At 71.3% G+C, this 93,640-nt stretch carries 72 protein-coding genes (1 of these 72 running past the window's edge); 24 read left to right on the forward strand and 48 right to left on the reverse strand.

All coding sequences use genetic code 11. The features are described 5' to 3' along the window. From P1V51_17125 to bioD, 7 genes are all read right to left on the reverse strand, one after another. Nucleotides 1-204 carry the 5' portion of a caspase family protein gene (locus P1V51_17125; GenBank protein MDF1564767.1) on the reverse strand. It extends 1,980 nt beyond the left edge of the window, so 204 of the gene's 2,184 nt are visible here — the first part of the coding sequence; its start codon is at nucleotides 202-204; its stop codon lies beyond the left edge, outside the window. Next, on the reverse strand, nucleotides 201-1,001 hold the full coding sequence (locus P1V51_17130) for an ActD-like protein (GenBank protein ID MDF1564768.1): 801 nt from the start codon (nucleotides 999-1,001) through the stop codon (nucleotides 201-203). Before P1V51_17130 ends, P1V51_17125 begins: the two co-directional genes overlap by 4 nt. Next, on the reverse strand, nucleotides 998-1,492 hold the full coding sequence (locus tag P1V51_17135) for a sigma-70 family RNA polymerase sigma factor (protein ID MDF1564769.1): 495 nt from the start codon (nucleotides 1,490-1,492) through the stop codon (nucleotides 998-1,000). Before P1V51_17135 ends, P1V51_17130 begins: the two co-directional genes overlap by 4 nt. 57 nt (nucleotides 1,493-1,549) lie before the next feature. Further along, complete coding sequence (locus tag P1V51_17140; GenBank protein ID MDF1564770.1) at nucleotides 1,550-2,071, reverse strand: hypothetical protein; 522 nt, start codon at nucleotides 2,069-2,071, stop codon at nucleotides 1,550-1,552. A 200-nt stretch (nucleotides 2,072-2,271) separates the two neighbouring features. Further along, nucleotides 2,272-3,507, reverse strand: a complete 1,236-nt coding sequence (locus tag P1V51_17145) for a DNA topoisomerase IV subunit A (protein MDF1564771.1) — start codon at nucleotides 3,505-3,507, stop codon at nucleotides 2,272-2,274. A gap of 2 nt (nucleotides 3,508-3,509) precedes the next feature. After that, entirely contained in the window at nucleotides 3,510-5,420 is a 1,911-nt protein-coding gene (locus P1V51_17150) for a DNA topoisomerase VI subunit B (protein ID MDF1564772.1), read from the reverse strand. Between the two features lie 181 nt (nucleotides 5,421-5,601). Then, complete coding sequence (gene bioD, locus P1V51_17155) at nucleotides 5,602-6,315, reverse strand: dethiobiotin synthase (GenBank protein MDF1564773.1); 714 nt, start codon at nucleotides 6,313-6,315, stop codon at nucleotides 5,602-5,604. A gap of 58 nt (nucleotides 6,316-6,373) precedes the next feature. Here bioD and P1V51_17160 point away from each other — a divergent pair, with 58 nt between their 5' ends. Further along, nucleotides 6,374-7,735 carry a PEGA domain-containing protein gene (locus P1V51_17160; protein MDF1564774.1) on the forward strand — a complete coding sequence of 454 codons (1,362 nt, stop codon included), beginning with the start codon at nucleotides 6,374-6,376 and terminating at the stop codon, nucleotides 7,733-7,735. A 98-nt stretch (nucleotides 7,736-7,833) separates the two neighbouring features. Beyond that, nucleotides 7,834-9,090: a PEGA domain-containing protein gene (locus P1V51_17165; protein MDF1564775.1), complete on the forward strand. Its 1,257-nt coding sequence runs from the start codon at nucleotides 7,834-7,836 to the stop codon at nucleotides 9,088-9,090. A 9-nt stretch (nucleotides 9,091-9,099) separates the two neighbouring features. On the opposite strand, the gene P1V51_17170 is transcribed toward P1V51_17165, so the two are convergent. The 7 genes from P1V51_17170 to P1V51_17200 form a co-directional block, all read right to left on the reverse strand. Further along, entirely contained in the window at nucleotides 9,100-11,796 is a 2,697-nt protein-coding gene (locus tag P1V51_17170) for a serine/threonine protein kinase (GenBank protein ID MDF1564776.1), read from the reverse strand. A gap of 139 nt (nucleotides 11,797-11,935) precedes the next feature. After that, nucleotides 11,936-12,649, reverse strand: coding sequence for a hypothetical protein (locus P1V51_17175; protein MDF1564777.1), 714 nt, complete (start codon nucleotides 12,647-12,649; stop codon nucleotides 11,936-11,938). Beyond that, nucleotides 12,649-13,941, reverse strand: a complete 1,293-nt coding sequence (locus tag P1V51_17180; protein ID MDF1564778.1) for an ABC transporter permease — start codon at nucleotides 13,939-13,941, stop codon at nucleotides 12,649-12,651. Before P1V51_17180 ends, P1V51_17175 begins: the two co-directional genes overlap by 1 nt. Beyond that, nucleotides 13,938-14,630 (reverse strand): ABC transporter ATP-binding protein, encoded by a 693-nt coding sequence (locus P1V51_17185; protein ID MDF1564779.1) that lies wholly within the window; start codon nucleotides 14,628-14,630, stop codon nucleotides 13,938-13,940. Before P1V51_17185 ends, P1V51_17180 begins: the two co-directional genes overlap by 4 nt. Beyond that, a complete protein-coding gene (locus P1V51_17190; protein MDF1564780.1) occupies nucleotides 14,627-16,294 on the reverse strand; it encodes a hypothetical protein in 1,668 nt (555 codons plus the stop codon). The genes P1V51_17185 and P1V51_17190 overlap by 4 nt, the downstream gene beginning before the upstream one ends. A gap of 32 nt (nucleotides 16,295-16,326) precedes the next feature. After that, nucleotides 16,327-17,187: a hypothetical protein gene (locus P1V51_17195; protein MDF1564781.1), complete on the reverse strand. Its 861-nt coding sequence runs from the start codon at nucleotides 17,185-17,187 to the stop codon at nucleotides 16,327-16,329. 43 nt (nucleotides 17,188-17,230) lie between these two features. Then, nucleotides 17,231-18,055, reverse strand: coding sequence for a PspA/IM30 family protein (locus P1V51_17200; protein MDF1564782.1), 825 nt, complete (start codon nucleotides 18,053-18,055; stop codon nucleotides 17,231-17,233). A 216-nt stretch (nucleotides 18,056-18,271) separates the two neighbouring features. Between P1V51_17200 and trmB the strand changes: the two genes are divergently transcribed. After that, entirely contained in the window at nucleotides 18,272-18,892 is a 621-nt protein-coding gene (gene trmB, locus P1V51_17205) for a tRNA (guanosine(46)-N7)-methyltransferase TrmB (protein MDF1564783.1), read from the forward strand. A 723-nt stretch (nucleotides 18,893-19,615) separates the two neighbouring features. Beyond that, nucleotides 19,616-20,170, forward strand: a complete 555-nt coding sequence (locus P1V51_17210) for a cob(I)yrinic acid a,c-diamide adenosyltransferase (GenBank protein ID MDF1564784.1) — start codon at nucleotides 19,616-19,618, stop codon at nucleotides 20,168-20,170. Nucleotides 20,171-20,415: 245 nt separating this feature from the next. Here P1V51_17210 and P1V51_17215 read toward each other — a convergent pair whose 3' ends face one another. Beyond that, nucleotides 20,416-21,558, reverse strand: a complete 1,143-nt coding sequence (locus tag P1V51_17215) for a hypothetical protein (GenBank protein MDF1564785.1) — start codon at nucleotides 21,556-21,558, stop codon at nucleotides 20,416-20,418. A 90-nt stretch (nucleotides 21,559-21,648) separates the two neighbouring features. Between P1V51_17215 and P1V51_17220 the strand changes: the two genes are divergently transcribed. Continuing rightward, nucleotides 21,649-22,905, forward strand: a complete 1,257-nt coding sequence (locus P1V51_17220; GenBank protein MDF1564786.1) for a response regulator — start codon at nucleotides 21,649-21,651, stop codon at nucleotides 22,903-22,905. Between the two features lie 14 nt (nucleotides 22,906-22,919). Here P1V51_17220 and P1V51_17225 read toward each other — a convergent pair whose 3' ends face one another. Genes P1V51_17225 through P1V51_17235 form a run of 3 tightly spaced genes read right to left on the reverse strand, consistent with a single transcriptional unit; the run spans nucleotide 22,920 to nucleotide 27,510 of the window. Continuing rightward, nucleotides 22,920-24,317: a nitrogenase component 1 gene (locus P1V51_17225; GenBank protein MDF1564787.1), complete on the reverse strand. Its 1,398-nt coding sequence runs from the start codon at nucleotides 24,315-24,317 to the stop codon at nucleotides 22,920-22,922. Further along, nucleotides 24,314-26,152 (reverse strand): nitrogenase component 1, encoded by a 1,839-nt coding sequence (locus P1V51_17230; protein MDF1564788.1) that lies wholly within the window; start codon nucleotides 26,150-26,152, stop codon nucleotides 24,314-24,316. Before P1V51_17230 ends, P1V51_17225 begins: the two co-directional genes overlap by 4 nt. Beyond that, the gene (locus P1V51_17235; protein MDF1564789.1) at nucleotides 26,149-27,510 is read right to left on the reverse strand and encodes a radical SAM protein; all 1,362 of its coding nucleotides are present in this window, start codon (nucleotides 27,508-27,510) and stop codon (nucleotides 26,149-26,151) included. The genes P1V51_17230 and P1V51_17235 overlap by 4 nt, the downstream gene beginning before the upstream one ends. Nucleotides 27,511-27,886: 376 nt before the next feature. Between P1V51_17235 and P1V51_17240 the strand changes: the two genes are divergently transcribed. From P1V51_17240 to P1V51_17250, 3 genes are read left to right on the forward strand one after another with little or no spacing between them, the layout of a single operon-like run. Beyond that, on the forward strand, nucleotides 27,887-28,711 hold the full coding sequence (locus P1V51_17240; GenBank protein MDF1564790.1) for an AAA family ATPase: 825 nt from the start codon (nucleotides 27,887-27,889) through the stop codon (nucleotides 28,709-28,711). Then, on the forward strand, nucleotides 28,711-31,080 hold the full coding sequence (locus P1V51_17245) for a nitrogenase component 1 (protein MDF1564791.1): 2,370 nt from the start codon (nucleotides 28,711-28,713) through the stop codon (nucleotides 31,078-31,080). Before P1V51_17240 ends, P1V51_17245 begins: the two co-directional genes overlap by 1 nt. After that, entirely contained in the window at nucleotides 31,077-32,516 is a 1,440-nt protein-coding gene (locus P1V51_17250; GenBank protein ID MDF1564792.1) for a nitrogenase component 1, read from the forward strand. Before P1V51_17245 ends, P1V51_17250 begins: the two co-directional genes overlap by 4 nt. A gap of 1 nt (nucleotide 32,517) precedes the next feature. Here the strand turns inward: P1V51_17250 and P1V51_17255 are convergent, their stop codons facing one another. Together P1V51_17255 and P1V51_17260 are read right to left on the reverse strand one after the other, a co-directional pair. Beyond that, nucleotides 32,518-34,665 (reverse strand): radical SAM protein, encoded by a 2,148-nt coding sequence (locus P1V51_17255; protein ID MDF1564793.1) that lies wholly within the window; start codon nucleotides 34,663-34,665, stop codon nucleotides 32,518-32,520. Beyond that, the gene (locus tag P1V51_17260; GenBank protein MDF1564794.1) at nucleotides 34,662-37,520 is read right to left on the reverse strand and encodes a hypothetical protein; all 2,859 of its coding nucleotides are present in this window, start codon (nucleotides 37,518-37,520) and stop codon (nucleotides 34,662-34,664) included. Before P1V51_17260 ends, P1V51_17255 begins: the two co-directional genes overlap by 4 nt. 93 nt (nucleotides 37,521-37,613) lie before the next feature. On the opposite strand from P1V51_17260, the gene trpS reads away from it, so the two are divergent. Further along, nucleotides 37,614-38,651, forward strand: coding sequence for a tryptophan--tRNA ligase (gene trpS / locus P1V51_17265; protein ID MDF1564795.1), 1,038 nt, complete (start codon nucleotides 37,614-37,616; stop codon nucleotides 38,649-38,651). Here trpS and P1V51_17270 read toward each other — a convergent pair. Next, entirely contained in the window at nucleotides 38,637-39,581 is a 945-nt protein-coding gene (locus P1V51_17270; protein MDF1564796.1) for a hypothetical protein, read from the reverse strand. The genes trpS and P1V51_17270 overlap by 15 nt on opposite strands. Then, entirely contained in the window at nucleotides 39,578-40,078 is a 501-nt protein-coding gene (locus P1V51_17275; protein MDF1564797.1) for a cupin domain-containing protein, read from the reverse strand. The genes P1V51_17270 and P1V51_17275 overlap by 4 nt, the downstream gene beginning before the upstream one ends. Before the next feature lie 334 nt (nucleotides 40,079-40,412). On the opposite strand from P1V51_17275, the gene P1V51_17280 reads away from it, so the two are divergent. The 3 genes from P1V51_17280 to P1V51_17290 all read left to right on the forward strand — a co-directional run bounded on the left by P1V51_17280 (nucleotide 40,413) and on the right by P1V51_17290 (nucleotide 44,209). After that, nucleotides 40,413-42,311, forward strand: a complete 1,899-nt coding sequence (locus P1V51_17280; protein MDF1564798.1) for a phospholipase D-like domain-containing protein — start codon at nucleotides 40,413-40,415, stop codon at nucleotides 42,309-42,311. A 10-nt stretch (nucleotides 42,312-42,321) separates the two neighbouring features. Continuing rightward, complete coding sequence (locus P1V51_17285) at nucleotides 42,322-43,185, forward strand: alpha/beta hydrolase fold domain-containing protein (GenBank protein MDF1564799.1); 864 nt, start codon at nucleotides 42,322-42,324, stop codon at nucleotides 43,183-43,185. Nucleotides 43,186-43,258: 73 nt separating this feature from the next. Continuing rightward, nucleotides 43,259-44,209 carry a hypothetical protein gene (locus P1V51_17290; GenBank protein MDF1564800.1) on the forward strand — a complete coding sequence of 317 codons (951 nt, stop codon included), beginning with the start codon at nucleotides 43,259-43,261 and terminating at the stop codon, nucleotides 44,207-44,209. Here P1V51_17290 and P1V51_17295 read toward each other — a convergent pair. The 14 genes from P1V51_17295 to arsB form a co-directional block, all read right to left on the reverse strand. Then, nucleotides 44,206-45,006 carry a diguanylate cyclase gene (locus P1V51_17295; GenBank protein MDF1564801.1) on the reverse strand — a complete coding sequence of 267 codons (801 nt, stop codon included), beginning with the start codon at nucleotides 45,004-45,006 and terminating at the stop codon, nucleotides 44,206-44,208. The two genes, P1V51_17290 and P1V51_17295, sit on opposite strands and share 4 nt — an antisense overlap. Nucleotides 45,007-45,101: 95 nt before the next feature. Next, nucleotides 45,102-46,991 (reverse strand): potassium transporter Kup, encoded by a 1,890-nt coding sequence (locus tag P1V51_17300; protein ID MDF1564802.1) that lies wholly within the window; start codon nucleotides 46,989-46,991, stop codon nucleotides 45,102-45,104. Between the two features lie 46 nt (nucleotides 46,992-47,037). Next, nucleotides 47,038-47,505: a biopolymer transporter ExbD gene (locus P1V51_17305; protein ID MDF1564803.1), complete on the reverse strand. Its 468-nt coding sequence runs from the start codon at nucleotides 47,503-47,505 to the stop codon at nucleotides 47,038-47,040. 18 nt (nucleotides 47,506-47,523) lie between these two features. Further along, a complete protein-coding gene (locus P1V51_17310) occupies nucleotides 47,524-47,943 on the reverse strand; it encodes a biopolymer transporter ExbD (protein MDF1564804.1) in 420 nt (139 codons plus the stop codon). 9 nt (nucleotides 47,944-47,952) lie between these two features. Continuing rightward, on the reverse strand, nucleotides 47,953-48,648 hold the full coding sequence (locus P1V51_17315) for a MotA/TolQ/ExbB proton channel family protein (GenBank protein ID MDF1564805.1): 696 nt from the start codon (nucleotides 48,646-48,648) through the stop codon (nucleotides 47,953-47,955). 29 nt (nucleotides 48,649-48,677) lie between these two features. Beyond that, entirely contained in the window at nucleotides 48,678-49,460 is a 783-nt protein-coding gene (locus P1V51_17320; protein ID MDF1564806.1) for an energy transducer TonB, read from the reverse strand. Between the two features lie 30 nt (nucleotides 49,461-49,490). Beyond that, on the reverse strand, nucleotides 49,491-52,217 hold the full coding sequence (locus P1V51_17325; protein ID MDF1564807.1) for a carboxypeptidase regulatory-like domain-containing protein: 2,727 nt from the start codon (nucleotides 52,215-52,217) through the stop codon (nucleotides 49,491-49,493). Nucleotides 52,218-52,259: 42 nt separating this feature from the next. Beyond that, nucleotides 52,260-57,899: a thrombospondin type 3 repeat-containing protein gene (locus P1V51_17330; GenBank protein MDF1564808.1), complete on the reverse strand. Its 5,640-nt coding sequence runs from the start codon at nucleotides 57,897-57,899 to the stop codon at nucleotides 52,260-52,262. A gap of 193 nt (nucleotides 57,900-58,092) precedes the next feature. After that, entirely contained in the window at nucleotides 58,093-60,198 is a 2,106-nt protein-coding gene (locus P1V51_17335; GenBank protein ID MDF1564809.1) for a sodium:solute symporter family protein, read from the reverse strand. Nucleotides 60,199-60,327: 129 nt separating this feature from the next. Next, on the reverse strand, nucleotides 60,328-61,614 hold the full coding sequence (locus P1V51_17340) for a metalloregulator ArsR/SmtB family transcription factor (GenBank protein ID MDF1564810.1): 1,287 nt from the start codon (nucleotides 61,612-61,614) through the stop codon (nucleotides 60,328-60,330). A gap of 77 nt (nucleotides 61,615-61,691) precedes the next feature. Continuing rightward, a complete protein-coding gene (locus P1V51_17345; protein MDF1564811.1) occupies nucleotides 61,692-62,234 on the reverse strand; it encodes a DJ-1/PfpI family protein in 543 nt (180 codons plus the stop codon). A gap of 26 nt (nucleotides 62,235-62,260) precedes the next feature. Beyond that, nucleotides 62,261-63,154, reverse strand: coding sequence for a MaoC/PaaZ C-terminal domain-containing protein (locus P1V51_17350; protein ID MDF1564812.1), 894 nt, complete (start codon nucleotides 63,152-63,154; stop codon nucleotides 62,261-62,263). Between the two features lie 28 nt (nucleotides 63,155-63,182). Continuing rightward, nucleotides 63,183-63,602 (reverse strand): arsenate reductase ArsC, encoded by a 420-nt coding sequence (locus P1V51_17355; protein ID MDF1564813.1) that lies wholly within the window; start codon nucleotides 63,600-63,602, stop codon nucleotides 63,183-63,185. Further along, nucleotides 63,599-64,651: an ACR3 family arsenite efflux transporter gene (arsB, locus tag P1V51_17360; protein ID MDF1564814.1), complete on the reverse strand. Its 1,053-nt coding sequence runs from the start codon at nucleotides 64,649-64,651 to the stop codon at nucleotides 63,599-63,601. Before arsB ends, P1V51_17355 begins: the two co-directional genes overlap by 4 nt. Before the next feature lie 155 nt (nucleotides 64,652-64,806). Between arsB and P1V51_17365 the strand changes: the two genes are divergently transcribed. From P1V51_17365 to P1V51_17385, 5 genes are all read left to right on the forward strand, one after another. After that, a complete protein-coding gene (locus P1V51_17365; GenBank protein MDF1564815.1) occupies nucleotides 64,807-65,481 on the forward strand; it encodes a DUF1566 domain-containing protein in 675 nt (224 codons plus the stop codon). An 83-nt stretch (nucleotides 65,482-65,564) separates the two neighbouring features. Further along, on the forward strand, nucleotides 65,565-66,296 hold the full coding sequence (locus P1V51_17370) for a GntR family transcriptional regulator (GenBank protein MDF1564816.1): 732 nt from the start codon (nucleotides 65,565-65,567) through the stop codon (nucleotides 66,294-66,296). Further along, nucleotides 66,289-66,789, forward strand: a complete 501-nt coding sequence (locus tag P1V51_17375; GenBank protein ID MDF1564817.1) for a hypothetical protein — start codon at nucleotides 66,289-66,291, stop codon at nucleotides 66,787-66,789. The genes P1V51_17370 and P1V51_17375 overlap by 8 nt, the downstream gene beginning before the upstream one ends. A gap of 26 nt (nucleotides 66,790-66,815) precedes the next feature. After that, entirely contained in the window at nucleotides 66,816-68,132 is a 1,317-nt protein-coding gene (locus tag P1V51_17380) for an alpha/beta hydrolase-fold protein (GenBank protein MDF1564818.1), read from the forward strand. A gap of 5 nt (nucleotides 68,133-68,137) precedes the next feature. Then, a complete protein-coding gene (locus P1V51_17385; protein ID MDF1564819.1) occupies nucleotides 68,138-69,262 on the forward strand; it encodes an extensin family protein in 1,125 nt (374 codons plus the stop codon). Here the strand turns inward: P1V51_17385 and P1V51_17390 are convergent. Then, complete coding sequence (locus P1V51_17390) at nucleotides 69,226-70,386, reverse strand: hypothetical protein (protein ID MDF1564820.1); 1,161 nt, start codon at nucleotides 70,384-70,386, stop codon at nucleotides 69,226-69,228. The genes P1V51_17385 and P1V51_17390 overlap by 37 nt on opposite strands. Before the next feature lie 45 nt (nucleotides 70,387-70,431). Continuing rightward, nucleotides 70,432-70,998 carry a DUF4126 domain-containing protein gene (locus P1V51_17395; protein MDF1564821.1) on the reverse strand — a complete coding sequence of 189 codons (567 nt, stop codon included), beginning with the start codon at nucleotides 70,996-70,998 and terminating at the stop codon, nucleotides 70,432-70,434. A gap of 139 nt (nucleotides 70,999-71,137) precedes the next feature. On the opposite strand from P1V51_17395, the gene P1V51_17400 reads away from it, so the two are divergent. After that, on the forward strand, nucleotides 71,138-72,304 hold the full coding sequence (locus P1V51_17400) for a hypothetical protein (protein ID MDF1564822.1): 1,167 nt from the start codon (nucleotides 71,138-71,140) through the stop codon (nucleotides 72,302-72,304). 79 nt (nucleotides 72,305-72,383) lie between these two features. Here P1V51_17400 and P1V51_17405 read toward each other — a convergent pair whose 3' ends face one another. Together P1V51_17405 and P1V51_17410 are read right to left on the reverse strand one after the other, a co-directional pair. Further along, the gene (locus tag P1V51_17405) at nucleotides 72,384-73,529 is read right to left on the reverse strand and encodes a VWA domain-containing protein (protein MDF1564823.1); all 1,146 of its coding nucleotides are present in this window, start codon (nucleotides 73,527-73,529) and stop codon (nucleotides 72,384-72,386) included. A 113-nt stretch (nucleotides 73,530-73,642) separates the two neighbouring features. Beyond that, nucleotides 73,643-74,545 carry an RluA family pseudouridine synthase gene (locus P1V51_17410; protein ID MDF1564824.1) on the reverse strand — a complete coding sequence of 301 codons (903 nt, stop codon included), beginning with the start codon at nucleotides 74,543-74,545 and terminating at the stop codon, nucleotides 73,643-73,645. 70 nt (nucleotides 74,546-74,615) lie between these two features. Between P1V51_17410 and P1V51_17415 the strand changes: the two genes are divergently transcribed. Continuing rightward, entirely contained in the window at nucleotides 74,616-75,095 is a 480-nt protein-coding gene (locus P1V51_17415) for a hypothetical protein (GenBank protein MDF1564825.1), read from the forward strand. On the opposite strand, the gene P1V51_17420 is transcribed toward P1V51_17415, so the two are convergent. Next, the gene (locus tag P1V51_17420; GenBank protein ID MDF1564826.1) at nucleotides 75,096-76,043 is read right to left on the reverse strand and encodes a hypothetical protein; all 948 of its coding nucleotides are present in this window, start codon (nucleotides 76,041-76,043) and stop codon (nucleotides 75,096-75,098) included. Beyond that, entirely contained in the window at nucleotides 76,040-77,074 is a 1,035-nt protein-coding gene (locus tag P1V51_17425; protein MDF1564827.1) for an alpha/beta fold hydrolase, read from the reverse strand. The genes P1V51_17420 and P1V51_17425 overlap by 4 nt, the downstream gene beginning before the upstream one ends. 67 nt (nucleotides 77,075-77,141) lie before the next feature. Between P1V51_17425 and P1V51_17430 the strand changes: the two genes are divergently transcribed. Next, nucleotides 77,142-80,144, forward strand: coding sequence for an N-acetylmuramoyl-L-alanine amidase (locus P1V51_17430; protein ID MDF1564828.1), 3,003 nt, complete (start codon nucleotides 77,142-77,144; stop codon nucleotides 80,142-80,144). On the opposite strand, the gene P1V51_17435 is transcribed toward P1V51_17430, so the two are convergent. Then, nucleotides 80,141-80,536 (reverse strand): hypothetical protein, encoded by a 396-nt coding sequence (locus P1V51_17435; GenBank protein MDF1564829.1) that lies wholly within the window; start codon nucleotides 80,534-80,536, stop codon nucleotides 80,141-80,143. The two genes, P1V51_17430 and P1V51_17435, sit on opposite strands and share 4 nt — an antisense overlap. A 136-nt stretch (nucleotides 80,537-80,672) precedes the next feature. Here P1V51_17435 and P1V51_17440 point away from each other — a divergent pair, with 136 nt between their 5' ends. Genes P1V51_17440 through P1V51_17455 form a run of 4 tightly spaced genes read left to right on the forward strand, consistent with a single transcriptional unit; the run spans nucleotide 80,673 to nucleotide 85,866 of the window. Continuing rightward, nucleotides 80,673-82,181 (forward strand): hypothetical protein, encoded by a 1,509-nt coding sequence (locus P1V51_17440; protein MDF1564830.1) that lies wholly within the window; start codon nucleotides 80,673-80,675, stop codon nucleotides 82,179-82,181. Continuing rightward, nucleotides 82,181-82,798, forward strand: coding sequence for a TetR family transcriptional regulator (locus P1V51_17445; GenBank protein MDF1564831.1), 618 nt, complete (start codon nucleotides 82,181-82,183; stop codon nucleotides 82,796-82,798). The genes P1V51_17440 and P1V51_17445 overlap by 1 nt, the downstream gene beginning before the upstream one ends. Continuing rightward, nucleotides 82,795-85,053, forward strand: a complete 2,259-nt coding sequence (locus tag P1V51_17450; protein ID MDF1564832.1) for an MMPL family transporter — start codon at nucleotides 82,795-82,797, stop codon at nucleotides 85,051-85,053. The genes P1V51_17445 and P1V51_17450 overlap by 4 nt, the downstream gene beginning before the upstream one ends. 12 nt (nucleotides 85,054-85,065) lie before the next feature. Further along, nucleotides 85,066-85,866: an outer membrane lipoprotein-sorting protein gene (locus P1V51_17455; GenBank protein MDF1564833.1), complete on the forward strand. Its 801-nt coding sequence runs from the start codon at nucleotides 85,066-85,068 to the stop codon at nucleotides 85,864-85,866. 4 nt (nucleotides 85,867-85,870) lie between these two features. Here P1V51_17455 and P1V51_17460 read toward each other — a convergent pair whose 3' ends face one another. From P1V51_17460 to P1V51_17480, 5 genes are all read right to left on the reverse strand, one after another. Continuing rightward, nucleotides 85,871-86,455 (reverse strand): tRNA-(ms[2]io[6]A)-hydroxylase, encoded by a 585-nt coding sequence (locus tag P1V51_17460; protein ID MDF1564834.1) that lies wholly within the window; start codon nucleotides 86,453-86,455, stop codon nucleotides 85,871-85,873. Next, on the reverse strand, nucleotides 86,455-87,318 hold the full coding sequence (locus P1V51_17465) for a hypothetical protein (GenBank protein ID MDF1564835.1): 864 nt from the start codon (nucleotides 87,316-87,318) through the stop codon (nucleotides 86,455-86,457). Before P1V51_17465 ends, P1V51_17460 begins: the two co-directional genes overlap by 1 nt. 5 nt (nucleotides 87,319-87,323) lie before the next feature. After that, nucleotides 87,324-90,200 carry a cytochrome C gene (locus P1V51_17470; GenBank protein MDF1564836.1) on the reverse strand — a complete coding sequence of 959 codons (2,877 nt, stop codon included), beginning with the start codon at nucleotides 90,198-90,200 and terminating at the stop codon, nucleotides 87,324-87,326. Nucleotides 90,201-90,402: 202 nt separating this feature from the next. Then, the gene (locus P1V51_17475; GenBank protein ID MDF1564837.1) at nucleotides 90,403-92,841 is read right to left on the reverse strand and encodes a hypothetical protein; all 2,439 of its coding nucleotides are present in this window, start codon (nucleotides 92,839-92,841) and stop codon (nucleotides 90,403-90,405) included. Nucleotides 92,842-93,260: 419 nt separating this feature from the next. Continuing rightward, on the reverse strand, nucleotides 93,261-93,640 hold a 380-nt coding region (locus P1V51_17480), incomplete at its 5' end, for an MYXO-CTERM sorting domain-containing protein (GenBank protein ID MDF1564838.1).

Here is a 93,640-nt window from a genome sequence, read left to right on the forward strand (position 1 = left end):
GGCCACGCCCCCCAGCTCGGAGAGCAGGTCGCTGACGGCCTCGGCGTCCGAGCGGGCGAAGCGCAGGCGGGTGCGATCGGGCCCCCCGTCGTTCGCCGCGGTGATCAGGGCGAAGCGCCGGGTGGCGGCGGTGGCGGGCAGGACCAGCCCGGCGGCGGCGAGGAGGATCAGGATCCGAGTGAGTCGATGGGCGAGGCAGCTCATGGCGTCTCCTTCCGGAGGTCGAAGCGGAGGAAGTCGATCCCTTGGGGCAGGAGGGAGCGCAGGGCGTCCCCCTCCTGTCCCTGCTCCAGCGCGGCGCGCAGGGCGCTCGCCTCGAAGGGCTCATCGGAGACGAAGAAGTAGAAGCGCTCGAAGCGCGGGGCGTCGTCCAGCTCGTAGGCGCGGTCGAGGCTCACCTTCCCCGAGGGCTCGAGCGGAACGGAGTGCAGCCCGCCGCGCCCGGCCAGGTGGTCGGTGAGGGTGCCGCGGCCGTCGAGGGAGAGGATGAGGCCGTGGTGCTTGCCGGCGGCGGTGTAGGCGACCTGCAGCAGGTCCCCGGGGCGGGCCAGGGCGCCGGAGGTGAGCTCCTCGTCTCCGGCGGCCGTCTTGCGGTGCACGTGCAGCCGGGCGTCGAGGCCCTTGATGGTCGTGTGCTCGAGGCCTCCGTTGGGGTCCACGCCCACCGGCGGCGGCCCCCGGAGGAGGAAGACGGCCAGGGCGGCGGCGGCGGCCAGGGTGGGCAGGCCCCAGAGCAGGGGACGGGAGGAGCGCTGACGGCCGGCCTCCCGCTCGGTGACCTCCTGGAGGTGGCGGCGGCGCTCGATGGCCCGGGCCAGCTCCTCGGCCGGGTGGGCCGCGAGGATCGCGCGGTTGCTCTCCTCGAGGGCGGCGAGGCGCGCGGCCTCGGCCGGGTCCGCCTCGATCCGGGTGCGCAGCTCGGCGGCCTCGGCCTCCGGCAGCTCGCCGAGCGCGAGGCGCTCGAGCTTCCACTCGGGAATGGGTGAGTTCGGGGTGGTCATGCCTGGGCTCCTTCCCGCATCTCGACCTCCCGGGCGATGGCCTTGAGCCCCCGGAGGCGCTTGCGGACGCCGGAGACGCTCATCCCCACCTCTCCGGCGACCTCCTCGAGGGTCATCCCGTCGAGGAGGTGGAGGGTGGCGATGGTCGCGGTGGACTCGGGGACCTCCTGGAAGAGCCGCGAGAGGAGGGAGCGGGCCTCCTTGCGAGGATCGTCGTCGGTGGAGCGCGCGATCAGGTCGAGGAGCTCACCGTCCGCGACCTCGGGCCGACGCCCCTGGCTCCGGATGCGGTTCAGGCAGGTGTTGGTGGCGATCCGGAAGAGGAGGGAGGAGGCGCCGCGATCCTCCAGGCGGTCCTGGTGGCGGAGCACCTGGACGAAGACGTCCTGCATGGCATCGAGGGCGGCCTCCTCGTTTCCGAGCAGACGGCGGCAGCGGCGTAGCACCATGGGTCCATACCTGCTGTAGAAGGTTTCGAGATCGACGGGCACAGTCGGCTCTCCCCGTGGGTCTTTCACCCTCTTCAACACCGGGCGGTCCCGGAGGTGTCACTCCTGGATCGTTTTTTCTTCGACGGCCGCCGGGGCCTCGAAGGGCAGGGCCACGACCGAGCGGGGCCAGGGGGCCCCCTCGTCTCCGCTCCCCCGCAGGGCGAAGACCACGTAGCGCCCCCCCGGCGAGCAGCCCAGGCGCTCCGGGGAGACCCCGGAGATGGCCTGGAGGGCCTCCTGGAAGTGCTTTCCGACCTTCCCGGGGCCGGCCGCCTCGCCCAGGCGCAGCTCGCTGGCCCACACCCCGCCCTCCTCGACCAGGCGCAGGCCCTTCCCCGGGGGGCAGCGCTCCACCGGGGGCCGGTAGCCCCCGGCCTCCAGGAGCCGCAGGGCCCGCTCCCGATCCGCCGCCTCCACCAGGAGGAAGTCCGTGATCCGCCGGCCCTCGCCCGTCCCCACCACCGTGAAGAGCAGGCTCCTGCCTCCCGGCGCCCGGGAGAGGTAGGCCAGCCGCCGCTCGTCCTGGGAGAACCCGACCCGGAAGCCCCCGAGGTCCACCGGCTCGATCTCCGGTGCCACGGCGGCGCCCCCTACCCCGCCATCCCGCCGGGGCGCGCCTCCCTCGGCATCCGCCTCAGCCTCCGCGTCAGCGGTCTTTTCTGGGGGTTTCTCGCTGGCCTCGCGCACCCCGGGCCCGCTCGCCGGCTCCTCACCGGGACACCCCCAGCCCCCCAGCACCACGCTGCAGATCAGGAGACGCCCGAGCAGCCGGCGCAGGCTCACGGCAGGAACTTCTCCGGGTGGGCCAGCTTCTGCGGCAGGTACTCGTCGATGACGTAGTTCAGGCCCCACTTCGCCAGGGCCTGCTGCTCGGCGCGGACGCCCATCTTCAGCAGCTGCTCGATGGCCTTCTGCCACTTCTTGTGGTGCTGGAAGAAGGGATCGTTCTTGAGGGCGTCGTTGGCCCGCTTGATGTCCACGTCCTGCAGCTTGTGGGTGGCGTCCCGGAGGTTGAAGTCGATGATGTCCTGCGGCGCCACCCCCAGGAAGCGCGCCTGGGGCACGCAGAAGAACTGGTTGATGTGGGCGGCGTTGCCCGAGCCCACCTTCAGGGTCCGGTAGATGTTCGAGATCCCGTAGGGATCGCAGTCGACGAAGGCGTAGACCGGGATGTTCTTGGAGTCGGCCAGCCGCCGGATGAAGCGCCGGGTGGCCCGGGTGGGCACCCCGCCCATCGAGATCAGGATGCAGTTGGAGCTGCGCCAGAACTTGTGGGTGGCCAGGCGCTGGAACATACCGCCGGTCTCGATGGCCAGGATGAACTTGGCCTTGGTCTCGAAGCGCAGGTGCTCCACCGAGTGGGGGATGGTGTAGGCCCCCGAGCCGAAGCGGGTGCAGTCGATCCGCAGCTCCTCGCCGGTCTCGTAGTCCCGGTCGATGACCACCAGCTCACCGCTGACGGCGCCGCCGTGGTCCTCGGGGTAGAAGCGCAGCTGCTCGCGGCTGACGTCGTGCAGCGCGAACATGGCCTCGATGTCGTCCATCACCGAGTCGGACTCGGCCTGCTCGTTGAACTTGGCCGGGCCCCAGTTCTTGCTCTGGTAGTAGGCGTCTCGCTTGGTGGCGAAGTCGTCGGTCTCCACCATGTACTTCGAGAGCGCCATCAGCTTCAGGGTCTGCGCGAAGCCCTTGGCGGTGTTGTAGGTCAGCGCCCGGGTCTTCCGGGACTGCCCGATCTTGAAGTAGCCGTTGCGAGAATCGTAGCGAACGTTGGAGAGCGAGCGCACCGGGAAGCGCAGCTCGGGCTTCTGGTTCTTGCTCACGGCCTGGTGGATGCTGCTGGCGCTCCCCTCGATGGCCTCGACGGTGATCTTGTCCAGCTTCTCCTTCGCCGCCGTCTTGGCTGCGCTCTTGCGCCGGGTGCCGCCGCCGCCGGCGGCCTCCCGGGTGGAGAGGGTGCCGCTGCCCTCGGTCTGCCTCGCGCTCTTCTTCGTCGCCTTCTTCTTCTTCGCCATGATCAGCCGTTCTTCCGGGAGCGATGGAGGATGCCGGTCAGGTCCTCGACCGCCTGGTCCTTCTGCTTTTCGGAGAGGGAGAGGATCTCCTGCAGGGCCTCACCGATGATGGGAATGAAGGTCTCGATGTGGCTGCGCTTGCGCATCTCGTCGGCCTCCCGGCGGCGCTTGCGGATGAAGATCCCCAGGCGGCGGCCGCACTCCTGCAGGGCGAGGCGCAGCTCCTTGAGGATCTCGTCGTAGGAGGCGATGGCCTCCTTGGCCTCGGAGGTGAAGGGCACCCAGACGCTGGTGAACTCGGCGAAGATCACCAGGGGTCCGGTGGGCAGCGCGCCCCGCGACTGCTGCAGGCCGTAGTTGCGCCACCCCGCGCTCGCCACGGCCTTGCCGATGGCGCAGGCGTTCTGCTGGTACTGCAGGGGCACCCGGTTGGCGAAGCGGTAGACCCGGGCCAGCTCGTCGGCCGGGAGGTTGCCGCCCCAGGCGAGGGCGACCTCGACCTGGAAGGGGTTGCCCCGATAGATGGCCGGGCGCCGGGTCGTGCTGGTGGTGAAGGCCGGCTCGTAGCCCTGGGCCCGCAGGCCCGAGATCAGCCCGTCGAGCATCACGTCCTCGCCGATGGGGCTGATGCAGGAGGTGGGCGGGGCGAGGATCTTCACCTGCGGGATCGCCGAGGCCAGGGCCTCGGCGTCGCGGGTGGCGACGCTGGCCGGCCTCAGGCTCGCTCGCAGCTTCGCCTTGTCGATGATCTCCTTGGCCACCCGGGGTGTCACCCGCGAGAAGTCGTTGCAGAGCGCCGCCTGCAGGGTCTTGGCCCGGGTGGAGTGGAGCATCTTGATGAGCAGACCCAGCTCGACCCCGTAGGGGTGCGGCTTGATCTCCCGCGGCTCCTCCGGGAGCTGATCCGAGGCCCGGGGGAAGTGCACCCAGTCGCTCTTGGGCGCCTTGTAGCGGATCGAGGTGTGGGGGTTGGCCATGTGGGTGAGCTCCACGTAGCCGTCCACGCCGCGCATCCCGCGCCGGTAGGTGCCCTCGAGCTCGATCTCCACCCGCGTGCCGTGGTTCTTGTCGGGCCAGTCCTCCTCCTTGTCCACCAGGATCTTCGGCTTGTTCTTGGAGGTGTCCATGACCAGCTCGAAGTAGTGGGCGGCCTTCTTGGGGCCGGTGCGGGAGTGGATCACCACCGGCATCCCGGTGGTGAGCTGGCCGTACATCCCCGCCGCGCTGATGCCGATGCCCTGCTGCCCCCGGGACTGCTTGAGGCTGTGGAACTTCGAGCCGTAGAGCAGCTTGCCGAAGATCTTGGGGATCTGCGCCGCGACGATGCCCGGGCCGTTGTCCTCCACCGAGAGCCGGAAGCGGCTCTCGCCCTTCTCCTCGATCTCGATGACCAGGTCGGGCAGGACGCCGGCCTCCTCGCAGGCGTCGAGGGAGTTGTCGACGGCCTCCTTCACGGCGGTGAGCAGCGCCCGGGAGGGGCTGTCGAAGCCGAGGAGGTGACGGTTCTTGGAGAAGAACTCGGAGACCGAGATCTCGCGCTGGCGGGCGGCCATCTCGGTGGCGGTCCGCCGCCGCCGGGCCTTGCCCCGCTTCGCCGGCTTGCCCTCCACCTCGGGGGCCACCTCGAGGGTCTCTTCCAGGGTCTCCTCCAACGTCTCCTCGGTGGGCACGGCCTTCCGGGTGTTCTTCCGGGCCGACTTCTTCGCCGCCTTCTTGGCCGGCTTCCTCGCGGTCTGCCGGGCGGGGGCCTTGCCGGCCTTCTTGCCGGGGGGCTTCTTGCCCGCCCCGGCCTTCCCGGCGGTCTTCTTCGCCACCTTCTTCCCCGACTTCTTGGCGGTCTTCTTGGCGGTCTTCTTCTTGGAGGAGGAGCCGCTGCTCGCCTTGGCGGCGAAGAGGGATCCCTGTCCTGGCATAGCGGGCGGGTGCCGAGTCATCGATCTCCCTGCCTTGCGGTCTGAAGCGGGCCTTCTCCCCGCACCTCCCGACGGATCACTTCCGAGGGGACCACGGGGCGCGCGGTTTGTAGCAGCGCGTCTGGGACCGTGCAATGGCGTTCCCGGTCGCGTTTCCCGCCAAAACCGGGCGCTTCCCGTCTCAGGCGCCGGTCGGGGCGTCCAGGACCGCGAGCAGGGATCGGGCCAGGCGCGGCAGCTCGAGCTCGGGCTCGCTCCCCACCTCTCCCAGGATCCTCGCGCCGGTGAGCGCGGCCAGCCGGCCGGGGTTGTCGCGCACCGAGGGGTCCTCCTCCGGGGAGGGCAGGCCGGGGGGCCGGTTGAAGACCACGCCGAGGCAGGGGAGGCCTCGGCCCGCGAGCACCTCCAGGGTGAGGCTCGCGGCGTTGAGGCAGCCCAGGGTGTTGGGCACCACCACCAGCACCGAGAGCCCCCAGCGGGCCGCCAGATCCGCGGAGGTCAGGGAGCCGATCAGGGGTGAGAGGAGGCCCCCGGCGCCCTCCACCAGGAGCAGCGCGTGGCGGGCCCGGAGGGCCTCGAAGGCGGCGTCGAGGACCGAGAGCTCGGGGGTGAGGCCGGCCCACTCGGCGGCCACCGCGGGGCTGACCGGCGGGCCGAAGCGGTAGGGGCAGACCCGCTCCAGGGGATCGAGGCGCCCGGTGGCCTCCCACAGGGCGGTCGCGTCGGCCGGGACGAGGCCACCCTCGGGCCCCGGGCGGCAGCCGCTCTCGAGGGGCTTCATCGCCCCCACCGTGAGGGGTGCCGGCAGCAGCCCCTCGAGGGCGCGGATCAGCCCCACGCCCAGGTGGGTCTTGCCCACCTCGGTGCCGATGCCGGTGACGAGGATCGCGTGCATGGGAGACAGTCTATTCGAGCGCTTGACTCGCACCCATGGTCCTGGCGAGCATCAGAGGATGCGCGGCGCCCTACCCCTGCTCGCCCTCTCGGCCACCCTCCTGCTGCCCGGCACCTCCCTGGCCCAGGACGAGTTCGGAGATCCGCCGGCCCCCGCCTCGCGCCCGGCGAAGGACGAGAAGAAGCCGCCCCCGGCGGTGAAGGAGCGCCCCGAGGAGAAGGGACCCCTGGCGACCCCGCGGGAGGGCGCCCCCAAGACGGTGGTGGTGGTCTTCTCCGCCGACCCCTACTCCAGCCGGATCGCCAACCACCTTCAGCACATCGCCGACGAGCGGGTCGCCCGCACCGCGGCCCTCGATCCGATCCCGGTGCAGCCCACCCTCCTCGAGAGCTCCCGGCCCGCCGGCTTCGATCGGATCGAGGAGGCGCGGGAGAAGGTGAAGGAGGGGCAGACCGCCTACGAGAACCTCGACTTCGAGGGCGCGGTGCGCTCCCTCGAGGACGCCCTCACCGCCTACGGCGAGGGCCTGCCCGCCCTCGGCCACGACCTCGACGAGTTCGCCGGCGCCTACGCGCGCCTGGGCGCCACCCAGTACTTCGCCGGCGATCCCGAGGCCGCCAAGGAGGCCTTCAAGAAGGCCAGCCTCCTCTCGCCGGAGCACAAGCCCGATCCCACGGTCTTCTCGCCGGACCTGATGGAGTTCTTCGACAAGCAGCGGGAGGAGGCCCTTTCGGCCGCCACCGGCGTGCTGACGGTGAACTCGCGGCCCGGCGACGTGGAGGTCTGGGTCGACGGCCGCTACCGCGGCATCACGCCCACCACCCTCGAGGATCTGCAGGTGGGCGATCACCACGTGGTGGTCCGCCGGCGGGGCTACTACCCCAGCGCCGAGGTCACCACCCTGGCGCCGGCCGATCTCACCACCCTCGAGACCGGCCTGCGGGCCGGCCCCCAGGTCTCGGCCTACGAGTCCGCCGTGCGGGCGGCCCTGAAGGACGTCGGCCCCCGGGAGCTCCCGGACAGCGTGCGCGCGGTGGCGGCCATGTTCGGCGCCGAGCGGGTGGCCCTGGTGGGCGTGTTCACCGAGGAGGACGGAGTCAAGCTGGCCCTCACCTCCTACGACATCCCCTCGGCGGCCCGGAACCTCGAGGAAGAGACCCGGATCAAGCCCTGGACCCTCCCCGGGCGCCAGGCGGCGGTCGCCTTCTTCGACGCCCACCTGCCCGGGGTGGCCGCGGTGGCCGCGCCGCCCCCGGCCGTGACCTTCTGGCAGCAGCTGCCCCCCTACACCAAGACCTGGTGGTTCTGGACCGCGGCCGGCGCGACCCTCGCGGCAGTGGGCGGTGGCATCGCCCTGGCGGCGACGGCCCAGCAGGAGCCGGCCCGGGACAACAGCCTGGTCATTCTGGGCCTTCCCTGACGCGAATCCCGCTTTTCTCCAGGCGTTCCGGGGGCTTGGCGTGGGTCGGTCGATCGCCCTAGGGACTCCAGTTGACGATTGGAGCTAGACTTTCCCCCATGAGCAACCTCTCTCGGTACCTGCTCGCCGCCGCCTTGCCGGTGCTCGCCCTCGGCGTGCTGCCCACGCAGGCGGCCAAGGGTCCCCGCAAGGCCCAGGCGTTCCTGATTCCCTTCAACTCCGACTCCGCGGCCATGACGACCCGGATCGGGGGGCTCGTCGAGAAGTCCCTGAAGCTGGAGAAGGACCTCGAGGTCGTGGACCTGAACGAGGTTCTCGGCGCCCCGCCGCCGACGAGCCTGGAGGCCGCGCGCAAGAAGGCCCAGGAGCTCCTCGGCGCCGGCAAGCAGGCCTACGCCGACGTGAACTTCGAGAAGGCCGAGGAGAAGCTGAAGGCCGCCATCGAGATCTGCCGGGAGAACGCCGCGTGGATGCCTCGGATCCCCGAGTACACCGAGGCCCTGGCCTACCTCGCCGGCTCCTACGTGCTCGAGGGCGAGACCCAGGAGGGCCAGAAGATCCTCAAGGAGCTGCTGCTCTTCAAGCCCGACTTCCGCGTCGATCCCGAGAAGCTCGATCCCTCTCTCCAGAACATCGTCGAGCAGGTCCGCGAGCGCATCCAGAGCGGCTCGGTCGGCTCGATCTCGGTCTACAGCAACCCCCCGGGCGCCCGGATCTTCATCGACGAGAAGGAGATGGGCTTCACCCCGGCGAGCCTCGACCGCATCCCGACGGGCATGCACGTCCTCCGGCTGGAGGCCCTCGGCACCTTCCCCTACGGCGAGGTGGTCGAGATCATCCCCACCGAGGACAAGGTGGTCCGGGCCAACCTCGAGCCCACCGAGGAGTACAAGAAGCTCGCCATCGTCGTGCGCGAGGTCGGCAAGGAGATCACGGCCGGCAAGGTCGGCGCGGGCATGCACAAGCTCGGCTCCTTCGTCGGGCTCGACTGGGCCTTCTACGGCATCGTCACCCAGACCTACGGCGAGGTCACCCTCGAGCTCTGGATCGTCTCCATCAGCGGGCAGACCCGCATCGCCTCGCGCCGCACCAACTTCCCCGACTCCGAGTTCGCGCTCGACAAGAACGTCGAGTCCTTCGTGAAGGACCTGCTCAAGGACGCCCGGAAGCGAGCAGTGCACGTGGCCGAGTCGGACGATCCCCTCGAGCGCCGCAGCGGCGAGGACGAGTGGGGCGAGGGCGCGAAGAAGGGGAAGAAGAAGCGCACCCTGGACGTGAGCGAGGCGGACGTCACCTCGGGCCGGGGCGGCAGCGACGACCCCCTCGAGGGCATGGACGGGATGGACGACTGGTAGGGGGCGCCCCTACTGCAGGTTGACGATCTCGGTCGTCACCTGGTCCGCCACGATGTTGACGGTCACCGTCTTGCGGCGGCCGTCCGCGGCCTCGAGCACGATGGTGTGCTTGCCGGCCGGCAGCTCGTAGTTGATCAGCGGCGTGCGGCGGCCGGTGCTGCGGCCGTCGATGGTCACGTTGGCCCAGGTGGGCTTGGCGTTGAGCCGCAGCAGGCCCTTGCCGGCGGGTTGGGTGTCGGTGGTGCGAGCGCCGCTGCCACTGCTGCCGCTGCGGCCGCTGCGCCGGCCCCGATCCCGGGGGGTCTTGCGGGGCGCCGTCTTGCCGCAGTTCTCCTTCTCCAGGAGGGTCGCGGTGACCGTCTTCTCGCTGTCGGTGGGGCCGAAGGTGACCGTCTGGCTCCAGGGCTCGTAGCAGCCCTCCTTCTCCACCTCGACCTGCAGGCTGCGGGAGGTGTCGATCTCCTCGAGGGTGACCGGGGTCGTGCCCCGATCCTCGCCGTCGACCGTGACCTCGGCGTCACCCGGCTCGGAGAGGATGACCAGGGTGCCCGAGGCCGGCATCAGCTGCGCGGTGATGGTCTTCTCGGCGCCGGCGACCGGGGTCCACTCGTAGGTCTGCTCCCGGTAGCCCAGCTTGCGCACGACGACGGTGTGCGCCTTGTCGGCCTCGATCTCGGTCGAGCGCCAGGGCGCGTTGCCGCCGTCCTTGACGAGGTTTCCGTCGAGGATGACCTGCGCGTCGAGGGGTACGGGCACGACCAGCACCGTGGAGACCCCACCACCGGCCTTCTGCAGGGTGACGTCGACCGTGGCGGTCTGCCCGGCGCCCACCGTCGTGGTGGTCGCGAAGGGCTCGTAGCCGTCGTGCTCGACCCGGATGTTGTACACCCCGACCGCCCGGCGCGAGTCGATGAAGGGGATGGTCCCGGTCGGCTGATCGTTGAGGAAGACCGCGGCGCGCCGGGGGGTCCCCCGGATGATCAGGGAGCCGGTCTGGGCGGAGGCGGCGTTCTGGGTCATCCACCAGGCGACGCCGCCGCCGGCCCCGAGGACCACGACGAAGGCCATCGCCAGGAGGATGGCGCGGCCGGCGCCGCTCTTGCGGGTCTGCCGCTCCATCTTGGGCGGCTTGCCGCCGCGCTTCTCCTCGATGGGGCGGCGCCCCTCGGCCACAGTGCGCAGCTCCTCGGGAACGGCGATCGGCCGGAGGGCCGGCGAGACGCCCGAGGGGGGGCCGGGATCCGGCAGCCGGGGCACGCCACCGATGGAGTCGGCGCCCAGGGGCTGGGAGCCCGGCACGGGGGCCGGCGGCATCGCCGGCATGGGCATCGGTGCCCGGGGCTGGGTCGAGCCGTGGTAGGGATCGGCGGGATGCGGCGCCGGCGAGACGCCGGGCTGGGTGCCATCGCCGGAGGGGTGCGGGTAGCCCGGCTGGGTGCCCGGCGCGCCGGGAGGGTAGCCGGGGGTCGCGGCGGGGGCCCCATAGCCGGGGTAGGCGCCCGGCGGTCCGGCGGCCGCCGGCGGGTAGGCGCCCGGATGCGTCCCGGGGGCGACGCCGGGCTGGGTGACCGGGCTCGTGCCCGGCGCCACGCCAGGAGGGCCGTAGCCCGGATCGGTCCCGCCGGCCGCCCCGGGGCCGGCGCCGGGGTTGAAGACCTCGGTGCGATCCGCCGCCGCGGCCGGCGCGGCGGGCTCGTCCTCCTCGAGGTCGATGTCGACATCGACATCCTGCCCGAGGGAGGCCGAGAGGGCCGCCTGGTTGCGGACCTTCTCGCGCTCGAGATCCTCGGCGAAGGCCGACTTCATGAAGGACGAGAGGTCCTGCCGCGAGAAGATCGAGTCGGAGGTGATGAGGAAGCGCTGGAGGGCGTCCTGCAGATCGTTACACCACTGGTAGCGATCGTCGACGTCCTTCGCGAGGGCCTTCATCACGATGCCCTCGAGCTTGTCGTCGATCCGCCGGTTGTAGGTGCTCGGCGGGACGACGTCGACGTTGCGGACCTTCTCCAGGGTGGAGAAGTCGCTCTCCCCCACGAAGAGGCGCTCGCCGGTGAGCATCTCGTAGAGGCAGACGCCGACGGCGAAGACGTCGGAGCGGCGGTCGAGGGGGAGGCCCCGCACCTGCTCCGGTGACATGTAGCCGAACTTGCCCTTGAGGATGCCCGCCTGGGTGCGGCTGGCCTTGTTCGCCGCCTTGGCGATACCGAAGTCGATGACCTTCACCTCGCCCTCGAAGGAGACGAGGACGTTCTGCGGCGAGATGTCCCGGTGGACGATGTTCAGGTCGCGACCGGCGGCGTCCTTCTTGCGGTGGGCGTAGTCGAGGCCCTCGCAGAGGCGGCCGACGATGTAGCAGGTCATCGGGATCGGGAGGATCTCCCCCCGGCGACGCATGCGGTCGAAGATCGCCTTGACGTCCTTGCCCGAGATGTACTCCATCGCGATGAAGTACGAGTCGGCGATCTTACCGAGGTCGTAGATCTGGGCGATGTTCGCGTGCTGCAGCTGCACGCTGATCTTCGCCTCGTCGATGAACATCGTGATGAACTCGTCATCCTCGGCGATGTTCGGCAGGATCCGTTTGATGGCCAGGAGTCGCTCGAAACCCTCCACGCCCGTGGCCTTCGCTTTGTACACCTCCGCCATACCGCCGACGTTGACGCGGTCGATCAGGAGGTACTTTCCGAAGGGGACTGGTTTCTTCACGCTCGAACCGGGTGGAGGCCTCCGGTCAGACGGAACTCAGGCGGGCTGCTTCCCCGTTCCGACCTTCTGGACCTCCCGAAACAATCGATGAATTTCGGGAACTTGGACGTTCGACGGTATCCCGGGGCGTCACCTGGCGTCAATTCGCCTCTTCCGGCGGGATGAGAGCCTTGAGGGGCACCACCACCGGCCCCTCGTCGGCGATCGCGATGGCCGCGGGCCCCGTCAGGACCCCGCCCGACCCCACCACCGTCAAGCTGCCGCTCATCCGGTCAGCGGCCAGGCAGTAGAAGACGGTGCCGACCGGGTGGCCGCCCACCTCCAGCACCGGCGCCTCGCAGGGGTGGACCCGCAGCACCTTCCAGTCCTCGACCGGCTCTCCCGCGACGAGGTAGTGGGGCCCGTAGCCGAGCCGGGTCATCGCCGAGAGCCCCTCCTGGAGGGGCGCCGGGCTCTCCGGCAGCGGGCCGGGCTCGCCCCCCCCGAGGAGGAGCTGGATCCGGGCCTGCTCCAGGGCGATCTGGGCGATCTTGTCGGCGGTCACCAGGGCCCCGGGACGGGCGTCGGGGATCACCAGGGCCTCGAGCACCACCGTCAGGAAGAACACCAGGTAGACCAGCCGGACCCGGCGGGCGTCCCCCGCCTTCCAGGCCGCGTGGATCGCCACCAGCCCCAGCGCCAGGACCGCGACGAGGACCGGCCCCCAGAAGAGCACCACCGGCTTGCGGTCGACCGCGGCGACCGGCGCGTCGGCCACGGTCAGGAAGAGGTTCACCTCGCGCCAGGACCAGGCGGCGAGGATGGCGGTGAGGATCGCGACGGGCGCGACCTCCCAGCGGCGGGCGGTCTGCATCAACCACCTCCCAGGGCGCGGGTGGGATCCAGGCGCGCCGCGCGCAGCGCCGCGGGCGCGGCTCCGCCCAGGGCGAAGAGCAGCGCCGCCAGCAGCGCGCCGGGCAGGAGCCAGAGCGGCCAGGTGAAGAAGGACTCGGGCTTGAAGGGGAAGTCGGGCATCCAGGAGAGCGCGGCCACGTCGGTGCCGAGCGCGGCGCCGAGACCGAGGGCCACCCCCATGATCCCCCCGAGGAGGCCCGCAGCGGCGGCCTCACCGAGCACGACGCTCGCGACGTCCCGGCGGCGCGCCCCCACCGCGCGCATCACGCCGATCTCCCGGGTGCGGGCCACGACGCCGGCGAAGGCGGCCCGGGCGATGGCCACCGCGGCGAGCCCGAGGATCAGGAAGGAGAGGAAGGAGAGCGCGCCGGTGGTCAGCCAGATCGCGCCGCCGACCTGCTCGGCCAGGCGGTGCTGGTCGTCCTTGATGGCGAGCCCCATCCGCTCCACCTTCGCCTTGATCTGGGCGGCCCGCTCCACCTGATCCAGCTCCAGCACGACGGCCTGGTACTCCCCGGCGGCCTCCTCCCCGCCCCAGCGGCGGTTGAGCTCGCGCACGGTCTCCAGGGGCAGGGTGACGCCGCCGAGGAGGGCGCGATCCGAGACGCCGACCAGCTCGAGGGTCAGGTCGGTGGAGGGACCCCGCCGCGCGCCGCTGGCGACGTAGGAGCGCCCCAGGGTGAGGGGGAAGCGCAGGCCGGTGACCATGGCGGGGTCGAGCTTGGGCAGCCCCCGGGAGGTGGCGAAGCCGTGGTTGTAGACCTCGAGGAGGCGCCGCGAGATCACCACCGGCACCACGCCCTCGGCGTCGGGCTGGAAGGCCTGCCCGGCCGGCAGGTCCCCGGCCAGGTAGTCGCGCTCCACGCCCTGCCCGATGATCTCCAGCCCCATCCGCAGGCGGTGGCCGAAGAAGTCCCCGTCGTAGCGGCTGACGGCCGGGGGGAGCAGCTCCATCTTCCGGTAGAGGCGCGCCACGCCGGGCAGGACCTCGAGGCGCCCGAGGGCTGCCTCGTCGAGCTTGCCGCCGCCGAGGAGGGAGCCGAGGGCCACCTTCGAGGGCACCACCTCGAGGTGGGTGGCCTCCACCGGGAAGATCTCCTGACGGACGATGCGGGAGATCCCGGCGCCCAGCCCCACGAAGTAGACGAAGGCGGCGACCCCCACCGCCACCCCGGCGCTCGAGAGGAGGAAGGCGCGGCGGTCGCGGCGCAGGTTCATCGCGACCAGGTGAGACCAGCGGCGCGGCTTCATCGGGCGCCCTCTCCCACCTCGGCCGGCTCGAGGCGTCCCTCGACCAGGCGCAGCACCCGCGAGGCCCGCTCGCTGACCCGCGCCTCGTGGGTCGCCACGACCAGGGTCATCCCCTTCGCGTGCAGCTCCCCGAAGAGATCGAGGATCTTCTGCCCGGTGGCCTCGTCGAGGTTCCCGGTGGGCTCGTCGCAGAGGAGGATCCGCGGCCGGGCCGCGAGCGCCCGGGCGATGGCCACCCGCTGCCGCTCGCCTCCGGAGAGCGCGTCGGGCCGGCGATCGGCGAAGGCCTCGAGGCCGACGGCCGCGAGCATCTCGCGGGCACGCTCGCGCAGGGCGGCGTCGGGGTCGTCCGGGCGGGCGAACCAGAGGCCCAGCACCACGTTCTGCAGGGCGGTCATCGCCGGGACCAGGTTGAAGGACTGGAAGACGAAGCCGATCTCACCGGCCCGCAGCCGGCTGCGGCCGTCGTCGTCGAGCGCCTTCAGATCGGAGCCGGCGACCGAGGCGCTGCCCTGGAAGTCGGAGTCCAGGGCGCCGATGAGGTTCAGGAGGGTGCTCTTGCCCGAGCCGCTGCGGCCCAGGATGGCCAGGTAGTCCCCGCTGCCGACCTCCAGGTCCACCGCGTCGAGCACGGCGCGCTCCTGCGCGCCATCGCGATAGGACTTGCTGACCTGGGAGAGACGGATCACGGCTGCGGGGCACCCCCGCTCTCGGACGCCGGCAAGGGCTCGAGATTCACCTGGAGGCGGGTCACCACCTCGCTCTTGCCCGGCAGGACCCCGAGGGAGAGGTGATCGAACTTCTCGAGGGTCGCGCGCATCTTCCGGAAGGCCAGGGCCGCCGTCATCCCGGTGGGGCCACCCCCGAGGCGCTCCGAGTCTACCTCGCCCAGGGCGGTCAGCAGGCGATCGACCTGCAGCACGGCGCCGAAGCTCCCCTCTCGCGTGAGCCGGGCGGCGTAGGGCGCCTGCTTCAGGTTGGCCCCGTAGCCCTCCGTCTTCCCCGCGTGGCGACGCAGGGCGGCCGCGAAGGCGCCCTCGCCCCCGGTCGCCACCAGGTCGTCCCCGATGACGCCGAAGGTCATCCCCTCGCCGAGGTGGTACTTGATGGTGAAGGCCTCGCTCCCCTCGATCTCGCCGCGGACCACGTCCGCCCGCAGCGCCGGCGCGAGGGCCTCGGCCGCCAGGGGCAGGAGCTCCCGCACCTTCTTCGGATCCTTCAGCCCGGCCCGCACCTCCGCCCGCACGTAGGCGAAGGGGTTGGTGCGCCGCAGATCGAGCGAGGGCATCCGGTCCAGCTCGGCCTCGGCCAGGGGCGTGAGCCCGCCGACGATCTGACCGTCGAAGAGGGGGAGGACCTCCGAGACCTCGACACCCCGCGCGCGGAGCTGGGCCTCCAGGCCCTCGAGGGCGTTGAGCGAACGCAGCTGCGCGGCCCGCTTCCAGACCTCGGGGAAGGAGAGGGAGAAGCGGGCGGCGAGGACGGCCTCGGGGAGGAGGCGGGAGAAGAGGCCCTCGATCCGGCCGGAGTCCGCCGGCGCGAAGATGGGCAGCGCCGTCGCGGCCACCGCACCGAGGTCACCCAGGAGCGCCACCTCGGCCGAGTCGCGCGTCAGGGTGAGGGCGAGCGCCCCGGCGTCGAGGCCCTCCTCCATGCCCTTCAGGCGCCGGTCGGCGCGCGCGACCCCCTCGGGCAGACCCCAGAGGAAGAGGTGGCTGCCGGGGGCCAGGGCCTCGAAGGCCGCGCTGAAGGTCGGCTGCTGGGTGAGGCGAGGAGCCCCACCGGGAGCGAGCACCTGGAAGAGCCGGTCGGGGGCGCCCTTCCCGGGGCTCAGGATCTGGTAGCCGCCCTCGCGGGCCCAGGCGGCGCCGACCTCGCCGTTGGCGAGGAGGGCCTTCTGGTAGCGGACGCCCTCCTCCTCGACGGCCTCGACGCTGCCTCCGGTGCGCTCGCCCCAGAGCTCGGCCAGGGTGGCCTCGAGCTTGGCGCCGTCCTTCACCGGCAGCAGCACCACGAGGTCCTCGGAGTCGGCTGGCAGGTAGCCGGCCGCCGGCCGCGAGGGGTCGAGCCCCCGCTCGCGCAGCGCCTCGGGGTCGGCGGGATCGAAGCCCAGCTGGCGGGTCACGCCCTTGTGGGCGCCGCCGCTGAAGATCCCCAGCCCGATCCGCTCGATCAGCCCCTCGAGGTGCTCCACGGCCCTCACGTGATCGTCGAGCTGCAGGTAGGCCCGGGCGTCACCGGGGACGAGCTCTGCCGGCCCCTCGTTGCCACCACGTCCACGGGAGAGCACCACCACCAGCGCGGCGCCCAGGAGGAGCGCCACCACGGCGCCGGTCCAGGTCGAACGGTTCACTCGCGTCCCCTCGGTCTCGTTGTTCTCGCTGCCTACCCGCCACCGAGCCGGTCGATGGCCTCGATCTCGTCCTGGATGTGGAGGAAGTCCTCCATCTCCCGCACCGTGTTCTCCGTCTCCTCCACCTCGGCCACCAGGGAGTCGAGGTGGTGGGAGACGTCGGCGGGGTCCCGCAGGGTGAGGGACTGCTCGTGCACCAGGCGCAGGAGATCCTCGATCGCCGCCAGCTGATGGGAGATCACCTCGCGGTTCTCCTCACCCCGGGCGTAGCGCTCCAGCCGCTGCCCCATGATGCGGACCCGGCGCTCCTTGATCTCCCGGAGGCGCGGGTTCTCCTCGGTCTCGAGGTCCCGCTTGAGCTCCTCGAGCTCGCGCTCCAGGGAGACCTGCCCGGTGGCGCCGAGGTGGCGCCGGTAGGCGTTGAGCTGGTCGAGGAGGCGCAGGAAGCTCGAGAGCAGGACGTCGATCTGCACCATCGACTGGGAAGCCATCGCGGGCATCCCGCGCCCGAAGCGCTTGTAGTTCTTCTGGATGCCCTCCCGCAGGGCCTTGAGCGCGTCGTAGGTCTGCTGCTGGTTGGCGGAGAGGCCCTCGTAGACCTCCTGCTCCGCCTGCTCGCGATCCTCGCGGCGCTTCTGCTGCCGCTGCCCGTCCACCGCGGCGCGGAACACGCCGAGGCGGGGCACGATGGCGAGGTAGGCCAGCTCCAGGGCGATCCCGGCGGCGAGCAGGAGGGGGGAGCCCAGCACCGTCACCGCGCCCACGACGGCCGCGACGGCGCCGATGTTGGCGGGATGCACCAGGGCCCGGGAGACGTAGCGCGCCGGCGGGCCGGAGGCCCGGGCGCGGGTGAGCCCTCCCTTGGGCTCGAAGGGGACGAGGGCGTCGCTCATCGTCTCGGGAGGTCGAGCCGCGGCCCGGCGGGGCCGCGCCGCCTCACCCCTCGCCGGCCTCGGTCTGGCCCACGGTCTTCTGGGGCGCGGCGGCCTCCTCGGCGGACTCGGTGACCGACTCGGTGGACTCGGTGGTGGCCTCGGTCTCGGTCCGGGCCGGCCCCAGGGCGCCGGCGGTGCCGCCCTCGAGGGTGCGGTCGTCCTCGGCCAGGCCCATCTCCAGCTTCATCTGCTTGACCAGCTCCTCGGCCCGGATGCGCTCGGCGCTCTCCTCGATCTGGAGGTGCGCGTGCTCGCTGGACTCGAGGGCGACCTCCATCCGGGCCTCGTTCAGGGCCGTCTTCTCCTCGATGCGCCGGATCATCTCGTCGTGGGTCGAGTCCACGCCCCGCAGGTCGAAGCCCTCGAGGGCGTCGGCGACCTTCGACTGCCACTGGGCCCGCTTGTGGGCCCGGATGGCCTCGAGGGCCTCGCGGGTGCGGCGGTCCTTCTCCCGCATGAAGGTCTTCTTCACCGCCAGCGCCTTCTCGTAGGCGGCGCGGGCGGCCTCGAGCTGCCCGTCGTTCCGGGCCAGGGCCTTCTTCACCTGCTCCAGCTGGATGGCGTAGGTCGCGGCGATGTCGTCCCGCCCGGCCTGGATCGCCGCCATCATCTTGCTCTTCAGCTCGGCGTGCTCGGCCCGGTACTTGGCGTTCTCCTTCTCGAGGAGGGTGACGTTCGCCCGCACCATGGCGATGGACTCGTTGAGCTTGGGCACCTGCTCCTCGAGATCCCGGATGTTCTGCTCGAGGATCAGCTCGGGATCCTCGGCGACCGAGATGAAGAAACCCGCGAAGGAGCGGAACACCCGCCTGATGCGTGGCCACATCGCCATGAGTTCGAACCTTTACCTTAGTGTTCTGGTGATGGACGGCGCCTTCGTCGGAAGACGGGCCCCTCTTTGCGCTTCGCGCTGCGAGTGGAGCAGGCGACCTGATTGCTGTCAACGCGCCGCGCCCTTTCGCCGTCGTCCGGGAAACCCCTTGTCTGACGCCGCATTCCCCCGTTGCCAGACCCCCGCGGCCTGGGGCAAGCTCTCGCCCCCGTGAGCGCCCCCCACAACCCCCGCCGGGAGTCGGCCCTGGTCCTCGAGGACCGGATCGCCTGGCCCGAGCTCTTCGGCCGGGAGGCCCCCCTCGAGCTCGAGATCGGCTGTGGCTACGGCTACTTCCTGATGGAGCGGGCCCGGGCCCTGCCCGGGACCGACTTCGTCGGGCTGGAGATCAAGAACAAGCTGGGCCTGGCGCTCCAGCGCAAGGCGGATCGGGCCGGGCTGACGAACCTGCGGGCCTACGTGGGGGACGCCCGGATCATCGTCCCCACCCTCTTCGCCCCGGGCAGCCTGCGGGCGGTCCACATCCAGTTCCCCGACCCCTGGTGGAAGAAGCGGCACCACAAGCGGCGGCTGGTGGACGCGATGATGGTGGACCTCCTCCACCTCGCCCTCGAGGAGAGCGGCCGGGTCTACCTGCGCACGGACATCCTCGACTACGGACGGGCCATGGTGGAGAGCTTCGAGGACGGCAGCGGCCGCTTCGAGAACCTCCACGGGGAGGGCCGCTTCGCCCTCGACGACGGGCTGGGCATCCCCTCGAACCGGGAGCGGCGCTACCTGGCCTCGGGGACCCCCGTCTACCGCCTGGTCTACCAGCGGAAGCCGGCCTGACCTCGCACGGGCAGACGGTCTTTGCAGAACTGAAAAGTCTTTTCGTTTCTGCAAAATCCGGACAGGCCTCCCGCACTGGAATTCTCCAGTATTCAGGAACCGGCCTCATGACGCCCCGCGGCAAATGCATTCAATCTATTGTTTTTATTGATTTTTTTCAGTTCTGAACTCACTTGACCCGATCCGGCACCCGAACGCTGGGGGAGCTTCCCGTAGACGCTCCTTTACGGTGGACGCAAAACACTGAAATCATTCCAGATCGAGGACCCGGGCGAACGTTGAGGGGAGGTCTGCCAGATCTGGCACGTGATCTGTAATGACCTGGTCCCGACAACCGAATATCGAGGAGTTCGCCGGACCGCTTCCCCGCCTTCGACCCCCAGCCTGGACCTTCACCGGGCGGGGAGGTGGCCCCCGGCTGCAGGCCGCGGCAGTCCGCTATACCGAGTGTCCGGTCTGCTCCTCTTGGGGTTCCCGGGTCGGTCGTTGTCCCCCGGCCGCCGACCCGGGACGCCCCACCTTCTCCTCTCTTCGACACCCGCCACACGACCCTCCCTCCCCAATTCGACCCCGTGGCGGGGCGAGGCAAGCAGCACCGCCTCATCGAAGAATTCGTGAAGCAGCCTGGTTCTACCCCGGCCCGGGCAGCTTCCAGGCCCCGCGAATCGCCTCCGCGTGATCCGCGGGGCTTTTTTTTGGTTCGGCGGGGAGTACCCTGCGCCCATGGTTCGCATCGACAAGGTCTACACGCGGGGCGGAGACGGGGGAGAGACCAGCCTGGTCGGCGGGCGCCGGGTCCGGAAGGACGACGCCCGGGTGGAGGCCTACGGCGCGGTGGACGAGCTCTCCTCCACCCTGGGCCTCTGCCGGGCCGCCCTGGCCGGCGACGAGGGGCTCTCGGGGCTGGAGCAGGAGCTCGCGGCCATCCAGCAGCGCCTCTTCGACCTCGGCGCGGAGCTCGCCAGCGACCGGGCCGGCGGCAGCATCGACGCCGACGCGGTCACCCTCCTCGAGAGCGCCATGGATCGGATGAGCGAGGAGCTCGCGCCCCTGGAGTCCTTCATCCTCCCGGCGGGAGGCGAGGTCGCCGCCCGCCTCCACCTCGCCCGCACCATCTGCCGGCGGGCCGAGCGCCGGAGCATCGGGCTGCTCGAGGAGGGCCTGCGCCCCGAGCTGATCCAGTACCTCAACCGCCTCTCCGACTACCTCTTCGTGGCGGCGCGGCACGCCAGCCGCATCCTCGGCCAACCCGAGACCCTCTGGACGCCGGGCGGCTAGGCCCGCGCTCCAGATTGCTTCCGTCGCGGCCTTCGCGGACCGCAGGGAGGGGGCCTCCCGGGGGCGTCGGCGGTGCCGCCCGGGTGCTCGCACACCTCCGATCCGGGCGGTGCCGCTGCCGAGCGAGCCGGAGCCGGGCCTAGCGGCGGTGTGGCGAGCCGGCACGGGCCCGGCGGGAGGTGAGCGTCCCCCGGGAGGCCCCCTCCCTGCGGCCCGGCAGCGCCGCGAGGGAAGCGCCGGGCGCGTCAGCGGCGGCGGCGGGCGAAGCGGAGGCCGAGGGCGAGGGCGACGAAGAGCCACTCGCCAGAGATGCTGGCGCCGTGGGCCTCGGGATCGGGGCGCAGATCGAGCTGGTTCGAGAGGGGGTGGCCGTCGGGGTCGAGGACCAGCTCGACGTCGTGCTCGAGGTCCGCGGCGTTCACCCGCGCCCGCAGGCGGGTGAGCCAGCCCACCGAGCCGAGAAGCTCGTCCACCAGGGGATCCCAGGAGAGATCGATCAGCTCCTCCCCCTCGAGGTCGAGCACCCCCTCGACCACGAAGAGCTCGCCGCGGTGGTCGGAGGTCAGGCGATCGTAGACCCCCGGCAGCCCCGGCAGATCCCGGAAGAGTTCCCGGTCGATCTCGTCGAGGTAGATGACGTCCCAGCCCTCCACGGTCGCCGGCTCCGGCGCGCCGGCCAGGAGGGTGATCTCCAGGGTCCGGTCGCCGCAGCTCGAGGCCAGGGAGAGGGGCAGGTCCAGCGGACCGGGGGCGCGGATCCGGATCGGCTGCAGGGCCGCCGGCCCGCGCTCGGGGGTGGCGGTGATCAGGACGACCTGCCGCCCTTCGGCCAGGGCGAGGAGCAGCGCCTCCTCGGTGGCGAGGGGCAGGACGAAGGCGTTGGCCTCGAGCCAGGCCTCCAGCCCCGCCACGCTCCGGGTCGCGTCGATGCGGTAGCCACCGGCGTCCCAGCCGGTGCGCCAGACCACGTCCTCGATCGGCGGCGGGGGGAGCACCGGATCGAGCACGTCGCAACCCTGGCAGCTGGTGTCGCGGGTCTGGTGGATCACCGGCTCGGTCACCTGCGCGATCCAGTCGAGGGTCGACGCGATCTCGGCGCCTTCCTGGCTCTCGACCTCGACCCCCACCCCCTCGTCCACCGGGAAGACGATCCCGATCGTCTGCCCCTCGGGGACCACGTCGTAGGCCAGGAGCATCCGCGCGTCCCAGCCGGGCACCTCCCGGCCCCCGACCAGGAAGGACTGCCGCCGCGCCGTCACCCGGATCCCCTCGAGGGTGGGCGCACGTCCGGGCGCGACCAGCAGGCAGGCGCTCGCCGCCTCGGGGGCGAGGAGGAGGAGGACGAGCGCGAGGCTCCAGCCGTTGAGCGAGTGGCGCAGACGAACCACGGCTGAAAACCTAGCAGCGAAGTTCACTTCCGGCGACCCGTCTTCCCCCCCTTCGCCCGACCTCGCGCCTGTGGGATGATGCGACCCAACGTGGCCCTCATCCTCGTGGTCGAAGATCAGGCGGAGCTCGCTCAGCTCCTCGCTGCGGCGCTCGAAGACGCCGGCTACCGCGTCATGCTCGCAGGCACGGCCGAGGAGGCCGATCGTTGCCTCGACCGCTTCCCGATGGCCGGGATGCTCCTCGATCTCCTCCTGCCCGACGGGCTCGGCTTCGATCTCGCGCGCAAGGCGAAGGCGCTGGCCCAGCCGCCGCTCGTGCTCGCCACCTCCGGCGTCTTCCGCAACGATCCCGCCGTGGACACGGCGCTGTCCGACGGCATCTTCGACGCCTTCTTCGAGAAGCCCTACCGGACCCGCGAACTCCTCGATCGGCTCTCCGATCTCCTCCCGGCGCCGCCGGTGCCGCCGCCCGCCGACGAGCGGATGCGATCGGATCCGCTGCTGCAGCTCGACGCGCAGGCGGTGGAGGGGACCCCGAGCGACTTCATCTTCGACGCCCCCGAGGGTGGCCTGGCCGCGGCCATCGCCGCCGAGGCCGAGCGCGCCCCCGCGGAGCCCGAGGCGCCCGGCCGCATGACGACCCTGGGGGATCTGGGCGAGCACAACGTGCCGCACCTGATCACCGCCTTCTACGTGGCCGGAGAGAGCGGCGAGCTCCACGTCACCCGGGGCAAGGTGCGCAAGGTGATCTACTTCCACGAGGGCGTGCCCGCCTTCGCGGCGAGCAACCTGCGCAAGGACCGCTTCGACGAGCTGCTCCTCGCCCGCGGCGCCCTCGACGCGGAGGCCGTGCGCAAGGCCGCCCGCGAGGCGCGCAAGCGAGAGGCCCGCGTCGATCGACTGCTCCTCGAGAAGGGCCTGCTCACCTCCTCCCGCTACCGCACCCTGGTCACCGAGCAGGTGAAGCAGATCCTCTTCTCCCTCTTCCCCTGGCAGGAGGGGCGCTGGGAGATGACCTTCGAGCACCACGCCGAGACCGAGCCGGTCCGCCTGGAGATCTTCCCGGCCGACCTGATCCTCGAGGGCTGCCTCACCCTGGGGCAGGACACCCTCGAGAGCCTGCTGGGGACGGACACCCGCCTCGCGCCGGCGCCGGCGCCGAACTTCGAGCTCTACGAGCTCTCCCTCTCCGGCGCCCAGGCGCTGGTCGTCTCGCGCCTCGACGGCACCCGCTCGGTGACCGACCTGGCGGAGGAGGGCTGGCTGGGCGTGCACGAGACCTACGCCCTGCTCTACGCGCTGCGTTGCCTGGGCGTGGTCGAGGACGCCAGCCTCCTGCTCCTCTAGTCCGGGGCCCGGGCTCAGAGCCCGCGCAGCCAGGCCAGCAGGCGGGCGTCCTCCACCTCGGCCATCCGCAGACGGTTCGCCACCCGCTCCAGGAAGGCCAGCGCGCCCTCGAAGCCCAGGAAGGGCGTGGGGTGGAGGGCGTGGGTGTAGACCGAGGGGAAGCCCAGCTCGACCAGCGCCGGCTCGGGGCTCTCGAGCACCCCGCCGAGGAGGTTGGTGACGACGAGGTGCAGGCGCGCCTCGGCGATCACCTCGGCCTCCAGCAGCCGCAGGGAGCGCATCGTGGGGTGGGTGAGCAGCCTCCCCTCGGGCACGCCGAGGTCGCAGCCCTCCCGCGGGCCCTGGCGGTTGCTGATGAGGGCGAAGGCGAGCTCGCCCCCGAGGAGGTGGATCATCTCCGCGAAGCCCTCGGCGAGGTGCGGATCGCCGATGTAGCCGGCCCGCAGGCCCTGGAAGACCAGCGGCACCAGCCACTCCAGGCGCGGGACCGTCGAGGCGTAGCCAGCCTCGCAGAGGGCGGCGGCCTCCTCCTCGACCCCGAAGTGCGCGCCGATCGCCTTCAGGAAGCGCTCGCTGGCGTCGAAGCCGAAGGGCAGCTCGAGCTCGAGCACCGGCCGGTCGAGGCGCCGCCGGAGGGCGCGCGCCGCCGCCCGCCCGTAGGGGAGCGAGAGGATCGTGCCGGCCTCGGCCACCGCGCCGAGGGCCTCGACGCTCACGCCGGAGGGCCAGGTCGAGCAGAGCTCGAGCCCCAGCGCCTCGAGGTAGCGGCCCAGCAGCGCGAGGTTGGCGTGGTGGTCCTGCTCGTTACGATCCCAGAGGTAGCCGACCAGGGCGACCTTCTGCGGATCGGCCTCGGCCCCGGGGAGGGGCAGCTTCTCGGCGAGGGCCAGCAGCGCGGCGTCGAAGCCGTCCAGCCAGTCCCCGGAGATCGGCGACCCGCGCAGGGCGAAGCAGGGGACGCCGCAGGCCTCCTCGGCCTCGACGCAGAGGCGGTCGTAGTCGGCGCCGGTGATCGCCGCCATGGGCATCGGCGCCAGCATGACGGCGCCGGTGTCCTCGGCCTGCCCGAGGCGCTCGATCAGCTCCCGCACCGGCTCCTCACGGGAGCCGATGAGCGACGAGGGATAGAGCGCCGTGTTCGCGACCCGGTGCAGGCCGGTCAGGGAGGTGAGGTTGGCCTCGAGGTCGTGGTTCCCCTCGAGGTACTGGGTCTTCAGGTGGGTGCAGTCCGGCCCCTCCACCACCATCCGCAGGTCCGGGACGGCGTTGGCCAGGACGTAGACGCCGACCATGTGGGAGAAGGTGGCGCGCTGGCTGAAGTCCGGCGCCCTCGCCTCCTCGCGCAGCGCCTCGAGCCGCTGCCGCGCGAGCTCGCGGATGCGCGCGCGCAGCTCCTCGACGGTGCGGCTCACGCTCCCCCCACCCGCCGGCCGCTGGCGTCGCGCTGCAGGTAGCGACCGAAGCGGCGGAAGTAGGGGGTGCGGGCGATCCGCAGCAGGCGCTGCAGGCTCCGCACGGCCCCGGCGGCCCCCACCTCCAGGTGCTGGAGGGAGAAGAGGTTCTTGCCGCTGCCGGTGATCCGCCAGTCGAGGCTGTGGTGGCTGAAGACCGCGCCGGCCTCCATCTCGCCGAGGCGCGCCATCATGCCCTCGTAGGAGTCGAAGCCCTTGATGCGGTGCCGCTCGGGCTCCCGGAAGCTGCGGTGCAGCTCCGGGGTGACCTGCATCTCCTCGCGGCTCTCGAAGTAGATGGCCACCTCCAGGCCGAAGCCCATCTCCTCGAGGAGAGGCAGGAGGGGCACCCCCCAGAAGTGCTCGGGCTCGAGGAGGAAGCGCACCTCCCGGGCGCGGCAGCAGAGGCCGAGGAACTCCCCGCGGGCGCGCTCGCGCAAGGCGGCGAAGGTCTCCGCGTGGGGCGCCAGCGCGGCCTCGGCGGCCTCCCGGGCCGCCTCCCCGAGCTCGAGGGCGTCGGCGATGGCGGCCAGCCAGGCCCGGGTGCCCTCGACGCCATAGGGCGCCGGCCGGATCAGCCGGGGGCGCGGGCTGCCGCGACCGAGCTGCTCGTAGAGCAGCCCCCAGGCCTCGTTCACCGCCACCACGTCGAGGTCCGCGGCCGGCAGCGCGTCGATGCGCTCCTCCGAGAGCTCGGGCACCAGCAGGACGTTCACCTCGACCCCCATCGCGGCGAGGAGCGCGATCAGCTCGTCCCGCCCCGGCGTGGGGTGGAGGCCCAGGAGGTTCAGGCGGGGGGCCTCCCCGCTCGCCCGGCGGCGCTCCCCGGCCCGCGCCTCCGCGATCTTCCGGCGATCGACGAGGAGGGGCTCGAAGACGGTGTCCATCGAGTTGGGCGAGATGGTCAGGTAGTGAGTCGAGCGCTGGCAGTCCTTCGCGCAGCGGCCCACCTCCGAGCCCACGTCCTCGCCGGTGACCATCGGCACGCAGGTGTTGGCGACGAAGAGGCTCTTCCCCTCGCGGTTGGCGACCGCGACGCCCTGATCGAGGACCTGCCGGAGCTTCTCCGGGTTGCCCATGATCACGTCCCGCTCGTCGAGGTCGGTCGAGAGCATGGTCCCCTCGAGCAGCGAGAGCTGCGGGGCCCGGTCCAGCCGGATCCGGTGCTCCCAGGGGTAGGCGACCTGCGAGACCACCGGGGCGCCCCCGTGCGGCGTGACGTGATCGCACTCGAGGTCGGCGTGCTGCACGAAGACGAAGAGGCTCAAGGGATCGATGGAGTCGAGCTGCCCGCGGGCGATCTCGTCCACCGCGAAGAAGTCCGCGAAGGCGTTCGAGTCGCCCCAGGTGTCGAGCAGCGAGTCGAGCCGCCCGGGGTGGCGCTCGGCCGGCGGCGCGGGCAGGCCCCGCTCGTCGACCTGGGGGTCCCGGGCGAAGAGCGCCCCGAGGGAGGTGAGGGTCTCGTCGGCCAGACGGGAGCGGCCCTGCCGGCCGACGCGCTCGGCGAAGGCCCGGGCGGGGGTCCCGGTGGCGTAGTGGAGGACGAGGTGCTCGGTCTCGAGGAGGCCGCGCTTACCCTCGCTCTTCGGCTCGAGCTGGAAGATCACCGGCCGCCGCGGGCCGCAGCGTATGGCGAGGGTCACGCCGGTGCGGGTCCAGGCCGCCGCCTCGATCCCGAAGGCCTCGACCCCTTCGATCCCGAGGAGACGCTCCAGCGCCGCCCGGGTGGCCGCGCCGGCGAGCATCCGGCGGCGGCGGCCGAGGGCCGCCATCCTGGCCTGGGGGGCCGGGCTCATCCCGCCACGCTCCGCCGGCCCCGCTCGTCCAGCGGACGCAGCTCGTCGAGGCCGAAGGTCCTGGCGTAGGCCCGGGGCACGCCCAGGCAGGCGGCGTTCGCCGCGCAGCCGCCACAGGTCTCGGCCTTCACCCAGTCCCTGCCCTCCTCGAGGGTGCCGCTCTCCTGCTGGACGGCCGCGCTCATGTGGCGGCCGTCGGCCGGGAGGAAGCTGCCCTCGGGCAGGGTGCAGGGCGGCACGGTCGCGTGGGTCGAGGAGAGGAGGCTGGTCACCTCGAAGCCTCGCTCGCGGGCGAGCGCGAGGGCCTCGTTCACCTTCGGCACGATCTCGCTGTAGCGCACCAGGTAGCGGGCGGCGTCGGGGTTGGTCTCCGGGCAGATGAGCGCCGAGACGTGGTAGGTCGGCCGGACCGCTGCCTCGAGGCCAGGCAGCCCCGCCACCAGCACCGGCAGGTGCTCGAGGTTCAGGGAGCTGACGACGGTGTTGAGGATGAGCTGGTGGCCCGCGTCGAGGAGCCGGCTGATGCCCTCGAGGGCCTCGAGGAGCAGACCCTCGGTGCCGGTGCAGGCGTCGTAGATCTCCTCCGAGAGGCCGTGCAGCGAGACGAAGAAGGAGAGCTTGGGGCTGGCCGGGATCTGCGCCGGATCGATGTCGCGGGCGAAGCGCACCGCGTTGGTCTGGACCTGCACCCGGCCGATGCCCGGGTGCTCCAGGGCGGTGAGCAGCTCCTCCCGGAAGGTGGGCTTGAGGGTGGGCTCGCCCCCGGTGAGGGAGAACATCGCCCCCGGGAGGAGCTCCGCGGTCTGCTCGATGCAGGCGACCACCGTCTCGGTGCTGGGCAGGTCGTGCTTGGGTCCGGAGCAGAAGGGGCAGCGCTGGTTGCAGCCCGAGAGGGTGCGCACCAGCACCTCGGCCTCCTCCTCCTCGCCGGCGGTGGAGCGCTCCACCGTCACGAAGGGGAAGAGGCGCATCAGGGTGTCCTCGGGCGTGCCCGGCGTGCGCAGGATGGCCGCGGCCCCCGGCAGGCCGCCGGGCAGGCGAGGCTCGAGCTTCTGCAGCACCCGCAGCACGGCCTCCAGGATCCGCTTGCCGTCCTCCCCCAGCTCCCGGCGCCCCTCGTAGGCCACGGCGAAGCGCCCTACCTCCTTGAAGCTGCGCTGATCCGGCCGCCGGGGTGAGATCCGCACCCGCAGCCGGTCGGGGGCCGGCGCCCCGAAGGCGAGCTGGAGGTGACCGTCCCCGAGGGAGGCGTCCCAGACCTCGGCGCCGAGCCGGATCAGGGCCGCGTAGAAGGCGGAGAGCCAGCGGTGCTCCTCGGGGAGGTGGGTGCGGAGCGGTGGTGCGGGGCGATCGTTCAAACCCTGGGGTTCCCTCGTGAATCTCCAGTGAGCCGGGCCAAGACCACGAGGCCCCCGGCGGCGCGGGACATGATAGGAGTGCCGCCACCGGCCCCGCAACCGGCGAATTTTCCTGGGCCGGGTCACCCGAAGGATTTCGGCATTTTCTGCGCCCGGCCCAGCGAGTAATATCGAGCCCACGATCGAAGAGCGGTCGTGCTTCGTTGGTGGGGACCAGGAAGTGACCGAAAAGAAGGGGAGCCCGCACGCCGGGTGATCCGAAGAGAAGAACGACTGCCCGACAACCCGTGGGGGAGCACCCTCGTGCACGTGGTCCGTAGAGACGACGGGCTCCTGGGATCCTGCTCGCCCGGCGGAGCAAGGACCACCAACGATCATGGAACGCATCGCGATCTACGGAAAGGGAGGCGTCGGAAAGTCCGTCGTCGCCACCAGCCTCTCGGCGCACTTCGGGATGAGCGGCAAGCGGGTCCTGCACGTGGGCTGCGACCCCAAGCACGACTCCGCGATCCGGCTGCTGGAGCCCGAGGCCGGTGACGTCCGCACCATCCTCGACGTCCTCGGGAACAACCCCCACGCCGAGGCCACCACCGAGATCCTGAACATCGGCCGCCACGGCATCCACGCCTGTGAGGCGGGCGGCCCCCCGGCCGGGCTGGGCTGCGGCGGGCGTGGCGTCGCCCGGACCATCGAGTACCTCGACGAGGTCGAGTTCCTCGAGGAGGGCAACTACGACGTCGTCATCTTCGACGTCCTCGGCGACGTCGTCTGCGGCGGCTTCGCGGCCCCCCTGCGCAGCGGCTTCGCCGAGAAGGTCGCCATCGTGGTCTCCGAGGAGCCGATGGCCATCTTCGCGGCCAACAACATCGCGCGGGCCGTGGTGAGCTACCACCGCAACGGCGTGGTCCTCGCGGGGCTGATCGTCAACCTCCGCGGCAAGGACGTCGACTACTCGCACATCGAGCACTTCGCCAAGGAGATCAACACCAAGATCTTGGGCGTCGTGCAGCGCGACGAGCGCATCATGCAGGCCGAGCGCGAGCAGAAGACCATCGTCGAGTTCGCGCCCGACTCGGCCTCGGCCGAGGGGCTGACCGCGCTGGCCGGCGTGCTGCAGACGATCGACGTCAGCGACACCCCCCTGCCCACGCCGATGGAAGACGGGGTCCTCTACGAGTTCATGCGGACCTGGGGGCAGTGATGGCGAGCGAGGCCTTCGACCGGCTCCGGGGGCAGCGCCAGACCGGCGGCAAGCTCTCCCGTCTCCGCTTCTCCCACGCCCTCGGGCTGGAGAAGGCGCCTCCGGCCTTCGCGATCCGGGTCGTGAGCTGGATCGACGATCACCTCGAGGTCCTCCTCGGGGTGGGCCCGGGCAAGCAGGTGATCCTGGAGATCGTCGAGCAGACCGGCGGCCTCGAGGGCCTCGCGGCCACCGAGCACCTGGTGCTGCGCTACCGCGGGGACGAGATGCCCCGCAAGCTCGCCAAGCGCCTCGCGGCGGCCTTCCAGGCTCGCCTCGGCCCGGCCGACCTCGCGCGCATCGCCGGCTCCCTGGCCGAGGACCCCGAGCTGCGCGAGGGCCTCCCCGCCGGCCTCGGGGGCGGCGACCGCACCGGTCCCCCACCCTCCTCCGGCGGCGCCCCGGCCGTCGACGACGAGGTGGGCGAGCACGAGAAGCAGCTCAAGGGCGCCCGCCGGGCGGGCGGCCAGACCTCGCGCATCCGCTTCGACAAGTTCCTCGGCCTCGACGACGCCCCGCCCCCCTTCGGCGTGTCCTCCCTCGGCTGGTTCGACGATCACATCGAGCTGGGCGTCGAGACCGACGAGGGCCGCGACATCCGCTTCGCCATCTTCCGTCGCGATCCCGAGATCAAGGGCTTCGTCACCACGCCGAAGCTGGTGATCACCTACCAGGCCAAGGACATCCCCGACTTCCTGGCCGAGACCATCGGGCGGGTCGCCCCGCAGCGCCTCCACGACCTGGGCATGAACGACCTGGCCGGCGTCCTCCTGGACGACCTGGATCTGGGCTCGCCCGGAGAGGCGATGCCCTCGGCGGACAACGATCGGCCGGACAACCTCCTGGACACCTGGGGGGGCGAGGACTCCTACGCCGACTTCTTCGCCGGCGGCGAGATCGCCCGCGGCCAGCTCGACTCGGTGGACATCTCCCGCTTCTCCCGGAACGTGCAGCACTGCGACCTCGAGTGCCTCTTCGTGAACCCGCACGCCAACGCTCAGGTCGTGACCATGGTCGACTTCCCCTGGGAGGACCGGGTCCGGAACATCGGGGTGCCGATGGCCGAGCGCGTGGAGAAGGTCGAGAAGCCCTGGGACCCCAACGACTCCATGGTCGCCACCGACCTCGGCGAGCAGGACGTCATCCTCGGCGCCCCCGAGAAGCTCCGCGCCGTGATGGAGCAGGTGGTCAAGCGGCCGAACCCCGAGAAGAAGCCCCTCTTCGTGGCGAACACCTGCGTCCCCACCGTCACCGGCGAGGACGTCGAGTCGATCGTCAAGGAGTTCCGGAAGAAGACCGACTTCCCGATCCTCTACCTGACGGTGACCCCCAAATCGATGAACGACGTCCTCGTCGATCTGCTGGTGAACACCCGGCTGAAGGCCGAGGCGAGCGCGGGGGATCCCGATCCCCACTCGGTGAACCTCATCGGCTTCACCGAGGGCCGGGCGCTCGGCGAGGTCGAGCTGCTCCTCGGCGCGGTGGGGATCCGGGTGAACACCCGCCTCCTCCCGGCCCTCGAGGTGGAGATCCTCGAGGCCCTGCCCCGGGGCGCCCTGAACATCGTCTACCCCAACAGCCTCTGGAACCACCTCTACGAGCAGGTGCAGCGCGACTCGCGGATCCCCTCGATCTCGCCGCCGGCGCCCTTCGGCTTCGAGGGGAGCCGCGCCTGGCTGAAGGCCGTCGTGGACGCGCTCGGTCTCCAGATCGACTTCGAGGCCCGCTGGGCGGAGCTCTGCGCGGCGCACGAGGAGGGCTGGGCTCAGGTGCAGGAGCGCTGCCCGGGCAACAACCTGGGCATGGTGCTCCGGGGCGAGGAGCTGCAGTACATCCTCGACCCCTCCCAGACCTGGGGCATCCCGGTCGCGGGCATGGCGCAGGAGATGGGCTTCGGCCTGGAGGTCTTCCTCGCCGCCCGGAACGAGAAGGCCGCCGAGCGGCTCGGCAAGCAGATCCTGCCCCTCCTCGACGAGGCGCAGGGCAGCAAGGTGGTGCCCTTCTCCAGCTTCGCCGAGATGCGCGAGGTGCTCGCCGCCAGCGAGTGCGGCGCGCTCCTGACCAACCACTTCTTCGACTGGCGGGTCGGCGAGGCGGGCAAGAACCGCTTCTCGCTCCAGCACTTCGAGATGGGCCTGGCCGGGGCCGTGCGCACCGGCCGGCGCCTCCTGCAGGTGCAGGGCACCCCCTTCTTCCGCAAGTACGGTCGCTACCTCCACCGCACCACCGAGGGCATCCGGGATCCCCTCCACGAGTGGCCCGAGCCGGCGCCCGCGCCCGAGGACCCGGAAGGCGCGGCGCAGAAGAGCGACGAGGAGGCCGCGGCATGAGCGAGTCCAAGGCACTTCCGGTGCTCCCCAACGAGCCCCCGCAGGGTACGGGCGAGTCCGAGCCCGACTTCTCCCAGCCCGTCGTCCAGAGCTACATGATCGGCATCTTCCTCGGGGTGAACGCCATCGAGGACACCTACCTGCTGGTCGAGGGCCCGGACTGCATCCACATGAAGACCCAGTACGTGCAGGGCAACCACGACTGGCTCTCCACGCTGACCAGCGTCTCGGGCTACCACCGCGTGGCCAACACCGCGCTGCACCCGGTGGAGATGACGGCCTCCCGCGAGCGGGAGCTCTCCGAGTTCCTCCAGCGGATGGCCGCCCGCGACCACGTCGACGGCCTGCTCTTCACCTCGATGCCGATGGCCTTCATCACCGGCGCCGACTACGACCGCCTCTGCAGCGAGGTCGGCGAGGCCACCGGCAAGACCATCGTCCCGATCGCCGGCAAGTCCCTCTCCGGCGACTTCCTCGACGGCTACGCCGAGGTGCTCCAGGGCCTGGCGAAGGCCCTCCCCCTCGAGGGGGGTGAGCCCGATCCGAAGAAGGTCGCCCTCATCGGCAACCTCTTCGACCGCAACGAGGGCGACAACCGCGGCAACGTCCGCCACCTGCGGGAGCTCATCGAGGGCCTCGGGGTCGAGGTGACCAGCATCTGGCTCGAGGGCCGCCGCTTCCACGAGCTCTCCGCGGTCAAGGACGCCGGGGTGGTCGTGAGCCTCCCCTACGGGCGGCGCGCGGCGAAGCGGGTCGCCCGGCGCACCGGAGCGAAGCTGGTGGAGAGCCCCCTGCCCTTCGGGCTCGAGGCCACCGAGCAGATGCTCCGCCTGATCGCCGAAACCACCGGCACCGAGGATCGTCTCCCCTCGGTCCTCGATCGAGGCCTGGCCGAGGTCATCCCCTCCCTGGAGTGGATCCAGCCCTTCATGCTGCAGGGCCGGAAGGTCGGCTTCGTCGGCGATCCCCACCTCGCCGAGGCCATGCACCAGGCCCTGAAGGTGGTGGGCGCCGAGCTGGTCGTGGCGGTGATCACCAACTACCCCCACCACGCCCGGAAGCTGGCGGAGAAGCTGGGCTCCGGGGTGGAGCTGATCGTGGGGCCGCGCCAGATGGCGATGAGCCGGCAGCTCTCCGAGGCGATGAACCGGCTGGGCGTGGACCTGCTGGTCGCCAACAGCGAGGGAGCCAACGTGGGCCCCGAGATCGCCTCGGTGGAGCTGGGCTTCCCCTCCATCTACACCCACGCCCTCTACGACCGCCCCTTCCTGGGCTTCCAGGGCTTCCTCGCCTTCGTCGACTCCTGGACCAACGCCACCCGGCGCAACGAACTCTACCGGCACCACGCGAAGTACATGAAGGGCGGCGCCGGGGACGGCGGGCAGGACGAGGGCCGCAAGAAGGAAGAGGTCCGGCGGCTCGCGCCGACCGCCTAGCTCAGCCCTGGTCCTCGCCGAGGGGGGCGAGCTCGCCGGAGGCGAGGCGGGCCTCGATCACCTTGAGGATGCCGGCGATGTCGGCGCGGTCCTGCGGGGCGTTGCCGCCGTGGAGGCGATCGACGGCCTCTCGCAGCAGGTCCCGGGCCTGCTCCATCCGGGCGGTGTCCAGCATGATGCTGGTCTCGTTGCGGTTGCCGGTGGGCAGGAGGAAGCGCACCCCGACCCCGTGCTCCCGGGCCAGGCGCGCGAAGGCCGCGAGCTCGTGGAGGTTCTGCTGGAGCACCACGAAGCTGTAGCGGATCGAGCCGGCGAAGCGCCCCTCGCGCGAGGCCCGCAGGAGCCCCTCGAGGGAGGCCAGGATCCGCTCCCAGGCCAGGCCCTTGTTGACCGCGGCGTAGGTCTCGGCGCTCGCGGCGTTGAGGCTGACGGTCAGGGCCGAGAAGGGCACCCGGAGGTAGCGCTCGAGGACCTCGGGCGCGAAGTAGGAGCCGTTGGTGGTGAGGTGCACCCGCAGCTGGGGCACCTCCTCGAAGGACTGCCCGGCCAGGAAGTCCCGGAAGTGGCTGGAGGCCAGGGGCTCTCCCCCGTTCGCGTCGAGGATCAGCAGCCGGTCGAGCCAGCCCGCGAGGCCCGCGTAGAAGGTGGGCCCGAGCTGGTCCTCGGGGCCCTGGCGGTTCACGCAGCACATGATGCAGTCGTAGTTGCAATGGCTGGTCACCGCGAGGCAGAGCTCGAAGGGCACCGTCTCGATCTCGCTCTTCCCCTCGAGCATCGCCTCGATGGTCGCGATCTGGTTCTCGACCGCCGCGCCGGGGCCTCCCCGCAGGATCACCGAGGAAGGGCGGGCCGTGCCGCCCGCCAGCACCGGGCAGTCTTTCGAGCAGGTCTCGGGGTGGCCGGGCGAGGCCACGGCCCGCCGGATCCGCTGGAGGTACTCGCCGCGCCAGAGGGTCTCGGGCTCCGCGCCGGTGGGCGCCTCGACGTACTGCGCGAGGTAGTCGGCGCAGCAGGGGCCGTAGATGCCGCTGCTGTTGTGCTCCAGGCGCACCCAGGGGAGCACGCAGGGCAGCGCGGGGAGCGCCTCGGCCGGGAGGATCTCGGTGAGCTGGAGGCGGGCCTCGGGGCGGCCGGTGAGCAGCAGCCGGGCCTGGTCCTGCCAGGTCGGCGCCACCACCGCCGGGAGGGCCCCGGCCGGCACCCGGGCGGCGGGGACGTTCGTCTGCAGCAGGCGGGGGCTCGCCTCGCCCAGGGCGAGGAGGGGCAGGAAGTCGTCGAGGCCCTGGCCGTCCGGGACCTCGGGCAGCCGCAGGTGGAGGGGCTCGCACTGCCGCGCCGCCACGGCGGCCGCCAGGGCCATCACCTGCTCGGGGTTGCGGGCGTCCACCGGCTCGGCGCAGAGCACCACCCGGGGCCGCTTCTCCTGCTCGAGGATCTTTCGCAGGAAGCCGCCGAGGCGCCGGAGGTCCAGGCCCTCGAGCCCGGAGCCGCCCTCCCGCCCGGCCTCGAGGACGACCTCGAGGTCCACGAGGCGCAGGAGGTCCTCGTCCAGCTTCAGGCGGCCGCGGGAGAGGAAGGTCCTCGCCCGCAGGGAGATCCGGATCAGGTCGGCGCCGCCCTCGCTCAAGATCCGCACCGCCGTCCAGAGCTCGGCGTCCAGGTCGTCCGCGCCGATCCGCACCTCCACCGCGCCGGCCTCGTGCCGCACCTGCAGCTCCGCGACCAGCCGCGCGAGGTGATCGCGCAGATCGCCGGGCGCGCGCCGCCGGCCGCCGCCGAGATCGAGGCGCAGGGCGCTGCGCTGCCCGAGGCGGCCGAGCCAGGCGCGCACGCCCGCCTCGCCGGCCCGCTCGACGATGCGCGCCACCAGGGCCTCGATCGCCAGGGCGTGGGCCACCGGCGGCAGCGCCGAGGGGAGGATCTCCAGCCACGCGTCGCCCACCGGCACGGCGGCCGCCGCGCCGGCCTCGGGCGCCTCGGCGCGCAGGATCATCCGCAGCCGCGAGTCGAGCCCGCGGCGCAGCTCCAGCCGCGGCCGGTCGGAGAGCTCCAGGGTGTCGATCCACCAGCCGCCCCCGAGCTGCTCTCCCAGGCGGAAGGGCACCCAGGGCACGACCCTCGTGCCCGCCAGCGCCGTGGGCAGGCTCACGAGCGCTGCCCCTCGGTGCGCCCCAGCTTCTTCAGCGCCGCCTCGAGGTAGCGGGCGAAGGCGCGGGCCGCGCGATCCCTCGCCGGCGTGTCGATGGGTGAGTCGTGGGGATGAGAGATCCCCAGCGGCCCCACCCGCAGGTAGGAGGGCTCGTCGGGGGCCTGCCGAGCGACGTCGAGGAGCAGCGCCTCGCCGGCCCGCTCGAGGGTGACCTGCGCCCAGCGCTCGCCCTGGTGCCGGGCCGCGCTCAGGGCGTAGCCCCCGAAGCGGCGGTCGTTGCGCGCCGCGACCTCGACGATCTGCGAGAGGAGCGCGGCGAGGTGGCGCCCCTCCTCCTCCTCGGGGCCACCCACGATCCGGTTCGTGCGGTAGGTCTCCTCGTCGGCGCTACCCACCTCCGAGCCCAGATCGATCATCGCCGCCGAGCGGGGCGCGAAGCGCAGCGCGAGGAGCATGCGGAGGAAGTCTCGCTGGCGCGGCGGAGCGGCGTGGGACCAGATGAAGGCCCGGCCGCCGAGGGCCACCTGCACCTTGCCCTCTCGCAGGACGTAGAGGTTCTGCTCGTCCTGCACCACCGTGTCGCCGCGCGCCGCCCGGCGCAGGAGGGGGTGGGAGCCCGCCACGACGCCGGCCCGGAAGGAGAAGCGATCGGCGGCGGGGTCCTCGTCCGTCACGAGCTGCAGCGCCTCTCCCTGGCCGTCGAGGAAGATCAGCCAGGGGCTCTCCAGCCGCCGCCGGAAGGCGTCGATGGCCGCCGGGCTCTCCTTCTCCACGGCCCGGGCGTGGACGGCCTCGGCGAACCGCCGGGTCTCCTCGCAGTTCAGGCTGCAGGGGATGTGCTGGAAGTAGGCGTTGCCGCCGGGGTTCATCAGCCAGCTCACCTCTCCCTCGGCCTCGAGGCGCCCCAGGAGGTGCAGCCAGGTATAGGAGGTCCGCAGGTAGGGGTTGTGGCTGGAGAAGCGCCGGCCGCAGCACTCGGGGTAGCCCAGCAGCACCCCCACCTGCGCCGAGAGCTCGCCCCAGAGCGTGTCGTCCTGCGCCGCGTCCATCTCCTCGGTCAGGCGCAGCGCCTCGGCGACCTTCTCGGGATCCCGGCCGACGAAGACCTCCTCCCGGACCAGGCCGGTGTTGTGGCCCACGCGCCGCAGGACGGTGAGGCCCTCGGCCTCGAGCCCCTCGAGGGTGTAGCCCTGCTCGGCCAGCCCCTCGGTCTCGTCCCGGAGCACCGGCTTGATGCCCTCGAGCATCGGGAAGAGCGGGCCGAAGCTCTCGCCGTGGATCTCGGTCCCCTCTCCTTGCGGCTCCGGCTCGCCGGGGACCTCCGTCTCCCGGGTCATGGCGTCGCCCGCGAGGTAGGGCCGCGCCAGCTGGATCAGCCGCTCCTCGTCGGCCCCGGGATCCTCGATGGCCGCGTCGACCAGGGCCTGGGCGATGTGCACCTCGCCCCGGGCGCGCTTGTCGCTCACCAGCTCGGTCAGCCGGCCCAGCCCCTCGGCGTTGTGGATCCCGTCGGCGAGGCGAAGGAAGAGCCGGCTGACCAGCTCGACCCCCGGGTTCGCGAAGGCCCAGGGGTGCTCCTCGGCGTAGAAGTTCCGCTGCGCGGTGTCGAGCGACGCGTCGTCGTAGGCGTCGCGGAGCAGTCCGTCCCGCTCGGCGAGGGGATAGAGGGGGAGGGACTGGCGCAGCCGCAGCCGGCTGGTGAGGATCTTGCCGCACATCTCGTGCAGCCCGCCCCGCTCGATGATGGCGAGGTTGAGGGCGAGGTTCTCCAGCCGGGTCCAGGGAGAGAAGAGGAGGAGGGAGAGGCCCCCGTGCTCGCGGAAGCCGAAGTGCCGCGGGTAGTCGCCCTCCAGCTCGAGCAGGAGCAGGGGCAGCCCCAGGTTCTCCCGCCAGCCCAGGCCCTTGTTGAAGCGGTCGAGCTCCTCGGTGACGAAGCTCTCGATGCCGACCAGGGAGAGCTCCAGGCGGTGCTCGCTGCCGGCCAGCTTCTTGAGCGCCGAGCGCAGCTGGTCCTGCACCCGGAGGATGGTGTCCGAGCGCCCGTCGAGGAGCAGCGCCACCGGCGGGGGATCCCGCTCGAGGAGCGCGTCGACCACCGCCTCGATGTTGCGCAGGATGGGCTCGCCCACGGCCCGCACCTGCAGGCGCTCCCGCCAGGGCCGGTGGGTCTCCACCAGCGCGTCGATCTGGGTGGAGAAGAGCCCCACCGGATCCACCTCCCAGCGCACGCGCTCGGTGGGCCGCTCGCAGAAGGTGCAGCCCCCGGCGAAGTCGCAGCCCGAGAGATCGAGATCGTCGAAGAAGGGGTTACGGCGGATCGTCTTGCGGTAGGAGCACTCCTCGCCGCAGATGAGGAAGGGGAGCGAGGGCGCGGCGTCGGCGGCGGCGTTGCCCGCCTCCCAGCCGAAGAAGGGGCGCACGCCCTCGAAGAGGGAGACGTTGGGATCCTCGACGGGGGCCTCGGGGGCGACGAAGCGCAGCAGCTCCACCGGGTTGGCCGGAAGCTCCCGCAGGGTCACCGCCCCCTCGCTGGTCCTCCCCTCCTGGAGGAAGGCCACCTGGGCTCCGGGCCAGCGCTCCTCCAGCCAGGCCACCAGGCTCGGCGCCGGCTCGAGGTTGGAGACGATGGCGGTGGGGGGCGTGTCCTCGAGGGCCGCGGCCAGGCCCGCGAGCTCGTCGGGCTCCAGCCCGTAGCCCTGCTCCTCCTGCCGGCTGCGCGCCGCCGCGTCGAGCCCGAAGCGGCGCCAGTGCACAGCGACGCCCGCGTCCCGCAGGTAGCCGGCGAGGAAGGGAAAGGAGAGTGAGCGATGAAAGCGGTCGACCGCGATCATCTCGATGAGCAGCATGCGCCCCACCGGCAAGATGATAGGGCCGCACGCCCCCCCCGTACAGCGGAACCGACGGCCACGATTGTCGCCCCACGCCCATCGATGGTAACAGCGGCGCCCATGCGTATCCTCTCGGGAATCCAGCCCTCCGGCGCGCTGCACCTCGGCAACTACTTCGGTGCGGTGCAGCAGTTCATCCGCTACCAGGACGAGGCCGACGAGGCCCTCTACTTCATCGCCGATCTCCACGCCCTGACCACGGTGCGGGACGGCGCCACCCTGCGCGAGCGCGCCCTGGGCCTGGCGCTCGACTACCTGGCGCTCGGCCTCGATCCGGAGCGGGCCATCCTCTTCCGCCAGTCGGACATCCCCGAGATCACCCAGCTCACCTGGATCCTCTCCGCCGTGACCCCCATGGGCCTGCTGGAGCGGGGGCACAGCTTCAAGGACAAGACCGCCCGGGGCATCCCCGCCGACGCGGGGCTCTTCACCTACCCGGTCCTGATGAGCGCCGACATCCTCCTCTACGGCTCCGACGCGGTGCCGGTGGGCAAGGACCAGAAGCAGCACCTCGAGTTCGCCCGGGACATCGCCACCAAGTTCAACGTCGCCTTCCAGCCCGGCTACGACCCCCAGGATCCGCGGGGCGAGGCGAGCGGCGTGCCCGGCATCCTCAAGCTCCCCGATCCGCTGATCCTCGAGGAGGCCGGCGTGGTCCCCGGGGTGGACGGCGAGAAGATGTCCTCCTCCTACGGCAACGACATCCAGCTCTTCCTCCCGGACAAGCCGCTCAAGAAGCGCATCATGGGGATCAAGACCGACTCCACCGCCGTGGAGGATCCCAAGCCCGAGCCCCACACCCTGCTGCCGCTGCTGAAGCTCTTCTGCGACGAGGCGGCCTACGGCGAGGTGCTCGCGTCCTGGCGGACCGGCGGCAAGGGCTACGGCCACTACAAGCTCGAGCTCCTCGAGCGCTTCCACGGCTTCTTCGACGAGGCTCGCGAGCGCCGCAGAGAGCTCGAGCAGAACCCCGAGCGGGTGGTCGAGATCCTGAGCGCCGGCGCGGAGCGCGCGCGGGCGATCGCCCGGCCGGTCTGGGAGGCCGTGGTCGAGGCCGCCGGCGTGGGCGGCGACACCTCCGCCCTACTCGTGAAGTAGGCGCCAGAGGTCGCGATCGCGCCGGGCCCAGGGCCCGGCCCGCTCGGCGCAGACCCGGGCGTGGTGGTGCTTGCCCAGCTCGAGGAAGGCGCGGCCCAGGACCGCCCAGGCCGCCTCCCCTCCCCCGACCATGCTCGGGGCGGGCTTCACGACCTCCACGGCCTCCTCGTGGTGGCCCAGCGAGAGCAGCAGCCTCCCCTGCCCCACCCGGGCGCTGCCGAGCTCGGGATCGAGCTCGATGGCCCGGCCGAAGAGGTGGTAGGCCCGGGCGCCGTCCCCCGCGGCGATCTGCTCGTCGGCCATCTGGCAGAGGAGGTGCGCCCCGAGGCTCTGGAGCGTGGCGTGGAGCGCCAGCGGCATCGCCCGGCCCAGCACGGGCTCGAGGAGGGCGAAGGCCTCGACGGCGGGCAGGCTCGGGCTGCGCTGGGCGGCGACCGCCACGGCGCCGGCGAGGAGCGGGCTGACCTCCTCGGGGGAGAGCCCCGCCACCGCGGCCCGGGCGAGGGTGGCGAAGCGCCCGTAGGCTCGCCGCTCCAGGAGCAGGTCGGCGGCCAGATCCATCAGCTGCTCCCGCTCCTGGACCTCCACCCCGGGCAGGCAGCGCTCGGCGATGCGGTAGAAGTCCTTCTCCCGCTCCTGCGACGCGAGGGTGGCGGCGTGGAGGGCGAGGGCCAGCGGGTTCTTGCCGTCGTGGCTGAGCGCCTCGGCCACCCGCTTGCCGGCCTCCTCGGCCCGGCCCGCCTCGAGGTGCAGGCGGGCGAGCTCCGCCAGCGCCTGGGCGGCGACCTTGCCCCGGTTGCCTCGGGCGATGCGCAGGTAGGCGGCCGCCGCGAGCCCCGTGTCACCCTCGGCCACCGCGCGGCGGGTGGGCCCGAGGAGGTCCTCGTGGGGCAGGAAGCGGCTGCCCCCGCCCTCGGGGCCCTCGCTCACTCGCCTTCCCAGTAGGCGACCTCGACTCCGTCGGGCACGTAGCGGGAGAGGGTGCGGCCCTCGTCGCTGCCCCCCGGCGCCGTGCCGGCGAAGAGACCCATCTTCCCCGAGTCGGGATAGACGGTGATGTCCGGCGCGTTCATCGTCGAGAAGACGAGGTAGCGCAGGTCCTTCTGCGAGGTGTTGTGGATCTGGTGGGCCCCCTGCACGCCGCGGGGGAAGGCGACGTAGTCGCCGGCGGTGATCGGCTGCTTGCGGCCGGCGAGGCGCAGATCGCCGCTGCCCTCGAGCACGTAGATCGCCTCCTCGTTGCCGTGGTGGAAGTGGTAGGGCCAGCTGCGCCAGCCGGGCGGGACCTCGACGATGCTGCAGCCGAGCTCCTTGCCACCGGCCGCCAGCGCCAGCTGCTTGCGGCGGAAGCGGAAGCGGTCCTCGCGATCGACCTCGGTCCACTCCAGGTCCCGCTCGTTGATCACCCTGTCCTTCTTCTCGCTCATCGACGACTCCTCGTTCCTGGGGGGAGCGAGACGCCGCCCGGCCTTCGTCCGGGGACGTCCCGTACCCTCTTCTAGCACCCCGGGCCCACCGCGACCCACCTCGCCGGAGCAGGCCGCGATCAGATCCTGGACGCATTCCGGGGGTCCTCGCCGCACCGGGACAAAGTCGCGTGATCCCGGGATCTTGGCGACCCCGATCAGATCATAGACGGGATCACTCTCGATCGATCATTTGCTGGACGCCCTCGGACGGAAAATAACCTGTGATCAGGTACTTGGGGCACCGAGGCCCTGCTCGATCGGGCAGGCACGGCCCTTGCGAAGGGCCCCCGCCATGACGCGGACCGCCACCCTCTCCTCTCGCCTCCTCTCCCTCATCATTGCCGCCCTCCTCCTGGGCCAGGCGGCCTGCGGGAGCGGCGCGGGGACGACCCAGCAGGGAGTGCAGCGGGGCGCCCTCGAGCGGGGCGGGAAGGCCGACGCCACCTTCGAGCTCTCCCTGCGGATCACCGAGGTCATGGCGACCCCCGCCGACGACCGCAGCGGCGAGTACGTCGAGGTCTACAACGACAGCCCCCTGCAGGTGAGCCTCGAGGGCCTCCTCCTCGACGACGAGGACAGCGTCGACACCCTGATCCACCGCAGCGGCCCGACCCACCTCGAGGCCTTCGGCTACGGCGTCATCGTCGATCCCGACTACCGCGATCCGCTGCCTCCGGAGGCGGCCGTCTACACGGTCTCCGACCGGGCGCTGGGCAACGGGCTGGCGGCCTCCGATCCCGTGATCCTGCGGGCGGCGTCCGGGCTCGTCCTCGAGCGCGTGGGCCCGAGGGCCACCCTCCGCGGCTACGCCCGCGAGCGCCGCGCGCCCCTCCTCGACGACGTCTCCACCAGCTGGCGGCTCACCCGCGAGGGGAGCCCCGGGCGGCGCAACCGCCACGCCCCCAGCGAGCGCCTGAAGCTCCACCTCACCCACGACTGGGACGAGGCCGAGACGGTCGCGGCCCTCGTCGACTTCATCGACGCCACCGAGCAGACCCTCGACTGCGCCATCTACCAGATGAACCACCCCGAGGTGATGCGGTCCCTGCTCGCGGCCCACGAGCGGGGCGTCGCGGTGCGGATCGTGACCGACACCACCTTCTTCGACGAGCGCGCCGACTACTACGCCGGCTACGAGGCCCTCCTCGCCGCGGGGATGGACATCGTCCCCGACCAGCGCTCCTCCGAGATGCACGACAAGTTCCTGGTCTCCGACCGGCGCTACGTCTGGCTGGGCTCCTACAACCCCACCATGAACCACTCCGCCGACTCGGCCCTCGAGCTCGACAGCGCCTCCCTGGCCCGGGAGCTCGAGCGGCAGGTCGACGACATGATGGCCGGCAAGTTCGGCGTCTGGAAGCGCAAGACCGAGCAGGAGCGGCACCTCGTCGACGGCACCGAGCTGCGCCTCCTGACCAGCCCCCAGGGCGGCGTCCTCGAGGTGATCCTCGCGGAGCTCGGGAAGGCTCGCCGCTCGATTCACTTCCTCGCCTTCGGGCTCACCGAGGACCGCGTGGGCGACGCCCTCCTCGAGCGCGCGGGCGCCGGGGTGCAGGTGCACGGCGCCATCGACTGGCTCCACGCCAGCCGCACCGGCTCCGAGTGGAGCCGCCTGGTGGAGGCCGGCCTCGACGTCCGCCGCAGCCCCCACGCGATGCTGATGCACCAGAAGCTCATCGTCATCGACGGCGGCACCCCGGACGCGGTGGTGATCCTGGGCTCCTACAACTTCACCAACCGGGCCGAGACCCGCAACGACGAGACCATGCTCGTCGTCCGCAGCGGCCGCCTCGCCGCCATGGCCGAGAGCGCCATCGCCGCGGTGATGCGCGACTCCGAGTCGGTGGGTCAGGACGCGATGCCGGCCCTGGCCATCACCGAGGTCGCCCAGGGCACCACCGCCTGGGTGGAGGTGGAGAACCAGGGCCCCGAGGCCATCGCCCTCGTCGGCTTCGAGCTCACCGATCTCGAATCCGTCTCTCGGCTCACCGGTGTCCTGGCCCCGGGGGAGCGCAGGGTCGTGGTCTTCGAGGGCCCGCTGGGCGGCTCCTCCCCGGTCTTTCTCCGGGACGCCGCCGGCCGGGTGATCGACGCCGTCGCCACCGACGACGTGATCCGCAGCCCTCAGCAGACCCTGCGCCGGCTCGGCCCGGTGAGCTGGGAGCTTTCCTCGCCCACGCCCGGCCGGTAGAAGTCGAAGGGTGGCGCCCCCCCCTTCCTCCCGCCTCCGGCGAACGATGGACTCGGCCTTCCGCATCGGGCTGGTGGTCACCCTCCTCGTGACCCTGGGCCCGGCCCTGCTGGTCGCCTGCGCCTGCCGCTCCTTCCTCTACCACCCGACCCGCGCGGACCCCGCGGCGCTCGCGGTGGGGGCCTGGCAGGCCGCCGAGCTGCCCGTCGCCGAGGGGATCGTCCTGCGCGGGCTGGTCCGTCCCCCCCGCGCGGCGGCGGACGAGGCACCCCGCTGGATCCTCTTCTTCGGCGGCAACGCCATGAGCCTGCTCTCGAACCGAACGGTGCTGCAGGAGCTGGCCCCGGAGCCCGGGATCGGCCTGGCCACCTTCGCCTACCGCGGCTACGACGGCTCCGGGGGCAGGCCGAAGGAGGAGCACCTCCTGGCCGACGCCGAGACCCTCGCGGCGCACCTCGAGGCCGAGCACGGGGTCCGGCCCGACCGCCTCGTGATCCTGGGTCAGAGCCTGGGCACCGGGGTGGCGATCCACCTCGCGGCCGCGCTCGCCCGCAAGGGGAGCCCCCCCGCCGGGCTGGGGCTGCTCTCCCCCTACACCTCCATGTCCCGGGTCTTCGACGATCACGTGCCGGTGATCCCCGTGGGCTGGGCCGTGACCGACAGCTACCGCAGCGAGCGGCTGGCCCCCGAGCTGACGCCCCCGATCGTCATCGTCCACGGGGACCGCGACGAGGTGATCCCCGTCTACCACGCTCGCCGGCTGGCCGAGGCCCTCGGGGAGCGGGTGCGCTACCACGAGCTTCCCGGCCGCCACCACAACGACCTGTGGGACGACCCGGGGACCCTCGAGGCCCTGCGCGGCCTGCTGCGCTGAGCATGGCGACCGCGGGCGTCAGACGGTAGGCTGCGGCTGCGTCCGGCGACTCGGACACCAGGGAGGATCGTAGATGAGCAATCCGATGGGCTCCGACATGGGCGGCGCGGTCTGCGCCCAGCACCCCGAGCGTAACGCGCAGCGCACTTGCGAGCGTTGCGGCGCCTACATGTGCTCCGAGTGCACCGAGGGCGGGTTCAAGGACACCTGCCCCGACTGCGTCGCGCGCACCGGCGGCGGCACCTTCCCCCTGAGCCGGGAGGACTGGAGCTTCGATCAGATCTTCTCGATCTCCTGGGAGCGCTGGAAGCCCGAGTGGCTGATGATCTCGGTGGGCATGCTGATCATCTTCGGCGTCACGATGGTCTTCAACGTCGTCTCCCAGGTGATCCAGGCCGGCGTCGCCTCCGCGGGCAGCGTGGAGGCCTCGATCGGCTTGAGCCTGATCTTCTCCTTCGCCCAGTCCCTGATCCAGGGCGTGATCCAGCTGGGCTTCTACCTGCTCTGCATCGACGTCCTGATGGGGAAGCCAGCCAACCTCGGCCTGCTCTTCACCCAGTTCGCCAAGGTCGGGAAGCTCTTGGTCCAGCTCCTGGTCATGGGCCTGATCATCGTGGTGCCCCTGGCCGTCTACGCTGGCATCATCGCGGGGATCATCTTCCTGGCCGGGCTGCAGGACTCGGAGGAGGTCGTGCTGGCCATCGCCGGCGGCGCCTTCCTGCTCGTCCTCTTCCCGCTGATCTGGGTCTCCCTGGGCTTCTACTTCATGCAGATGGAGCTCGCCTTCGACGACGAGGTGGGCCCGATCGACGCCATCAAGCGCTCCTTCGCCCTGGTCGACGGGCACCGCCTGGGCACCTTCGGGGTCGCCTTCGTGGCGGGGCTGGTGGCGATGCTGGGCATCTTCGCCTGCGGCATCGGCATCATCGTCTCGGCGGGCCTCTCGCAGCTCATCCTCTGCGGGCTCTACCTCGCCCTGCGCAACGGCTCCGATCTCCCGGCCGTGAACCGGGATCTGGCCTAGGCCATGCTGCTCGGGTCGAGGACGACCCGGTTGCGGCCGCCCGCCTTGGCCTGGGCCGCGGCGTCGGCGGCCAGCTTCAGGGCGCGGCCGAGCGGGGTCGCGGCCTCGACCGTGGCCGCACCGACGCTGACGGTGATGGACTCCAGACCGTTCTCGGTCTCGATGGCCATCGACTCCACCCCCCGCCGGATGCGCTCGGCGACCCCGAGCGCCTCCCGGGAGCGGGTGTTCGGGAGGAAGAGCACCAGCTCCTCCCCGGCGTGACGACCGGCGACGTCGGCCTGCCGGCTGCATCCCAGGATCAGCCGGCCGATCCGGCGCAACACCTCGTCCCCCACCGAGCGCCCGACGGTGTCGTTGAAGGCGCCGAGGTGGTCGACGTCCAGGTAGAGCAGGCTGAAGGGCCAGTCCTCACGCTGGAGCAGGGCCTGCTCCCGCAGCACCACCTCCCGCCAGATCTCCCGCCGGTAGAGGCCCACCAGGGGGTCGCGCACCACCCCCTGGTCCAGGGCGAGGTGCACCTCCAGCCCCCCGCCGTCCTCGAGGGGCAGGCAGGTCACCCGGAAGACCTCGGTCACGCCCTCCGCATCGGTGTAGGCGTGGATCACCGAGGCCGCCCTGCCCTTCTCCTGGGCCTCTCGCAGGGGGCAGAGCTCACCGCGGAGAAAGCAGGGGCGATCGTCGCCGTGGACGAGGCCGTGGCAGGTCCCCGCCGGAGGGCCATAGACCTCGCCGGCGGAGGTGTTCCCCCAGCGCACCTCGTACTCGGACGACACCCAGATCACAGGGTCGTCCATCTGCTCGAAGGCCGGGAGCGAGGCCTCGAGCTCGGCGCGTGTGAGCTTCCGAGCGATGGCTCCAGTCTACGCTCCCGGAGCGCGGCCCGGGAAGCTCAGACCTCGAGCATCGCCCCGAGGTGGACCACCTGGTTGGGGGACAGCTCGAAGTAGTCGGTGACCCCCCGGGCGTTCTTGGCCAGCCAGAGGTAGAGCGCCTGGCGCCAGCGAGCGAAGTGGGTGTCAGGCCGGAAGATCAGGTGCTGCTGCCCCACGAAGAAGGTGGTGGCGGTGCCGCTGATGTCGAGCCCCTGCCGCTTGCAGGCTTCGATGATCTTGGGGACCTCTGGCTTCTCCATGAAGCCATAATGGGCGGTCACCCGGTGCAGATCCGGATCGACCTCCACCACGTCCACCCGGTCCCGGTCGGAGAGGTGGGGCACGGCCACCGACTTGATGGTCAGCAGGACCACCCGCTGGTGGAGCACCTTGTTGTGCTTGAGGTTGTGCAACAGCGCGGGCGGCGCGCCCTCGTCCCGCCCCATCATGAAGACCGCGGTCCCCGGGACCCGGGTGGGCGGGTGGTCGCGGACGTCCATCCGGAAGACCGAGAGGGGCACCACCAGCTGGGCCAGGCGCTGGGCGACCAGGGTGCGGCCGCGGCGCCAGGTGGTCATCATGACCGTGATGACGGCGGCGATGGTCAGCGGCATCCAGCCTCCGTCGGCGACCTTCACGATGTTGGCGCCGAAGAAGGAGGCGTCGATCGAGCCGAAGAGGAGCAGGAGTGGCCCGCAGATCCAGAGCGAGAGCCTCCACTGCTCCCGGGCGACGACGAAGGTCAGCAGGCTGGTTATCAGCATGGTGGTGGTGACCGCGATGCCGTAGGCGGCCGCCAGCCCGCTGGAGGAGCCGAAGCCGACCACCAGGGTGATGACCGCGACGAAGAGCAGCCAGTTCACCGCTGGCACGTAGATCTGTCCGCTGTGCTCGGCGCTGGTGTAGACGATCTTCATCCGGGGGAAGTAGCCCAGCTGCATCCCCTGCATGGCCAGGGAGAAGGCCCCGGAGATCAACGCCTGGGAGGCGATCACCGTCGCGGCCGTCGCCAGCACGATGAGCGGGAAGCGCGCCCAGGTCGGGGCCAGGAGGTAGAAGGGGTTGGAGGCCGCCTCGGGGGAGTGGAGGAGCAGCGCCCCCTGCCCGAAGTAGGAGGCCAGCAGACAGGGCAAGACCACCACGTACCAGGCGGTGCGGATCGGGAAGCGGCCGAAGTGCCCCATGTCGGCGTAGAGGGCCTCACCGCCGGTGACCACCAGGAAGACGACGCCGAGGATCAGGAAGCCCTCCATCCGGTTGATGGCGAAGAAGTCCCAGGCGTACATGGGGTTGAGCGCCGCGATGACGCTCGGGTTGGCGATCACCTCCTTCAGGCCCAGGACGGCGATCACCACGAACCAGACCAGGGTGATCGGCCCGAAGACGGCGCCCACCTTGGCCGTCCCCTTCCGCTGGAAGAGGAAGAGCCCCGCCAGGATGCCGATGCCGCCGGGGATCACGTAGGGCGCGAGGGAGGGGGCCGCGATCTCCAGGCCCTCGACCGCCGAGAGCACCGAGATCGCCGGGGTGATCATGCCGTCCCCGTAGAGGAGCGCGGTCCCGAAGACGCCCATCAGGGCCAGGATCCAGCGCTTGTCCCGGGACTCGGGGGTCGGCAGGGCCAGGGCCATCAGCGCCAGGATGCCCCCCTCGCCCTGGTTGTCCGCCCGCAGGACGTAGAGCTGGTAGTTGATCGAGATGACGATGATCAGCGACCAGAAGATCAGCGAGAGCACCCCGAGGACGTTCTCGGGGGTCACCGGCACCGCCGCCGGGCCGTGGAAGCACTCGCGGACGGCGTAGAGGGGGGAGGTGCCGATGTCACCGAAGACCACCCCCAGCGCCGTCAGGCTGGTGATGAAGAGCTTCTTCGGCGACTTGTTGCCCTTGGCGGTCTCGTCTGACATCGCTTGAGCCTCGAATCGTCCCCGGCAGGCCCTCGATCCGCTCGGATCAGGGGTTCGGAGTGGGAGCCGGCTCCGTGGGGGCCACCGGAAGCTCGGCGCCCAGGGCCTCGGGGTCGACGATGCCGATGTGCTTGGCGCCCGCGGCGCGGCAGAGATCCATGACCTCGACGGCCAGCCCGAAGTTCGCGCCGTCCTCGGCATCGAAGAAGGCCACCTTGTCGTCCCGCCCGCGCAGGGCGAGCCGCAGGCGCTCCCGGAGCATGGCCTCGTCCACCCGCTCGCCGTTCAGGTCGATGGACCCGTCCTGGTGGAGCTTGACCAGAAGGGGGAGCATCTCGGGGGGGATGTCCTCCTCGAGCTCGGTATCGTCCGTCTCGGGGAGGGAGAGCTTGAAGCGCAGCTCGAGGGTGGGGGTCACGACCATGAAGATGATGAGGAGCACCAGCACCACGTCGATCAGCGGCGTGACGTTGATCTCGGACTGGACGCCCTTTCCTCCCAGCTGCATCGCCATCTAGGATCCTCGAGGACGCTAGGCGTCCTCCTCCTTGCGTTCCTTGGTGGCGATCACGACCCGGGCTGCCCCGGCCTTGCGGCAGTCGAGCATCACTGCCCGGACCTTGCCGTAGTCGAGGCTGCGATCGCCCTTCACCACGACCTCGATGCCGGGGTTGAAGGAGAGGCGATCCTTCACCGCCTCGACCAGGCCCTCCTTCATCACGGGATCCTGATCCAGCCAGAGCTCCCCGTCGGCGGTCACGATGACGAAGAGCTGCTCGCGCTCACCCTTCCCCTTCACCACGTGCTTGGCCTCGGGGAGCTGCACGGCCTTGGCCTTCTGCATCATGGGCGTGACCACCATGAAGATGATCAGCAGCACCATGACGATGTCGACCAGAGGGGTGACGTTGATCTGGGCCTGGAAGCCCCCGCCCGAAGCGCCGGCCTGCATCGTCCCGGCCTAGCTCTCGCTGCCCGCGGCGCCGGCGCGACCCTGATCCTTGATCAGGTAGTCGACGATCTCGTTCTTCGCCGCCACCAGGGCGCCGCCGATCCCGTCCACCTTGGCGGTGTAGGCGTTGTAGAACCACACGCCGATGACCGCCACGGCGATGCCGAAGGCGGTGGTCAGGAGCGCCTCGGCGATGCCGGGGCCGATGGTGGCGAGGTCACCGGCGCCGCCGCCCATCGCCTGGAAGGCGTTGATGATGCCGAAGGTCGTGCCGAAGAGACCGACGAAGGGCGCGGTCGAGCCGACGGTCGCGAGGATGCCGAGGCCACGGCGCAGCCGGGTCAGCTCGGCGTCGATCGAGCGCTCGGAGGCGCGCGTCGCCGCCTCGACGACATCGTAGGTCGCTCCGGCGGCCTGCTTCTTCAAGCCGTCATCGTACTCGCTCACGCCGGCGCCGACCACCTGGGCCAGCGGGCTGCGCTTGTACCGCTTCTGGGTCTCACCGACGGTCTCGAACTGCCGGTCGTCGAGCGGCCCGCGGATCTCGAGGGCGAAGCGCTTGGACTCGCCGGCGGCACGCATGAACGCGAGGGCGCGCTCGATGCCGACCCCGAGCGTCCCCACGCTCATCAGCAGGAGGGTGTAGACCACGCCCTTCGCGACCGGGCCCATCGCGGCCCACATGTGTGAGAATTCGAACTCCATGCTCTTCTCCTGCTCGTGCTCTCGCTGCCTTACTCGAGCTTGAAAACGAAGGGCACCGGCAACCAGACGTAGACCGGTTGGCCCTCGAACTTGGCCGGCTGATAGCGGCACTTCTTCGCCGCCTGAACCGCGGCGTGCGCCAGCGCCTCGTTGCCGGACCGGACCTTGACCTCTCCGACGGTGCCGTCCTGCTTGACGCCCACCAGGAGGACCACTCTTCCGGTGACCCGCGCCTCGCGGAGCATCCGCGGATACTCCGGCTCGGGGCAGGCCCCCGGTACGGGCTTGGGGGGGATCATCCCCTTCTTCAGGCGGACCGGCTCCTGGCTGCCCAGCTCACCGCCGAGCACCCCACCGAGCACACCCCCCACCTGGCCGCCGACCACGCCGCCGACGACGCCGCCCTCGACACCCCCCTCGACGCCGCCCTCGACGCCCTCGACGCCGTCGTCGTCACCGCCGTCCTCTTCCTCCTCGACGGGCTCGGGCTCGGGTTCGGGCTCGGGCTCCGGATCCGGCCGCCGCTCGATCGGCTTGATCTGCTCGATCTTCGGCTGAACCATCACCGTGGGCGTCTTCGGCTTCTTCTTCCGCCGGATCTTCGCCTTGGGCGGCGGGGGTGGCGGCGGCGGAGGCGGCGCCCGGTAGAAGACCACCGGGACGTCCACCTCCTCCACGGCCTCCGAGACCGAGGGCTCCATCAGGAGCCACCCGGCCAGGGCAGCGTGCACCCCCACGGCGATGGCCGCCGCCACCAGGCGGCGGCCAAGTCCCCCCTTGGCCTTCGGCTGAACGAAACCGTCGAACATCATGGCTGGGGGAAACTACCTCTACTGGCAATGCTAGTAACGGAACCTCAGCCCAAATTGCATACTAAGTGGGTCCAAGGTGTCAATCACGTCGCCGAACTGGGTCGCTCCGCCCGCGGGAAGGTTCCGGGTCTCATAGGCCACGGCCGCCCGGTTGTTCAGCAGGTTGAACACGTCGTAGTAGAGCTGGATCTTCTGGCCGGTGAGCTCCTCGAGATCCCAGCCGATCCGCGCGGCGAGGGTGAAGAGGGCCGGCATCCGCAGCGGAACGAGGTTCCCCTCGGCGTCGTAGTCGTAGCCACGCGGCGAGCGGCGATCCCAGTAGTCGCTGAAGAAGCTGTTGAAGTAGTAGCGGTTGTAGGGGCCGCCGGACTGGTAATAGACCTCACCGCCGATGGAGATGCCCTTGGGCAGCTTGTAGGAGGTGTAGACCTTCAGCACGTGGGCGTGGTGGCCCGGCAGCAGGCCCTGCTCGAACTCCCGCTGGCGGGGCCGGTCGAAGGCCACGTCGAGGAGGGAGTAGTCGGGCGAGGTGCCGTCGGACTTCGACAGCACGTAGGACGCCATCATCTGCCAGTTCTTCGACAGCCGCTTGTTCAGGGTCAGCTGCAGGGCGATGTAGCGGTTCCAGGCGCCCTCGAGGGCCCCGAGGGAGTAGAGGTGGTTGGGCTCACCGTTCACGTAGCCGACGACCGCGTCGCCCTGCTCGTTCCAGATGACGTTGACCTCGTCGTCCTCCCAGACGTTGACGCTGGTCTTGTAGATCAGGTCCGCGGAGAGGGAGAGATCGTCCACCAGCTCCCGGGAGAGGCCGAGGATGAACTCGTGGGCGCGGGGGCGCTGCTGGTTGAAGGGCTCCTTGAGGTAGTCCTTGCCGGTGGTCGTCGGATCCGAGCCGCCCTGGGAGTACAGGAAGATGTCGTACTCCTCGGTGATCGGGTTGTACTGCCAGGTCCGGGTCCGCATCTCGCGGGCGCCCGCGAAGTCGGAGAGGGCCAGGTAGCCGGTGTCGACGTACTGATAGTAGCCGGCCCGGATGGCGGTCTTCTTGTCGCCGAAGGGATCCCAGGCCAGACCGAGGCGGGGGCTGACCGTGTTGACGATGATCTGGGCCTCACCCTCGTAGTTGCGCATCCGCGAGGAGTCGAAGCGCAGACCCGGGCGAACGGTGAGGCCGCCGAAGGGCTTCCAGACGTCCTGGGCGAAGACCGAGACGATGTCGCCGAAGAGCTGGTTGTCCTGGGCCTCGACCAGCTCGGTCTTCCGATAGGGGAGGCCGGCGCCGGAGATGGCGTTGGGATCGTTGGGGTCCACGCCGCTGTCGGTGAAGTACTCACCACCGGGGATGGACTGGAAGACGCTGTTCCAGGACATGGAGGCGTCGATGCCGGCCTTGAACTGGTGCCGGCCCATCATGTCGTCCACGTCGTAGGAGAGCGCCGAGTAGAGCTGCAGGCGGTAGCGCTTGTCGTCGACCCACTGGGTGTCGTTGATGGTGTCGGTGCCGGTGTCGATGTTGGTGTGACCCGAGGTGTCGAGGTCCAGGCTGACCGGGGTGATGTAGAGCCGCTGGCTCTTGAAGGAGACGCTGGTGTTCCAGAGCATCTGCGGCTGGAGGAAGATCTTGGAGTTCCCCATCAGCGTGATGCCCGCCTGCCACTGCCGGCGCTCGGCGTCCGGGTGGGTGGTCGGCTGCTGCTTGGTGTTCCGGATGGAGGTGGGATCCGTCTGGAAGAGCAGCTGGTAGGTCTGGGTCGGGGTGGGCATGAAGGTCAGCTTGCCCAGGGCATAGAGGCCGAAGAAGGTCCGCGGCGGCGGCTTCAGGCCCTCCTGATCCGGGAAGATCCCGAGCTGCTCACTGGTCCGCGAGGGACGCACGGCCGCGTAGGGAAGCTCGGCGGAGATGAAGTACCAGAGCTTGTCCTTCATCACCGGGCCACCCAGGTTCACGTTGCTCTGGATGATGGTGTTGTCCTGCGGGATCTCGTTGTCGTCGTAGGGCGAGAGCTGGCCGGCCTCGTAATAGATGGAGCCGTCCACGTGGTGCTCGTTCGAGCCGCTCTTCGTCACGATGTTGAGGATGCCGCCAGTGGCCTGACCGTACTCGGCGTCACGGCCGCCGGTGAGGACCTCGACCGACTCCATCGCGTCGAAGTTGAAGTTCGCCGAGAAGGTGTTGGTCACCGGGTCGGTGATGTTCACACCATCGAGCAGGTACTGGTTGCTGTACTGCTTGCTGCCCGCGACGTTCGGGTTGCCGCCACCGCCGCTCACGCCAGGCGTGAGGTTGGCGATCGACTGGTAGGACCGGCCGGTCGGGACGGTGTTGGCGAACTCGGTGGTGACGACCTCACCGGTGGTGGTGTTCTCGACGTCCACCATCGGGATCTTGCCCTTGACCACCACGGCCTCGGCCTCATCCGCGACCGGCGGCTCGAGGATGAGGTCCAGGGTGGCCGTGCGGCCGATCTGGACCTCGATGCCCTCGGTGGTCATGTCCCGGAAGAGGTCGTGCTCGGAGCCCACGGAGTAGGTCCCCGGGGGAATCTCCTTGAAGCGGGCCTCGCCGTCCTCGTTCGAGGTGACGACCCGCTTACCGATGAGGTTCTTACCCGAGAGGGTCAGCTTCACGCCGGCGACCGGCATGCCGTCCTGACCGGACACGTAGACCTCTACCTGTCCGGTCTGGACCGAGGCGAACGCCGGGCTCGCGAGGAGCACGGCAAGGAGAATGGCGCCAGAAAACCTGATCGTCTTCATGATGGCAGTTCCTTTACGCATGACTAGTTCTCGCAATTCCGGCTAGTTGGCCGTCAGGGTCAGGTTGAAGTCGTAGGCAGAGGCGCCCACGCACTGGAAGACGCCGACGGTGTAGCGCGTCCCGGCCGAGACCGGCACGCCACCGAAGTACTCCGGCTGAGCACCCGTCGCGGCATCCCAGCTCAGGACCCCGGCGGCGCCGCCGCCCTCGATCCGCGGACCGCCCGCCTCGAAGATCACGAGGTCGAGATCCTCACCCGCGTCGCCGAAGCCGAGGAAGCCCTCGAGGGTTCCGTCGACGGTCGGGACGAAGGAGTAGAAGTCGGCGTCGTCGGAGAGCGGGGCTCCGGTCCAGACGTTCGGGAACCAGTCGCAGGCGTCCGCCGCGATGGCGATGTCGCCGGCGATGTTGATCGGCACCTCCGGAGGCAGCGGACCCATGTCCTGCGCCATGGCGTAGTCGTCGTTGGCGCCCATGTCGCCCTGGTCGAGGCCCAGGCCGAGGATGTAGTCGCCACCGGGACCGGCGTAGTTCATGACCGCGATGACGACCGTCTCACCCCGCTGAACGTTCAGAGAGGTGAAGTCGATCTCGGGGTTGCCGTCGAAGTCGAGGTCGTGCCAGCCGCCCGAGAGGCGCTCGGGCTTGTCGCCCGTGCCGCCCGCGAAGCCGTCGATGACGCCCGCGGCGCCACCACCCTCGACCCGAGGACCACCGGCGTCGAAGACGATCATGTCGAAGTCGCTGCCCGGGTCGATCCAGTCGACCGTGACGGTCAGCTTGCCAGCCTCGGCCGCGGTGATCCGGAAGAAGTCGACGTCCGCCGGGTAGCTGCCGAGGAAGATGCTGGGCCACCAGTCGGCGCCACCGGCGATGTTGCCGGAGACCAGCACCGGGACCTTCGGGAAGAGGAGGCCGAGACCCTGGGCCGAGGCCGTCAGGTCGTTGGGCTCGTTCTCGGGAAGGACGAAGGGACCGGAGGCGGAGCAGGCATCGCCCGTGCCGTCGCCGTCGCTGTCGAGCTGATCCGGGTTCGGGACGCTCGGGCAGTTGTCGATGCCGTAGCAGTTCTGCCCGAAGGCCACCGGGTTCGGGTTGCAGACGCCGTCGTCGTCCATGTCCGGGTCGCAGGCGTCACCGACGGTGTCGCCGTCGAGATCCGCCTGGCTGGTGTTGGCGTCGTCGACGCAGTTGTCCAGGGTGTCGACGATCAGGTCGCCGTCGGTGTCGAGCGCCGGGTCGTTGCAGGCGTCACCGTCGCCGTTGCCGTCGGTGTCGTGCTGATCCGGGTTCACCACGTCGACGCAGTTGTCGGTGGTGTTGTCGACCGTGTCGTTGTCGTCGTCGGTGCCGATGCAGAGGTCGCCCACCCCGTCACCGTCGGTGTCGAGCTGGTTGTCCTCGTTGGCGCCGTTGGCCACCAGGATGCAGTTGTCGCAGACGTCGCCCACGCCGTCCGAGTCGGTGTCGGTGAGGTCGGTGGACATCACGCCGGGGCAGTTGTCGCAGGCATCACCCACGCCGTCGGCGTCGGTGTCGTCCTGGGTCTCGTTGTCCACCAGCGGGCAGTTGTCGTTGACGTCGAGGATGGTGTCGGCGTCGCCGTTGCCGTCGCAGGCGTCGCCCACGCCGTCGGCGTCGTCGTCGTGCTGATCGGCGTTGGCCAGATCCGGGCAGTTGTCGTCGTCACCCAGGCAGAAGGGATCCGTCTGACCGGGGGAGCAGACGCCGTCGTTGTCCTGGTCGAGCTCGGTGCCCGCCACCTCGCAGACATCGCCGATGCCGTTGGTGTCCAGGTCCTCCTGGTTGGCGTTGGCGACGACGATGCAGTTGTCGCAGGCGTCACCCACGCCGTCGGCGTCGGTGTCGAGGTTGCTCGAGTCGGCGACGTCGACGCAGAGGTCGCAGGCGTCGCCCAGCCCGTCGAGGTCGGTGTCGACCTGGCCGCCGGACTTGATGGTGAGGGTGTAGTTGATGTCACCCGGCACCAAGCCCGGATCGCGGATCGCGGTGATCTCGACCGGGTTCGTGTCGGCGATGACGCCCTCGAAGAGCACGTCGGACTGACCCGTGTTGTCGATGATCGACATCCCGGCGATGGTCACGTTGAGGTCTGAGGGCCACCCGCCGCCGGGGAGCAGCCAGTAGCCGTCCGCCGCCGTGACGTGGACCCGCACGGCCTGGCCGACGAGATCCGCGGCCGGGGTGAAGTAGAAGAAGTCGGCGGTCTCGCCGGCGGCGTCGGTGTTCTGACCGGTCACGGTCAGGGCGTCACCGTAGGCCACGGTGCCGAGGTTCTCGGCGTTGGCGGTGTCCTCGTTCGTCCCGAGCGCCGCGGGATCCTCCATCTCGGCGTAGGGCGTGAGGGTGTTGTCCGGGTTGGCCAGCACCGGGCAGGTGTCGGTGCCGTTGTCGACGCCGTCGCCGTCCCAGTCGCTGTCGCAGGCGTCGCCCTCGCCGTCGGTGTCGAGGTCGGCCTGGTCGGTGTTGACCGTCCGCGGGCAGTTGTCGACGCTGTCGTCGATGGTGTCACCGTCGGTGTCGGTGTCGCAGGCATCACCCTCGAGGTCTCCGTCGAGGTCGGCCTGGCCGATGCACATGCCGCGCACGCACACGTTGCCCAAACCGGAGCAGTCACTGTCGTCGGAGCACACCACCGGCGCGTCGGCCGCGCCCGGGCAGAGGTCGCAGGCGTCGCCCCAGAAGTCGCCGTCGGAGTCGGTCTGGGTCGGGTTGGCGACCAGCGGGCAGTTGTCGCAGGCGTTGCCGAGGCCGTCGCCGTCGACGTCGCCCTGCAGCGGGTTGTAGAGGCCGACGCAGGAGTCGCAGGCGTCCTGGGTGCCGTCGCCGTCCAGGTCCTCCTGGTTGGTGTTGGCCGCCAGCGGGCAGCCATCGGCAGCGTCGGCGATGCCGTCGTTGTCGTCGTCGGTGTCGCAGGCGTTGCCCACGCCATCGGCGTCGGTGTCGAGCTGCGCCGGATCGGCGGTGCCCGGGCAGAGGTCGCACATGTCGCCCACGCCATCGGCGTCGGCGTCGCCCTGCGCGGCGCAGCGGCCGGCCACGCAGGCGCCGCCGTAGGAGCCGCAGTCGCCGTCGACGGTGCAGGCGGGGGGCGCGTCAGCGACGCTCACGCAGAGGTCGCAGGCGTCACCCACGCCGTCGCCATCCGCGTCGGCCTGGTTGTCCTCGTTGGCGCCGTTGGCCACCGTCGGGCAGTTGTCGGTGTCGTTCGGCACGCCGTCCTCGTCGGAGTCGGTGTCCGGATCGCAGTCGTCGCCGATGCCGTCGTTGTCGGTGTCTTCCTGGCCGGCGTTGGCCGTCTGCGGGCAGTTGTCGGAGCCGGTGCAGGCCGAGCTCACGACGCCCGGATCGCAGATGCCGTCGCCGTCGTTGTCAGGATCGCAGGCGTCGCCGCGGCCGTCGCCGTCGGCGTCCGAGGGCTCGCTGCAGGTGCCGACGGTGTCGTCGAAGGGGTCGGCGATGCAGACGCCACCGGCGCCGGCGCACTCGGCCGCCCCGCCGTCCTCGGCCGCGGGGTCGCAGCCGAGCAGGGGATCCACGACCCAGACGCAGAGGTCGCAGGCGTCGCCGATGCCGTCGTAGTCGGTGTCGAGCTGATCGACGTTGGCCGCGCCGGGGCAGTTGTCGCAGGCGTCGCCGAGGCCGTCGCCGTCGCTGTCGCGCTGGCTGCCGCAGAAGCCGACGAGGTTGCAGGTGCCGCCGGCGCCCACGCAGTCGGAGTCGTCCTCGCAGGAGGGGATGGCGTTCGGGATGCCCAGGCAGAGGTCGGAGGCGTCGTCGACGTTGTCGCCGTCCACGTCGTCGTCACAGGCGTCGCCCATGCCGTCGCCGTCGGAGTCGGCCTGGTCGGCGTTCTCGGCCGCGGGGCAGTTGTCGCAGGTGTCGCCCACGCCGTCGCCGTCGGCGTCCTCGGTGCCGTCCTGAGCGGCGTTGTAGGTCTCGTAGCAGAGGTCGCAGGCGTCGCCCGCGCCGTCGCCGTCGCTGTCGAGCTGGTCGGCGTTGGGGACCATCGGGCAGTTGTCGGTGCCCATGCAGTCGGGGTCGGTTTGGCCGACGTCGCAGTAGCCGTCGCCGTCGTCGTCCGCGGAGCAGGCGTCGCCGACGAAGTCGAAGTTCAGGTCCTCCTGACCCGGGTTCGCCACGGCATCGCAGTTGTCGCAGACGTCACCCACGCCATCGCTGTCGCCGTCCTCCTGGCCGTCGTTGGCCAGGCCCGGGCAGTTGTCGCTGTCGTCGGCCACGCCGTCGTTGTCGTCGTCGAGATCGCAGGCGTCGCCGCCGCCACCCTCGACCAGCTCACCCTCGGGATCGTAGGAGTCGCCGTCGGTGTCGGCCTGAGAAGGATTCGGGACGTCCGGGCAGTTGTCGTAGGGCTTGGTCTCCAGGTCCTCGATGGCGCAGTGGATGTCGTCATCGGGGCACTGGGTGTAGCCGTCGTCGATCTCGTCGCCATCGCTGTCGATCGGGCAGCTCGGGGGCTCGATGCCGAAGACCCACGGGCAGGCGGCCGAGGCGTCGTCGTTGCAGGCGTCGCCCTTGCCGGCGCCGTCGGTGTTGGCCTGGTCGAAGTTGGCCACGTCCGGGCAGTTGTCGCAGGCGTCGCCGGCGCCGTCGTTGTCGCCGTCTTCCTGGCCCGGGTTGTAGTCGTCGGGGCAGTTGTCGTCCGGCAGGCCGTCGCCGTCGGTGTCGGCGTTGGCGTGGCCGTCGAAGTCGGTGTCGGTCACCTGGGTGTCGATGAGCAGCTCGACGTCGGCGGTGTCGTCGGAGGCCGTCAGCTCGAGGGGGGCGCCCATCACGAAGTCGGCCGCGCTCGGCGGACCGTTGACCGTGAAGTTCAGCGCGGCGCTGCGGCCCGCGTTGTCGCCGTCGTTGTCGGCGTAGGCGTAGAGGTAGACCGTGGAGCCCGGGGCGACGAAGACGCCCTTGAAGGTGCCGACCACGTCGCCGTCGTCGTTGAACTCGAAGTGCTCGGCGCTGGTGCCGGCGATCGGGAGCCGGGTCTTGTCCGAGTCGGGGTCGGCGTTGGCCAGGGGCTCGTCGATGACGAAGGGCGCGTCGTTCGTGTAGGCGCCGACGAGCACGCTGCCGATGATGGTGCCGGCCTGGGCGCCCATCTGCATCGTGTAGCCGCAGGCGATGTCCGCCATGTAGCGGTGGTGCACCATGTAGGTGACACCCTTCTCGAGCACCGCCGAGACGATGATCGCGTCCTCGCCGTCGTTCGTGCCGATGATCTGCTGCAGGTCGATGACGTTGGAGTAGTCATCGGCGATGTCGGTGCCGCGAATGAACCAGAGGTTGTTCACGCCACCGGCGCAGGTGTGCTTGTAGTGGATCGTGATCGAGCCGGTCTCCGAGAGGGAGAAGGCGAAGCGATCGCGAAGATCGTCAGGGCCCATCTCGCCGGTCACGGTGATGGCCGGGGCGTCGGTCTCGATGACGCCGAGGTCCTGGTAGTCCGGGCCCGTGTAGCCCGGAGGCAGGGGGTAGCCGTTCGGCTCGACCTCGGGGATCGTGGGGCCGAGCTCGGCCTCCCCGGGGAGCAGGGGGTTCAGGGACGAGGCGATCCGGACCGTACCGGTGATCTCGGCGCCGAGCGGCGGAAGCTCGGGCTCGCAACCCGTCAGGGTGAGGAGCGGCAGGAGCGCAACGAGCGCCACCTTGCCAGCAAGAGAAATGATGAACGACGAATAGGAACGATCCGTGGAATGCAACACGGCCTCCCCTCCGATTTCGCGTGTGAATCGACGAATCGTCCCGGAATGGGGCGATCCTTTCAAAAATGTCCGGGGGAACCTGAACCCTTTCCCCCTGAGCGTCAAGGGGCGAACGCGCACTAATTTCGCGCTTTGGTCAGACCTCTCCCACGCCTTGCACCCGGGGTCGCGCCTGGAAGGGATCGACCAGCCTCCGGGCCCACTCGTAGTCCTCGAAGGCCACCGAGAGGCCGACGAAACAGAAGACCGAGCCGATTCCGTAGAGCACGAGGGCCTTGCCCCACTCGAGGGGGAAGAACCAGAACATGAAGAAGTAGATGATCATCGACAGGATGATCATCGCCCACCCCATGACCTTCGCCGCGGGCCGCTCGTGGGCGCCCACCTGGTCGGCCTCCCGCTGCCTCGCCACGTCGAGGCCCATCAGGTACATGCCCTTGAGCCGCTCGTCGAAGACCTCCTCCCAGCTCTCCAGGGGCCGGTAGGCGGGCATCACCCGGGTGCCGTGCTCCTCGGCCAGGGCCGCCAGGCGCCCGGGCTCTCCGTAGACCCTGGTCTCGTCGGCGTACGGCTTCACCTCGAGCCCCTCCTCGAGCTTCGTGCCCCGGGGGACCAGGACGTAGGGGCGGTCGAAGCCGTGCCGCTGCACGTAGGCGGTGGTCTGCTGAGTGGTGAAGAAGCGCTCGAGGTGCTCCGGGCGCTGGGGGGCGAAGCGCGAGTTCACGAGCCAGAAGATGATCAGGCCGATGGGATAGGTGAAGAACTGGGACTCGAACCAGTCCGGGAAGGCCGCCTTGAACGCCGGCCAGATCATCCACTCGTACTGCCCGCGGAAGCCCGTCGCGAGGATGACGTAGACGAGGGCCAGGAAGGCCGCGACCAGCGCCCCGGAGAGCGCCCCCTGCCAGGTGGCCCGCTTCACCAGGAAGGCGCCGAAGACCAGGATGAAGCTCATCGGCCCGACGAACTCCGAGACGGCGATCTGGAGGAACCAGATGCTGTCGGGCAGGACGAAGGAGGCCGAGATCGCGGTGACCACGAGGATGAGGAGGATCACCCGGCTGGCCCGCACCATCTGCCGGTCATCGGCCGCCGGGTTGATCCAGAGCTGGTAGAGGCCCCGGACCCAGTCCGTCATCTTCGCCATCAGGTAGGAGTCGAGGGTGCCCATCACCGCCGCCAGCAGGGCGATGAGGAGCAGGGAGGAGGCGAGCATCGGGAAGCCCGGATGCTCGGCCAGGCGCCGCAAGGTCCCGGTGAAGAGATCGTCGCCGGGGATGTCCGGGGCGAAGGCCTTGAAGGAGAGCCCGGTGATGTTCACGAAGAGGCCGTAGGGCACCGTCGTGAGGATGAGCGCCAGGATCGGCCCCTGCCGGGCGACCTTCTCGGTGGTCGCCGCCATGTAGCGTGAGCCGTAGAACTGGCTCGGGATCATGATCAGCAGGACGTTCAGGAGGAACTGCGAGGCCATGAAGGAGTAGGTGTACTCGGAGGAGGGGGCGGTCGGCCCCAGGACCTGCTCGTACTCCAGGAAGGCGTGCTGGTCGGTGCTGTCGAAGTAGCCCACGATCACGTCCCAGCCGGCGGACCAGGAGCCCTCCCCCAGGATGTAGAAGATGGCGATGGTGGGGACGATCATCGCCGCCCAGGTCAGGATGCCCTGCAGCATGTCGGTGACCACCGCCGCCTTGAAGCCACCGAAGGCGAGATAGGCGGCGATGGTGAGCAGGACCGCGATGGCGCCGATGGCCAGCGGGTCGATGCCCCACTGCTCGACCTCCTTGATCACCGGGAACATGTCGGTGAAGGTCAGACCCGCGCCCTTGAGCATGGAGGCGAAGGCGAAGGGCACGCCCACGAGCATGAAGAGGACGTAGGCCAGCAGGGTCTTCGGCCCGAAGCGGAACGCGATCGAGTCGAGGAAGGAGATGATGCCGCTGGTGCGCATCTTGCGCACGAAGAGCATCGTCATGATCGGGGTGCCGACGCACCAGAACCACTCGTACCAGAGGTCGATGACGCCGCCGGTGGCGATCATCCCCACGGTGCCGATGTAGGCGAGCGTCCCGACGCCGGTGGCGAAGACGCTCATGATGATCCATGGCAGCGTCACGCTCCGGCCGGCGAGGAGGAAGCCGCTGGCGGAGTCCGACTGACCCCCCCGCTCCGAGAGGATGCCCAGCCAGACCATGAAGGCCAGGTAGACGGCGAGGGTGATCAGGTTGAGAAGGCCCCAGCTCATGTTTCGTCTCCTTGTCCTCGCGCGCCCGCTCCAGGGTGCGAGGGCCGGGGACCATGCCGGGGCCCGGGTTGCCCGGTCAAGGTCGGTGACCCGACCGGGCTCCCCTGCATCCTTCTACTCGAAGGGTGCTCAGGCGGGGCGGCGGCCCACGAAGCGCAGGCTCTCCACCTTCGCCTCCTCGGCCGCCTTCTGCAGATCGGCCGGGTCGAGGCCAGCGGAGACGAAGTCGCCGGCCACCATCGCCACGATCTGCTCGGGCTCGTAGCGCATCCGGTCGGCGACCTCGACCTCGAGGCCGGCCTCCCGCAGACCCGCCAGGTACTCCTCCTCGCTCACGGCGCCGGAGACGCAGGAGGCGTAGGCCACGTCGGAGGCCCGCACCGTCTCCGGCAGCCCCTCGACGACGATGTCCGAGATCGAGAAGCGCCCACCGGGCTTCAGGATCCGGGCGATCTCCCGGTAGACCGCCGGCTTGTCCGGCGAGAGGTTGATCACGCAGTTCGAGATCACCCAGTCCACCGAGCCGGCCTCCACCGGGAGGTCCTCGATCATGCCCTTGCGGACCTCGACGATCCCCTCCCGGCCCTCGCGGGCGATGTTCTCCCGGGCCGCCGCGATCATCGCGTCGGTCATGTCGATGCCGATGACCCGGCCGCCCTCCCCCACCCGATCGGCGGCGATGAGGAGGTCGAGGCCAGCGCCGGAGCCGAGGTCCACCACCGTCTGGCCGGGCTCGACCCCGTCGAAGGCCAGCGGGTTGCCGCAGCCGAAGGAGGTCGCCGCCGCGTCGGCGTGGCGGTCGGCGTCCTCGCCGTAGCCCACGATCTGGGCGGCGGAGGCCCCGGGGGCGGCCGTCACCTCGGCCTTCGCGTCGCCCCCACAGCAGCCGGTCGAGGGGGCCTGGACCGTGAGGACCTTGCGCTCGGGCACCGGCTGGCAGCAGCCCGTCTTCCCCTCCTTGGCGCGCTGGAGGGCCTCGGTGTAGGCGCTCTTCACGAACTCGTGGACGTTCTCGCTCATCGTCGCTTCTCCTTCGTCGGATGCTTGGTTCGGGGTGGGCTCACAGCAGCCCGGGATTCGCAGACAGGCCTCGATGGCGTCGGCGGTCTCCCGCAGGACGCTCACGAGGCGGTGGTGATCGAGCTGGTACTGGACCTCTCTCCCCTGGCGCCGGGCGGCCACCACCCCGGCGGCCTTGAGCTGGGAGAGGTGGCGGGAGACGCCGGAGAGGTGGACCTCGCAGCAGTCGGAGGCCTCGGTGACGGTGAGGGGACGCCCGGCCACCGCCAGGCGGATCACCAGCTCCAGCCGGCGGGGATCGCAGAGGGCGCGGAAGAGCCCGGGAGAGAGGGTGCCCTCCAGCGCCTGCCGGCAGCTGGTCCGGTCCGGACTCGGGCTGGCTTCGGTCTCGCTCATGAATTGCAAGATAGCGCAAATATGCACATATGCAACCCGGGAGATCGAGATCGCCAGGATCGGGCTTCTCTGGCCCGCTACACCAACATCTGGCCTTCGAGCCGCCGGGCGGTCTCGGCCCCGGCCAGCTCCTCGACCAGGGCGAGGGCGAACTCCATCGCCGTCCCCGGGCCCCGGCTGGTGAGCACCGAGCCGTCCCGCACCACCCGCTCCGCGCTGGGGCTGGCCCCGAGGAGGCCCTCCTCGAAGCCCGGGTAGCAGGTCGCTTGCTTGCCTTCCAGCAGCCCGGCGGCCCCCAGGGCGATGGGAGCGGCGCAGATCGCCCCGATCCGGCCGCCGCGGGAGGCCTGGGCGCCGAGGAAGGCCCGCAGGGGCTCGCTGTCGCGGAGGGTGGCCGCGTTGGGCATCCCGCCCGGCAGGACGACGAGGTCCCAGGGGACCTCCGGGGCCTCGGCGAGCACCCCGTCGGCCTCGAGGGGGATCCGGTGCGCCCCCATCACCCGGCGCCCGGTGAGGCCCAGCACGGTCACCTCGATCCCGGCCCGGCGCAGCACGTCCACGATCGTGACCGCCTCGATCTCCTCGAAGCCGTCGGCCATCACCATGCAGACCTTCGCCATCGCGTGTCTCCTTTCCGGGTCTCTCTTCAGGCCGCCTCGAAGCGGCCGTCCAGGAAGGGCGCCTCCCCCACCTCGTCGGCGACCAGGAGGCGGTCCCCGTCCAGGAAGACCGCCACCTCCCGCGGGAGGGCGAGGGGCTTGGTGAAGCGCATCTCCAGGTGCTTGAGCCGCGCGGGGTTGCCGTCGAGCTCGGAGCGGACGAGGTCCGCCGCCGCCTTCGCGCAGGAGCCGAAGCCGTGGAGGATCACGGAGCGGAAGCCCGAGAGCTTCGCGTAGGGTCCGACCCAGTGCACCGGGTTGAAGTCGCCGGTGAGGCAGGCGAACTCGAGGCCCGCCCGGCGGGACAGGCGCCAGCGGGCGAGCTCCCGGGCGCCCTCGGGGACGAGCTCCTCGGCCTTGCGCTTCTTGAGGCCGCCGCCGCGCCGCAGCGGCACGATGGCCTGCAGCTCCGACTCCAGGAGCAGGTCGCCACTCGCGTCGCGGGTCTCGAGGCCCACCCGCGCCAGCACCCGCCGCTCGGTCTCGTCCACCCCGCGCAGCTGGGCCGAGAGGGAGAGGGGCTCGCCCCGGGGCACGGGGGCGTGGATCGTCAGGGCGCAGCCAGCGTTGAGCACCCGGGTCAGGGGGAAGGGCAGGCCCTCGAGGGCCCGCGCCATCAGCGGCATCCCCCACTGGGGGAAGAGGGTCGGCGGCACGGCGCTGCGCCAGATCGCCGGGTCCTCACCGGCCCAGGCGATGAAGTCGTCGACGAGGCGATCGGAGCGCGGCGGGACCGTGGCGCGGAGCACGGGCGGCTCGCCCGGCGCCCCCCCGCCGGCGCCGCGGCCGCGCAAGCGCTCGAGGGCGGTGAGGCCCAGCGTGCGTCCGAAGGAAGCGAGGACCGGCCCCTGGGCCGGGAGATGCCGCCAGTAGGTCGCCATGGCCCCCTGCCTAGCAGATGGAGAGGCCTCAGGCAGCCCCGGCGAGGAGGGCCTCCAGGCGCCGGCGGATCTCGTCCCGCGCCCCGCGGAAGGCCGCCCGGTGCGTCTCCTCCGGCAGGCTTTCGTCCTTCAGGTCGGGATCCTTCAGGGGCCAGTGGAGGCGCTCGGCCTCGCCGAGGAAGGCCGGGCAGACCTCCTCGGCGCAGAGGGTGATCACCAGATCGACGTCCCCGGGATCGATCTCGTCGACGAGCTTGGAGCGGTGGGCCGAGAGATCGATCCCCAGCTCGGCCATCACCTCGATCGCCCGCGGGTTCACCCGGGTGGGCGAGGAGCCCGCCGAGCGCACCTCCCAGTCCCCGGGCACCATCGAGCGGGCGAGCCCCTCGGCCATCTGGGAGCGCGCGGAGTTGGCGACGCAGAGGAAGAGCAGCTTGCGAGGCCTCACGCCGGGGTGCCCTCCAGCCCGTAGAGCCGGCGGCGAAGCCAGAACGCCACCGAGACCAGCCCGATCATCACCGGCACCTCGACCAGCGGGCCGATCACCGCGGCGAAGGCCGCGCCGTGCGCCAGGCCGAAGGTGGCCACCGCCACCGCGATCGCCAGCTCGAAGTTGTTCGACGCCGCGGTGAAGGAGAGCGTCGCCGCCTTCGGATAGTCCGCCCCCGCCGCCTTCGAGAGGAGGAAGGACACGAGGAACATCACCACGAAGTAGATCAGCAGCGGCAGCGCGATGCGCAGGACGTCGAGCGGCAGCGCCACGATGGTCTCACCCTTGAGCGAGAACATCACCACGATGGTGAAGAGGAGCGCGATGAGGGTCAGCGGCCCGATGCGCGGCGCGAAGCGGGTCTCGTACCACTCGCGCCCCTTCGCCCTCAGCAGCAGCACCCGGGTGAGCAAGCCCGCCCCGAAGGGGATGCCCAGGTAGATGGCGACGCTGGTGGCGATCTCGCCGAGGGTGATCTCCACCACTACCGAGTGCAGCCCCAGGGTCCGGGGCAGCCAGGTGACGAAGAACCAGGCGTAGACCGAGAAGAAGAGGATCTGGAAGATCGAGTTGAAGGCCACCAGCCCCGCGGCGTACTCGCGGTCCCCCGCGGCGAGGTCGTTCCAGACGATCACCATGGCGATGCAGCGGGCCAGGCCGATGATGATCAGCCCGACCATGTATTCGGGGTAGTCGCGCAGGAAGAGGATCGCCAGGGCGAACATCAGGACCGGCCCGATGATCCAGTTCTGGATCAGCGAGAGGAGGAGGACCCTCCAGCTGCGGAAGACGCGCCCCATCTCCTCGTAGCGGACCTTCGCCAGGGGCGGGTACATCATCACGATCAGACCCACCGCGATCGGGATCGAGGTGGTGCCCCAGGAGGCGCGCTCCAGCAGGGTGTTGAAGCCCGGCAGGGCCCAGCCCAGGAAGACGCCGAGCCCCATGGCCAGGAAGATCCAGAGGGTCAGCCCCCGGTCCAGGAAGGAAAGCCGCTTCGTCTTCATCAGGACCATAGGGCTAGGTCCACTGCCCCGTGAAGGCAATGGGCTGCGCTTGTTCGCCCCCTCCCCTTCTCAGCGGAAGCGGGAATGCCGATACTTCTCCTTGCCGGGCGGTGTCACCGTCCGGGAACCGTTTTCGCGAAAGCCCGGAGGGTACCTTGAGCCTGCGCACCACCGACTTCCTCGCCGCCGCGCTGCTGCTGACCGTCGCCTGCGTCGACAACCCCGGCGGCGGTGACGGTGGAGCGGGCGACGAATACGGGCTCTGCCCGGCGCCGGTGAGCGCCTCCACCGACGCAGGCCTGGGCGACGACGGCGGCTCTCCGGACGTGCTGCCCGCCGACGCCGGCTCGCCCGTCCCCGAGGGCGTCACCTGCGATCCCGCGACCGGCCTCTTCTGGCAGACCACCCCCTCCTCCCTGGCGGTGACCCAGGACGAGGCGCGGATCCACTGCGAGGACCTCACCCTCGCCGGGATCACGAGCTGGCGCCTGCCGACCATCACCGAGCTGCGCACCCTGGTGGCGAACTGCGAGGCCACCCGGACCGGCGGCGACTGCAAGGTCAGCGACCCCGACTGCCTCACCCCCTCGATCTGCTTCGACCTGACCTGCGCCGGCTGCGGCGCCGGCGAGGGCCCGGGCGCCGGCGGCTGCTACCTCGACCCGCGGCTGGTGCCCGCCCTCGAGGGCGAGTGCTCGGCCTACTGGACGACCTCCCTCCAGGACGGCCTCGGGTCGGCCTCGTTCTTCTGGCTCGACTTCTGGGACGCCAAGATCGACCGGGTGAGCGACGTCCAGGGCGCCCTGGCCCGCTGCGTCCACCAGCCCTAGGCCGCGCGGCGGCGGCGGCTTTCCGTCTCCGGGGCCGGTCCGTCCTCTGGACTATTGTGTAGTACAACTGTATATCGGTCCGGATGGAGCCTCACCCCGCCCCCCGCCGGACCCTGGTCGAGCACCTCGTCGACGATCTGGCCCGCCAGATCCTCCGGGGCGAGGTCGCCGTGGGCAGCCACCTGCCGACGATGCGGCAGCTCGCCCACGACTACGGGGTGACGGTAGCCACGGCCCAGCGGGCGGTCGCCCGCCTGGAGGAGATGGGCCTGATCTCGGCCCGGCAGGGCAGCGGCCTGAAGGTGCGCGACGCCCGGCGCGAGGCGGGGCCCGGGGTCCTGCCCCACTGGTTCGCCGCCCTCACCGACGCCCCCGCGCAGGCGGCCTCGCTGCTCGGCGACGTGCTCGAGCTGCGGCGGCAGATCGCGGTGCACCTGATGCTGAACCTCCCCCTCGCTCCGGAGGAGCTCCAGCCGGCCACCCTCGATCTCGTCGAGGGCTTCCGGCGGGCCCAGAACCCGGAGGAGGCGATGGAGATCGACCTGATGATGGCCCGCACCCTCCTCGCCCTCTCCCCGCAGGTGGCCTACGGGATGATGCTCAACCTCTTCGAGCAGCTCCTGCGCGGCTCGCCCCTGGCCATCGGCGCGATCTACGGAGAGCCGGAGGGCAACGCCGCGGCCTACCGAGCGGCCTTCACCACCCTGCGCGACGAGCCCTCCCCCGGGCGACGCCGCGCGAAGCTCGAGTCCCTCCTCGAGCACGTCGACCGCCGCGCCCTCGACCGCCTGATGGAGACCCTCGAAGATGCGTGAGTTCCTCACCCAGGAGGTGCCGGCCTACCGGGACTTCCAGCTGGTCTACGGCCTCCTCTTCCTCAACTTCGCGATCCCGGTGATGGGCTACGTCTTCTCCCCGGAGACGGCGATCCAGAGCTACCGCGACACGAACCTCCTCCTCGGCGGCGGTCCCCTGCCCTTCCCCGAGTCGCAGAGCGTCTTCTTCTGGGTCCTGGGCTGCGCCAACGTGCTGACCCTCGCCTTCTGCTGCGCCTTCCTGATGTGGAACCTGCGCCGCCACTACGCGGCCCTGCTGCCCCTGACCTTCCTCAAGTTCATGGCGGCCACCCTCTGGCTGGCGATCTTCCTCCTCGACGAGCGGGCGCCGATCCACCTCGGCGCGGCCCTGCTCGACTACGTCACCTGCGCGGCCTTCGTCTTCTTCGCCCGCCGGGCCCGCCGGGCGATCGGAGAGGTCCCCGACGAGGCGCTGGTGCCCCGCCCCCGGGCGGCCTTCGGCGGCGCCTGACCCCCGGGCTTCTCATCGGCGTTGGGATGGCCGATCGTGGGGCCATGGTCCTCTCCCGCTTCCGCTTCCTCCCCCTCGCCCTGCTCCTCGTCCTCCTGGGAGGCGCCTGCCCGGCCCCGGACGATCCGGGCCTGGACGGCGGCGGTGGCGATGGAGGGAGCGCCGACGGTGGAGGTTCGGACGGCGGGGATCCGGACGGGGGCGTCCAGCTCTCGGCGGACGAGCTCTACTGGCGGGAGATCCTCGCCGGTGGGGTCGACGCCGCGACCGGCCTCGCCGAGCTCGCCGAGCGCGGCGGCTTCCCCCTGGAGGTCGAGGGCGGCTTCCTCTTCGCCTACCTCGACGACCGCCAGGACACCTACGCCCTGGCCGGAGACTTCGAGGGCTGGACCGGCCTGCCGATGACCCTCGAGGCCGGGGTCTGGTGGATCGTGGTGCCCATCCCGAGCCCGGACGGCGCGAAGTACAAGTTCGTCCGCGAGTTCGAGGACCTCTACCTGGCCGACCCCCTGGCCCGGCGCTACGGCCACGACGAGTTCGGCGAGTTCTCCCTCGTACGCAGCAGCGGCGCTCACCTCGAGCGGATGAGCGCCGGGGGCAGCCGTGGGGGGCGGATCCGCCTGTGGGTGCCGGCGGGAGCCATCGCGCGGCACCTCTACGTGCAGGACGGCCAGAACCTCTTCGACCCCGCGTCGTTCAACGGCGGGTGGCGCCTCCAGGAGAGCGTGGGCGCGGGCACCCTGGTGGTGGGCATCGACAACCTCGGCACCGCGCGGATGGACGAGTACACCCACGTGGCCGACGACGGGATCGGTACCGGTGGACCCATCGGGGGCGGGGCCGACGCCTACACCGACTGGATCGTCACCTCCCTGATCCCCCAGGTCGAGGCCCGCTACGGTGCGGCGCCGAAGCGGGGGGCGATGGGCTCCTCCCTCGGCGGCCTGGTCTCCCTCCATCTCTGGATGCGCCACCCCACCCACTTCGCCTTCGTCGGCAGCCTCTCCGGCACCATGGGCTGGGGCTCCCTCGGCACCCACACCGGTGAGACGATCATCGAGCGCCTCGCGGGTCAGTCCGCCGGCGGCGTCGTGCTCTACCTCGACAGCGGCGGCGGCCCGGGCAGCGGCTGCGTCGACTCCGACGGCGACGGCATCCAGGACGACGCGCCCGACGCGGCCGACAACTACTGCGAGAACCGCCAGCTCGCCGATCAGCTCGCCGCCGACGGCTGGACCTGGGACCAGGAGCTCCACCACTGGTGGGAGCTGGGCGCGGCCCACGACGAGCAGGCCTGGGCGGCCCGCGTACACCGCCCCCTGGCGATCTTCGAGGCTCCCTGACGGGCATGGGCGAGGTGCGCAAGCCCAACTGGCTCCTCCTCTTCGGGGCCATCACCGCCGGCGCCGGCTTCGGCCTCTACCAGGCCGCCCGCGTCGCCCACCCGGGCTGGGGAGAGAACGACGCCGGGCCGCGGGTCGAGGACGCCGGCCCAGCGCCGGTGGACGCCGGCGCGCCTCCCGACGCCGGCCTCGAGGTGATCGACCAGGCCTTCAACCCCGGCTTCATCGGCGCCGCCTGCGACGAGGACGCGGACTGCCAGGACTACGAGGGGGCCTTCTGCCTCGGGGCCGAACACGGCTTCCCCCGGGGCACCTGCTCCCGGAGCTGCGACCGCCTCTGCCCCGATCAGCGCGGCGACCACTACGCCCCGACCTTCTGCGTGGAGAGCCCGGTGGAGGGCCACGCCGCGGTCTGCCTGGCCCAGTGCAACCTCCACCTCACGGACAGCGGCTGCCGCCCCGGCTACGTCTGCACCAGCCTGCGGCGCGCCGGAGAGCAGAAGGCCCGCCTGGTCTGCCTCCCCGACCACGGCCACCCGGCGGCGCCCACCGCCTGCACCGCGCGCCTCGACGACCTCGGCCTCACCTACGCCCGGCCGGACCTCGCGGACACCGACGCCCGGGGCGCCACGCCGGACGATCCGGTGCCCGACGAGTCCCTCTGCATCATCGACACACCGGTGCTCCTCTCGAGCCCCCTGCACGGCGTCGACTTCCGCGCCAAGGGGCAGCGCTTCGCCGACCACCTCCTGGTGGCCTGTGACCTGGCGCCGGCGCTGGAGGCGCTGGCCAAGCTGCTGGCCCGCCACGGGATCGTCGAGGTGGAGCACAACGGCACCTACGTCTGCCGCGGCGTGGCGGGCACCCGCTCCCTCTCCGGGCACGGCCGGGGCCTGGCCATCGACATCACCGCCTTCGAGCGCGCCGTCGGCACGCCCGTGTCGGTGGAGGCGGACTGGGAGGGGAAGGACCGGGAGAAGAAGCGGGCGCTGCGCGCGCTGGTGCGCGAGCTGAAGGCCGAGAAGCTCTTCGACAAGGTGCTCACCCCCGCGAGCAACGAGGCCCACCGCGACCACCTGCACCTCGAGCTGCGCTACCGGCCCGGGCCCGAGCTCGTCGAGGAGAGGTAGGCCTCGCAGGCCTGGGTGGGGGCGGTGAGCAGGACCGTCGCGCTCCCCCGCTCGGGCCAGGCGCCGGTCAGCTCGACGCGCACCTCGTCGGCCTGCTCCGGCCAGACGAAGCGCACCTCCGGGTGGCGACCGTGGCTGCCAGCCATCCCCATCCCGCCGCCGGCGCCCCCGGAGGGGCTCGTGCGGTGCCAGCTCAGGGAGTGTCCGGAGATGGCCGCCGGCCGCCCCTCGGCGGACCAGAGGCGGCAGCGCACCAGCGCCTCGTCGGGGATCACCAGCTCCAGCCGAGCGCCGACGTCGGCCAGGCCGATCCGGCGGCTCGCCAGGGGAGGCGCGGACTCCGGTCCGAGCTGCCCCCGCACCTCGACGATCCAGGAGGTGCCGCCGATCATCGGGATGGCGAAGCTCCCATCCCCCCACTGGTGGAGGTCCTCCGCTAGGAAGGGTCGCAGGAAGCGGTGCAGCTCGTCCCCCGCCACGGCCGGCCGCAGGCTCAGCTCGACGCCGTCGGCGGGCTCACCGCTGCCGGTGATCACCCTCCCCTCGAGCTTCCCCACCGGCCAGGCCTCCAGGCAGAGCTCCAGCTCCTCGGGTGCCTCGTCCACGGGCCGGGGCAGGACCCGGTGCTCCCGCCAGGCGAAGTGGGCCTCCCCCTCCGGATCCGGCTCGGGGGAGGTGGCGAAGAGGTAGACCGGGCCCTCGGGCAGGTCCTCGAGCTCCGCCCAGCCCCCCGCATCGGTGGAGGCCTGCGGATCCTCGGGAGGCAGGAAGCCGGGATCGTCGAGGCGGGCCGCCTCGACCCAGACCAGGTGGGCGCCCCGGACGACGGCGTTGTCGACGCCGAAGACCCGCACCCGCAGGCCGCGGCGGGTCTCGGCGGGCGGCGCGCTGGCCTCCTCCTCACCCTCCTCCCCGCCGGCGGCGAGCGCGGGAGGCGCGGCCCAGAGGGGATCCCGGGGCAGCTCCAGGCGGCCCGGAGAGCGCGGCGACGCGGGTGGAGGTGCCCCTGCGCCGCCCCCGCGCGGCGCGGGCAGGCTCGCGAGCGGCGCGGCGAGGAGACCCTGGAAGAGGAGGCCCAGCGACCCGAGGAGGAGGGTCAGGGCGGCGAAGAGAGGGATCCGCATCTACCCGGTGTGGACACCGGGTGAGTGACGGAGGTTCCCCTGGCTTCAGGCCGCGGCCGCGGCCTGGCGGCGGCGGCTCCAGCGCCAGAGGAGGAAGACCGCCACGACGGCGAGGACGAGGGCCAGCGCAGGCAGGAGCACCCCGAGCACCGAGAGGAAGATCGCGCCGACGTTCTCGAGGGTGGAGACCACCGGGTTGAGGGTGCCTCCCGTGAAGGCCGCCGTGGCGAGGCGCGCCTTCACGGTGACCAGCTGCACCACCCCCGCGGCGCCGCCGCCGGCGATGATGGCCACCGACCACTGCATCAGCGGGCTCATGTCGGTGACGCAGGAGGCGGTCGCCACCACTCCGGCGACCACGGCGGCCGGGCTCGCCACCGAGTCGAGGAGGTTGTCCACCAGGGGGAAGTAGTAGGCGCCGATCTCCAGGAAGGTTGCGACGCCGAAGGCGACGAGCGCCGGGAGCGTGCCCACCCAGGCGAAGGAGTCGTGGAGCTCCACGTGGCCGGAGAGGGCGGCGAGGGAGAGGGCGAAGAGGGGCACGAAGACCCGGAAGCCGCAGGCCGCGGCGAGGCCGACCCCCAGGGAGATGGCCAGGATGGTCTCGCTCATTCGCTCCTCCTTCTCTCCTGATTCCCGCAGCGCCGGACGATCGGGCGATCGCCCCTCTGACAGCCTGAACCTACTGCATTTCCGGGGGCCCATCGCCGGGACCGCTGGCACCGGGGGGCGTCCATGCTATCTGCATCTCATGTCGATGCGGCGCCCGCTCCTCCCCGCGCTCCTCCTGCTGGCGCTCGGTCTGCCGCCGGCGGCGGCGGTCGCCGAGGTGGTCGAGGCCGTGCCGGCGCCGGCGCCCGCCGCGGCGAGCGAGGCCGCGCCGGAGGGGAAGCCCAAGGCCTTCTTCAGCGGGCTGGCGGCGACCACCGGGGTCAGCCCGGAGGAGCTCACCGGCCTCTCCCGCCTCTGCGCCTCCGAGCTCGGCGCCCTCGGCGTCTACCAGGTCATCGGGGACCAGGACATCGCCGCCCTCCTCGGCCTCGAGGCGCGCCAGCAGATGCTCGGCTGCGAGGACAACGGCAGCTGCCTCGCCGAGATCGCCGGCTCCCTCGGCGCCGAGCGGGTGATCTACGGGGACGTCTCCCGCTACGGACAGACGGTGCTCCTCAACCTCACCCTCCTCGACAGCGGCAACGCGGCGGCCCTCGGCCGGGTCTCCCGCAAGATCGAGGGCGCCGACACCCTGGAGCCCGTGCTCTCGGTCCTCTCCGGCGCCCTGGAGGAGCTCGTCGCCGGCGACCCCCGGGCCAGCAAGGCGCCGGGCGCCGCGGCCCCCGCCCCGGCGGCGACGACGGCCCTGCGCCGCCCCGACCCGCCCCGGCGCCACTCGACGCGCAAGCCCTTCCCGGGCTTCCAGCTCCGGATCCACCTCCGGGCCGACCTGACCGGGACCTGGCACTTCGGCACCCGCCAGACCGACGCGGGGGAGACCGAGTACACGGCCGACTACACGCGGGCGACCGTGATCCCGGCGGCCGGCGTGGCCTTCCGCTACCAGCGCTTCGAGCTCGCGCTGACCGGCGGCTACGCGGGCGGGGCCTGGAAGGTCCCGGCGGCCGAGTACGATCTCTCGAACCAGCCGACCGCCTTCTGGGTGGACTTCTCCTTCGCGGCCACCACCGTCGACGCCGGCACCCGCATCAACGTGGGGATGGGGCTGGGCTCCCTGGCCGGCTTCGGGGTGCAGGCCTTCGTGGACTTCGAGCGGCCGCTCTTCAGCTCGAAGAAGAGCGCCTTCGATCTCAACGGCCGCTTCGCCCTCGCCTTCTACGATCTCGCCAAGGCCAGCGAGGTCTGGTCGCCGGCCGGCGGCGTCGCGGTCCTCGCCGTCGGCGGCGCCTATCGCCTGACGCCCTGAAAAAAGTGCCTCCCCGGGGGCGCCACCGATCCGTGGCGCACACCCGAGGAGGCGGCGGGTTCGGGGATGAATCGGAGGCCTACTCGAAGTCGAAGCCGGCGGCGCTCATCTGCTCGGTGACCGCGCCCTCGACCGCGACGTCGAAGGTGTCCTTCTTCGGGCCGGCCTTCTTGCGGGCCTCGGCGACGAAGCCGCGGCGCTTCTGCTCGAGCTCGCGGATCTCCTCCTGGAGCTGCTGCCGCTCCTTCGCCTTCTCCTTCACGAAGGCGGCGCGCTGCTTCTCGTTCTTGCCGGCGAGCTCCTCGGGCATGTCGTCGTCGCCCAGCGCCTCGAGGCTGACCGCGCCCGAGGCGAGGCCGTCGACCAGGTCCCAGTCGTCGGCGCGATACTGACCCGAGGCCTTGGCCACCGAGCGATCGGCGGCGGCGGCCGGCGCGGCCTCGGCGGCCTTCTCGTCGAGCTTGCGCTGGCGGGAGGCCTTGGACTTCCCGCGCGTGCCGTAGGCCACGTAGGTGTCGTTGAGCTTGGCGCCGAGGGTGGCGAGCTTCGCGTCGTAGGGCGTCACGATCGTCGCCACCGCGGCGTTCTGGTCAATGTTCATCGCCTTCCCGCCGGCGAGGGCAGCGGCGGCGTTCCACTGGCCGGCCTGGGCCGAGGCCTCGTCACCGCAGTGGATGGTGTTCACGGTGATGCCTTCCTGGCGCGCCTTCGAGATGGCCGACTTGAAGCTCACCGGCCCCTGGGTGAAGGGCTCGTTCCCGGCGATGAAGATCGCCCGGTAGTGATCGCCCTCGCTCCACTCGAGCTCGGTGACCGCCTTCTCGATCGCCTGGCCGCAGTACTCGTCGCCGCCGTCGGTCCGCAGGGAGAAGAGGGCCTCGGAGACCGCGTCCAGATCCCGGGTGAGGCCGACCACCTGGCGGATGTGCCCCTGCCGCGCGGGCACCGAGGACTTGCCGTACTCGTAGAGGGCGACCCGCAGGTCGGGGGCGCGGCCGGCGTGGCGGGCGCTGGCGACGGTGTTCACCAGACCCCAGAGCTTGGTCTTGGCCTGGTCGATGAGGCCGTCCATCGAGCCCGAGGTGTCCAGGAGGATGGCGATCTCGACCCGCTCCCGGGGCGCGGCGCGATCGTCGAGGACCGGGCGGCTGGCCCGGGCCAGCGCGGGGAGGAGGAGGGCCGGGAGGGCGGCGAGGAGGGCGGCGTGGGCGAAGCGGGTCTTCATGGGGGGCTCCTTGGGATCGGATTCCCCCCTACCTACGAACGGGGTGCGCAGAGGATCTGTCGGGCCGGGGAGAGGCCGTGCGCGAGCGCGTGCCCGGTCCGCAGAAGCGAGCCTCAGACCGGAACGAGGCCTTCGGGCGGGGGCGCCGTGAACGCGACCGGCTCCCCACTCGCGGGATGCCTGAACTCCAGGGTCCACGCATGGAGCAGGTACCCGAGATCCCCCGGCACGGTGGTCGATCCCGGCCGGCGACCCCCCCCGACCCCGTAGAGCGGATCCCCGAGGAGGGGATGACCGGCGGCGGCGAGGTGGATCCGGATCTGGTGGGGGCGGCCCGTGACGATGGTCACCTCGCAGAGGCTCGCCGCCTCCCGCCGCTCGAGCACCCGGACCCGGGAGAGCGAGGGCTTGCCCGCCTCGGTCGCCGCGTGGAGCTCCCCCAGGATCGGATCGGGGACCCGGCCGATGGGCGCCTCGATCTCGAAGGCGTCCTGCGCGGGCCGGCCCTCGACGAGGGTGAGGTAGCGCTTCACCAGACCGCTGCCGCCCGCCCGGTCCCGGAAGGCGGCCGAGAGGACGCGGGCGGCGTCGGCGGTGCGGGCGAAGACGACCAGCCCGGTGGTGCCCCGCCCGAGGCGGTGCATCGGATCGGCCGGACCGTGCCGGGCGCGCACCTGATGGAGCAGGGTGTGCTCCAGGAAGCCCGCCCCGGGGAGGGTGGGCAGGCCGGTGGGCTTGTCGACCACCAGGATCGCCTCGTCCTCGTGGATCAGACCGAAGGCCAGGGGCACCTCCGGCTCCTCCCAGGGCGGCCGCTGCCAGGCCAGCTCCTCACCGGCCTCCAGGAGGTGATCGGCGCCGGCCGGCCTCCCCTCCACCTCGACATCACCCGCCTCGATGCGGATCCGCCAGGTCGCCTCGTCGCCGTGGCGGTACTCCCGGCAGAGGTGCTCGAGCACCGTCCGCCCGACGCCGCGGCCGCCGATGCGCTCGGCGTAGCGCCAGCCGCGATTCACGCGCGCCCCCGCGAGGCTCGATCTCCCGGCCGCTCCAGCATCGTCCGAATCTATCCGATAGAATCCCCCCATGCGCTGGCGGGAGGATCTCCCCGAGGCCATGGAGCAGCTGCGGCGGGCCGAGGCCGTGAGCGTGCCCCTCCTGCCCAAGGGTACCTGGAGGGACGAGAACCTGCGGCGGCACCTCCGGGAGCGGGCGCACCCCCGGGCGCTCGCCGCGCTGAAGGCAGAGGACTGGCCGGCCGCCTACCGGAGCGCCCGGATCCTCTTCGACGCCGGGGACGAGGTCGAGGGTAACGCCATCATCGCCCTGCTCCAGCACAAGGCCCGGCCCTTCTACGACGACGGCTCCCGCCTGCTGCGGCGGAAGCGGACGAAGGCCGAGAAGGCGGAGGGGCGAAGGCTGCTGAAGCTGGTGATCTCGATGACCGGCCCCGAGTGGCGGCTGCACCAGCCCGCGAAGGACAAGCTCGCCGGGAAGAAGCGCGGGCGCCGGCAGGGGGTGCCCGAGGGGATCGACGTCCCCCGGGCGCCGCCGCTGCGCCACTGATCAGTGACCGTCGTGGTCGTGCCCGTCGTGCTCGTCGTGCCCGGCGGGCGGCTCCGCGCCCTGCGGGCAGCGACGGTAGCGGGCGCCGCCGAGCTGGGCCTGGGCGCCCTGCAGGCGGAAGGGGATGAGGCCCGGCTCCCCGTGATCGTTGCGGGTGAAGATCTCCTTGCCGTGCACCCGGTAGCTGCCGTGCTCGTCGCGGGAGCCGAAGCCCTCGGCGCCCGGTAGGGTGATCGCCACCTCTCCCTCGTAGCGGTAGTGCCCCTCGGCCTCGAAGACGTAGCGGCCGCGGGTGCTCTTGCTCCCCTTCCCCGGGACGAGGTCCCAGCAGCCCAGGAGCTTCTTCTTCAGGGCGGCGTTCTCCCGGGGCGGCCGCACCTGCAGCGTGTGCAGCAGGGTGTCCGCCGCGGGGAGCAGCCGCCCGTCCTCGGTGCTCGGCCAGACCCCGCCCAGGAGGTAGACCCAGCCCTTCGCGCGCAGCGCGGCGACGAAGAAGGTCAGCGGCGTCCCGTCGCGAGCGGGGGCCCCTCGCACGAGGCGGCCGGCCTCGCCCCCCGGCAGCTTCACGATCCGCGGCGCCTCCCGATCCTCCCAGTAGAGGCGGGTCAGCCCGGAGTGGCGCATCTCGACGTCCGCCAGCACCTCCTCCCCCAGGGGTCCCAGCACCTCGGTGGGGCTCGCCTCCTCCAGGCGCGCGTCCGAGGGGAAGGCCGAGAGGGTCAGCCGGCCGAGGCTCTCCTCCCCCTTCTTGCGGGCGACCCGGAAGACCTGCCCCTCCGACCAGCTCACGAAGCCCGTGGGCACCCGCAGGGTGACCGTGCCGGCGATCGCCTTGCGGGGGGTGCCCGGCAGCAGCCGCTCGCCCGCCCTGGCGGAGGCCGGCCCGGCCAGCGTGAGGACGAGGAGCGGCAGGGCGAGCCACCCCCACCCCAGGGTGTGCGTGTTCATCCTGCCTCCTCCCCTTCCAGGAACGCGGTGAGCACCGGCCAGGTCTCCTGCGCTGCCCGGCGCCCGAGGATCAGATCCCAGTGTCCGTACTCCTCCACCGTACCGCGGCCGCGCCCGAAGACCTCGAGCCGGGCGCCCACCCGCCGGGCGGTGTCCTCGACCGCCTCCACCGAGACCTGCGCGTCGCGGCTGCCGGCGACCATGAGCGTCTCGATGGGGTAGCGCCCGGCGTCGTCGAGGAATCGGCCCTGCTCGTCCCGCAGCCCCTCCTCCCTCAGCGCCCCGGCCAGGGAGCGCAGCAGGCTGATCGGGATCGTGTGGAAGGCCATGCTCTGGAGGCGCCGGGTGTGCTCGGGCTCGATGTTGGGCGGCCAGACGTTCAGCCGGTCGAGGACCTCGAAGCGACCCCAGAGGGGGCCGGCCAGGTGGGAGACCGTCCCGTAGGGGAGGGCCATCATCCGCTCGAGGATCGGCTCGAGGGGCTCGAGGGCAGAGAAGCGGGTCTGGCCGGGGCGGTAGTCGAGGGCCGAGCCCAGGGTGATGCCCCGGCTGACCTCGGCGCCCCCGTGACGGATGCCCCAGCAGAGCAGCAGGATGCCCCCCATGCTGTGGCCGACCCAGGCCACGCGCCGCGAGCCGGAGTGGCGCCGGATGTGATCGAGGATCGCCGGCAGGTCCTGGCTGAGGTAGTCGCCGAAGGTCCACTCGAAGCCGTCGACGCCGCTCTGGCCGCTGCCGCGCAGCTCGGGCAGCCAGACATCGTGGCCCCGGGCCGAGAGGTGGGCGGCGAAGCTCCGCCCCGGGAAGAGGAAGCCCAGGGGGTTCGAGCCCAGGCCGTGGAGGAGCATCACCGGCTCGGGCCGGGAGACGGGCGCGCCCGGGAGAGGCCGGGGCGGGAGGCGGCGCAGGCGCAGCTCGACCCCGTCGGCGGTGCGGATCCGGTGGTGCTCGGTCTCGTCGGGCGTCGCGTAGGCCCGGGCGAAGGGCCGGAAGTGGGCCAGGCGGCGGTGGGCTCGAAGGCGCAGGGTCATGCCCCTCGTTCATACGCCAACTTCAGGACGGATGCTCGATCGCCCTCGAAGGTGATAGGTGAGGAGGGTGTTCGGGAGCACCCTCACCTGGCGAACCACCGGCGGCCTCGCCGCCCTCGCGCTGCTCTCGATCGCCACGCCGGCCCGCCCGGCGCCGCCCTCGCCGGCCGAGGTGATCGAGCGCCTCGGGCGCGAGAGCCCCCCCGGTCCGGACGGGCGCCCGCTCTTCCCGCCGGATCTCCGGATCGTCTCCCACTCGCGGGGACCCGGGGGTGAGCGCCTGCTCGTGGCCGGCAGCTTCGCGCGGCCGGCGGACGCGGCCGGCGTCGACGAGGAGGTCCTGGACGCCCTGCGCCTCGAGACCCTGCTCGGCGCCCTCGACGCGGCCGGCGTGGAGGGGGGCGTCGAGGTGCTGGTCGCCGCGCCCGGCGGCGAACCCCGCCCGCTCGGCGGCCTCGACCTGCCCCTCGTGCTCCCCCGCCCGCCGCCGGCCGGCGTGATCGCCACCCTGCCCCCCTCCCCCCTCCTCCTCGACCTCCCCCTGGGGGGCAGCCTGGAGGGCCGGCGGATCGGGGTCTCGGCGGGGCACGGCTGGATCGACGACGGCGCCGGCGGCTGGCGCACCCAGCGCGTGAACTGGACCTTCTCCTCCTCGGCCCGGGGCATCACCGAGGACTTCTTCAACGCCGAGATCGCCACCCACTGGGTCATCCCCCTGCTGCAGCGGATGGGGGCCGAGGTGGTCGTCGTACGTGAGCCGGGGATGGACACCGCGCCGAGCGTGATCGTCGATGACGGCAACACCGGCCACTCCGAGGTGGGCACCTGGGCCGACGGCACCGGCACGGGCAGCTACGACGGTGACTACCGGACCGCCGCGCCCGGAGCCTCCTCCACCGCGGTCTATGCCCTCGCCGACGCCCCGGCGGCCTGGGGGGAGCGGCGGCTCGCCCTGCGCTGGCTGGAGGGGACCAACCGCACCTCCCGGGCGGTGCTCACCCTCGAGCACGCGGGCGGCACCCGCACCTACCTCGTCGATCAGCGGCGGCCCGGGACCCTCTGGCTGGATCTGGGCCTCGCCTGGCTGGGGCCGACCTCTCGCCTCACCCTCTCTCCCGGAGCGGGCGACGGCTACCTCATCGCCGACGCCCTCAAGATCGGGGGCGGCACCTTCACCACCGCGAGCAAGCCCTGGTGGGAGATGGCGGCGAAGAGCTACGTGCCCTTCGCCGGCGCGCCCACCGCGGTCAACTCCCTGGGCGACGTCACCATCCGGCCGGCCTACGTGGAGTACGCCGGGGTGGACCTCTACGTCTCCCTCCACGGCAACGCCTCGGGCACCGCGGGCGGCTCCACGGCCAACGGGATGTCGACCTACCGCTACTCCTGTCAGCTCTACGGTGACCACTCGACCTCGACCGCCGCGACGGGCTGCGACGATCCGCCGGGCTCCACCGCCCTCATCGACGCGGTCCACGCGGCCATCCTGGAGAAGGTGCGCGCGGACTGGGATCCCAACTTCGGGGACCGGGGCCGGCGGGTGGCGAACTTCGGTGAGCTGCGAGTCCTCGACGACGCCCCCGGGGTGCTGGTCGAGGCGGCCTTCTTCGACAACCTGAGCGCCCCCTCGGGCTCCCCCCCGCCGCGCTACCCGGACAACCGCACGATGCACGACCCCCGCTGGCGGGAGGCCTACGCCCGGGGGGTCGTCGCCGGCATCGCCCGCTTCTTCGATCCGGGCGCCGACGCCCCGCCGCCGCGCCCGACCCACCTCATCGCCCGCAACCGGCTGGACGGCCGGCTGGAGATCGGCTGGGAGCCGGTGCCGGGCGCCACCCGCTACGCCGTGCAGCAGGCCCGCCTCGGCGAGGGGCGGCCGGGGCGCGCCTTCGACAGCGGCACCCTGGTCGACGCGCCGCCCCTCCTCCTGGGCCCCGAGGCCCTCGAGCCCGGCGCCGCCTACGCCTTCCGGGTGGTCGCCGCCTCGGACGACGGCCTGGGGCTCCCCTCCGAGGTCGTGGTGGCCGGCTACCGGGGCGCCCACGATCTGCCCGGCCCGCCGGTCACGAGCGCCGAGGCCCTGGTGGTCTCGGCCTACGATCGCCACGACGCCTGGGTGCAGGAGATCGACAACGACCGCCAGCACGCCATCGAGCACGGCGAGGCTCTGGTCGGCCTCACGTCCGGGGATCTCCACTTCGACGGCGCCAGCGACGAGGCCCTCGTCACCGGCGCGGTCGATCCGGCCGACTACCGCCTGGTCGACGTGATCGTCGGCAAGAACTCCACCGAGCACCGCGCCCTGAAGGTGGAGTTGCGCGACGCCCTCGCCGCGGCGCACGCCGGCGGGACGATCCTCGTCCTCTCCGGGGAGGAGCTGGGCTACCACCTCGGCAACACCTCGACCGATCCGGACGACCTCGCCTTCCTGGAGGGCACCCTCGGCGCACGCTACGCCGCCGACGACGCCAACACCTTCCAGCTCCAGGCCGTCACCGGCGCCCTCTTCGAGGGCCTGCGCGGCCTCGACTTCGACGACGGCAATGGCGGCATCTACGAGGTGCGCTACCCCGACGTCCTCGAGGCCCTCGGGGACGCGCAGGTCGTGCTGACCTACCCCGACGGCACCGGCGCCGCCGTCGCCCGGCCCGGTGCCTACACCTTCGGGGTCGGGCTCGAGGCCGTGGTCTCGGTGACCGCTCGCCGCTCGATCTTCGACCGGATCCTGGCCCAGGCCCTCCCCGGCCTGCCCTCCGGCGACCGGGACCTCGACGGCGCCTCCGACGCCTGCGAGCTGCAGTACGGCCTCGACCCCCTCGACGGCCGCGACGGAGCCCTCGATCCCGACGAGGACGGCGTCAGCACCGCCGACGAGTGCGCCGCCGGCACCGATCCGGTGGAGGGCCTCACCCCCGACGGCGGGATCCTCCCCGACGCCGGCGACGGCCGGCGGCACCTGGTGGTCACCGGCCACTGCGGCTGCACCGCCAGCGGCGCCGCCCCCCAGGCCCTGGGCCTCGCCCTCGCGATCCTCCTCGCCCTCGCCGCGCGCCGCCGGCGCGCCACCTAGGCGCTGGCCTCCAGGCTGGCGCGGACCCTGGCCACCTTCTTCCGCAGCCGGGTCCAGAGCCAGACCCCGGCGCCCACCGCGATGAAGATCATGACGTGCTTCACGATCAGGGCGGGCACCTGCACCTTCCCCACGGCGTTGGCCCACTCGAAGTCCACGTAGAAGTAGAGGCGGGGCACGCCCCCGACGAGGATCCAGATCAGGGAGAACTTCGCCAGCCGGCTCATGCTCCCGTAGAGGCGCAGGAAGTAGAGGTTGGCCTCGCGCACGCTCAGGTCGAGGTGGTGCTTCTGGATGGCCCAGAGCGCCACGCCGCTCGAGACGAACAGGGCCGTCGCCACGTCGTGGAGGTAGTTGTTCATCATGACGACGACGCCGAGCGCGGGACTCATGGGCTCTTCCTCGACTCGAAGGGGACGGCGGCATTGTATTCCCCCCGGCCCCGAGGTGCTCCCTCTGACCTTCTTCTTTGTTTTCAGTATCTTGGATCCGTTTGACAAACGTTTGTTCAACTCCTAGGGTTCGATCATGCGGCCCCTCCCCGGAACCCTCGCCCTCCTCCTCGCCCTCTCCACGCCCGCCGACCTGCGGGCGCAGGGGCTCTTCGAGGAGGCCCTGGAGGAGGCCGAGGCCGAGGGCGCGCCGGCCGGGGAGGAGAGCGGGGACGCGGCCTCCGCTCCCGCGCCTTCCCGGGGCCCGACCCTGGAGCTGGGCGGCCGGGTCCGGGGGGCGGCCTTCGTGGGCGAGGCCTTCGCCGGTGAGGGCCCCGGCCTCCACGCCGGCTACGGGGAGCTGGCCCTGACGGCCCGAGGCCGGCACGGGAAGCGCGGCAGCGCCTTCGCCGAGCTGCGCCTGCGCGCCGGCCACGAGTACGACGCCGCCTTCTCCGGGCTGGAGCTGCGGGAGGCCTACCTCGACCTCTTCCTGGGTCCCCTGGACCTTCGCCTCGGCCACCAGATCATCGCCTGGGGCCGCGCCGACGGGCTCAACCCCACCGACGTGCTCTCCCCCAAGAACATGGGCATGCGCTCGGCCGATCCCGACGACCGGCGCGCGGCGGCCCTCGCCCTGCGCACCCAGCTCTACCTCGAGCCGATGAAGCTGGAGCTGGTCTGGCTGCCGGCCTACTTCCCCTCCCGCTTCCCGCCCTTCCAGCTCCCGGGCCCCATCACCCTCGTCGAGCCCGCCTGGCCCGACGCCCGCCTGGAGAACGGGACGGCGGCGGCGCGCCTGCACCTCGAGACCTCCGCCCTCGAGGCCTCGGTGAGCTACGTCCACGGCCACGCCCCCTTCCCCGGCCTGCGCCTGCACAGCTTCACCCTCGATCCGGCGAACACCGAGAGCCCGGCCAGCCTCGGCGCCGGCTTCGAGGCCTACCGCCAGCACCTCGTCGGCCTCGACTTCGCCACGGCCCTCGGCACCCTGGCCGGCCTGCGGGGAGAGGCCGCCCTGCGCCTCCCCCTCGAGTCGGAGGTGAAGGACGACGCCGAGTGGATCCCGCTCCCGGATCTCCAGTGGATCGTCGGCCTCGACCGGGAGGTCGCCACCAACCTCACCGTGGTCGTCCAGTACGTCGGTCGTCACGTGCTCGAGTGGGACGGCCTGGAGAGCAAGCTCGGCCCCCTCCTCGGCGGCGACGAGCCCCCGGACCTCACCGTCCTGCTCGACTCCCTCGAGCCCGACGAGCGCACGGCCTTCCTCGACGCGATGGTGCGCGGAGAGACCCCGGCGCTCGTCTACGACGAGATCCGCCTGAAGACCCGCATGGTGCAGGGGCAGAGCGTCGAGACCAGCCACGCCCTGGGGCTGGTCGTCCGCTGGATGGGCTTCCACGACACGGTCTCGATCGACCTCGCCGGCCAGTACAACCTCTCGACCGAGGAGTGGATGCTCCGGCCCGCCCTCGACTGGGACCTGGCCGACGGGCTCTCCCTGCGCCTCGGCGCCGAGCTCTACCACGGACCCGACGACACCCTCTTCGGCCTGATGGACTCGCTGCTCAGCGCCGGCTTCGTCGAGGTCTCCGGGAGCTTCTGATGGCGAGGGAGCTCGAGCCGCGCGAGCGCATCCTCGCCGCCGGGAAGCACCTCTTCGCCCGCAAGGGCTTCGCCGGCACGGGCGTGCGCGAGATCGCCAGCCGCGCCGGCGTGAACCTGGCGATGATCAACTACTACTTCGGCTCGAAGGAGGGCCTGCTCCAGGCCATCACCGAGAGCTACTTCGACCGGGTCTTCCCCGGCGCCGCCGAGGCCGTGCAGAGCGAGGGGGGCGCCCGTGAGATCGTCCGGAAGATCGCCGCGGTGATGATCGGGGTCCTGCGGGACGATCCCGAGATCCTGCGGATCCTCCTCAACCGGCTGCCCCTGGAGCCCGACGGCCTCTCCGGCCTCCCCCGGGAGCGCTTCGAGCTGATGTTCGGGCTGATCAGCCAGAAGCTGGTCCCCCTCCTGGAGGCGGAGACCGGCCACCGGATCGGCCCCCAGCTCCTCGTCCCGGCGATGGTCGGCCTCATCGCGGGCCACTTCCTCTTCCGCAATCAGCTCGAGACCCTCCCGGGCATCGAGTTCGAAGCCGACTTCTACGACCGCATGCCGGACCTGGTCGTCCAGGTCCTCTTCGATGGCTTCTCCGGCCTGGAGACCGACTCCCCATGAAGCGCCTCTCCTACCTCGTCACCCGCCACCCCTGGCTCTTCATCGTCTTCTTCGTCCTGGCGACCGCCGCCGTCGGCTCGAACCTGCGCAACCTGGAGATCGAGCCGGACCTCAAGGCGATGCTCCCGACCGACTTCCCCGCGCGGGTGGACATGGACGCCATCGACGAGCTCTTCGGCGGCACCGACTTCATCATGGTGGTGCTCGAGGGCGACGACGTCCTCTCCGAGGAGACCCTCGGCCGGGTGAAGGAGCTCTCCCGCAAGCTCGCCCGGGTGAAGGGGGTCGATCGGGTGATGTCGCTGACCACCGCGAACGACATCCGCGCCGAGGAGGGCATGATGGTGGTCGAGCGGGCGGTGCGGCGCGTGCCGAAGAGCGCCGAGGCCCGGGAGAAGCTCCGGGGGCAGCTCGCCGCCAACGACCTGCTGATGGGCACCGTGGTCTCGAGGGACTTCCGGGCGACCGCGCTGGTGTGTCAGCTGAAGATCTCGGCCCCGGACCGCGCGACCCTGGAGGCCGTCCGGGAGACGATCGCGGCCGTCCCCGGGCCGGAGAAGGTCTCGGTCGGCGGCTCCCCGGTGATCCGCACCGACATGGCCGGGGGCATCGCCAACGACATCCGCAAGCTCCTGCCCCTGGGCCTGCTGGTGATGTTGATCTTCCTCTTCGTCTGCTTCCGGCAGCTGCGGGGCGTCTTCCTCCCCTTCGTGGTCGTCGTGATGTCCATCGTCTTCGCGATGGGGATGCTCCCCCTCCTGGGATGGAAGCTCCAGCTTATCACCGTGCTGCTCCCCGTGATCCTCATCGCGGTGGCCAACGACTACGGCATCCACATCCTGGCCCGGTACCAGGAGGAGAACCACCCGGACTCCCAGCTCGATCGCCCCGCCCTGGTCACCCGGATCGTCGAGGCCCTCGGCGGACCGGTGCTGGCCACCGCCCTCACCACCGTGGCCGGCCTCCTCGCGATGCTCTCCCACATCCTGGTGCCGGCCCGGCAGGTGGGCGTCCTGGCCGCCGCCGGGGTCACCTGGGCCCTGCTGGGCAGCCTCACCTTCATCCCGGCGGTGCTCACCGTGCTGCGCAAGGCCCGGCCCCGGGACGTCAGCGCCACCGGGGGACACCTCCTCGACCGCGCCCTCGGCCGCGTCGCGACGCTGGTCGTCGCCCGGCCGCGGACCGTGGTCACCTCCTCGAGCGTGCTCGTCGGCGCCATCGCCCTGGGCAGCTTCCTGCTGACCATCGAGATGAACGTGGTGAACTTCTTCCCCGCCGACTCCGAGCTGGCGAAGGCCACCCTCCTGCTCCAGGAGAAGTTCGGCGGCAGCCTGGACGTGGCCGCGCTGGCGAAGGGAGACATCAAGGATCCGGCGGTGCTCAAGGAGATCGACGCCCTGGAGCAGCGCCTCCTCGCGATGCCCATCATCGAGAAGAGCAGCTCCATCGCCGGCGTGGTCCGCAAGATGAACGAGTCGGTCCACGGCGGGGACCCCTCCTTCGACACGATCCCCGAGACCCGGGAGGCCGTCGCGGAGCTCTTCCTCCTCTACTCCATGAGCGGCGACCCCACCGACTTCGATCGGATGGTCGACTTCCCCTACGAGCACGCCCTCCTCTCCGCGCGGATCGCCTCCCTCTCGACCTACGATCTGGAGAGCGCCACCCGGGAGGTGGAGAGCTTCATCGCCGGGCACCCGGAGACGGTCTTCGAGCGCGTGGGCGGCTTCTCCCGCCTCCTCTCCTCCCTGGTGAAGGCGCTGGTCGTGGGCCAGCTCTGGAGCCTGGCCCTCTCCCTCCTCATGGTGATGGTCCTGGTCGCCATCCTCTTTCGCTCCCTGACCGCCGGCTTCATCTCGGCCGCGCCCCTCGGCGCCGCCATGGCCGCCCTCTTCGGGCTGATGGGGCTGATGGGGATCGAGCTCAACCACATCACCGCCCTGCTCTCGTCGATCATGATCGGCGTCGGCATCGACTACACGATCCACTTCCTCTGGCGGTACCGGGAGGAGCGCCGGACGCGCGAGCCCGCCGAGGCGGTCCACGAGACCCTCGTCACCACCGGCCGGGGCATCGTCTTCAACGCCCTCTCGGTGGTGGTGGGCTTCGCCATCCTCTTCTCCTCCGGCTTCCGGCCGATCCAGTGGTTCGGCTTCCTCGTCACCGTCTCCATCTCGGCCGCCCTCGTCGCCGCGATGGTCTTCCTCCCCGCTCTGGTATTGATCGTCCGGCCCCGATTCCTCGAGCCCGCTTGAAGGAGCCCGAACATGCGCCGCCTCACTTCTTCCCTCGCCCTCCTCTCCCTCCTCCTGCCGGCCCTCGCCCTCGCCGAGGACGCAGAGGCCCCGACGGCTCAGGCGATCGTCCAGGCCGCCTACGACGCCAGCCGCCTCGACGGCGCGGAGATGATCTCCCAGCTGACGATCTCCAACGCCGCCGGCCAGAGCCGGGTGCGGAAGATCGCGGCCGTCTCGCGGACCTACGAGGGGGGCATCGAGAAGCGCCTCACCCGCTTCCTCGCCCCCGCCGACGTGAAGGGCACCGGCCTGCTCTCGGTGGACTACCCGGAGAAGACCGACGACCTCTGGCTCTTCCTCCCCTCCCTGCGCAAGACCCGGAAGATCGTCTCCTCCGAGCGCGCCAAGAGCTTCATGGGCTCGGAGTTCACCTACTCCGACATCACGCCGCCACCGCTGGGCGACTTCGTCTTCACCCTCCTCGGCTCCGAGGAGGCGGACGGGGTCGACTGCTGGAAGCTGGAGGAGAAGCCCAAGGACGAGGACATCGCCGACGAGAACGGCTTCTCCCGGCGCGTCGCCTGGATCGGCAAGGCCGACCACGTGCGGCGGAAGGTCACCTACTACGATCTCGACGGTGAGCTGCACCGCGAGCTCTCGGCCACCGGCGTGAAGCTCGTCGACGAGAAGCAGGGCCGCTACCGCCCCATGCAGATGACGATGAAGAACCTCCAGAACGGGCGCAACTCCGAGCTGAAGATCGAGAAGATCCAGCTGCGGGAGGACATCCCCGAGGACTACTTCACCACCCGCTACCTCGAGCGGCAATAGAGCCTCAGTGGAGGCGGGGGCGGAGGGGCAGCGCGGCGGCGATCTCGGCCTCCCGGGCCGCCAGCACCTCCAGGCGCTCCGCCACGCGCGCGGGCTCGAAGAGGGACTCGGCCAGCTCGACGAAGAGGCGGAAGTGCCCCGCCTCCACCTTCGCCAGGCCGGCGTAGAAGGCTCGCAGCTCCTCGTCCTCCAGGGTCTCGCCCAGGAGCGCCAGGCGCTCGCCGGAGCGGGCCTCGATGAGAGAGAAGACGAGCAGCCGGTCGAGGAGGCGCTGGTCCCGGGGGTGGCGCACCTCCTCGAGCAGGGCCCGGGCGTAGGGGTCGCCCCCGTCCTTGCCCAGGGGGAGGCCCCGGGCCAGGAGCAGGGCGTGGACCTGCTGGAAGTGCTGGAGCTCCTCCCGGGCGAGGCGCACGCAGCGCCGCACCAGCTGGTCGTGCTCCGGGTAGGCGCTGACCAGGGACATCGCGGAGGCCGCGGCCTTCTTCTCGAGGTGGGCGTGATCCTGCAGGACCGCCGCCATGTCCCTGCCGGCGATCTCGGTCCACTCCCGGGGGGTGGCCCACCGCAGGGGCTGCACCTCCGCGCTCATCAGTAGACGACCTCGGCCCGCGCGCGGAGCGCCGCCTCGGCCTCCTCCTTCGCCCGGGCCATCGCCTGCCGCTCCAGGTCGGCTCGCAGCGCCGGCCGCAGGGTCTCGAGGGAGGACTCGGGCTCCGGCTCGCGGGCCACCAGCCGGAAGAGCCAGTGGCGCCCCTCCCCTCCGGAGGCGCGCCCGACCTGGCCGGGCTCCAGCCCCTCCAGGACCGGCCGCCAGGGCTCGGGCAGCTGGGTCCAGCGCAGGAAGCCCAGATCCCAGGGCCGCCTCCCGCCCGCGGGGAGGGCCTCCGGCGTCCCCTCCGCGGCCAGGCTCTCGAAGTCCTCGCCCGCCTCGATCCGCCCCCAGAGGGCGTCGAGCTCGGCCTCGCTCCGGCGCAGGATCTGCTGGACGTGGTAGCGCTGCGCCAGCTGCGCCCGCTTCGCCTCGTGGTATTGGCGGACCTCGTCGTCGCTGACCCTCGGGGCCTCGGCGCCCAGGCGCCCCCGCAGCTCCCGGGCGAGGAGCCGCCGCCGCAGGTCGGCGAGCTCGGCCTCCTTCTGCTCCAGCTGCCGGGCGATCCGCTCGTCGCGATCCAGCCCCCGGGCCTCGGCCTCCTGGGCCAGGATCTCCTGCTCCACCAGGACCTCGAGGAGGTTCCGCTCCTGCTCCGCGCTCAGGGAGCGGCCCCGGGTGAGGGGGTTGCGCCGGAGGGTGAAGTCCAGCTCCGCCCGGGTGATGGGGCGGCCGTTCACCCGGGCCAGGACCTCACCCTCCCCGCTTCCGGCCGCCGGGGCCGCCGGCTCCACCGCGGGCGCGGGGGGCTCCTCGGCGCCGGGGCGGCCCGGACACGCCGAGAGCCCCAGCGCCAGGATCACCGCGATCAGTCGCGGTTCTGCAGGTCGTGGCAGGCGCCGCACTGGTCGATGGCGTCGTTCGAGAACTGCTTGTTGTGGCGAGCGAAGTCGAGGACGAAGCCCCGGCCGTTGGCGTCCTGGTGGCAGGTGGCGCAGTTGCCAGCCGGGGGGAGCTCCTCGGCCGCCTGCTTCACCTGGAAGGTCACCCAGCCCACGGAGGGGGTGGCGTAGTCGCTGCCGTTCACCCGGCCCCGGTCGGCGATCTCGACGCTGGCCACGTAGGTGCCCGGCATCAGATCATCGACGGGATCGAGGGTGTAGGTGATGGCGCCGGCGCTCCAGGCGGCCTTGGGATCGTCCTCGGCCGGATCGACGTGCTGGTAGACGACGTTGTTCGGGTAGTAGCCGCCGAGGGTCTGGAGGCTCGTGTCTCCCCCGAAGACCGCCGCGGTCACCGCGCTCTTCAGGAGCTGGATCGAGTAGACGGTCCCCAGGTTGCGGCTGCGCAGGGCGAGCCGGCCGTCCTCCTCGTAGGCGATGGCCCGGTCGTTGAAGGCGGCGTCGGCGTTCAGCCACGCGATGATCTCGGCGACCGTGGCGGCGGCCGGATCGGCGAAAGTACCGCTGGCCACCGGGACGGCGATCTCACCCGGCGCCAGGCCGGCGCCCGCGGCGAGGTCCTCGAGGCGGATGGTCCGTCCGCCGTCGACGGCGAGCTTGAGCTGGGCGTCGATGGAGGAGATGTCGAAGGGCCCGGTGCCGGTGCTGTAGACCTCGGCACGGGCGGCCGTCGTGAGGACCGGGTTGCGCTTGCCCCGTGGCCCGTGGACGAAGAGGTAGGCGGCGGTGAACTTGCCGTCCTCGGCCGGGCAGGCGTCACCCTCGGACTCGGCGGCGGTGCAGCCCTCGGCTCCGTCGTCGTCCTCGACCACGGTGGTGTGGTCGATGGGGGTGCCGGCCTTGTCCAGGACGAGGGTGACCACCGGGGACTCTCCGGCCACGAAGTGAGTGCCGTTGGCCGGCGTGGAGACGCTCAGGGTCACGCCGAACTCGGGCTGGTGGCGGGGGGTCTTGGAGGCCCAGTCGTGGGACTCCTCGACCGCCAGCGCCGTGCCCGAGGCGGGGTGGCAGCCCACGCAACCCGCGTCGCTGGTGGCGGCGCCGCCGGTGTGGAGGACCTTGCCGGCCGGGGGCGGGTCCACGAAGGAGGTGGTGTCGTGGCAGGTCCCGCAGGCGTAGCGCGAGGGGACGGTCTTCCAGTTGTCCACGTTGGCGCCGCTGCCGGTGTGGCACTTGGTGCAGTTGGCGATCACGGCGGGGAAGGTCGCCTCCCACCAGCGGTACTCCCGGACGCTGCCGTTGCGCTCCCGGTAGATGACGTAGTCACCGTTGTCGGCCGACTCGTCGGCGGCGGTGGCGGGATCGTCCCAGACGAGGCCGTCCGCCCCCGGGATGCTCGCGAGCTGGCTGCCGGAGTGGATCTTGTGGACCAGGCTCACCATGCCCAGGGACTCGTCGTTGAAGGGGCTGCTGTAGAAGGAGTTGTGGCAGAGGTTGCAGCCCTCGAGGGTCAGGCGGTCGCCGCCGTGCCCGCGGAACTCGAACTCGCCGTGGCAGCTCTGGCAGACGTTGGTGGGGACGATGTCCCGGGTGTAGGCCGACGCGCTGCCGTCGGGGACCCAGTCGTAGGTCCCCTCGCCCGTGGCGTCCTCGTGCCCGCCGGTGCGGACCTCGACCCGGTGCAGGCGGCTGCGATCGTAGACGATGGGCTGGCCGTTGGCGGTGGCGTTGGCCAGGTTGGCGGTGAAGGTGTAGCGGTAGTTGCCGCCGCCGAGGTTCATGAAGTTGGCGGCGTTGGCCTGGATGTCCTCGGAGGACCCCATGTCGGCCGAGGTGCCGGCCGGGTTCGGCCAGGGGCCGTCGGCGGGCACGGTGATGGTGGTGAAGATGTAGGGCACCCACTGGCTGTAGGCGCGGGTGGCCGTCGGCGGCTCGAGGGAGACCACCGAGAGCTGGATGTCGCTCTGGGGGCCGGGCACCGTACCGTCGAAGGTGTCCACCGGGAGGCCCTTCTTGTCGGCGACGTGGAACTCGACCACCAGCTGACCGGCGGGATCGGCCACGGCGCTGGTCACCGTGATGTCGACGAAGAACTTGCCGCAGTCGCTCGGGGTGGTGCCCGGAGGGCAGGCCTCGTACTCGCCGGTGGAGAGCAGGTAGCCGGTGGAGTGGTTCTGCCCCACACCCGTCCCGACGGTCGAGCCGGTGTGGCAGACCTTGCAGGACTCCTCCTCGTCGCCGCTCCAGGGGGCGTTCGGCGTCGGATCGAAGGTCATCACCTTGTAGTGCGCCTGGGCGGCGTCGGAGTCGTGGCAGCCACGGCAGGCGTGGCGGTCCGGCTCGGTCAGGAAGCTGCCGCTGGTGGTGGCGGTCGGGTGGCAGGTCTCGCAGTTGCGGATGTCCTGGGTGAACTCGATGTCCCAGTTCCGCCCCTTCACCAGGTCGTTGTAGGCGACGGTCTCGTTCGGGTAGGTCAGGTTCTGTCCGTTGTGGATGGCGTGGACCCGGCGGGAGATGGGCACGCCGCCCGCCCAGGGGATGACCTCCCCGGCGGTCTGGTCCTTGCCGTCGCGGACGACGACGCTGGTGCCGTCGGAGCAGGAGATGGTCTTGGTGCCGTCGCCGTTGTCGGCCACGCTGCAGGTGGCGCCCGCGCCGTCCCGCAGGGTGATCACCGTCCCGTCGCAGTTCACGTCGTAGGTGCCGTCACCGTTGTCGGTGAGGGTGCAGGGGGTCCCGGGGTCCCCGACCTGACCGGCCGCTCCGGCCGGGCCGGCGGGGCCCTCGCAGGCAGTCGAGAAGAGGAAGAGACCGGCGAGGAAGACGCGAAGGGTCGCGCGCATGACAGTACCCTCTGATGTGCTGGTGGGAGAGCGAGGACCGCACCCCGCATACCACCAGCCAACCGCCGATCCAACCGGTTGTTTACGACGCTCTACGACCCTCTGGACGCACGAAGCCCGCCACACCGGCCGGCGGTGTGACGGGCTCCATGGCCCCCCCGCGGGGGCGGGCTCGAGGCCCGCCCCGTGTGGGTGGAGTCGCCTACTCGAAGAAGGAGGCGATCACGGCGGCGATCTGCTCGAGGAGGCTGGTGTCCTCGACCCGATAGCCGTTCGACGCGAAGTGCTGGTTGAGCGCCAGCAGCCCGTTGGCGTCGTCCTCGTTGATCAGCTCGGCGCGGTGGCAGCCGCCGCAGGCGCGGGCGCCGGGGCCGACGATCACCGAGGGCACGTCGCCGATGGCGCGATCGACGTTCCAGGTGTCGGAGCCGGAGAGGAGGCCGCCCATCGACTTCGCCTGATCCGGGACATCGTAGGTGCCCGGGTTGTGGCAGGCCTCGCAGCCCTTCGCGGTGAAGGTCGGGATGGTGTGCTCGATGTGCAGCTCGTAGCGCATCTTCTCGACCGGATCGGTGAAGTCGACGTCGCCGGAGTCGAAGGCCTGGAAGTTGTGGATCGCATGGGCGTAGGAGTCGATCGACCGCGACTGCATCTCGAGGTGCGAGCCGCCGCTCTTCGTGATGTGGCACATCCGGCAGACGACGACGCTGCCGCCCCGGTCAGCCGAGTGGAAGGTCGTGGCCAGCTGGTCGTGGCAGCTGTTGCACTTGGCCACATCGACGATGGGCTCGAAGTGCCCGTCGTCGAAGGCGTTCGCCGCGAAGTCGAAGGTCCGCGAGACCGCGTCGGTGCCCAGCACGACGTCGTCCTCCGGCGTGCAGGTGTTGGTGGTGCCCGAGCAGTACTCGCCGCGAGAGCAGGAGGCCGTGCAGGTTCCGAGGTTGAGGTCCTTCTCACCCACGGGCTGGATGAGCGCCGGCATCACGCCCACCTCGGCCCGCAGCACGGTGCCGTCGGTGAGCTCGGTGGCCCACATCGAGAGATCGACGTCGATCGCCCAGGTGCCGTCACCGGTGCTGCCGTCGTCGGTGACGGTGAGGCGCGGGTTGGTCTCCACGCCGTCGATGACGAACTCGAGGAGGCGGTTGCGGCTCGAGTCACGCTCATGCGGCCCCACGATGAAGTCCTTGGTCTCCCAGCCGTAGAGGCCAACCATGATCGTCGGGGTGATGTCCGCGACGCCCAGGGACGAGGTCGAGGCGGCATCCTCGGTGGCGCTGATGGCGATCGAGAGCACGTTCGTGGTCGCGTTGTAGGAGACGGTGTCCACTGTGGTGACGAACATCTCGGCCCACTTCACGTCGGGCGCCTGGTAGATGATCTGGTTGTAGCCGGAGTGGATCTCCGCGAAGGTCGGGGTCAACGCGCCGCCGGTGTGGCAGGTCGGGCAGGCGGTGGCGTAGGGCTCGCGGTGCGCGGCCGTGTTCGACATCAGGGTCTCGAGAGCGAGATCGGCGGTGCCGTACTGAGCGCTACCGGTCACCGGGTGGCAGCTCTTGCAGGTCGTGATGTTGAAGTTCGCCGGCGAGGTGATGTCGGTCAGGAAGCCCTCGTGGCAGGTGGCGCAGTTCGCCATCGACGCCGGATAGGGGAACTCCATGGCGTGGGCCATGTGGGTGTCGTTCATCACGTTCGCGGTGTAGGCGTACTTCGCCTCCTCGGCCGCGGTCAGCGGAGTCGTGTCGAGCTGGGTGAAGCGGAGGGGATCGTCGACCAGGACCTGCCAGTCCTCGTGCCCGCCCGCCCGGTTGTCGTAGTGGCAGAAGCGGCAGGAGTCGAAGTCCTCGAGGCCGGTGACGACCGCGTCCCGGTAGCCGTGCTTCATGTAGGGGGCGCCGTGGCACTTCTCGCAGCCGGAGACCTTGGCCTTGGTGTTGCCGACGGTGTCGGTGGCCCAGGTGCCGAAGGTGAGGGCCGCGCTGGCGACGTCGGCGTAGAGCCCGACGTGACCGCCGGCGGCGTCGTCGAGCCGCTCGGTGCCCACATAGCCATAGACGGCCGCGTTCGAGGCGTCGATCGCGTAGGTCTTGTTCAGGGAGACCGCGGTGTACTGACCCGGAGTGGCGGTAGGGGCGATGGTCCCGAAGGAGATCGGGTTCACGTACTGACCGCCGGTGTACTCCAGGCCCATGAAGCGCTTCTGACCCAGGCCGGGCAGGCCGGCGGCGTCCACGTAGGGCAGGCCGTTCAGGGTGACGGTGAAGGTCAGGGTGTTGTCCCAGTTGGCGCCGTTGGCGACGCTGGTCACCGAGTCCAGGGTCAGCTCGAGGTTGCCGCCCTTGGAGTCCAGGTAGTCGGCGTAGACGGCCTGGTGCCTGGCGCCGGCGCCCTTGTGGCAGGTGGCGCAGGCCTCGACGTCAACGTCGGCGGGGTCGAGGACGGTGCCGTCCTGTACGACCGCGGTGGTGCCGTCGTCGCAGGTGATGGTCTTGGTGCCGTCCAGGTTGTCCACGACGGTGCAGGAGCCGCCCTGCTGACCGACCTGGCCGTCGGAGACGGTCACGACGTTGCCGTCGCAGTTGATGTCGTAGGTGCCGTCACCGTTGTCAGTGGCGGTGCACCCGATACCGGGGTCGCCCACGGGACCCTGCTCGCCGGCGGGACCGGCGGGGCCTTCGCAGGCGGAGAGGAGGAAGATGGATGCAGAGACGAGAAGGAGGCGCACGGGAGCACGCATGGCGAAGCCCTCCGGTTAGCATTGGGCGCTCACGAGGTCCGAGGATCGGAACGGCCGAGCGACTCCTCTCCACCGCAAGTTCCGTACCCTGGGGCGATTTCACACACCCCATGGTCACCCCTGGATTTACTGTGGCCACATGACCCACCCCGACCCCATGACGCGATGAGCCGTTAGATTTGCACCACCCCTCGCACCATTTGCGGGGAGCAGGGTGTGGTGCCCCGTCAAGACGGCGTCAACCAAAGAGAAGCGCCGCCACGGCCAGGCCGGGACGGCGCTCCAACGGTTCCTCTGGACCCTCCTGGGGTCCCCGTATTCGATCAGTCGCGGCGGCGCAGGGCGAAGCCGGCCAGGCCGATGAGCAGCAGGCCCAGGAGGCTGGCGCCGTTGCCGGAGGCGCTGGAGCACCCCACGGGGCTGGGCTCACCGTCGGCGACGATGGTGGTCTTCCAGGTCGAGCGGGCGTTCATCTCGCGGGTGACCCGGTCCTCCCAGACCGTCTCGGCGGTGACCTCGATCTCGTAGTTGCCCGGGACGTCGGGGGTGAAGCTCACGACCTTGTCGGCCAGGTAGTGGTACTCGAAGGGGGTCGAGACGGTCACGGTGCCCTTGGGGTTCTCCACGATGGCGCGGGAGCCGCTCGGGGCGCTGGTCACGGTCCAGGTGTAGCGCACGGCCTCGTTGGTGCGGTTGGTGAAGA

This window comes from Deltaproteobacteria bacterium, assembly GCA_029210625.1.
Lineage (GTDB): Bacteria > Myxococcota > Myxococcia > SLRQ01 > SLRQ01 > JARGFU01.

Excerpts from the sequence above, each read along its gene's own strand:
- P1V51_17130 (MDF1564768.1), bottom strand. The coding sequence starts at position 1,001 with ATGACCACCCCGAACTCACCCATTCCCGAGTGGAAGCTCGAGCGCCTC.
- P1V51_17145 (MDF1564771.1), bottom strand. The coding sequence starts at position 3,507 with ATGGCGAAGAAGAAGAAGGCGACGAAGAAGAGCGCGAGGCAGACCGAG.
- P1V51_17150 (MDF1564772.1), bottom strand. The coding sequence starts at position 5,420 with ATGCCAGGACAGGGATCCCTCTTCGCCGCCAAGGCGAGCAGCGGCTCC.
- bioD (MDF1564773.1), bottom strand. The coding sequence starts at position 6,315 with ATGCACGCGATCCTCGTCACCGGCATCGGCACCGAGGTGGGCAAGACC.
- P1V51_17160 (MDF1564774.1), top strand. The coding sequence starts at position 6,374 with ATGCGCGGCGCCCTACCCCTGCTCGCCCTCTCGGCCACCCTCCTGCTG.
- P1V51_17165 (MDF1564775.1), top strand. The coding sequence starts at position 7,834 with ATGAGCAACCTCTCTCGGTACCTGCTCGCCGCCGCCTTGCCGGTGCTC.
- P1V51_17175 (MDF1564777.1), bottom strand. The coding sequence starts at position 12,649 with ATGCAGACCGCCCGCCGCTGGGAGGTCGCGCCCGTCGCGATCCTCACC.
- P1V51_17180 (MDF1564778.1), bottom strand. The coding sequence starts at position 13,941 with ATGAAGCCGCGCCGCTGGTCTCACCTGGTCGCGATGAACCTGCGCCGC.
- P1V51_17195 (MDF1564781.1), bottom strand. The coding sequence starts at position 17,187 with ATGAGCGACGCCCTCGTCCCCTTCGAGCCCAAGGGAGGGCTCACCCGC.
- P1V51_17200 (MDF1564782.1), bottom strand. The coding sequence starts at position 18,055 with ATGTGGCCACGCATCAGGCGGGTGTTCCGCTCCTTCGCGGGTTTCTTC.
- P1V51_17210 (MDF1564784.1), top strand. The coding sequence starts at position 19,616 with ATGGTTCGCATCGACAAGGTCTACACGCGGGGCGGAGACGGGGGAGAG.
- P1V51_17230 (MDF1564788.1), bottom strand. The coding sequence starts at position 26,152 with ATGAGCCCGGCCCCCCAGGCCAGGATGGCGGCCCTCGGCCGCCGCCGC.
- P1V51_17240 (MDF1564790.1), top strand. The coding sequence starts at position 27,887 with ATGGAACGCATCGCGATCTACGGAAAGGGAGGCGTCGGAAAGTCCGTC.
- P1V51_17245 (MDF1564791.1), top strand. The coding sequence starts at position 28,711 with ATGGCGAGCGAGGCCTTCGACCGGCTCCGGGGGCAGCGCCAGACCGGC.
- P1V51_17250 (MDF1564792.1), top strand. The coding sequence starts at position 31,077 with ATGAGCGAGTCCAAGGCACTTCCGGTGCTCCCCAACGAGCCCCCGCAG.
- trpS (MDF1564795.1), top strand. The coding sequence starts at position 37,614 with ATGCGTATCCTCTCGGGAATCCAGCCCTCCGGCGCGCTGCACCTCGGC.
- P1V51_17275 (MDF1564797.1), bottom strand. The coding sequence starts at position 40,078 with ATGAGCGAGAAGAAGGACAGGGTGATCAACGAGCGGGACCTGGAGTGG.
- P1V51_17280 (MDF1564798.1), top strand. The coding sequence starts at position 40,413 with ATGACGCGGACCGCCACCCTCTCCTCTCGCCTCCTCTCCCTCATCATT.
- P1V51_17290 (MDF1564800.1), top strand. The coding sequence starts at position 43,259 with ATGAGCAATCCGATGGGCTCCGACATGGGCGGCGCGGTCTGCGCCCAG.
- P1V51_17295 (MDF1564801.1), bottom strand. The coding sequence starts at position 45,006 with ATGGACGACCCTGTGATCTGGGTGTCGTCCGAGTACGAGGTGCGCTGG.
- P1V51_17300 (MDF1564802.1), bottom strand. The coding sequence starts at position 46,991 with ATGTCAGACGAGACCGCCAAGGGCAACAAGTCGCCGAAGAAGCTCTTC.
- P1V51_17305 (MDF1564803.1), bottom strand. The coding sequence starts at position 47,505 with ATGGCGATGCAGCTGGGAGGAAAGGGCGTCCAGTCCGAGATCAACGTC.
- P1V51_17310 (MDF1564804.1), bottom strand. The coding sequence starts at position 47,943 with ATGCAGGCCGGCGCTTCGGGCGGGGGCTTCCAGGCCCAGATCAACGTC.
- P1V51_17315 (MDF1564805.1), bottom strand. The coding sequence starts at position 48,648 with ATGGAGTTCGAATTCTCACACATGTGGGCCGCGATGGGCCCGGTCGCG.
- P1V51_17320 (MDF1564806.1), bottom strand. The coding sequence starts at position 49,460 with ATGATGTTCGACGGTTTCGTTCAGCCGAAGGCCAAGGGGGGACTTGGC.
- P1V51_17325 (MDF1564807.1), bottom strand. The coding sequence starts at position 52,217 with ATGAAGACGATCAGGTTTTCTGGCGCCATTCTCCTTGCCGTGCTCCTC.
- P1V51_17335 (MDF1564809.1), bottom strand. The coding sequence starts at position 60,198 with ATGAGCTGGGGCCTTCTCAACCTGATCACCCTCGCCGTCTACCTGGCC.
- P1V51_17340 (MDF1564810.1), bottom strand. The coding sequence starts at position 61,614 with ATGAGCGAGACCGAAGCCAGCCCGAGTCCGGACCGGACCAGCTGCCGG.
- P1V51_17345 (MDF1564811.1), bottom strand. The coding sequence starts at position 62,234 with ATGGCGAAGGTCTGCATGGTGATGGCCGACGGCTTCGAGGAGATCGAG.
- P1V51_17350 (MDF1564812.1), bottom strand. The coding sequence starts at position 63,154 with ATGGCGACCTACTGGCGGCATCTCCCGGCCCAGGGGCCGGTCCTCGCT.
- arsB (MDF1564814.1), bottom strand. The coding sequence starts at position 64,651 with ATGAAGACGAAGCGGCTTTCCTTCCTGGACCGGGGGCTGACCCTCTGG.
- P1V51_17370 (MDF1564816.1), top strand. The coding sequence starts at position 65,565 with ATGGAGCCTCACCCCGCCCCCCGCCGGACCCTGGTCGAGCACCTCGTC.
- P1V51_17375 (MDF1564817.1), top strand. The coding sequence starts at position 66,289 with ATGCGTGAGTTCCTCACCCAGGAGGTGCCGGCCTACCGGGACTTCCAG.
- P1V51_17380 (MDF1564818.1), top strand. The coding sequence starts at position 66,816 with ATGGCCGATCGTGGGGCCATGGTCCTCTCCCGCTTCCGCTTCCTCCCC.
- P1V51_17385 (MDF1564819.1), top strand. The coding sequence starts at position 68,138 with ATGGGCGAGGTGCGCAAGCCCAACTGGCTCCTCCTCTTCGGGGCCATC.
- P1V51_17390 (MDF1564820.1), bottom strand. The coding sequence starts at position 70,386 with ATGCGGATCCCTCTCTTCGCCGCCCTGACCCTCCTCCTCGGGTCGCTG.
- P1V51_17395 (MDF1564821.1), bottom strand. The coding sequence starts at position 70,998 with ATGAGCGAGACCATCCTGGCCATCTCCCTGGGGGTCGGCCTCGCCGCG.
- P1V51_17400 (MDF1564822.1), top strand. The coding sequence starts at position 71,138 with ATGTCGATGCGGCGCCCGCTCCTCCCCGCGCTCCTCCTGCTGGCGCTC.
- P1V51_17405 (MDF1564823.1), bottom strand. The coding sequence starts at position 73,529 with ATGAAGACCCGCTTCGCCCACGCCGCCCTCCTCGCCGCCCTCCCGGCC.
- P1V51_17415 (MDF1564825.1), top strand. The coding sequence starts at position 74,616 with ATGCGCTGGCGGGAGGATCTCCCCGAGGCCATGGAGCAGCTGCGGCGG.
- P1V51_17420 (MDF1564826.1), bottom strand. The coding sequence starts at position 76,043 with ATGAACACGCACACCCTGGGGTGGGGGTGGCTCGCCCTGCCGCTCCTC.
- P1V51_17425 (MDF1564827.1), bottom strand. The coding sequence starts at position 77,074 with ATGACCCTGCGCCTTCGAGCCCACCGCCGCCTGGCCCACTTCCGGCCC.
- P1V51_17435 (MDF1564829.1), bottom strand. The coding sequence starts at position 80,536 with ATGAGTCCCGCGCTCGGCGTCGTCGTCATGATGAACAACTACCTCCAC.
- P1V51_17440 (MDF1564830.1), top strand. The coding sequence starts at position 80,673 with ATGCGGCCCCTCCCCGGAACCCTCGCCCTCCTCCTCGCCCTCTCCACG.
- P1V51_17445 (MDF1564831.1), top strand. The coding sequence starts at position 82,181 with ATGGCGAGGGAGCTCGAGCCGCGCGAGCGCATCCTCGCCGCCGGGAAG.
- P1V51_17450 (MDF1564832.1), top strand. The coding sequence starts at position 82,795 with ATGAAGCGCCTCTCCTACCTCGTCACCCGCCACCCCTGGCTCTTCATC.
- P1V51_17455 (MDF1564833.1), top strand. The coding sequence starts at position 85,066 with ATGCGCCGCCTCACTTCTTCCCTCGCCCTCCTCTCCCTCCTCCTGCCG.
- P1V51_17460 (MDF1564834.1), bottom strand. The coding sequence starts at position 86,455 with ATGAGCGCGGAGGTGCAGCCCCTGCGGTGGGCCACCCCCCGGGAGTGG.
- P1V51_17470 (MDF1564836.1), bottom strand. The coding sequence starts at position 90,200 with ATGCGCGCGACCCTTCGCGTCTTCCTCGCCGGTCTCTTCCTCTTCTCG.